The organism is Rheinheimera sp. (genome assembly GCF_037442345.1).
GTDB lineage: Bacteria > Pseudomonadota > Gammaproteobacteria > Enterobacterales > Alteromonadaceae > Pararheinheimera.
On record NZ_JBBIQL010000008.1, the window covers coordinates 1 to 115,343 of the forward strand.

The 115,343-nt window shown below is 53.2% G+C and carries 96 protein-coding genes (1 of these 96 running past the window's edge); 44 read left to right on the top strand and 52 right to left on the bottom strand.

The genetic code is table 11. The features are described 5' to 3' along the window. Positions 1-196: hypothetical protein (locus WKJ04_RS05980; protein ID WP_337879581.1), on the top strand; the 196-nt coding region annotated here is incomplete at its 5' end. Positions 197-477: 281 nt separating this feature from the next. On the opposite strand, the gene WKJ04_RS05985 is transcribed toward WKJ04_RS05980, so the two are convergent. The 3 genes from WKJ04_RS05985 to yfcC all read right to left on the bottom strand — a co-directional run bounded on the left by WKJ04_RS05985 (position 478) and on the right by yfcC (position 6,173). Then, positions 478-3,057: a TonB-dependent receptor gene (locus tag WKJ04_RS05985; RefSeq protein ID WP_337879582.1), complete on the bottom strand. Its 2,580-nt coding sequence runs from the start codon at positions 3,055-3,057 to the stop codon at positions 478-480. Positions 3,058-3,472: 415 nt separating this feature from the next. After that, positions 3,473-4,654: a beta-aspartyl-peptidase gene (iadA, locus tag WKJ04_RS05990; RefSeq protein ID WP_337879583.1), complete on the bottom strand. Its 1,182-nt coding sequence runs from the start codon at positions 4,652-4,654 to the stop codon at positions 3,473-3,475. A gap of 25 nt (positions 4,655-4,679) precedes the next feature. Next, the gene (gene yfcC, locus WKJ04_RS05995) at positions 4,680-6,173 is read right to left on the bottom strand and encodes a putative basic amino acid antiporter YfcC (RefSeq protein ID WP_337879584.1); all 1,494 of its coding nucleotides are present in this window, start codon (positions 6,171-6,173) and stop codon (positions 4,680-4,682) included. A gap of 250 nt (positions 6,174-6,423) precedes the next feature. On the opposite strand from yfcC, the gene WKJ04_RS06000 reads away from it, so the two are divergent. After that, the gene (locus WKJ04_RS06000; RefSeq protein ID WP_337879585.1) at positions 6,424-6,633 is read left to right on the top strand and encodes a hypothetical protein; all 210 of its coding nucleotides are present in this window, start codon (positions 6,424-6,426) and stop codon (positions 6,631-6,633) included. A gap of 16 nt (positions 6,634-6,649) precedes the next feature. After that, the gene (locus tag WKJ04_RS06005) at positions 6,650-8,344 is read left to right on the top strand and encodes a cyanophycinase (protein ID WP_337879586.1); all 1,695 of its coding nucleotides are present in this window, start codon (positions 6,650-6,652) and stop codon (positions 8,342-8,344) included. On the opposite strand, the gene hxpB is transcribed toward WKJ04_RS06005, so the two are convergent. Next, on the bottom strand, positions 8,328-8,999 hold the full coding sequence (gene hxpB / locus WKJ04_RS06010; RefSeq protein WP_337879587.1) for a hexitol phosphatase HxpB: 672 nt from the start codon (positions 8,997-8,999) through the stop codon (positions 8,328-8,330). The two genes, WKJ04_RS06005 and hxpB, sit on opposite strands and share 17 nt — an antisense overlap. A 145-nt stretch (positions 9,000-9,144) precedes the next feature. Between hxpB and lepB the strand changes: the two genes are divergently transcribed. Continuing rightward, positions 9,145-9,780, top strand: a complete 636-nt coding sequence (gene lepB / locus WKJ04_RS06015) for a signal peptidase I (protein ID WP_337879588.1) — start codon at positions 9,145-9,147, stop codon at positions 9,778-9,780. A gap of 48 nt (positions 9,781-9,828) precedes the next feature. On the opposite strand, the gene WKJ04_RS06020 is transcribed toward lepB, so the two are convergent. After that, on the bottom strand, positions 9,829-10,803 hold the full coding sequence (locus WKJ04_RS06020; RefSeq protein WP_337879589.1) for a PHB depolymerase family esterase: 975 nt from the start codon (positions 10,801-10,803) through the stop codon (positions 9,829-9,831). 156 nt (positions 10,804-10,959) lie between these two features. Here WKJ04_RS06020 and WKJ04_RS06025 point away from each other — a divergent pair, with 156 nt between their 5' ends. Together WKJ04_RS06025 and WKJ04_RS06030 are read left to right on the top strand one after the other, a co-directional pair. Then, positions 10,960-11,721 carry an MBL fold metallo-hydrolase gene (locus WKJ04_RS06025; protein ID WP_337879590.1) on the top strand — a complete coding sequence of 254 codons (762 nt, stop codon included), beginning with the start codon at positions 10,960-10,962 and terminating at the stop codon, positions 11,719-11,721. Next, complete coding sequence (locus WKJ04_RS06030) at positions 11,721-12,245, top strand: 2-amino-4-hydroxy-6-hydroxymethyldihydropteridine diphosphokinase (RefSeq protein ID WP_337879591.1); 525 nt, start codon at positions 11,721-11,723, stop codon at positions 12,243-12,245. The genes WKJ04_RS06025 and WKJ04_RS06030 overlap by 1 nt, the downstream gene beginning before the upstream one ends. Here the strand turns inward: WKJ04_RS06030 and WKJ04_RS06035 are convergent. Beyond that, complete coding sequence (locus WKJ04_RS06035) at positions 12,126-12,818, bottom strand: SDR family NAD(P)-dependent oxidoreductase (protein ID WP_337879592.1); 693 nt, start codon at positions 12,816-12,818, stop codon at positions 12,126-12,128. The two genes, WKJ04_RS06030 and WKJ04_RS06035, sit on opposite strands and share 120 nt — an antisense overlap. 167 nt (positions 12,819-12,985) lie before the next feature. On the opposite strand from WKJ04_RS06035, the gene WKJ04_RS06040 reads away from it, so the two are divergent. The 4 genes from WKJ04_RS06040 to gpt all read left to right on the top strand — a co-directional run bounded on the left by WKJ04_RS06040 (position 12,986) and on the right by gpt (position 17,139). Next, positions 12,986-14,602 (top strand): methyl-accepting chemotaxis protein, encoded by a 1,617-nt coding sequence (locus WKJ04_RS06040; RefSeq protein WP_337879593.1) that lies wholly within the window; start codon positions 12,986-12,988, stop codon positions 14,600-14,602. Between the two features lie 135 nt (positions 14,603-14,737). Further along, the gene (locus WKJ04_RS06045; RefSeq protein WP_337879594.1) at positions 14,738-15,937 is read left to right on the top strand and encodes a phosphopentomutase; all 1,200 of its coding nucleotides are present in this window, start codon (positions 14,738-14,740) and stop codon (positions 15,935-15,937) included. 12 nt (positions 15,938-15,949) lie between these two features. Further along, positions 15,950-16,654, top strand: a complete 705-nt coding sequence (gene deoD, locus WKJ04_RS06050; protein ID WP_337842614.1) for a purine-nucleoside phosphorylase — start codon at positions 15,950-15,952, stop codon at positions 16,652-16,654. Positions 16,655-16,665: 11 nt separating this feature from the next. After that, on the top strand, positions 16,666-17,139 hold the full coding sequence (gpt, locus tag WKJ04_RS06055) for a xanthine phosphoribosyltransferase (RefSeq protein ID WP_337842615.1): 474 nt from the start codon (positions 16,666-16,668) through the stop codon (positions 17,137-17,139). 26 nt (positions 17,140-17,165) lie between these two features. Here the strand turns inward: gpt and WKJ04_RS06060 are convergent, their stop codons facing one another. Then, the gene (locus tag WKJ04_RS06060; protein ID WP_337842616.1) at positions 17,166-18,041 is read right to left on the bottom strand and encodes a TIGR00730 family Rossman fold protein; all 876 of its coding nucleotides are present in this window, start codon (positions 18,039-18,041) and stop codon (positions 17,166-17,168) included. 107 nt (positions 18,042-18,148) lie between these two features. On the opposite strand from WKJ04_RS06060, the gene WKJ04_RS06065 reads away from it, so the two are divergent. Next, on the top strand, positions 18,149-19,555 hold the full coding sequence (locus WKJ04_RS06065) for an MBL fold metallo-hydrolase (protein WP_337879595.1): 1,407 nt from the start codon (positions 18,149-18,151) through the stop codon (positions 19,553-19,555). A 16-nt stretch (positions 19,556-19,571) separates the two neighbouring features. On the opposite strand, the gene WKJ04_RS06070 is transcribed toward WKJ04_RS06065, so the two are convergent. Together WKJ04_RS06070 and WKJ04_RS06075 are read right to left on the bottom strand one after the other, a co-directional pair. Then, positions 19,572-20,732: a chorismate mutase gene (locus WKJ04_RS06070; RefSeq protein ID WP_337879596.1), complete on the bottom strand. Its 1,161-nt coding sequence runs from the start codon at positions 20,730-20,732 to the stop codon at positions 19,572-19,574. Between the two features lie 166 nt (positions 20,733-20,898). Continuing rightward, the gene (locus WKJ04_RS06075; RefSeq protein ID WP_337879597.1) at positions 20,899-23,247 is read right to left on the bottom strand and encodes a penicillin acylase family protein; all 2,349 of its coding nucleotides are present in this window, start codon (positions 23,245-23,247) and stop codon (positions 20,899-20,901) included. Positions 23,248-23,306: 59 nt separating this feature from the next. Between WKJ04_RS06075 and WKJ04_RS06080 the strand changes: the two genes are divergently transcribed. Next, the gene (locus WKJ04_RS06080; RefSeq protein WP_337879598.1) at positions 23,307-23,951 is read left to right on the top strand and encodes a cytochrome b/b6 domain-containing protein; all 645 of its coding nucleotides are present in this window, start codon (positions 23,307-23,309) and stop codon (positions 23,949-23,951) included. Positions 23,952-23,967: 16 nt separating this feature from the next. On the opposite strand, the gene WKJ04_RS06085 is transcribed toward WKJ04_RS06080, so the two are convergent. Then, positions 23,968-24,420 carry a cytochrome c gene (locus WKJ04_RS06085; RefSeq protein ID WP_337842621.1) on the bottom strand — a complete coding sequence of 151 codons (453 nt, stop codon included), beginning with the start codon at positions 24,418-24,420 and terminating at the stop codon, positions 23,968-23,970. Positions 24,421-24,530: 110 nt separating this feature from the next. On the opposite strand from WKJ04_RS06085, the gene WKJ04_RS06090 reads away from it, so the two are divergent. The 7 genes from WKJ04_RS06090 to WKJ04_RS06120 all read left to right on the top strand — a co-directional run bounded on the left by WKJ04_RS06090 (position 24,531) and on the right by WKJ04_RS06120 (position 37,355). After that, entirely contained in the window at positions 24,531-27,509 is a 2,979-nt protein-coding gene (locus WKJ04_RS06090) for an EAL domain-containing protein (RefSeq protein ID WP_337879599.1), read from the top strand. Positions 27,510-27,545: 36 nt separating this feature from the next. Next, positions 27,546-30,641: an amidohydrolase family protein gene (locus WKJ04_RS06095; protein WP_337879600.1), complete on the top strand. Its 3,096-nt coding sequence runs from the start codon at positions 27,546-27,548 to the stop codon at positions 30,639-30,641. A gap of 10 nt (positions 30,642-30,651) precedes the next feature. After that, positions 30,652-31,950, top strand: a complete 1,299-nt coding sequence (locus WKJ04_RS06100; protein WP_337879601.1) for an amidohydrolase family protein — start codon at positions 30,652-30,654, stop codon at positions 31,948-31,950. Between the two features lie 61 nt (positions 31,951-32,011). Beyond that, complete coding sequence (locus WKJ04_RS06105) at positions 32,012-33,679, top strand: M28 family metallopeptidase (RefSeq protein WP_337879602.1); 1,668 nt, start codon at positions 32,012-32,014, stop codon at positions 33,677-33,679. A 103-nt stretch (positions 33,680-33,782) separates the two neighbouring features. Beyond that, the gene (locus tag WKJ04_RS06110) at positions 33,783-35,072 is read left to right on the top strand and encodes a PqiA/YebS family transporter subunit (protein WP_337879603.1); all 1,290 of its coding nucleotides are present in this window, start codon (positions 33,783-33,785) and stop codon (positions 35,070-35,072) included. Beyond that, complete coding sequence (pqiB, locus tag WKJ04_RS06115) at positions 35,065-36,816, top strand: intermembrane transport protein PqiB (protein ID WP_337879604.1); 1,752 nt, start codon at positions 35,065-35,067, stop codon at positions 36,814-36,816. The genes WKJ04_RS06110 and pqiB overlap by 8 nt, the downstream gene beginning before the upstream one ends. Continuing rightward, entirely contained in the window at positions 36,813-37,355 is a 543-nt protein-coding gene (locus WKJ04_RS06120) for an ABC-type transport auxiliary lipoprotein family protein (RefSeq protein WP_337879605.1), read from the top strand. Before pqiB ends, WKJ04_RS06120 begins: the two co-directional genes overlap by 4 nt. 49 nt (positions 37,356-37,404) lie before the next feature. On the opposite strand, the gene WKJ04_RS06125 is transcribed toward WKJ04_RS06120, so the two are convergent. Both WKJ04_RS06125 and WKJ04_RS06130 read right to left on the bottom strand, forming a co-directional pair. Further along, positions 37,405-38,496 (bottom strand): anhydro-N-acetylmuramic acid kinase, encoded by a 1,092-nt coding sequence (locus WKJ04_RS06125; RefSeq protein ID WP_337879606.1) that lies wholly within the window; start codon positions 38,494-38,496, stop codon positions 37,405-37,407. Next, positions 38,496-39,803, bottom strand: a complete 1,308-nt coding sequence (locus WKJ04_RS06130; RefSeq protein ID WP_337879607.1) for a peptidoglycan DD-metalloendopeptidase family protein — start codon at positions 39,801-39,803, stop codon at positions 38,496-38,498. The genes WKJ04_RS06125 and WKJ04_RS06130 overlap by 1 nt, the downstream gene beginning before the upstream one ends. 162 nt (positions 39,804-39,965) lie before the next feature. Here WKJ04_RS06130 and tyrS point away from each other — a divergent pair, with 162 nt between their 5' ends. Then, complete coding sequence (gene tyrS, locus WKJ04_RS06135; protein WP_337879608.1) at positions 39,966-41,168, top strand: tyrosine--tRNA ligase; 1,203 nt, start codon at positions 39,966-39,968, stop codon at positions 41,166-41,168. A gap of 34 nt (positions 41,169-41,202) precedes the next feature. On the opposite strand, the gene WKJ04_RS06140 is transcribed toward tyrS, so the two are convergent. Further along, complete coding sequence (locus tag WKJ04_RS06140) at positions 41,203-41,748, bottom strand: helix-turn-helix domain-containing protein (RefSeq protein ID WP_337879609.1); 546 nt, start codon at positions 41,746-41,748, stop codon at positions 41,203-41,205. Between the two features lie 161 nt (positions 41,749-41,909). Here WKJ04_RS06140 and WKJ04_RS06145 point away from each other — a divergent pair, with 161 nt between their 5' ends. From WKJ04_RS06145 to WKJ04_RS06155, 3 genes are all read left to right on the top strand, one after another. Continuing rightward, the gene (locus tag WKJ04_RS06145) at positions 41,910-42,761 is read left to right on the top strand and encodes an SPFH domain-containing protein (protein ID WP_337879610.1); all 852 of its coding nucleotides are present in this window, start codon (positions 41,910-41,912) and stop codon (positions 42,759-42,761) included. 10 nt (positions 42,762-42,771) lie between these two features. Continuing rightward, positions 42,772-42,957: a hypothetical protein gene (locus WKJ04_RS06150; protein WP_337842634.1), complete on the top strand. Its 186-nt coding sequence runs from the start codon at positions 42,772-42,774 to the stop codon at positions 42,955-42,957. A 73-nt stretch (positions 42,958-43,030) separates the two neighbouring features. Further along, positions 43,031-43,525 carry an HPP family protein gene (locus WKJ04_RS06155; protein WP_337879611.1) on the top strand — a complete coding sequence of 165 codons (495 nt, stop codon included), beginning with the start codon at positions 43,031-43,033 and terminating at the stop codon, positions 43,523-43,525. On the opposite strand, the gene WKJ04_RS06160 is transcribed toward WKJ04_RS06155, so the two are convergent. Then, entirely contained in the window at positions 43,485-44,387 is a 903-nt protein-coding gene (locus tag WKJ04_RS06160) for an AEC family transporter (RefSeq protein ID WP_337879612.1), read from the bottom strand. The genes WKJ04_RS06155 and WKJ04_RS06160 overlap by 41 nt on opposite strands. A 58-nt stretch (positions 44,388-44,445) precedes the next feature. Further along, positions 44,446-44,790: a GIY-YIG nuclease family protein gene (locus tag WKJ04_RS06165; RefSeq protein ID WP_337879613.1), complete on the bottom strand. Its 345-nt coding sequence runs from the start codon at positions 44,788-44,790 to the stop codon at positions 44,446-44,448. 53 nt (positions 44,791-44,843) lie between these two features. Here WKJ04_RS06165 and WKJ04_RS06170 point away from each other — a divergent pair, with 53 nt between their 5' ends. Further along, the gene (locus WKJ04_RS06170; protein WP_337879614.1) at positions 44,844-46,103 is read left to right on the top strand and encodes a DEAD/DEAH box helicase; all 1,260 of its coding nucleotides are present in this window, start codon (positions 44,844-44,846) and stop codon (positions 46,101-46,103) included. A 1-nt stretch (position 46,104) separates the two neighbouring features. On the opposite strand, the gene WKJ04_RS06175 is transcribed toward WKJ04_RS06170, so the two are convergent. After that, positions 46,105-46,626: an N-acetyltransferase family protein gene (locus tag WKJ04_RS06175; RefSeq protein WP_337879615.1), complete on the bottom strand. Its 522-nt coding sequence runs from the start codon at positions 46,624-46,626 to the stop codon at positions 46,105-46,107. Between the two features lie 2 nt (positions 46,627-46,628). After that, the gene (locus tag WKJ04_RS06180; RefSeq protein WP_337879616.1) at positions 46,629-46,907 is read right to left on the bottom strand and encodes a peptidylprolyl isomerase; all 279 of its coding nucleotides are present in this window, start codon (positions 46,905-46,907) and stop codon (positions 46,629-46,631) included. Positions 46,908-47,237: 330 nt separating this feature from the next. Here WKJ04_RS06180 and WKJ04_RS06185 point away from each other — a divergent pair, with 330 nt between their 5' ends. Further along, the gene (locus tag WKJ04_RS06185; RefSeq protein WP_337879617.1) at positions 47,238-51,218 is read left to right on the top strand and encodes a S8 family serine peptidase; all 3,981 of its coding nucleotides are present in this window, start codon (positions 47,238-47,240) and stop codon (positions 51,216-51,218) included. A 134-nt stretch (positions 51,219-51,352) separates the two neighbouring features. Here WKJ04_RS06185 and WKJ04_RS06190 read toward each other — a convergent pair whose 3' ends face one another. The 5 genes from WKJ04_RS06190 to WKJ04_RS06210 all read right to left on the bottom strand — a co-directional run bounded on the left by WKJ04_RS06190 (position 51,353) and on the right by WKJ04_RS06210 (position 57,377). Then, on the bottom strand, positions 51,353-51,883 hold the full coding sequence (locus WKJ04_RS06190) for a hypothetical protein (RefSeq protein WP_337879618.1): 531 nt from the start codon (positions 51,881-51,883) through the stop codon (positions 51,353-51,355). A gap of 14 nt (positions 51,884-51,897) precedes the next feature. After that, the gene (locus WKJ04_RS06195; protein WP_337879619.1) at positions 51,898-54,186 is read right to left on the bottom strand and encodes a S8 family serine peptidase; all 2,289 of its coding nucleotides are present in this window, start codon (positions 54,184-54,186) and stop codon (positions 51,898-51,900) included. A gap of 201 nt (positions 54,187-54,387) precedes the next feature. After that, positions 54,388-55,494 carry an agmatine deiminase gene (gene aguA, locus WKJ04_RS06200; protein ID WP_337879620.1) on the bottom strand — a complete coding sequence of 369 codons (1,107 nt, stop codon included), beginning with the start codon at positions 55,492-55,494 and terminating at the stop codon, positions 54,388-54,390. After that, positions 55,495-56,385 (bottom strand): N-carbamoylputrescine amidase, encoded by an 891-nt coding sequence (aguB, locus tag WKJ04_RS06205; RefSeq protein WP_337879621.1) that lies wholly within the window; start codon positions 56,383-56,385, stop codon positions 55,495-55,497. A gap of 353 nt (positions 56,386-56,738) precedes the next feature. Further along, the gene (locus tag WKJ04_RS06210; protein WP_337879622.1) at positions 56,739-57,377 is read right to left on the bottom strand and encodes a peroxiredoxin-like family protein; all 639 of its coding nucleotides are present in this window, start codon (positions 57,375-57,377) and stop codon (positions 56,739-56,741) included. A 162-nt stretch (positions 57,378-57,539) separates the two neighbouring features. Between WKJ04_RS06210 and WKJ04_RS06215 the strand changes: the two genes are divergently transcribed. Then, a complete protein-coding gene (locus WKJ04_RS06215) occupies positions 57,540-58,694 on the top strand; it encodes an FAD-dependent oxidoreductase (protein WP_337879623.1) in 1,155 nt (384 codons plus the stop codon). A gap of 4 nt (positions 58,695-58,698) precedes the next feature. Here WKJ04_RS06215 and WKJ04_RS06220 read toward each other — a convergent pair whose 3' ends face one another. From WKJ04_RS06220 to WKJ04_RS06230, 3 genes are read right to left on the bottom strand one after another with little or no spacing between them, the layout of a single operon-like run. Further along, entirely contained in the window at positions 58,699-61,029 is a 2,331-nt protein-coding gene (locus WKJ04_RS06220; RefSeq protein ID WP_337879624.1) for a beta-L-arabinofuranosidase domain-containing protein, read from the bottom strand. Positions 61,030-61,032: 3 nt separating this feature from the next. Next, positions 61,033-61,980, bottom strand: coding sequence for a glycoside hydrolase family 43 protein (locus WKJ04_RS06225; RefSeq protein ID WP_337879625.1), 948 nt, complete (start codon positions 61,978-61,980; stop codon positions 61,033-61,035). 26 nt (positions 61,981-62,006) lie between these two features. Further along, on the bottom strand, positions 62,007-63,392 hold the full coding sequence (locus WKJ04_RS06230; RefSeq protein ID WP_337879626.1) for an MFS transporter: 1,386 nt from the start codon (positions 63,390-63,392) through the stop codon (positions 62,007-62,009). A gap of 302 nt (positions 63,393-63,694) precedes the next feature. Here WKJ04_RS06230 and WKJ04_RS06235 point away from each other — a divergent pair, with 302 nt between their 5' ends. The 3 genes from WKJ04_RS06235 (at position 63,695) to WKJ04_RS06245 (ending at position 67,086) form a co-directional block, all read left to right on the top strand. After that, positions 63,695-64,714, top strand: coding sequence for an arabinan endo-1,5-alpha-L-arabinosidase (locus tag WKJ04_RS06235; RefSeq protein WP_337879627.1), 1,020 nt, complete (start codon positions 63,695-63,697; stop codon positions 64,712-64,714). Positions 64,715-64,733: 19 nt separating this feature from the next. Beyond that, positions 64,734-65,111, top strand: a complete 378-nt coding sequence (locus tag WKJ04_RS06240; RefSeq protein WP_337879703.1) for an RICIN domain-containing protein — start codon at positions 64,734-64,736, stop codon at positions 65,109-65,111. 160 nt (positions 65,112-65,271) lie between these two features. Then, positions 65,272-67,086 (top strand): family 43 glycosylhydrolase, encoded by a 1,815-nt coding sequence (locus tag WKJ04_RS06245; RefSeq protein WP_337879628.1) that lies wholly within the window; start codon positions 65,272-65,274, stop codon positions 67,084-67,086. A gap of 47 nt (positions 67,087-67,133) precedes the next feature. Here WKJ04_RS06245 and WKJ04_RS06250 read toward each other — a convergent pair whose 3' ends face one another. The 9 genes from WKJ04_RS06250 to WKJ04_RS06290 all read right to left on the bottom strand — a co-directional run bounded on the left by WKJ04_RS06250 (position 67,134) and on the right by WKJ04_RS06290 (position 76,965). Then, on the bottom strand, positions 67,134-67,265 hold the full coding sequence (locus WKJ04_RS06250; protein WP_337842654.1) for a hypothetical protein: 132 nt from the start codon (positions 67,263-67,265) through the stop codon (positions 67,134-67,136). A gap of 143 nt (positions 67,266-67,408) precedes the next feature. Continuing rightward, complete coding sequence (locus WKJ04_RS06255) at positions 67,409-69,022, bottom strand: methyl-accepting chemotaxis protein (protein WP_337879629.1); 1,614 nt, start codon at positions 69,020-69,022, stop codon at positions 67,409-67,411. A gap of 50 nt (positions 69,023-69,072) precedes the next feature. Beyond that, positions 69,073-69,486 (bottom strand): phosphate ABC transporter substrate-binding protein, encoded by a 414-nt coding sequence (locus tag WKJ04_RS06260; RefSeq protein WP_337842656.1) that lies wholly within the window; start codon positions 69,484-69,486, stop codon positions 69,073-69,075. Positions 69,487-69,495: 9 nt separating this feature from the next. Continuing rightward, on the bottom strand, positions 69,496-70,620 hold the full coding sequence (locus WKJ04_RS06265) for a porin (RefSeq protein WP_337879630.1): 1,125 nt from the start codon (positions 70,618-70,620) through the stop codon (positions 69,496-69,498). Between the two features lie 198 nt (positions 70,621-70,818). Beyond that, positions 70,819-72,432: an ATP-binding cassette domain-containing protein gene (locus tag WKJ04_RS06270; protein ID WP_337879631.1), complete on the bottom strand. Its 1,614-nt coding sequence runs from the start codon at positions 72,430-72,432 to the stop codon at positions 70,819-70,821. After that, positions 72,419-74,155: a thiol reductant ABC exporter subunit CydD gene (gene cydD, locus WKJ04_RS06275; RefSeq protein ID WP_337879632.1), complete on the bottom strand. Its 1,737-nt coding sequence runs from the start codon at positions 74,153-74,155 to the stop codon at positions 72,419-72,421. Before cydD ends, WKJ04_RS06270 begins: the two co-directional genes overlap by 14 nt. Further along, the gene (gene cydX / locus WKJ04_RS06280; RefSeq protein WP_337842660.1) at positions 74,152-74,262 is read right to left on the bottom strand and encodes a cytochrome bd-I oxidase subunit CydX; all 111 of its coding nucleotides are present in this window, start codon (positions 74,260-74,262) and stop codon (positions 74,152-74,154) included. Before cydX ends, cydD begins: the two co-directional genes overlap by 4 nt. Positions 74,263-74,272: 10 nt before the next feature. Then, on the bottom strand, positions 74,273-75,409 hold the full coding sequence (gene cydB, locus WKJ04_RS06285) for a cytochrome d ubiquinol oxidase subunit II (RefSeq protein WP_337879633.1): 1,137 nt from the start codon (positions 75,407-75,409) through the stop codon (positions 74,273-74,275). Between the two features lie 2 nt (positions 75,410-75,411). Further along, a complete protein-coding gene (locus WKJ04_RS06290) occupies positions 75,412-76,965 on the bottom strand; it encodes a cytochrome ubiquinol oxidase subunit I (RefSeq protein ID WP_337879634.1) in 1,554 nt (517 codons plus the stop codon). A 168-nt stretch (positions 76,966-77,133) separates the two neighbouring features. On the opposite strand from WKJ04_RS06290, the gene WKJ04_RS06295 reads away from it, so the two are divergent. Next, on the top strand, positions 77,134-77,928 hold the full coding sequence (locus WKJ04_RS06295; protein WP_337879635.1) for an NAD(P)H-binding protein: 795 nt from the start codon (positions 77,134-77,136) through the stop codon (positions 77,926-77,928). Between the two features lie 38 nt (positions 77,929-77,966). On the opposite strand, the gene WKJ04_RS06300 is transcribed toward WKJ04_RS06295, so the two are convergent. The 5 genes from WKJ04_RS06300 to WKJ04_RS06320 all read right to left on the bottom strand — a co-directional run bounded on the left by WKJ04_RS06300 (position 77,967) and on the right by WKJ04_RS06320 (position 83,815). Beyond that, a complete protein-coding gene (locus WKJ04_RS06300) occupies positions 77,967-79,760 on the bottom strand; it encodes a S8 family peptidase (protein WP_337879636.1) in 1,794 nt (597 codons plus the stop codon). Between the two features lie 432 nt (positions 79,761-80,192). Then, the gene (locus tag WKJ04_RS06305) at positions 80,193-81,572 is read right to left on the bottom strand and encodes a copper oxidase (protein ID WP_337879704.1); all 1,380 of its coding nucleotides are present in this window, start codon (positions 81,570-81,572) and stop codon (positions 80,193-80,195) included. Positions 81,573-81,587: 15 nt separating this feature from the next. Next, the gene (locus tag WKJ04_RS06310) at positions 81,588-82,976 is read right to left on the bottom strand and encodes a TolC family protein (protein ID WP_337879637.1); all 1,389 of its coding nucleotides are present in this window, start codon (positions 82,974-82,976) and stop codon (positions 81,588-81,590) included. Continuing rightward, the gene (locus tag WKJ04_RS06315; protein WP_337879638.1) at positions 82,954-83,376 is read right to left on the bottom strand and encodes a hypothetical protein; all 423 of its coding nucleotides are present in this window, start codon (positions 83,374-83,376) and stop codon (positions 82,954-82,956) included. The genes WKJ04_RS06310 and WKJ04_RS06315 overlap by 23 nt, the downstream gene beginning before the upstream one ends. A 58-nt stretch (positions 83,377-83,434) precedes the next feature. Beyond that, positions 83,435-83,815 (bottom strand): hypothetical protein, encoded by a 381-nt coding sequence (locus WKJ04_RS06320; protein WP_337879639.1) that lies wholly within the window; start codon positions 83,813-83,815, stop codon positions 83,435-83,437. Positions 83,816-83,947: 132 nt separating this feature from the next. Between WKJ04_RS06320 and WKJ04_RS06325 the strand changes: the two genes are divergently transcribed. Beyond that, positions 83,948-84,295, top strand: a complete 348-nt coding sequence (locus tag WKJ04_RS06325; protein ID WP_337879640.1) for a DUF3703 domain-containing protein — start codon at positions 83,948-83,950, stop codon at positions 84,293-84,295. Here WKJ04_RS06325 and WKJ04_RS06330 read toward each other — a convergent pair. Then, on the bottom strand, positions 84,292-84,603 hold the full coding sequence (locus tag WKJ04_RS06330) for a DUF4144 family protein (RefSeq protein WP_337879641.1): 312 nt from the start codon (positions 84,601-84,603) through the stop codon (positions 84,292-84,294). The two genes, WKJ04_RS06325 and WKJ04_RS06330, sit on opposite strands and share 4 nt — an antisense overlap. A 277-nt stretch (positions 84,604-84,880) precedes the next feature. On the opposite strand from WKJ04_RS06330, the gene nhaR reads away from it, so the two are divergent. Further along, positions 84,881-85,777 (top strand): transcriptional activator NhaR, encoded by an 897-nt coding sequence (gene nhaR / locus WKJ04_RS06335; RefSeq protein ID WP_337879642.1) that lies wholly within the window; start codon positions 84,881-84,883, stop codon positions 85,775-85,777. Here the strand turns inward: nhaR and WKJ04_RS06340 are convergent. After that, on the bottom strand, positions 85,774-86,991 hold the full coding sequence (locus WKJ04_RS06340) for a methyl-accepting chemotaxis protein (RefSeq protein WP_337879643.1): 1,218 nt from the start codon (positions 86,989-86,991) through the stop codon (positions 85,774-85,776). The two genes, nhaR and WKJ04_RS06340, sit on opposite strands and share 4 nt — an antisense overlap. Positions 86,992-87,151: 160 nt before the next feature. On the opposite strand from WKJ04_RS06340, the gene WKJ04_RS06345 reads away from it, so the two are divergent. From WKJ04_RS06345 to WKJ04_RS06360, 4 genes are all read left to right on the top strand, one after another. Beyond that, positions 87,152-87,379 carry a ParD-like family protein gene (locus WKJ04_RS06345; protein WP_337879644.1) on the top strand — a complete coding sequence of 76 codons (228 nt, stop codon included), beginning with the start codon at positions 87,152-87,154 and terminating at the stop codon, positions 87,377-87,379. Next, positions 87,351-88,142, top strand: coding sequence for a type I methionyl aminopeptidase (map, locus tag WKJ04_RS06350; protein ID WP_337879645.1), 792 nt, complete (start codon positions 87,351-87,353; stop codon positions 88,140-88,142). The genes WKJ04_RS06345 and map overlap by 29 nt, the downstream gene beginning before the upstream one ends. After that, on the top strand, positions 88,139-88,963 hold the full coding sequence (locus tag WKJ04_RS06355) for an SDR family oxidoreductase (RefSeq protein ID WP_337879646.1): 825 nt from the start codon (positions 88,139-88,141) through the stop codon (positions 88,961-88,963). The genes map and WKJ04_RS06355 overlap by 4 nt, the downstream gene beginning before the upstream one ends. Positions 88,964-89,100: 137 nt before the next feature. Continuing rightward, positions 89,101-89,292 carry a hypothetical protein gene (locus WKJ04_RS06360; RefSeq protein ID WP_337879647.1) on the top strand — a complete coding sequence of 64 codons (192 nt, stop codon included), beginning with the start codon at positions 89,101-89,103 and terminating at the stop codon, positions 89,290-89,292. Between the two features lie 45 nt (positions 89,293-89,337). Here WKJ04_RS06360 and WKJ04_RS06365 read toward each other — a convergent pair whose 3' ends face one another. From WKJ04_RS06365 to WKJ04_RS06380, 4 genes are all read right to left on the bottom strand, one after another. After that, entirely contained in the window at positions 89,338-90,408 is a 1,071-nt protein-coding gene (locus WKJ04_RS06365; RefSeq protein WP_337879648.1) for a calcium/sodium antiporter, read from the bottom strand. Between the two features lie 116 nt (positions 90,409-90,524). Beyond that, the gene (locus WKJ04_RS06370; RefSeq protein WP_337879649.1) at positions 90,525-91,871 is read right to left on the bottom strand and encodes a DUF4397 domain-containing protein; all 1,347 of its coding nucleotides are present in this window, start codon (positions 91,869-91,871) and stop codon (positions 90,525-90,527) included. 111 nt (positions 91,872-91,982) lie between these two features. Next, a complete protein-coding gene (locus WKJ04_RS06375) occupies positions 91,983-93,803 on the bottom strand; it encodes an ABC transporter ATP-binding protein/permease (protein WP_337879705.1) in 1,821 nt (606 codons plus the stop codon). A 44-nt stretch (positions 93,804-93,847) separates the two neighbouring features. Then, a complete protein-coding gene (locus WKJ04_RS06380; protein WP_337879650.1) occupies positions 93,848-94,129 on the bottom strand; it encodes a pyrimidine/purine nucleoside phosphorylase in 282 nt (93 codons plus the stop codon). Positions 94,130-94,332: 203 nt separating this feature from the next. Here WKJ04_RS06380 and WKJ04_RS06385 point away from each other — a divergent pair, with 203 nt between their 5' ends. From WKJ04_RS06385 to WKJ04_RS06400, 4 genes are all read left to right on the top strand, one after another. Then, complete coding sequence (locus WKJ04_RS06385; RefSeq protein ID WP_337879651.1) at positions 94,333-95,022, top strand: TorF family putative porin; 690 nt, start codon at positions 94,333-94,335, stop codon at positions 95,020-95,022. 16 nt (positions 95,023-95,038) lie between these two features. Then, complete coding sequence (locus WKJ04_RS06390) at positions 95,039-97,156, top strand: methyl-accepting chemotaxis protein (protein WP_337879652.1); 2,118 nt, start codon at positions 95,039-95,041, stop codon at positions 97,154-97,156. Positions 97,157-97,247: 91 nt separating this feature from the next. After that, the gene (locus tag WKJ04_RS06395; RefSeq protein WP_337879653.1) at positions 97,248-97,883 is read left to right on the top strand and encodes a hypothetical protein; all 636 of its coding nucleotides are present in this window, start codon (positions 97,248-97,250) and stop codon (positions 97,881-97,883) included. 282 nt (positions 97,884-98,165) lie between these two features. After that, entirely contained in the window at positions 98,166-99,806 is a 1,641-nt protein-coding gene (locus WKJ04_RS06400) for a methyl-accepting chemotaxis protein (RefSeq protein WP_337879654.1), read from the top strand. Between the two features lie 37 nt (positions 99,807-99,843). On the opposite strand, the gene WKJ04_RS06405 is transcribed toward WKJ04_RS06400, so the two are convergent. Continuing rightward, complete coding sequence (locus WKJ04_RS06405) at positions 99,844-101,751, bottom strand: alpha-amylase family glycosyl hydrolase (RefSeq protein ID WP_337879655.1); 1,908 nt, start codon at positions 101,749-101,751, stop codon at positions 99,844-99,846. Between the two features lie 158 nt (positions 101,752-101,909). On the opposite strand from WKJ04_RS06405, the gene WKJ04_RS06410 reads away from it, so the two are divergent. From WKJ04_RS06410 to WKJ04_RS06425, 4 genes are all read left to right on the top strand, one after another. After that, a complete protein-coding gene (locus WKJ04_RS06410) occupies positions 101,910-102,497 on the top strand; it encodes a hypothetical protein (RefSeq protein ID WP_337879656.1) in 588 nt (195 codons plus the stop codon). A 138-nt stretch (positions 102,498-102,635) separates the two neighbouring features. Further along, the gene (locus WKJ04_RS06415) at positions 102,636-104,327 is read left to right on the top strand and encodes a M28 family metallopeptidase (RefSeq protein ID WP_337879657.1); all 1,692 of its coding nucleotides are present in this window, start codon (positions 102,636-102,638) and stop codon (positions 104,325-104,327) included. Between the two features lie 73 nt (positions 104,328-104,400). Further along, on the top strand, positions 104,401-106,023 hold the full coding sequence (locus WKJ04_RS06420) for a M28 family metallopeptidase (protein ID WP_337879658.1): 1,623 nt from the start codon (positions 104,401-104,403) through the stop codon (positions 106,021-106,023). Positions 106,024-106,280: 257 nt separating this feature from the next. Further along, positions 106,281-109,124, top strand: coding sequence for a TonB-dependent receptor (locus WKJ04_RS06425; protein ID WP_337879659.1), 2,844 nt, complete (start codon positions 106,281-106,283; stop codon positions 109,122-109,124). Between the two features lie 53 nt (positions 109,125-109,177). Here WKJ04_RS06425 and WKJ04_RS06430 read toward each other — a convergent pair whose 3' ends face one another. From WKJ04_RS06430 to WKJ04_RS06455, 6 genes are all read right to left on the bottom strand, one after another. Continuing rightward, positions 109,178-109,498, bottom strand: a complete 321-nt coding sequence (locus WKJ04_RS06430) for a hypothetical protein (protein ID WP_337879660.1) — start codon at positions 109,496-109,498, stop codon at positions 109,178-109,180. Next, on the bottom strand, positions 109,495-109,983 hold the full coding sequence (locus tag WKJ04_RS06435) for a hypothetical protein (RefSeq protein ID WP_337879661.1): 489 nt from the start codon (positions 109,981-109,983) through the stop codon (positions 109,495-109,497). The genes WKJ04_RS06430 and WKJ04_RS06435 overlap by 4 nt, the downstream gene beginning before the upstream one ends. Positions 109,984-110,023: 40 nt before the next feature. Continuing rightward, a complete protein-coding gene (locus WKJ04_RS06440; protein ID WP_337879662.1) occupies positions 110,024-110,242 on the bottom strand; it encodes a hypothetical protein in 219 nt (72 codons plus the stop codon). A 401-nt stretch (positions 110,243-110,643) separates the two neighbouring features. Beyond that, the gene (locus WKJ04_RS06445; protein WP_337879663.1) at positions 110,644-113,733 is read right to left on the bottom strand and encodes an efflux RND transporter permease subunit; all 3,090 of its coding nucleotides are present in this window, start codon (positions 113,731-113,733) and stop codon (positions 110,644-110,646) included. A gap of 20 nt (positions 113,734-113,753) precedes the next feature. Continuing rightward, positions 113,754-114,872 carry an efflux RND transporter periplasmic adaptor subunit gene (locus tag WKJ04_RS06450; RefSeq protein WP_337879664.1) on the bottom strand — a complete coding sequence of 373 codons (1,119 nt, stop codon included), beginning with the start codon at positions 114,870-114,872 and terminating at the stop codon, positions 113,754-113,756. A gap of 470 nt (positions 114,873-115,342) precedes the next feature. Continuing rightward, position 115,343, bottom strand: partial view of a pitrilysin family protein gene (locus WKJ04_RS06455; protein ID WP_337879665.1) — a 1-nt sliver only. The gene runs 2,834 nt beyond the window's last position; just 1 of its 2,835 coding nucleotides falls inside the window; its start codon lies off the right edge, out of view — the gene reads right to left on this strand; only part of the stop codon is in view: it crosses the right edge, with 1 base visible at position 115,343.

Genomic DNA, 115,343 nt, shown 5'->3' on the forward strand with positions numbered 1-115,343 from the left:
TCCGGGTCTGGGCACCATCCTTCGGATGAACAGTGAAAAAGCCAGCTTCATGCTGGCTTTTTGCTTTCTATTGATCAGACCCTACATCTTCGATAACGGCCTGCATCCGTGCAGGCCGCCCTGCGGGCCAGCTGAAGCTGTTCTGGTTTGCTCCCGGCAAACCTTGGTCCGGGTCTGGGCACCATCCTTCGGATGAACAGTGAAAAAGCCAGCTTCATGCTGGCTTTTTGCTTTTTTACCATTCAGACCCTACATCTTCGATAACGGCCTGCATCCGTGCAGGCCCGCCCTGCGGGCCAGCTAAAGCTGTTCTGCTTTGCTCCTGGCAAACCTTGGTCCGGGCCTTTGCACCCTCCTTCGGATGAACAGTGAAAAAGCCAGCTTCATGCTGGCTTTTTGCTTTTTAGGCTGTGAAAGCTGAAATTCAGCTTGCTTGGAAAAAAGAGGCCCGAAGGCCTCAAACTCCCAGGTAAGAAATCAGAATTTCACGCTGTAACGCAGGGTCCAGGTAGCACCGTACCAGTCGTGTACGGACGAGGCGTAACCATTGGTCGGTGACGAAGCGTAGGGGGGTTCTTTGTCCGTCAGGTTGCGCACACTGAACAACAGACTTTGATTGGCGTTGATGTCATAGCCCAGGCTGGCATTGAAAATCAGCCAGGAGTCGAGGGTTTCATTGTCAAACTTAAAGTCACCGTCGCCTAAAGAGCTGATGTAATGCGCTCCCAGGCTGGCAGACCAGTCCTGTCGTGACCACTCAGCTCCAAAATCGGCGACAAAATCAGGGCGGGCAATTTCATTGGCGCCGCTCAGTTTGCCCAACAGATCTTCTTTCGGGGTTTCAGCATTCAGCTGCCGCTCGTACGACAACGTCTTGGTGCCGGAAGCGTAGAGTTTAATGTCGCCATAAGACTGGGTGGCAATGCGGTAATCCAGTTTAAAGTCGATACCGTCTGTTTCCTGTGCCCCTACGTTAAAGAAGCCAGTGCGCAAGAAAGTTAAGTCACCGCCTGCATCCAGCACACAACCAAAAGCAGTGCCCAGTTGGGCAATGCTGTCCACTACAGGGGCTGAGCCGTTGACACAGGCTTTTAAGGTGGTGTTGGCGTCCACATCCACAATGTCTTCATGGGTGTAGCGCCAGTAGTCGACGGTCAGGTTCAGATCATCAGTCAGGTTCCAGGACAGACCCAGATTGACCGCCTCAGATTGTTCGGCATCCAGCCCCTGGTTGCCGATGGTTTCCTGGTCCAGTTCCAGTTCACCCAAACTGGCGCCCGCAGTGCCACAGAGTGCATCGAAGGCTTCACCTGCACCGCAGTTAATATAGGCGGTGCCTAATGAAGTGCCTGCCCCCAGTTGCGATAGGGACGGCGCCCGAAAGCCAGTGCTCCAGGAGGCGCGCAGGATCAGATCGTCGGTCGCACGAAAACGGGCTGACAGTTTCGGATTGACGTCGCCGCCAAAATCGCTGTAGTGGTCATAACGCAGAGCACCTATCAGGTCGAGTTGTTCTGTCACGGGCAGATTAAATTCGGCATAAGTGGCGTATTGCGTACGGTCGGCGGCGGCGTCGCTGGCGCCCAGGTTAAAGACACCGTCATTCACGGCAATCTCTGACGGGCGGTCGAAGATGTCTTCGCCACGGTATTCGGCACCAAAGACGGTACTGACCGTATCAAACAGCGTGCCATTTAAGGTGAAATCCAGTGAATACACTTCGGATTCCCCCAGCCTTGGCGCCGCTTCACGCAAGGCTGCGATTTGCTCTGCACTGTTGCCCGCACCCAGATCAAAGGGATTAAACTGGCCATTGGCGAGGGCCGCAGCGACTTTATCCCGGCCCATATAGCCTGAGACATGGGTAATTTCATTTTCGGTTTTGCCGTAGATGGCTGCGGACTCCCAGGCCCAGTCGCCCAGTTCTCCACGCAGGCCAGCCAGCAGGCGGTAACTGCTGGTGTCATAGTCCTGAATACGCATTTCAGGGAAGCGGGAGCGCACGCGGATTTGGTTCTGCTGCCCGTCCTGCGCATCAATAGCCCGGGCCCATTGCGGCACCAGGGCCGAACCTGCGGACACCCGCACATCAAAAGCGCCCGGGGCGTCATAGGCGGAGCCGGTATTGTGCTGGTACATGGCTTCGGAGAAAAACTCCCTGTTGTTGCCCAGCTGTGTCACATGGTTCAGTGTCAGTCCCAGGGACTCGCTGTCTGGCTGAATAGCGCGTTGGGTGACATAGTCGTACTGACAGCGGCTGCCACCATTGCTGGTCGCATCGCCACACCAGGGTTCGGCGTAGTCGCGGCCATCAATAGTCACGCGGGTGCTGGAAAGCAGGGTCACATTGATGGGGCGGTCGTGGTTAAACAAGGCATTGCGGTCGGCGTAATCGACCACCAGAGTGGTATTGCTGTTGGCGGTGGCAAAACCACCTGTGTAGGTCAGGTTGGTTTTGGAAAAGTCGCTGCTGGCAAAATCATCACCGTATGACACTGATACTTCATGGCCTTGCATGTCTTTTTTCAGAATAAAGTTGATCACCCCGGCAATAGCGTCAGAACCGTACACGGAGGACGCTCCGTCAGTCAGTACTTCCACCCGCTCCAGTGCTGACAACGGAATGGAGTTGACGTTGACAAAGGAGTCAAAGCCATTTGAAAACGAATCCACGGCCACGCGACGGCCATTGACCAGCACCAGAGTGGAGCTTGAACCCAAACCACGCAGGCTGACGCCAGCCGCACCAGCCGGTGAGCCATCGGCCCCCCCTACGGCACCGTTATCGGTAAAGGTACCGGCGCTGGATGCCTGTGGCAGGTCACGCAAAAACTGGCCTATGGATTCATAACCCCGTTTTTGCAAATCATCTTTGCTGAAAATTTGCAGCGGATTGGCACCTTCCATATCCACCCCCTTCAGACGGGAGCCGGTGACCTCAATTTTTTCCACTTCAGGTTCTGCAGGTGCGGCCTGCTGAGCCTGCAGCAGTGCAGGGCACAAAGCCAGCAAGCTGGCGGCGGAGAGTTTATTCAGCTTCATGTTGCTTGTTAACATCGGACGTTCCTCTGGATTGACTGTTGCCTGCTGGCAATCTGTTGTTTAAATCGGGCAATGCAGCCACTAGTCAGAGAACGGATCTGTTCCGGGTGAAATCAGCACGGCAAAACGCCACAAAGGCCTGGGCCGCAACGATTTGCAGTTTACTGGTTAAGTCTGATCAGAAATGAAGACGTAAACAGTCTGTCTCTGCTACTGGCAGAGACAGACTAATTATTGAACCACTCGGAAAGGTAATAGGTAGAGCAATAGTAGCTACGCGGGTTTGCAGCACAACGTTGCATATTGCTCTCCTGTCAGTTGAAACATTGAAATCTTATTTACGTTGGCTGAAGCTTCAACAGAAGTCAAGCCGGTTTTTTTCAGCTATAGCACAAAGTATGTCACCTGTTGCGTCAACAGGCCCCGGTCTTCACCTTTCGAAGGTGCCTTTTACCAGGGGCAGGCCTTGCTGCACCAATAACCGCCCTTTGGCGAGCACTGAATCAATTTGTAAATCATCGGCGCGCAACAAGACCAGATCGGCATCCAGACCAGTGGCAATGCGGCCCTTTTGTTTCAGACCCAGCACCTGAGCCGGAGCGGCGCTGATGCTGCACAAAGCCTGGCTCAGTTCCACCCCATGGTCGGTGACTGCCTGTCGTGCGGCCTGGAACAGGCTACGCACCTGACCGACTTCAAGCCCAAGCAGCTCGCCATCGCTGCTGTACACCGGCAGGCTGGCGTTGCCGTCGGAACTCATGGTCAGCTGCATTGGCGCAATGCCAGACGCCAGGGCTTCGGCCAAAGCGGCGGCGGCGGCCACTTCGCCATGCTGTAAATCGTAAGCCGTGGTGCTGGTGGTGAAGTCGATGACGCCCCCTTTACGTGCAAACTCCAGGCCTGCGTCAAACACGGCTCTGTTGCGGTTCATATGGGTGGGGTAAAACTGCTGAATTCGCAGCTCAGTACCAGCCAGAGCCTGATAAATCGGCTGCAGTATGCGCTCGCCGGCCCCCATATGCACACTGACTACCCCGCTTTTGCCGGCGAGCATGCCGCCGACCCGGGCGGCGGCCGCTACTTTGCGAATTTCCTCAGTGGTGGGCTGGGACGAGCGATGGTCGCTGATGGCAATTTCGCCAACCCCGATAAATTTATCGATCAGGATCAGATCATCGGTCACAGAGCCGGTCAGGGTGCGGCACGGCACCTGATACGAGCCGGTGTGGCACCAGGTGCTGATGCCTTCACTGTCCAGAGCATGGGCTTTGGCGAGCAGATTGCTCAGAGTTCGGGTGGTGGCATCGGTGCCCAACACACCTATGGCCGTGGTGACGCCGCCGAGTGTGGCGTCTGTCAGTTGCATTTCCGGGGTGCGGGTTGCAAAACCGCCTTCGCCACCGCCGCCGATAAAATGCACCAGGGAGTCGACAAAACCCGGCGCCAGAATCTGGTCGCTGCCGTCAATGACAGTGACAGGCAGGTTGCTGCCTGCCAGTAAAAAATCCTGTCCCAAAGCACAGAGTTTACCGCCAGCAATCACCAGGTCCTGCCGGCCCAGCGCGTTGGGGGCGTAGATTTGGGCGTTTTTAATTAAAATGATGGAATTCAACGAATTATCCTCAGGCCAATGTGATTTATTGGAAATCGATTAACACGGCAACCAGCATGGTCAGGCTGGCGAGCGCAAAAAGCCACAGCTGCAGGCGCCAGACAAACTTCAGCCAGACGGCCCAATCCAGCCGCACAGCCCCCAAACAGCCAATCAATGCGGCGGAGGTGGGGATAATGCAGTTGGTCAGGCCATCCCCCAACTGAAAGGCCAACACGGCAATTTGCCTGGACAACCCAATCAGGTCTGATAAGGGGGCAATCAGCGGCATGGTCAGCGCCGCCTGGCCTGAACCGGACGACACAAAAAAGTTAATCACGGATTGGATGAACAACATCAGCCAGGCTGACAGGTACTCCGGCAGGCCAGTCAGCAAAGCGGCTGAGTGGTACAGCAGCGTATTGAGGACCGAAGGATTCTCCGGGCTGTCGCCGCCGAGGAGCAGGACCATACCTTTGGCCATACCGACGATCATGGCCGCTGGTAACAGCTCGGCCGCACCTTGTTTGAAGCCGTCTGCGGCTTCATTGACCGTCATGCGTTTGCCCAGTACCGCCACCAGAGCAATCAGAATACCTATGGTAAAAAACTGGCTGGCAAGCTCTGGAATGTAATACTGGCGGCTGGTGACGCCCCAGACAATCCAGGCTAAACCTGCGAAAAAGGTCAGCAGGATCAGGCTGTCCAGCCGGTTGAACTGGCTGCTGACACTGAGCTGGTGTTGCGTTCTGGCCTGCTCATCCGAGGCAAAACTCAGGGAGCTCTGTGGTTGTGCTTTGATTCTGGCGGCATACCTCATGGTAAAAATGGTGCCAAACAAGGTGAAGCAGAACCAAATCAGCAGGCGGAATTCTTTGCCGGAAAACAGCGGAATGCCAGCAATGCCCTGAGCGATGGCGATATTAAAAGGGTTCATCCAGGAGGTGGCAAAACCAATTTGAGTCGCAACGTAGGTGACCAGCACAGTGGTGATGGCGTCGTAGCCTAAGGCCAGCATCAGCGGCCAGAGCAGAATACAAAAGGCGATGGCTTCTTCGCCCATACCAAATACAGCTCCGCCCAGCGAAAATAACAAAAACAGGCAAGGGATAAAGACAAATTCCATCCGGCGGGTTTTGTCGATCAGCGCGACAATGCCATGGCTGACGGCGCCGGTTTTCATCAGAATGCCAAAGGCGCCACCGGTCAGCAGAATAAAAACCATCACTCCTATGGCAGAGCCCCATTTGTTACCGGACACCATGCCTTCAAAGGCGTAATTGAAAAAACCAATGCCACCGCCCTCGGCAAACAGCGGCACGCCGCCACTGTCTTGAGGGGCCAGACGAAAACTGCTTGGGTCAATTTTGGCTTTGGGTTTAACGGCGCTGTCACTGCTGGCCGCTGGTTCCAATAGCTCGAAGGAACCTGCCGGGATCAGGTAGGTCGCCAGCGCTGCCAGCAGCATAATAAAAAATAAAATAACAAAAGCATCCGGCATCGCGACTGCTTTGGTCTGAACGGAGGTTTTTGTGTTCATCATCCTGTCCTGTGGGCGGACATCAAACGGGGCGCAACACGCATACAGCGTCAGCAGCCATCTGATCATCCTGTCTTGGTGTAAATAAAAAACGTAAGAAAACGGCAAGACGCCGGCATTCACCCAAAGTGAAGCTGGTGTCTACTCGTTAAACCACTCAGAAAGGTAGTAGGACGAGTAGTGATAACTGCTCAAACTAAACGCGTTTTTCAGCATATCGCTACCAAAAAGTCAGGCCCGTGCCGGGCAAGTGGCAGAAGAATCCCTGTTTTTTGCTTTGATTGTCAAGTCGGGTTTCAGAAAAAAAAGTGCTGGATTTTTACACGGCATTGGTAGTAGTTGTAAAAAAACAGCAAAAATTCAGCAGGGATTTCTCAATGATTCGCCGATTCAAAACCCGCCTCAGCCGCAGCTGCCTGTTGGGGTGTTTTTCTGTATTGCCGCTGCAGGCTGCAGATAATTTCCCAGATTATTCAATGGTTTTGGTCGGAGGTGGCCTGAGCACTTGCAGCTCGATGACTCCGTCGTCCTGTGCAGGTGACCCCAGTTTTGACGCGGCAGCGCTGCACCAGTTGTCTTACCGCTGGAGCCTCGAGGCGCAGCAGCGCATTGCAACCTGGTCAGGCTGGTCCGACCGGCGTGCCAGTGTGAAACAACAACTGCTCCAAGGGTTAGCCCAATTGCCCAAGACGCCGCAGGCATCAGTACTGACGAAAGCAGAGTTGCTTCGCCTGTTGGGCGACGAGCTGGTGGCCCAGCTGTCAGATGCTGAATTCAATCTGCTGTTGGATCAGCTGGAACAGCCGGCCTGGATCTCGCCGGATCAGCCCGGCGCAGGGCGGCAGCGTGAACAGGTTCGTCTGACCGATAGCAAAGATAAATTCAGCGTGGAAATCTACAGAAAAATCGTTGAACAGGCAGCTAAAATCAGTAAAAGGCCAGGTAAGCCCAAGCTGCTGGTGTTGACGGCTTCCAGTCGGGATCCCTTTGCAGCCGTCGACTTTTACCTGGAGCTGTTTCGTCAGGCCGGTGCTGAGGTGGAGTGGCTGCCGCTGAATGCCGCCTGGCAACAGGCTCAACAAAGCGCCACGAATGACAAGAATGGCTGCCAGCAACTCGACCAGTATTTGGCAGAGCTTCATCAAAGCTACCGCAGATCCGCGGTTTACCCGGATTTATACCAGCAGTTTCAGCAGTTCTGTATGGCAGGTTCTGCAGCCGCTTTGGACAACATCCGTGGGGCGGATGCGTTGTTTTTTAACGGCGGCAACCAGAGTCTGACGCTGGCGGCCTTTTTAAAGGAAAATGGCGAAACCAGCGCCGAACTTGCGCTGATCAGACAACAAGTGGAGCAAGGCCGGCTGATAGTGGCCGGTACCAGTGCCGGTACCGCCGTGATGGCCGGAGGCACCTGGCAAGGGCAGCCGGTGCCGATGATCAGTAACGGCAGCAGCAGGGCGGCCTTGCAGTTTGGCGCCGTGGCCGCAGCGGCACCGGATGAAGGCTGTGACATCGACCAGTCCTGCCCGGCAGGACTGAGCAGCGAGCACCTGACCTACCGGCCTGCTGGAGGTTTGGGGCTGTTTCGTTATGGGGTGCTGGATACGCATTTTTCTGAGCGGGGGCGGCAGGGGCGTTTAATGCAGCTGCTGCAGTCGAGTGGCAGCCAGTATGGCTTTGGTGTGGACGAAGCCACTGCTTTGCTGGTCGGCTGGCCACAAGGTCAGCCTGAGCAGGTCCGAATGCGGGTTACAGGGGCTGCCGGAGTCTATGTGCTTGCACAAAAACAGGACAACACTGAAGGCGAGCCGCTGGTCATGACCAGCCATTACCTGAGCCGTGATGATGAACTGCAGTTGAACAAGGGTCAGTTACGGATAAAGTTTGCTGACTGGAAACAGGCCCGTCCGGTGGCAAAACAAAGGGCTGCTACCACAGAGCTGCAACGGCTGGACTGGCTGCAACACGACCAGTACCGACAGCTGGCCGGCCAGTTTTGTCAGACTGGCCAACCCGAGCTGCAGGCGCAGGAACCAAAGACGGGTTATCTGCTTAGCTTAAAGCTACAAAGCCAGAGTCAACTGGCATTTGGCCAGTATCAGCGCAACAGCCAGAGCACAGGTTACTGTTCCTATCAGGCGGTGCAGGTGCGGATCAGCCAACAGCGCTGAGCTGCAACCACTGGGCAGGCTGAGCAGGTAACTCATGGTAACTGCGGATTTTGGTCAACGCCTGCTGGTAGTCGGCTTTGTGCCAGTGATGCTCAGCCGGCAGCGCAATGACCCGCATTCCTGCTGCCAGCGCCGCGGTCATGCCGGTTACGGAATCTTCAAACACTAAACAGTCGCGGCTGAGCACACCCAGTCGCTGTGCCGCCAGATGATAGATGTCTGGCTGGGGTTTGCCCTGGCTGACCTCTTCAATCGAGCAAAGCGCCTGAAAATAATCACGGATTTTCAGATGATCGAGCACAGTGTGCATCAGTGTTGCCGGAGAGTTGGTGGCGACGGCCAGCGGAATATTCTGCGCCCGGAGCCGATCGAGCAGTGGTAATAAACCGGATTTAGCCTGGCCCCGCTCCAGCACAGCCCGGGCGACATAATCAATCACCGCCTGCTCAGCTTCGGCCAGCGTCATGCCTGTCCAGGGACTGTGTGCGTACCAGAGGGCAGTCACGGCTTTGGTACTCATGCCCGCCGTTTGCGCTGTGATTTCGGGCGGCAGTCGAACCCCCAATTGCTGAAAGATATGTTGCTCTGCTTCTGTCCAGTAAGGCTCAGAGTCAATCAGCACTCCATCCATATCGAAAATAACCGCATGCGGCATTTTGTTCTCCTGCTGTCTGCTCTGTGGGGCCATTTTAAAGGGAGGAACAGAGGCTGGCAAAATCTGGTAACAATTTCGTGCAGGCGGCTGCGCAACTAAATGCGCAGACAGCAGCCAAAGTTCAGGTCTTTACAGGAGAATTTTTATGCAAAAGGTAAAACAGTTCTGGCGTGAACATTGGGCTTTTGTGTTTTGTATGGCGCTGATGTTTGTGTTTCGAAGTGCCGTCGCGGATTGGAACCATGTGCCGTCCGGCTCCATGCAGCCCACCATCAAAGAAGGTGATCGTATTCTGATCAATAAACTGGCCTATGATATCCAACTGCCATTTACCGGGCATTCGTTGGTCAAACTGGCGGATCCACAACGGGGCGATGTGGTAATTTTTGAATCGCAAGCGGCCAACAACAGGCTGGTGAAGCGGGTGGTGGGTATGCCGGGCGATTGGGTGGAAATGCGGGATAACGAGTTGCGTATCAATGGTCAGGCTTTATTGTACCAGCCAGGACAAGGTGCAGACTGGCAGGAAAATTTACTTGGGGTGAAGCATGCTATTCGGCTAACCAAACAGGATCCGGGTTTCTCCAGCTTTGACCCGCTGCGTATTCCCGCTGGTTTTTATCTGGTGTTGGGGGACAACCGCAACAATAGCGCGGATTCGCGGGTGATTGGTTTGGTGCCACGTCAGGAAATTATTGGCAGAGGCGAAATGGTGGTGATGTCCTTTAATCCGGATCACTATTATTTACCGCGCAGCGACCGGTTTTTTGTCGCTTTGTAAGCCAGACAACCAAGGCACAGCGTGCTGTGCCTTGCGATATCAGCGACATCAGCCTTTTAGTGCCTGGGCCAGTTTGACCACTGCCTGAATTTGCGGCCCTTGCCGGTTTGCGTAATCTGCATTGGTATAGCCCCACCAGTCCCAGCAGCCCTGCGGGTTCAGCGGCATCAGCTTCGATGCTCTGGCCTGCGGGTAGAGCACCACCAGCTTATTGCTGTCGGCGTGACGGTTAAAACCGGCCCGCTCCACATAGGCCATCTGCACCGCTTCAACAGCCTGATTGCAACCATGAAAGCTGATATGCAGCCGGCAACTTTCACCTTCGGCGCAGGCTTTGGGAATATAGACATACCCCTGCTCCGCCATGGTCGCTGCGGCGTCACCGGCAATTTGGTGTTGTGCCAGCGGGTACACCTGGCCTGTCGCTTCAGTGGTGGCGGCTTGAAAGCCAGGCAGGATAAAGGCCAGGGCTTGAGCGGCAGCATCATAGTTGCAGTTGCCCAGATAAGGTGCTTCGGAGGTTGCGCAGTCGGACCCGGCATTCAGGGTGGGCATATGGTGAGCAAAGGGCTTGTCAGACACATAGCTCAGCTGAGCGGCAGGCAGCCACTGCTGGTATTGTTGATACAGCCCGGCTGCTACGTCAGGGTGAATTTTTTGGTCTTTGTTGCCATGCAATAACCAGACTCTGGACTGAGCCAGTTGGGTTTTACCTGCAAGTTTTCCTTGGGTCATCCAGTCGTTCAGTTGTTGATTAATGGCATCGAGTGGGATTGCGGAATCGACTTTGTGAATGCAGTGATCCAGTGCCGTCAGCAAGTTATTTTGCGCGCAGTACACCGGACCGGCGGCCACAATGGCTGCACCTTTGACCCAGTCGGCGTGGGCCAGATGAAACTGGGCGGCCATGTAACCACCACTGGATAAACCGGACACAGTGGTCTGGCTTAAATCCAGCTGCAGTTTGGGCAACGGCGCCGCCTGTACTGAGCCCAGCAACAGGGCAAAAGCTAATGTTTTCATGGGGTGTCCTTTTTTATACCTTGGACTGCAGTGATACGCTGTGACGCAAAAAAAATCCATAGCACTTAGGTACAGCATCATTTTCGGTTTTTTCGTAGCCACCTGTTGGTGATACACTGCCAGCCATTCTGCAGACGCCCGTGAACGGACGCACAAGTGACAGCACTAAACGAATTACTGATCCTGGGCTGTGGTCATTCCGAAGCCGACACCCTGTTTAACAACAATGCCCTGGTGTGCACCGCACAGGGCAACCTGCTGTTGGACTGTGGTTACACCATTAAACCCGCTTTGTTTGCCCAGGGGCTGACCCTGCAGGACATTGACGCTGTGGTGATCACCCATGTGCATGCCGACCATGTGTTTGGTCTGGAACGGCTGGCCAATGAGGGACGCTATAAATTCAAACGCAAAGTCCGGCTTTACCTGCAGCCACAGCTGTATGACGAGTTATGGCATCAGACATTAAAAGGCTCGTTGGGACGCAATGGTGAAGGCCAGTGTGAACTGGATGACTACTTTGACGTGTGCTGGATTGAGCAAAACCAGTTTGAGTTCGCCGGTAACCAGTACCGGCTGCATCCAGTGACACACACACCGGGCAAAGCCTGTTTTGGTATTGAAATTAATGGCTCGGTGTTTTACAGCGGCGACACCCTGGTGCTGCCGGAGCTGCTGGAACAGTTAGCTGTGCAGTGGATTTTTCATGACTGCACGCTGGCCGACTGGAACCCGGTACATGCACCCATCTCCAGCCTGTTACAGCACTACCCCGAAGCATTGCGCAAACGAATTTTTCTGATGAGTTATGAGGACCACTGGGCTGGGTTTTCAGAACTGGTGGCCCGGGAGTTTGCCGGGTTTGCCTGGCAGGGCCAGCGGCTTGATCTGAACCGCCTGAACGGAGCAACGGGCTGATGCTGTATTTGTTGTCGCTCGGCTGCAATATTGCGCCAGAACACAACACGCCTTTGGCGCTTGAACATCTGCTGCTGCGCTATCACAGCTTGTTCTTGTACTCAGGCGTCTATACGGAAGCTTGTCTGGTCGAGTCCGACAGGCGTTTTATCAATGCTTTATGCTGGATTTTTACGGACGAAACACCTGAACAGCTGAAACAGCAGTTGTGTCGGATTGAAACCTGGCTGGGCAGAGACAGAGCAGACCCGGACCGCAGCAAAAAGGATCGCAGCTGTGACCTGGATATCCTCTGGGCCGGGCACGAATTTAACCCTGACTGGCAAGCTGTACTGACCGAGCCCTACCTGGCAAAAGTGCTGGCACCAGACAGTGTGAAAGCTGAGCTTTGGCTTGGCTCCCTGTTACTTCCCCAAAGCCCGGCCGCCATCTATTTTCAGGCTGAGGCCGGTGACAAATGGGTTATCGACCAGAAAACGCACGCCTTTGAGAATTGGCTCGAAACCTGCCTCAGACGCAATTAAGGTCTGTTGTAGCACCTGCTGCTTCTCCTCTGCACTGTGTTCAGGTAAAAACTGAATAGGGCCGGGCTGAATGCTGTTGACCCGGACTGCAGGTGCATACGCTTTGGCGGCAGACTTCATCAGATTTTCGAGCCCGGCTTTGCTGCTGCAGTAAAGCGCAAAAGCCGGATTTGGATTGTCGGCATAGATATCTGTGATATGGATAATATTACCGGCACCACTGGCCTGCAGTAATGGCAACAACTGCTGGTTCAGCAGCGCCGGCATTTGCATATGTATGGCAAACAACGCCTGATAAAAGCCAGCCAGATCCTGCTGATGAGCCGCATCTTTTTCGAACAACGAGGCGTTATGGATCAGCAGGTCCACTCTATTGAACTGCTGTGCCAGCTGCTCCGTTACCTGCAACACCGAACGGCTGCACTGATAATCCACTTCAAACTGAGTCATAAACTGCTGCGCCGGATTGTGCTGTCGGGTCAGGCCAACCACCCGGTAACCCGACAGGCTTAACTGTTCAGCTAAGTAGGCGCCTAAACGCCGGCTGGTTCCGGTAATGACTGCAGTTTTCATCCTATCCTCTGTGGTTGTGCTGGCTTGGGGCGACAGGTTCAGCGCATCTTAAAAGTCCTGTCCTGATTTTTCTACAAAGATTTTGCGTCAGGTGCTTTTGCGAAAACTCATTCTGCTATCAATACTTAGAGTTACGTAGTTTTTTCAGCCAATCAGTGAGTTCCATTATGAATCTTCATAGTATCCGGGTTAAAAGCAGTTTACCTATGCTGATCCTTGCTTTGACTTTAATTGTGGTGGTGTCTTTGTTCAGCTACCTGTCGTCGATGCAAAGCCGCGCACTGGATTTACAGGCAGAGAATTTCCTGAAAGCCATCTCAGTGGTACTCAATGCAGACCGGGATTTGTACCAGGCCAAGCTCGCCAGTACCCAGCATATGGCGAAACAGGGAGACGCTGCAGCCCTGGAGCAGGATTTTGCAGACAATGCGGCTCAGGTGAAACAGCGGTTTGGCGACTACCTGAATTACTTGCGTATGTATCCGGAGATTGCACAGCAGTTCAATCATTTTGACAGTCGTTTCCAAAGCTGGCTGACGGCAGGAGAGGCCTTATTGCAGGCCAGCCGTGCAGGGGCTGTGCCTGCAGAACTGCAGCAGCAGGAACAGCAGCTGTTTGCAGAGTTACGGGATGTACTGGATAAAGCCGGCGAAGCGGCGCTCAATACCTCTATTGCGGAACAGACGCAACTGACCGCCGATATCAACCTGTTTCAGAACAGCAGTTATGGCATCAGTGCGCTGATTTTGCTGATTGCCGGTTGGTTTAGTTATGCGGTGCCAAAATCTCTGACCGATCAAATCAACCATCTGACTTCCCGCCTGGCAGAAATTGCCTCGGGCGACGGCGATTTAACAGCCAGGCTGGATGCCAGTTCCAAAGATGAATTTGCGGATTTGGCCGCGCAGTTTAATGGCTTTGTCGCCAATCTGTGCCAGCTGATTGCTTCGGTGCTGCAACAAGCCTCTCAGTTGAGCCAGCTGACCTCTGTGCTGTCGGAGTCGGCTCTGAAAACCAATGAAATTACCAAATCGCTGAATGTGGCATCCGACTCTATTGTCAGTGCAGTGCATGAGATGACGCTGGCCAACAAAGAAATGGCACAGGTGGCTACGGATTCCGCCCACGAGGCCGATGAAGCCAGACGCAATGCCGAAGCTGGCATTGTGGTCGTCAACAGTGTGACAGAGCGGATGAGCAAACTGACGCAGGACGTCGATCTGGCCCTGGCCTGTTCTTCGGAGCTGGAGCAGAGCTCTGGCAATATCGCCTCGGTGCTGGATGTGATCCGTGGTATTGCTGAGCAAACCAACCTGCTGGCCCTGAATGCGGCTATTGAAGCCGCCCGTGCCGGTGAGCAGGGCCGGGGTTTTGCGGTGGTGGCCGACGAAGTAAGGACTCTGGCGTCGCGCACCCAACAAAGCACCAACCATATTCAGGAGATGATCCAGACCTTACAGAGCCGGGTCAGTGAAGCGTCCAGTGCGATCAACAGCGGCAAAGCCAATGCAGACCGCACTGTCAGCAGTTTTGCTGAAGCGGAACAGGTCTTTGTGCAATTGCAGCAATCGTCCCTGCGGGTAAATGATATGGCAACTCAGACGGCTTCTGCGACTGAAGAGCAGGCGCTGGTGTCGGAGGAAATTACCAAAAACCTGTATGCATTGCATGATCAGGCCAGTGCCGCCGGCGATATTGCCCGTAACAATGATCGGTTATCGTCGGAAATTAAGCAGTTATCCGATACTTTGTTTGGTCTGGTCGGTAAATTTAAAATCAGTTAACAAAAGCATTCACAAATTCATTGCGAACAGGGCACATTTTGCATAAGCTGCGTGCCCTTTTTAATTTTTACTGCTTGTTGCAGGGGCGTTTGGGCCCCATTGAAGCAGAGTAAAAAGCAATCGAGGTACGATGTCATGAAGAAGGCGGTGATTCTGGTTCTGGACAGTTTTGGTGTTGGCAGTGCGCCGGATGCAGCCTCGTTTGGCGACGCCGGGGCCAATACTTTTGCCAGCATCAGTAAAGCATTTTTTGCAGAGAAGGGCCGTCAACTGCAGTTGCCGAATCTGGCCCGCCTGGGTTTAGTCAAAGCAGGTTTGGCGGCCAGTGGTGAAATGGCGTTGGTGGAAGACAGTGCAGAGATCTCTGGCAGTTACGGCTTTGCCCGCGAGTTGTCCAGTGGCAAAGACACACCCAGTGGTCACTGGGAAATTGCCGGCGTTCCAGTGTTATTTGACTGGGGCTATTTTCATGACAAAACCAACAGCTTTCCTGCCGCATTAATCGATGAGCTGGTGCGCCGCACTGGCGTGCCCGGCATTTTAGGTAACTGCCATGCTTCGGGCACCGACATTCTGGTGAAGTTGGGGGATGAGCATATCCGTAGCGGCATGCCGATTTGTTACACCTCAGCCGACAGCGTGTTTCAGGTGGCCGCTCATGAAGAGCATTTTGGCCTGGAGCGGTTGTACCAGTTCTGTGAAGTCGCGCGAGAGCTTTTGGACAGCTACAACATAGGCCGGGTGATAGCACGGCCCTTTCTTGGCACTGCGGCCGACAACTATGCCCGCACCGGCAACCGCAAAGATTATTCGGTATTACCGCCAGCTCCGACAGTGCTGGATATGCTGACCCAGGCCGGAGGCACAGTGATCAGTATCGGAAAAATTGCCGATATCTATGCTCATCAGGGCATCAGCAAAGAAGTCAAAGCCACTGGGCTTGCCGCTCTGGTGGATAAGACCTTGCAGGAAATGGCGCAGGCGCCGGACCACAGCATTGTATTTACCAACCTGGTCGATTTTGACCAGAATTATGGCCATCGCCGTGACCCTATTGGGTATGGCGAAGCGCTGGAGTATTTTGACAGCCGGTTACCGGAACTGATGGCGGCGCTGGATCCGGATGCTGTGATGCTGCTGACAGCCGACCATGGCTGTGATCCGACCTGGCCCGGGACTGAGCACACCCGTGAATATGTTCCTGTGCTGTGGTTCAATAAATTCCAACCAGCCCGTGAGTTGGGTGAACGTCAGAGTTTTGCCGATATGGGCCAGACGCTGGCAGATTATTTTGGGCTGCAGCCTCTGAGCTATGGCCAGTCATTTTTAAATTAATTCAGGACTCTTATGGCTACTCCTCATATCAATGCGCCCGAAGGGGCTTTTGCAGACACCGTATTAATGCCGGGTGATCCGCTGCGTGCCAAACATATTGCTGATACCTTTTTAACGGATGTGCAGCTGATTAGCACAGTACGCAATATGTATGGCTACACCGGCACTTACAAAGGCAAAAAAGTCAGTGTGCAGGGTTCTGGGATGGGCGTTCCTTCCATGTCGATTTATGCCACTGAGCTGGTGAAGTTTTATGGCGTGAAAAACATTATCCGTATTGGCTCCTGCGGCGCCTTGCCACTGGATGTCAAAGTGCGTGATGTGGTGATTGCGATGGGCGCCAGCACCGACTCGATGGTCAACCGCAACCGTCTGGGCGGCAACCTGGATTTTGCCGCTTTGGCCGATTATGGTCTGCTGGAAAAAGCCGTGCAGGCGGCCCGTGCCAAACAAATTCCGACCCATGTCGGTAATGTGTTTACCTCGGATCTGTTTTACAACCCGGATCCGACGCTGTTTGACCGTCTGGAAAAATACGGTGTGCTGGGTGTGGAAATGGAAGGGGCCGGCTTGTATGGTGTGGCCGCCGAGTTTGGTATCAAGTCACTGGCGATCATGACGGTCAGTGATCATATCCGTACCGGCGAAGCCTTAAGTGCGGAGCTGCGCCAGACGTCCTTCAACGATATGGTCGAAATAGCGCTGGAACTGATTTAAGGAGCCTTGCAATGTCGCTGACAAGCAACAAAATGTTTTATGTGTCCTGGGAAGCCTTCCATCGTGCGACCAAAGAGCTGGCAAAGAACCTGCTGGGCCGTGAGTTTGACAGCATAGTGGCGGTCAGCCGTGGCGGTCTGGTGCCAGCGGCTATTCTGGCGCGTGAGCTGAATATCCGGGTGGTGGACAGCATCTGTGTGTCCAGCTATGACCATGATCAACAACGTGAGCTGACCATACTGAAAAATGCCGCATTGCGTGACAGCCCACGATTGCTGGTGGTGGACGACCTGGTGGATACGGGGGAAACCGCCAGGGCATTGCGTGAGTTATTCCCGACCGCCTGTTTTGTGACTGTGTATGCCAAACCCCAGGGCAAACCCTTGGTGGATCTCTATGTGACGGACATTGAACAGGACACCTGGATCCAGCTGCCCTGGGATATGGAGCTGGCTTACAGCACTCCGCTGGCCGAACAGAAATAACCCACAAGGCCGCTTCGCGGCCTTTGTTACAACTGATAGCAGCCACAAATTGCCTGCCAGGCTTGCTCCGGGCTGTCGACAAATTGGATCAGTTGCAAGTCGTCGGCTTTGATCAATCCTTCCTCGACCAGCATGTCAAAATTGATTAACCGGGTCCAGAAGGCTTTATCGTACAAAATCACCGGCACCTGACGGGCTTTGCCGGTCTGCAGCAGCGTTAAAGTTTCAAACAACTCATCCAGGGTGCCAAAACCACCAGGAAAGGCGACCAGAGCGCGGGCCCGTTGCAGGAAATGCATTTTGCGAATGGCAAAATAGTGAAACTGAAAGCAAAACTCAGGGGTGATGTAAGGGTTTGGTCGCTGTTCATGCGGCAGCACTATATTCAGCCCTATACTCTGGCCGCCCGCTTCGTAAGCACCACGGTTTGCCGCTTCCATCACGCCAGGTCCGCCTCCGCTGATCACCATCACAGCGTTTTCTGGGTGTTGCCTGCTGTGTTCGGTGACCAGGTGCGAAAAACGACGGGCAGCATCGTAGTAGCGGCTGTTCTTCTGATCCCGCTGTGCCTGACGTAACTGCTGCAGTAGCCTGCTGTCGGTGGGCGTTGCTGCCTGCCGGGCCTGAGCCTGCTGCAGGTTTTCTGCGGCCTGCTCCGGCGATAAAAAGCGGGCACTGCCGAACACCACTATGGTGGCCTGCACCTGATACTGTTCCATAACCAGTTGCGGTTTGAGGTATTCCAGCTGCAGACGGACATGGCGCAATTCGTCCTGCATCAGAAAGTCTTTGTCACTGAAGGCCAGCCGGTAGGACGGATGGGCCTGCAGGCCCTGGCTGTGTCCGTCGGCTTCGCTGGCTGAAAGCAAATGACGCTGGTGCAGTAAGTTGCTGTCTGACATAAGGGCTCCGTCAAAAATTCAGAAATGAATCAATACTTTGATATAGGCTAATCTTAAGCGTTCAAAGCTGGGTTATAACAATCTCTATCACCAACAGGGAGATAAGTATGCCATTAGATGCCAGTTTGACCTTTTATGGTGCCGCTGAACAAGTCACTGGGTCCTGCTATTTACTGCGTATAGGTGCCAGACGGGTGTTGCTGGATTGCGGCATGAGTCAGGGGGCCGATCAAATTCGGGAATGGCACAAATTCAGTTTCCCGTTCCGGCCAAAAGACATTGATGCAGTGATCCTGTCCCACGCCCATATTGACCACAGTGGTTTGTTGCCGTTGTTGGTGGCGCGCGGTTTTCGCGGAAAAATCTGCTGCACTGAGGGCACCGCTTTGTTGCTTGGCGTCTTGCTGAAAGATTCAGTGCAGCTGTATCTGAAAGATTTGGAATGGCAGAACCGCCAGCGCGCCCGTCAGGGGAAAAGTTTACTGGACCCGGTGATGGCGGTGCGTGATGTGGTGCAGGTGCTGGAGCAAACGCAGCCGGTTGGTTACCGGCAGAAGCACAGTGTCACCGAAGACATTGAGCTGGAGTTTCTTGACGCCGGCCATATTCTGGGGTCAGCCATAGTACAGCTGCAGCTGAAGAACGGTAAAGCCAGCCGGCGGCTGGTATTTTCCGGCGATTTGGGCAATCCGGCGACGGTGCTGATGCCTGACCCAAGCAAGGTCGCGATGGCCGACATAGTGCTGATGGAGAGTACTTACGGGGACCGCAACCACCAGCCATTGAACCGCACTCTGGATGAATTTGCAGAGGCTTTGGATAACGCCTACGCCGCAGGTGGCAATGTGTTTATTCCGGCTTTTGCGCTGGGGCGCAGTCAGGAAATTCTGTATTACCTCGGCTTGCTGTACCAGCAAAAACGGCTGAAGCAGAAAATGGTGGTGCTGGACAGCCCGATGGCCATTGAGATCACCAAAATTTATTCGCGCCTGATGGATGAGTTTGACCCGAAAGATACCAGGCTACTGGAACGTTACGGCGCCAGGGATCTGCAAAGTTTCCTGCCTGTATTGCGGTTGTCTGCTACAGCCGAGGAGTCGGCTGCGCTGAACCGCGTCAGTTCTGGCGCTATTGTTATTGCCGGTTCCGGCATGTGCAATGGCGGGCGCATTGTGCATCATCTGAAGCACAATTTATGGAAAGCGGCGAATCACATTATTTTTGTTGGTTTTCAGGCGCAGGGCACCTTGGGCAGGCAATTGGTGGATGGGGAAAAACGGGTCCGGCTTTTTGGTCAGCAGATTGCAGTGAAAGCGCAAATTCATACGATTGGTGGCTTTTCCGCCCACGCGGGTCAAAGCCAGTTGTTAAGCTGGGCCAGTGCTATTGGCGGACAACCGCAGTTTTATCTGGTGCATGGCGAGCCGAAAGCGCAACAGGCGCTGCAACAGCGGATGCTGGAGCAGGGCCTGCAGTGTCAGATCGCGCAAAAGGGGCAGAGCATTCCACTCTGACTCAGCAGAATGGAGCTTAGCTGTGTGGCGGCAGGGTTGGGCTGATATCTTCACTGGGGTAGCAGCCCAATACTTTGACAAAGCGGGTGATCCGGTTCAGTTCATCCAGCGCTCTGGTCATCGCGTAGTCATTCAGATTGGCGTACACATCCACATAAAACATTTCTTCCCACGGGTTGCCCGGAATAGGCCGGGATTCCAGTTTACCCATACTGATGCCATGTTGTTTCAGTACGGTCAGTGCATCCACCAAGGCGCCCGGCTGCTGGCCCGTATACATGATAAAAGTGGTTTTGGCCGGAATGGCTTTATCCACCTGAATGGCTTTACGGGCCACCACAATAAAGCGGCTGACATTGTCTTTCTGGTTCGCCAGGCCACGGCCTAATACCTCCAGACCATAAAGCTTGCCGCCTTCTTCACCGCCAATAGCGACCACAGCTGGGTCCTGCGCCTGGCGTACTCTGTTAAAGGCGTCGGATGAGGCGTCACAGTACTCAATTTTTACACTGGACAGCCCCTGCAGGTACTGACTGCACTGGGCAATCACCTGAGGGTGGGCGCAAATAGTGCGGATTTTACTGAGTTCAGTGCCGGCAATGCCAAGCAGACAATGCTCTATCGGGTGTGTCAGCTCGCCGACAATAGACAAACGGGTGTGCTGCAGCAGATCATAGACTTCATTAATGCTGCCGGACGAGGTGTTTTCAATCGGCAGCACGGCGTAATCGGCATGGCCGGTTTCCACCGACTGCACAATTTCGTTAAAACTGTCGCACCCAATTTCAATCAGAGTTTCAGCGCGGCGGGTAAAGTACTTCTGAGTCGCCCAGTAACTGTAAGACCCCTGTCGGCCAAGGAAAGCAACCCGCGCCACAGGGCCATTGGCCCCATTGAGCTGGCCCTGCACTTTGGCCTGCTGCTGCAGCACAGAGTCTTCAATAATCACATGGTAAATTTTGGTGATGTATTGAGCGTCCAGACCCAGGCTTTTGCCTTTTTCAATCAGGGACACCAGCAGTTCCTGCTCACGTTTCTGATCGCGGATAGGTTTGTTTTGCGCCAGTTTGGCGTCGGCAACAGAAAGCGCGAGCTGACGGCGGCTGGACAGCAGTTGCAGCAGTTGCTGATCGGTACTGCTGATATCCTTGCGGATTTGGTCTAAATCATGACTCATGGTGTTGATCCTTTGGCAAAAAAAAACCTCCCACTGGGGGAGGTTTTCAGGTTTATCACGCGCGCGCGACTTACCGCCTCCCCGTTGGGGTGGTAAAGAGGCGAAAAAAGCGAGCGGTTAAAATTGTTTTCATAGTCAGCAAAATAATCAGTCTAGACGTCTAAAGTCAAGCTTTAGGTTCAATCTTTAATAAATAGGTGGTTTCCCCAGGCAAAAAGCCCAGCCATTTTTCGTGTAACCAGAAGGCGTGATCGGCCTGATAAAAAGGCGATAACGGGTGACCAGACTGGCCCGCCGGGATCACCAGTAAACCATCTTCTTCATGGCCGGGAGACACCACCATCCGCTCAGACTGACCATGCACCTTGTTTTGCACCCGCGGCATATGACTGTCGCCGTTCATTGGCATGGCCGGCATATTCAGCCAGTCGCCCAACACAGGAATGGCCGAACCCAGCGGATGATTAATCTGACTGGTGTTCAGCGCGCCCCAGGTGGCCTGTGCCAGGTTGCCCTGTTGTTGTTCCAGCGCATTTTTACTGTCCAGCACAGCGCGTTGCAACAAGGCTTTCCAGCTGTCAAAGCCGGCAGGTACTGTATCTGGCCGTGGCTGCTGCAACAGCGCCCAGGTTGCGGTTTCCAGTGAAAATTTCAGGTCGCGGCCACTGAGCCGGTTTTCTTCCAGCAGTGCAGTCAAAGAGGCAAAGGCCAATTCAATAGTCTTGGCCCGGAAAGAGCGGACCAGGCTATAGCCAACCGAACTGATACTGGCTGCGCTGGCATCTTTCATTACATAGTCCCGGTACGCGGCCAGTTGATGCTCTGCAATAAAGTCTGGAGTGAGCACCTGGTTCAGTAGCAGCTGTTGCCAGCGGGCCAGCATCAGCGCTCTGTGATCGAGTTGAATTTGATGCAGGCTTTGTTCGGAGTGTTGTGCCTGAGCCGTCAGGCCATCCCGGATTTGCTGGCCCCTGGCGCCAAGGTCGTAGCCGCCATTGCCAATCAGCGCTAACTGCTCGCCCCCAATCATCCGGCTGTTGGCTGTCCAGAGCTGGCCTGATTGAGGCTGCAGAATGGTGGGGTAGGCTTTGGCGTTATGGTAACCCATCCAGCGGTTTTTCCCTGTGCTCCAATCCTGTGGAGTGTCCATGTCGGTCAGTTGGCGCTCAGGCAGGGCTCCAATCAGGGTCCAGCCAATCACGCCCCGGTCATCGGCCACCAGCAGGTTTTGGGTGGGCACCCCCACTGTGGTGGCAATTTGTAACGCAGCTTTGGCGCTGTCAGCCTGTTCCAGTTGCAACAAATTAAAATTGGCGCCCTGCGGGTCATGAGCGACCCAACGCAGCGCATAACCGGCAAAAGGTTCTGGCATGACGGGGCCCCAAATGGTTTCTTTGTATTGACGGACCAGATCAGGTTGGCCTTTCACCTTAATCACTTCATTCTGGTACTTAAACTCCTGCCAGCCATCATCGGTTTGGTAGCGTTCGGCGTTGTCATCCAGTTTCAGTGCAATCACATCAGTCCAGTCCGCTGTGCTGTTGGTAAAGCCCCAGGCAATACTGCCGTTACTGCCCGCCACCACCGCCGGTGTGCCGGGCAAGGTGACACCCGCCACCCATTTGGTTTTGCCTTCTTGTTGCCATTGCAACCGGGCTTTGAACCAGGTGCCAGGCACCCGGATCCCCAAATGCATATCGTCGGCCAGAATAGCGCGACCGTCGGCAGTGCGGCTGCCCGCGACGGCAAAGTTATTCGAGCCAATGTCGCGGCTGTCAAACAGACCACAATCTGAGCAGGCACTCTGTTGTTTCAGTACAGCCGGGTAGGGGCTTGCTGGCAGAGGGACAGCGGTCACTTCGGAACCATCCATTGCAGCCTGCCAGTCGGGGCTGTGCTGCATCAGGAATTGATACCAGTCTGCGGGCAACTTCTGTTTTATCAAGCCCATCGCCAGCTCGTCTTTGCCTTCGCTGCCCTGTAAATCGAGAAACATGCTGTACAGCACCAGAAACGAATCGGCTGGAGACCAGACTCTTGGGCTGCTTTGCAACAGCCAGTATTCGAAAGGCGGCAGGCCCAGTTGGTGTAAGCCTTCGTTCACCCCTGCTGTGTAGCGGTCAAGCAGCTGCTTTTGCTCGGCGGCCAGCGCTTTATAACCAAGTTCTGCCCTGTGTCTGAAGCGATGCATCCGGCGTTTTTGATCCAAATCCAGCGCCATTTCACCAAAGAGCTCTGACAGCTCCCCTGCGGCGTTGCGGCGTAATAAATCCATCTGGAAAAAGCGTTCCTGCGCATGGCTGAAGCCCAGTGCATACGAAGCGTCGCTGCGGTTTTGTGCCGAAATGCTCAGGTAACCCTGGGCGTCTCGGCTGAGCTCGACCTGGTGTTCAACGGCACCCTGGACCAAGCCGTCGTACTGGGGTTGATTTGACTTCAGTGCCAGGTAAAGTGACAGCAGGCTAACTAAAGCCAAACTAAATAACGAGAGCAGGATCCATTTCAGCCAACGCATAGGTTTTTGTATCCAATCGGTTAAAATCAAAGCCTTATCATAAAGAGGGTGATCAAAAGATGAAAGTGGTACGGGTCTGGGACAAGGCGGTGCGGTTTTATCACTGGAGCCAGGTGTTGCTGCTGGGCGGGCTTTGGTGGACCGCAGAGCAGGGCATGATGGAATGGCACCAGGTGCTGGCATACAGCCTGGCCGCTGTGTTGCTGGCTCGACTGGTCTGGGCATTTGTTGGCAGCGAAACGGCACGCTTCAGTCATTTTGTGCAAAAACCGTTTCAGGCGCTGAGAAACTGGGATCAGGCTAAAAAAGGTCTGGGTCACAAAGGTTTATCTGCTTATATGGTGCTGGCGCTGATGGTGCTGATGTTGCTGCAGTTTGTCAGCGGTCTGATGACGACGGATGATGTCTTTACTGAAGGCCCGCTCTACAGTGTTGTGCCTTCCGGTCTGGCGTCTCTGGCTGGCTGGTGGCACCACAATGGCTTTAATCTTCTGCTCGGTTTTATTGCCATTCATATCGCAGCGGCGCTGCTGCATGCCGTGCGGCGTGACGGAACTTTTGCGGCCATGTTTACAGGTAAACAACAATCTGAGATGCCTCAGCCGGCAGAAAAACCTTTCTGGGCCTATCTGATCCTGGTGGTGCTGATCCTGACAGTATTTGTCTGGTGGCAGGGGCCGCTGTTTCAGCAGACCCTGCTGTAAGGCGGAGCTCCAGCCCTTAGTCGGCTTTGTACTGGTCGTGACAGCCTTTGCAGTTTTTGGCAAAGGCCATCACCGCAGGTTTGATTTGATCCAGTGAGCCAGACGCGGCAGCGGTATTCAACGCCGCTGCATCGGCCTGAAACTTCTCCGCTTTTTGTTTAAAATCCTGCAGGTTCTGCCAGATTTCAGCTTTGGCTTCACTTTTGGCTTTGTCGGCGCCCGGTACTTCAAACGCTTCCCAAGGAAGGCTGGTCAGGCTGGCCAATGCGGCAGCACGGCGTTTGGCGCGCTCGGCATCAAAAGGCACCTGACCTTTCACCATGTCACCTATATCGGCAAAGTTATGCCGGATCAGCTGAAAACTGTGCTGGCGGTAGCTGACCGCATCTTCAGCATCAGTAAAAGCGCTGGCTGCCAGAGCACCGGCAGATGTAGCGGAAAGAGCAACTAGAAATAACAGATTTTTCATTGGCTTGATTCTCATTTGTTGGAATTTGATGCAATAATGAGTGCAGTCACCTGACCCGCATGCATTGAGCATTACAGTTGGCAACAGCCACTGTCAACTCAGGAAATGAAGTGAAAGACGTCAATTTTCACAAACCCGATGGTATCCACTCCTTAAGCATCCGCTTTGCGGTGCTGGTGTTTTTACTCACCTTTACCGCCAGTGCGGCTATTGCCTATGCAGTGATGCAACTGCAGCACCATGTGCTTTTAGGGCAGGAAAAACAAGAGCTTAAGCTACAGGTTGCCAAGTATGCGCGGCAACTGGATGCCGAATTCCTGGCGCGGGAAAAAATAGCGTTAAGCGCCAACGCAGTGGTCAGCCGTTTTCCACAGCTCAAAGCACCTGACCAGGAGCTGACTGTAGCCGCCGATGGCAGTATCCGCATTCAGGACGAGATTTCCGCTGCGTTTTTACCGGCGGCGGCCTTGGATGAACAACACAAATTTTGGTTGCAACAAACCGGGCCGTTGTGGCAACAGCTGGCTCCTCTGTTGCTAGAGGATTTCTTCAGTTTCTACTTTATCTCCACGAAGGGCATGGTCAGGATAGCGCCATCCGATTGGGCGCTGGAAGTGCCGGTGGATCATCCTATTACCAGTGAAGTGTTCTACCGCATCGGGACACCAGAACAAAACCCGAATCGCCTGCCGCGCTGGACCGAAATTTATTACGATCCGATCTGGCAAAAGTGGATGACCAGCCTGGTGGTACCGGTGTATCGGCAGGATGAGTTTCTGGGGATTACCGGCACCGACTTTGTGCTGGATGAATTATTTGTCAATCTCGCGGCAATGGACCAGACCGCCACCGGTGTGCGGGCTTTGTTGTACGACCAGAAAGGCAATTTACTGGTGGAGGGCAACAAACCTGTGGTCGATCTGTCCAGACCGAATTTCCCAACCGATTATTCGGCGGTTAAACCCCGTCAGCCGGAATTAGCCGGTTACATTGAGCAACTGGTCCGCCAGCCTGAACAGTGGCAACAACAGGCTGATTTGCCGGGTTACCTGGTGGCCAACGCCAAAATAGAGCGGCTCGGCTGGTATTTAACCCTGTACCAGGACAAAGAAGTGGTGCTGGCCGGGCTGGATGATTTTCGTGACAACCTGATGCTGACCTTTCTGGCCGTGGCTGTAGTGGTGGCACTGTCGCTGCAGTTTTTTATCTACCAGTTTATTTTAAAACGCCTGACCCGGTTATCCGGTGCTGTGCAGCAATTAAGCCGGGGTGACGGTCAGTTGCCTGAGCTGGACCAAAGTACGGATGAAATTGGACTATTGAATCAAGCGTTTAACTCAATGTCTGAAGAAATTCATCAACTCATTACTGGCCTGAACCGCAGGATTCAGGAAAAAGAGGAAGCGGAACGGGCCACCCGTAAACTGACCAAAGCCGTGGCGTTTTCCAGTTCAGGCATAGTGCTGACTGACAAATCCTTGCGTATTGAATACGCCAACCCCTTTATGCTGGAGCTGATTGGCTCCAGTGCAGAGCAACTCCAACACCAACCCTTGTCGGCCCTGTTTGCGGTGGAAATGTTTTTTGTCGGTGAAGAGATTGCTCAGACACTGCAGGAACGCCATCACTGGCGCGGCGATATGCTGATGCAACATGCTGAGCGTAAGCTCTGGGTGTCGCTGGCGATAGCGCCTATCCGCGATGAAAAAGGTGAGTTGAGCAATTATGTCTGTGCTATGCAGGATATTTCGTTTATCAAAGAGAGCCAGCGCAAAATGGAACAGCTGGCGTACTACGATGTGCTGACCGGCATTGCCAACCGCAGTTATTTCCGTGACCAGCTGCGAAAAGCGATAGCGATGGCGTCCAGAGGCTATTACCACTTTGCCTTGTTGTACTTTGATCTGGATGAATTTAAGCGGATTAACGATACCCTCGGCCATGATGCGGGTGATGAGCTGCTCAAAGAGGTGGCGCGGCGGTTGATCTCCAGGTTACGAGAAGAAGACACCATAGCCCGGCTGGGCGGCGATGAGTTTGCGGTGATTTTGAGTGGGGTGAAAGACCGTGAGCAGGCCGCCAGGACCGCAGAAAACCTGCAACAAAGTTTTGCAGCCCCGGTGAAACTGGCCGGTGAGGAAGTGGCGATCAGTGCCAGCATAGGTATCACCATAGCGCCCGAAGACGCCGCCGATGAAGAGTTGCTGCTCAAGCATGCAGACCTGGCCATGTACGAAGCCAAAGCCCGTGGCAAAAATACTTACCATTTCTTCAGCCAGGATCTGAACGACGCCGCCAAAGAAAAACTGCTGATTGAAACCCAGTTGCGTGAGGCGATACGTGAGCATCAGTTTGTGCTGTTTTACCAGCCGAAAATTGACATCCGCAGCCATAAAATTATTGGTTATGAGGCACTGCTGCGCTGGATCAGGCCCGATGGCAGTATGATCCCGCCGCTGCGTTTTATTCCGGTGGCGGAAAGCACAGGCTTGATTGTTGAAATAGGTGAATGGGTGATCTGGGAAGCCTGCCGTTTTATCAGTCGTCAGCAAAGTAAGGGGCACGATGTCACCATTGCGGTGAATCTGTCCGCGCGGCAATTTTCGGACCAGAGTCTGGCGGCTATGGTTGAGCGTATTTTACAAAGAACCGGCGCCAGACCACAGTCACTGACTTTTGAAATCACAGAATCCATGTTAATGGGGGATACCGATGCGGCTATTACCCAACTAAATGAGTTAAAACAGCTCGGTGTGGCTTTATCTATCGACGACTTTGGTACAGGCTATTCTTCGCTGAGTTACTTAAAACGTTTCCCGGTAGACGAGCTGAAAATCGACCGCTCTTTTGTTAAAGACATTCCGGAAGACACCAATGATATGGACATTGTTGCCGCCATTATTGCGATGGCGCAAAAAATGAACCTGAGGGTGGTGGCTGAAGGGGTGGAGACTGCGGAGCAGATCGAGTTCTTACATAATAATGCTTGCTACCTGGTTCAGGGCTATTACTTCAGTATGCCTAAAGCAGAACAAGAGCTGTATAACCTGAACTATCAGCCTCTGGTCCATCAGGCCGCTGACGCCTGAAGGCCCTGACACTACTAATTAAACCAGGAACAATTCATGACCAGATTACGACTGTCATTGTGCAGTACGGCCTTGCTTTGCGCGCTAGTGCCTGCTGCCCATGCCGACCAGACGACACCTGTGCAGGGGATCCGCGATAAATCTCTGCATTGGTATGCCTTAACCAATGCCACAGTGCTGACAGAGCCGGGCAAACGCCTGGATAACGCGACCCTGTTGATTCAAGACGGAAAAATTATCCGGGTGGGCGGCGATGTCGCTGTACCGGCCGGTTATCAGCAGATTGATGCCAGCGGTTATTACATTTACCCGGGCTTTATTGACCTGTTCAGCCAGTATGGTGTGCCAAAAGCCGGCAAAGGCGAAGGGTTCAGCTTTGGCCGCAAGCCGAACTACAGCAATGAACGGCAGGGGGGCAACGCCAGCAATGCTGCTATTCATGCCCGCCTGAACTGGGTGGACCAATTTAAACCCGATGCAGAACAGGCCAGGAGTTATCAGCAACAGGGTTTTACCACAGTGCAGTCCGCCCGTCAGGACGGTATTTTTCGTGGTCAGGCTTTTGTGGCGTCATTGCTGCCGGGCTTACCAAACGAAGCGGTGATCAAAAGCACGGGCAACCAGTTTATGGCCTTTAGCAAAGGCAGCTCACAGCAAAGCTATCCCTCATCACTGATGGGCAGTATTGCGCTGATTCGTCAGACACTGTCGGACGCCAGCTGGTATGCGCAGGCGCACGGCAAAACCGACTGGCGTTTTTACAACCAGCCGGTTGAGTTTAATGCCGATCTGGCGGCTTTGGGTCAGTTGTCACAACAAGGTGTGGTGTTCGAAGTGGGCGACGATCAGGCGCTGCTGCGCGCGGATCTGCTGCTGAAGGAATTTGGTATCAGCAAAGCCAGCCTGGTGGGCACAGGCTATGAATACAACCGTCTGGCAGAGCTGAAAGCTTCAGGCCGTTCATTAATTTTGCCTTTGGCATTTCCGGCTGCGCCCACTGTTCAGCAACTGACTGATCAACTGGATGTTGAACTGGCGCAATTGCGACACTGGGAAAGGGCGCCGGCCAACGCGGCGGCACTGGCCAAAGCTGAAATTCCGTTTGCGCTGACCCTACACAAGCTGGAAAAACCAGAACAATTCTGGCCGAACTTGCGTAAAGCCGTGCAGTATGGCCTGAGCGAACAGCAAGCGTTAGCGGCGTTAACCACAGTACCGGCAAAGTGGTTGGGGCTGGAAGCACAATTGGGCAAGGTAGCGCCTGGTTACCTGGCCGATTTAGTGGTCAGTAAAGGGGATCTGTTTGCCGACGGTGAAATTGTGGCGACCTGGGTGCGGGGTCAGCAACAGCAGTTTAAAGCCATGGATTTACCGCAATTTGCCGGTACTTATACTTTGTCGGCGGCAGGCCTGAGTGTGCCGGTCCAGCTGACGGACAAAGACGGCAAGGTGGAGGGTAAAGTCAGTGTTGCAGGGAAAGAAAGCAAACTCAGCCATGTGCTGAACCAGCGTAACCAGCTGCAGTTCAGCCTGGATTTGAAAGCGCTGGAGCAGGGGCCGGGGGTGGTTCAGTTCAGCGGTGTACTGGACGGCAATGTGCTGACCGGTACTTTAGTGATGGCGGATGGCCAGCGCTACCCTGTCAGCAGCGCACGCCAGCCGGCTGCTAAACCTGAGGATAAAAAAGCAGCGAAACCTGACGTCACCCTGCTGTCCAGCCTGACCACACCAAACCGTGCTTACGGCGTTATGACCAAAGCCAAGCAGCAAAATGTGCATATTAAGAATGCCACGGTCTGGACCTCCGCAGCGGCTGGCAAGCTGGAAAACACCGATCTGCTGGTGGAAGACGGCCGCTTTGTCAAAATTGGCCAGAACCTGAAAACCCCTTCAGGTTTCACGGTCATTGACGCCACAGGCCTGCATGTGACCGCCGGTATTATTGACGAACACTCGCATATTGCGATTGATCAGGGCGTAAACGAGGGGTCGGATGCCATTACCTCCGAGGTGCGTATTGGCGATGTGCTGGACGCCGACGATATCAATATTTACCGCGGTTTGGCTGGCGGTACCACCACAGCCCAGTTGCTGCACGGCAGCGCCAACCCTATTGGGGGCCAGGCACAGATCATTCAGCTGCGTTGGGGCGACAGTGCCCAGCAACTGAAATTTAAAGGCGCACCACCGAGCATCAAGTTTGCGTTGGGTGAAAACGTCAAACAGGCCAATTGGGGGGAAGCTTTTACCATCCGGTATCCGCAAACCCGCATTGGTGTGGACACTATTATCCGTGACGCGTTCCAGGCGGCGAAAGAGTACAAGGCCCAGCTGGCGGCTTACGAGGATTTATCCCGTTCGGAGAAAGCCAAAACCGCCGCGCCACGGCCAGACTACCGCTTAAATGCCTTGGTGGAGATTCTGGATAAACAACGTTTTATTCATGTGCATTCCTATGTGGCCTCTGAAATCCTGATGATTATCAAACTGGCTGACGAAATGGGCTTTAACATCACCACCTTTACCCACATTCTGGAAGGCTACAAAGTGGCCGACGAGATGAAAAAACATGGTGCCAGCGCCTCCAGTTTTGCCGACTGGTGGGCCTATAAAATGGAAGTGCAGGATGCCATTCCGTACAACGTCTGTCTGATGCAGCAACAAGGGGTGCTGACCAGTATCAATTCAGACAGCCCCGACCTGCAACGCCGATTGAACCAGGAAGCCGCCAAAGCCGTGGTGTACTGCGGTATGGATGAACAGGCGGCATTGAATATGGCCACCATTAATCCGGCCAAACAGCTGAAAATTGACCACAAAGTGGGCTCCATTGAAGAAGGCAAACAGGCTGACTTTGTGATTTGGACTGCCAACCCGCTGTCGGTGTACGCTCAGGCCAAATCCACCTGGATTGAAGGGGCTATGTATTACTCACAGCAGCAGGATGAACTGATGCAACAGCAGGTCGCAGCCGAAAAGCAGCAACTGATCCAAAAAGTGCTGAATGCACCTGACAAAGACAAAGCAGGTTCTGGGGCCAGTTACAAGGCGAACAACCCGGTTTGGCATTGTGAAGATAACCACGACCTGATGACTGTTGGTGGTTATCAGTTGATTGGCCATAGCCACTAAGGAGTCTGCGATGAAATTATCAGTATTCAAACTGGCTCTGCTGGCTGCATTCAGCAGCGGCGTGATGGCCAACGATGTGATTCCGGCTGCACCGCAGTCGGCGCCTGTTCTGTTGACGGATGCCACAGTGCATACGGTGACTCAGGGCACCTTAACGGCGACAGACGTGTTGCTGGTGGACGGCAAAATCAGTGCTGTGGGCACCGATTTAACAGCACCAGCCGGCGCGACAGTGGTGGATTTAACAGGTAAGCATCTGTACCCGGGGCTGATTGCACTGGCAAACCAGCTGGGCCTGACTGAAATTGAAGCGGTGCGCTCGACCGACGACACCACCGAAGTGACTCAGACCAACCCGGATCTGAAAGCGCAAATTGCTTACAACGCCGATTCGGAAGTGATCCCGACCATTCGGGCCAATGGGTTTGCGTACAGCATGGTGTACCCCAATGGCTCGATGCTGATGGGGCAGTCGGCGCTGATGCAGCTGGACGCCTGGAACTGGCAGGATGCGACTGTTTCTGATTCGGTGGCGCTGCATCTGAAATGGCCAAAAGCGGATTTACAAACCAGCCCCTGGCGGCCACAAAAACCGGAGGATATCCGCAAACAAAGCGCCAAAGATTTAACCCAGCTGTACAGCTACTTTAAAACCGCCAAAGCCTATGCCGATGCCGTCCAAGCGGGCACCGATGTCGCAGTGGATTCGCGGTGGCAGGCGATGATCCCGGTATTTGCCGGTCAGAAACCGGTTTTTGTGCACGCGGATGATCAGCGCCAGATGGAGCAGGCCCTGCAGCTGCAAAAACAATACGGTTTTGCCATGACCTTTGTCGGAGGCCGTGACGCCTGGAGAATAGCGCCTGCTCTGGCGGCTGCTAATGTCTCGGTGATTTACACCACGCCTTACGGTATTCCTGAACGGGCCGATGAAGCCAGCAACCAGTCGTTCCGGACGCCGGCACAGCTGGCCAAAGCAGGGGTCAGGTTCGCTTTGTCGCTGGATGGCTACTGGGACACCCGCAACGTGGTATTTGCTGCAGGTCAGGCGATCAGCTACGGGCTGGACAAAGAGGTCGCGTTACGTTCTGTTACACTTGACGCCGCTGCTATTGCCGGGGTGGCTGATAAAATAGGCAGTATTGAAGTGGGCAAAGCAGCCACTTTAGTGGTGTCAGACGGTGACATTTTTGACTATCTGGGGCACAGGGTCCGTTATTTATGGATTGACGGTCGTCAGGTGGATTTATCCAGCCGGCACACCCAGCTGCGGGACAAATACCAGCAGCGCTACCAGGATACGAATTAAACCAACAAGAGAAACGACCTGTTCAGGGGCTGCGGCCCCTGAATTTTTTAAAGGAACAGCGATGAAATTATCTCTACTTGCTGCCGCCACAGCGGCATTGCTGCTGGCAGGTTGCCAGCAAACCAGCCAGAACCCGGCACCTTTGGCCAAAGCCAGTGCGACCGCCATAGAAGCTCATATGACCTTTTTAGCGGATGACAGCCTGGAAGGACGTGATACTGGCAGCCGGGGGCATCAGATTGCTTCGCACTATATTGCCACCCAATTGCAGGCTTTGGGCCTGGCTCCAGCCGGTGAACAAGGCTATTTTCAGACCGTACCTATGCGCAAAGCTTTGCTGAAGCCGGGCAGTGCCAAAATGAGCCTGACGGTGAATGGCAAAACCACTGACTTTGGCTACCCAAATCAGTTTTTTACCGGCCCCAGTCTGAGTGAGGCTGTGTCTGAGGTCACGGCAGGTTTGGTCTTTGTTGGTTATGGTCTGGTATCAGAAGAGTTTGGCATTAACGATTACCAGGGCCTGGACGTCAAAGGAAAAATTGTGGTGATGCTCAGTGGCCGGCCTAAGTCACTGCCGAGCGAAGAAGCCGCGCATATTCAAAGTCTGAAAGGCAAACTGGCAGCTGAACATGGCGCTGTTGGCATTCTGACCATTCATACACCGGAACGTGAAAAAGTGCGGCCTTACGCCACCAGCATTTTGTATCTGAACAGCCCGAGCATGGGGTGGGTGCATAAAGATGGTTCTGTTGAAGGCGAGCATAAAGAGCTGAAAGGGGGGGCTTACCTGCACACCGACACGGCCAAAACCTTGTTTGAAGGTGCAGCAGAAAGCTTGGATGCTGTGTTTGCCCAGATGGACGCGGGCCAACATCCAAAAGGTTTCGCGTTAAAAGGTGAAGTCAGTCTGCACCGTGAATCCACCCTGGAAGAGATTCAGAGCCCGAATGTGGCGGCCGTGCTGCCAGGTTCAGACCCACAGTTAAAAGACGAATATGTGGTGGTCACAGCGCACTCTGACCATATTGGTTTGAGCAATGACGTACGCAGCAAAGATAAAATCAACAACGGCCTGATGGACAATGCCGCCGGTGTTGGCATTCTGCTGGAGACTGCCCGTTTGTTCAGCCAGGCGCCAGCAAAACCCAAACGTTCCATTTTATTTGTTGCTGTGACAGGGGAAGAAAAAGGTTTATTGGGCGCGGATTATTTTGCCCATTACCCGACCCGCCCTATCGACAAACTGGTGGCGAACGTGAACCTGGATATGCCGGTACTGCTGTATCCGTTTGCCGATGTGGTGGCGTTTGGTGCCAATCATTCCAGCCTGGGGGCTGTGGTGGATAAAGCGGCCGCTTCGGTGGGCATTAAACAAAGTGCAGACCCTATGCCGGAGCAGGCTATTTTCACCCGCTCTGACCACTACACCCTGGTGCAGAAAGGCGTGCCTTCGGTGTTCCTGATGACGGGTTTTACCTCACAGGACCCGAAACAAAAGGGTGGTGAAGTCTGGGGCAAGTTTTTTGCCAAACACTACCACAAGCCAAGCGACGATGTCGCAGGCCTGACGGCTGATTTTGGCACTGTCCGCTACGATGCCGGTGCCTTGTTTGCCGACCTGAACTACGCCATTGCGACTGAAGTGGCCAATGCGCCGCAACGTCCGGTCTGGTTAAAAGACAGTTTCTTTGGCAAAATTTTTGGCCAGAGTTACAACGTGCAAAAGTAGTACTGCAGAAAAACAAAACCAAAAGCCACCTTCGGGTGGCTTTGTTTTATCCGGTCAAACTTTTACAATGGCTGTCTGAGTACCTATGACCTGAGGTGTGGTTTTGACGGAGAACCTGGCTTTGACCAGTGTGCATAAGGAGACAGCTCATCCGCATGAGCTGGTATTGTGCCGTCATTGTGATCTGCTGCAGCAGTTGCCACCACTTCAGGTGGGCCAGGAAGCCGCTTGCAGCCGTTGCGGTTATTTGCTGGATATGCGGCAAAAAGACCCGGTACTACGACCCATTTTGTATGCCCTCAGTGCCTTACTGATGCTGGTGCTGTCGAACCTGTTTCCTTTTATTGGTATGAATGTGGCGGGTAACAGCCACTTTATGGATTTTATTGACACCTCCTCTGTGTTGTTTGAAGAGCAGCATCAATGGCTGGCGGTGCTGGTCTGGCTTTTTATTCAGGCGGTGCCGGCCCTGTGTATGCTGGCGGTGATCTACCTGAAGCTGGGTATGATCTGGCCATTGAGGGGGTTGGTCTGGACGGCCAGAGTGCTGTATCTGCTGAAACCCTGGAGCATGGTTGACATTTTCCTGATTGGTGTGCTGGTCGCTTTTGTCAAACTGGTGGTCTATGCCGATATTTCGCTCGGCATGAGTTTCTGGGCCTTTTGTCTGTTTTGTCTGTTGCATTTGCGCACCTTTCAGGTGATTGACCGCCATGCGTTATGGCAGTCCATTGCGCCAGCGCCACAACCGGCGGCGCCAGAGATGGCCGGTCGCAATGGCATTGCACTGAATCTGGCCAGTTGCAGCTGCTGTACCGCCATTGTGGCGGTGGAGCAAAAGTTTTGTGGCCGTTGTGGCACCAAAGTGGTGCTGCGTGAACCCTACAGTCTGCAAAAAACCCTGGCCTGGCTGCTCACCGCTGCAGTGCTGTATATTCCGGCCAATCTTTTACCCATTATGGAGACTGTGTCTTTAGGCAGCAGCATTCAGTCCACCATTATCAGTGGCATCATTCTGATGTGGCGCGACGGGGCTTACCCCGTTGCCATTATTATCCTGCTGGCCAGTGTGGTGATCCCAGTGCTGAAAATTGCCATTATGTTCTGGCTTTGTTATCTGGCGGCTTTGCCTGGTCACAAGCGGCAATTGCTCTCCACCAGAGTTTACCTGGTGGTCGACTGGATAGGCCGCTGGTCTATGGTGGATGTGCTGGTGGTGGCTATACTGGCGGCTTTGGTCCGCTTTGATTTATTAATGGGTGTGTATCCTGGTATGGGGGCATTGGTGTTTGCCTGCGTGGTGATCACCACTATGCTGGCTGCCATGAGTTTTGATCCCCGCTTGCTGTGGGATCAGCGAAAACAACAAACTGTGGAGGAACAGGGTGGCTAAAACACAGAACAGGGTGGCGGCAGTGAAAAAAATCCGCCAGTTGTCACCGATCTGGATAGTGCCTTTTATTGCAATCGCCATAGGGATCTGGATGTTGTATTACACCCAGAAGAATCAGGGGCCGGTCATTACGCTGGTGACCTTGAATGCCGAAGGTATAGTGGCAGGCAAAACCCAGATCAAAAGCCGCAGTGTCGATATAGGCCGGGTGGAATCTGTGCAGTTGTCGGAGGATCTGAGCAAAGTGCTGGTCAAAGCCCAGCTCGACCCAGGCGTTGAAGGTTTGCTCAATGAAGATACTCAGCTTTGGGTAGTCAAACCGACCATAGGCCGTGGTGGCGTCAGTGGTCTGAATACTTTGTTATCCGGGGCTTACATTGAACTGCAGCCAGGCAGGAAAACCGATGTACAGAAGTATTATTTTGAATTGCTGGACAGCCCGCCAATAGCACCGGCTGATGCCGCAGGCGTGCGGGTGCAGTTGCTCAGTGACGATGCCACTGCATTGGCGGTCGGTGATCCTGTGTTGTATCACGGTTATGCGGTGGGAACTGTGGAACGCAGTGAATTTGATGCCAAAGCCGGCCATATGCAGTATCAGCTGTTTGTGCGCGCTCCTTATGACAGCCTGGTCACCGAAAACGTGCGGTTCTGGCAGGCCAGTGGTATGGCGTTGGATATGTCGGCACAGGGCATCCGGGTTGAACTGGCATCCATTGCTACTTTACTGAGTGGCGGGGTGCATTTTGATGTGCTCGAAGGCTGGCCGGTCGGCGACAAAGTGGCCAGTAACACGCAATTTCAGCTGTTTAAAAACCAGAAGAGTATTCAGGAAGGCCTGTACACGGATTACCTGGAATACGTGCTGTTGTTTGATGAATCCATCCGCGGCTTAAGCCCGGGGGCACCCATTGAATACAAAGGGATCCGTATTGGTACTGTGGCGGCAGCGCCATATTTCTTTCAGCTGAAAAACCCATTGGATGTGGCCTTTAACCAGGGCATTCCGGTGTTGATCCGGCTGGAGTCTGGCCGGCTGGCCGGTGATTTGACGTTAAAACTACTGGAATCTGAACTGGAGCAGGCGGTACAACAGGGCCTGCGGGCCGTGTTAAAAACCGGCAGTCTGTTAACCGGCGCCTTGTACATCGAGCTGGTGCGTACTGACGCCAAACTGCCGAAACAAACCCCCGCTGTGCCTGCTCTTGCCGCGGATGCAGATAACTCAGAGGTGGACGTGTCGACGGCGGCTAGAGCTGATTTTCAGAGCCAGGAAGGGGCAGTGCCCGGCTATCAGTTGCCACAACTGGCGGGCCACAAGCTGCTGCCAACCTCTCCCAGTGGGCTGGCGAATATAGAACAAAAAATTCTGCAGGTGCTGGATAAACTGAACCAGCTGCCGGTTGAGTCCGTGCTGAAACAAAGTGAACAGACTTTGCTGCAAAGTGAGCAGATGCTGAAAAACGCCGACGCACTGCTCCGGTCACTGGACGCGCTGGTGGGCAGCCAGCAGGTGAAGGAGTTGCCACAGGACATGCAAAAAACCTTGCTGGAGCTGCGCCGCACTATGGCCGGTTTTGCCCCTGGCGCCCCGGCTTACGAAAAACTGAACAGCAATCTGCAGGCGATGGACCAGTTATTGCGTGATTTACAGCCCGTGATTAAAACCATGAACAGTCAGAGTAATGCGCTGATTTTTTCGGCCGAACCTGCTGATGATCCAGAGCCGGAGGCATCGAAATGATCAGATTTTCTGTGTACGCAACTGTGTTGCTGCTGACTGCCTGCAGCAGCTCTGCGCCGACCATTCAGTATTACCTGTTGCCTGAAGTGCTGCCGGCTTTTACGGCAGAGGCACAAAAACGCCTGGTGCTGGAACCTGTGCAGGTGGCGAGTTTCCTCAATACCAATGCACTGATTTATCAGCAGTCTGAGGTAGAACTGAACCCAACCCGCTTGCATCAGTGGGCTGAGCCACTGGACCAACAACTGACCCGCAGTTTAGTGGCACAACTGTCGAAACTCAGGCCTGAGTACCAGATTGCCAGCGAAGCCAGTTCAGCCAGTGATTTACGTCTGACGGTGCAGGTCAGCCAGTTTCAGATCAGCAGCACAGGTCAGGTGCTGATCAGCGCCCGTATGCATCTGCTCAACGGGGCCGAGCTGAAACAACAAAGCTTCAGCCTGAGCCTGCCGTTGCCGGACGATGGTTATGCAGTGGCCGTGCAGACATTGGGGCAGGGCTGGCACCAACTGGCGCAGCAAATCAGCGAAAATTTGTAAGGCATGATCCCCAAAAAAAAGCCGCGATTGCGGCTTTTTTTATGGTTTTTTAATAGCCGAATTCGACGCCAAGCACAGTGGCTTTGCTGGCCCCTGTCACTTCAGGCAGATTGCCAGGAAGCTTCTGATCATAAGCAAAAGCCAACCAGGCAAAGGCCATGGCCTCCACCCAGTTTGGGTCTATGCCCAGGGCTTTGGTGCTGTCAACAGCGGCTGCAGGCCTGAGTTGCTGCAGCTCCCGTACCAGCTGTGCGTTGTAGGCGCCACCACCACAGAGGTAGAGTTGAGCCACATTCTTCGGTAAGGCGGCCATGATGGTTTCTGCGGTAAAACGGGTCAGAGTGCGCTGCACATCGGCTGCTGGCAAAGCAAAACCTTGCAGGGCCTGATTCAGCCACTGCTGGTTAAAGTATTCGCGCCCTGTGCTTTTCGGGCCTGTGCGGCTGAAATAAGGGTCCTGCCACAAGGATTGCAACAGCCCTGCATGCAGCTGGCCGGAAGCGGCAAAATCGCCGTTTTGATCATAAGGTCCCAGGCCGTGCTGCTGAACCCATAAATCCATCAGGCAATTGCCTGGCCCCGTGTCAAAGCCGGTGACCGGCAGGCCTGGGCACAGCAGGGTGGCGTTGGCAATGCCGCCAATATTGACCACTGCCCGTGCTTCTGTAAGGCTGGCAAAGACTGCCTGATGAAAAGCCGGGACCAGCGGAGCCCCCTGGCCACCCAACGCCATATCTTTTTGCCTGAACTGTGAAATGACCCGGATTTGGCTTTGCACCGCCAGCCTGAACATATCACCGGCCTGGTAGGTAAAGCCATAGTGGCCGTCAGGCCTGTGTCGTATGGTCTGACCATGGCAACCAATGGCTTTGACGGCGGACGCTGTGACGCCGGCACGCTTGAGCAACTGCAGAGTGGCGGCCGCATAGGCCTCTGCCAACTGCGCTTCTGCCAGACCTAAACAGTCAATTTCATTGGCGCCGGGCTGACTTAAGGCGAACAACTGCTGGCGTAATGCCGCTGGAAAGGCACAGTGATGCGTCCGGACAAGTACAGGGGCAGGGGAGGAGAAATCGACCAGCGCCAGATCGATCCCATCGAGACTGGTGCCGGACATAATACCGACATAAAGCTGCGACATTATTCTGCCGCAGCAGTCATGCTACGTTCGTGAGTATCCAACTGAGCGATCAGTTGCTGCGCCTGAGCCACAAAAGCTAAGCGGTCTTTGTTTGACAGCGGCTCGGCCTGCGGCAGTTTCACAGTACGTGGATTACGGTGTACACCACCGACCACAAATTCATAGTGCAAGTGAGCGCCGGTGACCCGGCCTGTGCCGCCCAAACGACCAATCACCTGGCCCTGACGTACAGTTTCACCTTTTTTCACATCCCGTTTGGACAGGTGCAGGTACTTGGTCACTATATTGTTTTTATGCTGAACAAACACATAGTTGCCATTCACACCGTTGTAAGTGGATGCAATAACTTTGCCATCACCGGCCGCCATAATGGGGGTACCGACCGCTGCTACATAGTCCACCCCATTATGCGGGCGAACCTTCTTTAACACCGGGTGGAAACGTTTTGGATTGAAATTGGAGCTGACGTACTGGAAACTGACCGGCGCCCGCAGGAACGCCTGCCGCATGGCTTTGCCGTCAGGCTTGTAGTAACCGCCGTCTTTGTGTTTGACCGCCTGATACAGGGTGCCTTCGTTACGGAATTGCGCTGCCAGAATATCGCCGTTGCCAACAAACTGGCCGTCAGCGTATTTGGTTTCAAACAAGACGCTGAAGCTGTCACCCGCTTTAATATCCAGACCAAAGTCGATGTCGTAGCTGAAAATGCTGTTGGCTAAGGTGAGCATTTGGGATTCGGACAAGCCCGCTTCCAGACCGGCATTCCAGAATGAACCGTTAATGACGCCACTGACAATCTCAGTGCGCACTTCCACTTCTTTCAGCAGTTCTTCGGCGAAAAATTTGTTGTCGGCACTACGCTGTACCCTCAGGGTTTTCAGGTTGCTGACCGGGTAACGGATTTCCTGCAACAAACCCTGGTTATTCAGACCAAACTCAATTTGTTCACCGGGGAAAATCCGGGTCAGGGTCTTCACCTCTTTCCCCAGGCTTAATACGTCCCGCATCACGGTTTGGTCTAAATTGGCTTTTTTGAACACAGACGACAGGTTGTCGCCTTTTTTTACTTCAACGGTGACCCATTCTAAAGAGTTATCTTCCTGCGGCAGGGTACCCAATTGCTGTCCGGCAATTTTCTCCTCCACCATAGGAACTTCAAGACTGTATCTTTTCCCAACTTCCAGCTCAGAGGTTTCTGTACTTCTGGACGCTGAGGCTTGTTCTGACGGGATCAGCAGTAAAACAGCAACAATACTGCTTACAGCGCCGATTAATAACCGATGTTTGATAGGCAAAGAAGAAAACATGAATAGCGCATCTCTTATTGTTATCAGACAAACCACTAAAAAAATGAGGATATAACGATTTTTTAGCCGATGCTACTGTTTTGTCGGTTTGATCCAAAGAAATGTTCCAGTAGAATGCGGTGTTAGATTTTAAAGAACCAAAACTTGATGTAGGAGTGCACCATGGCTCACTGGGAGCAGGCGCTGGCTGAGATAAAACGCGGCTGCGAAGAGATTTTGCTGGAAGAAGATTTAATTGAAAAGTTAAAGGAAGGAAAACCTTTAAAAATCAAGGCGGGCTTCGATCCAACAGCACCAGATTTGCATTTGGGCCACACGGTTCTTATTAACAAATTACGCACCTTCCAACAGTTAGGCCATGAAGTCATTTTCCTGATTGGCGACTTCACCGGCATGATTGGTGACCCAACCGGCAAAAATGTCACCCGCAAGCCGTTGACCCGCGACGATGTGCTGGCCAATGCCCAGACCTATAAAGAGCAGGTGTTTAAAATTCTTGACCCGGCGAAAACCCGGGTAGCCTTTAACTCCGAATGGATGGAGCAACTGGGGGCGGCTGGCATGATCAAACTGGCGTCCCGCCAGACCGTGGCCCGTATGCTGGAACGTGACGACTTCAAAAAACGTTATGCCAATAATCAGTCCATAGCTATTCATGAGTTTTTATACCCGCTGGTGCAAGGCTGGGATTCAGTAGCGCTGCAGGCCGATGTGGAAATGGGCGGCACCGACCAGCGCTTCAACCTGCTGATGGGCCGTGAATTGCAAAAAGACGAAGGGCAGCGCCCGCAGACCATTATTATGGTGCCGCTGCTGGAAGGTCTGGACGGTGTGCAGAAAATGTCCAAATCCTTGGGCAATTACATCGGCATCACCGACACGCCGTCAGAGATGTTTGGCAAAGTGATGTCGATCAGCGACGATTTAATGTGGCGCTACTACGACTTGCTGAGTTTCCGCCCGCTTGCTGAACTTGCAGAGCTGAAACAACAGGCTGCAGCAGGCCGCAACCCTCGGGACATTAAAATTGAGCTGGCCAAAGAGTTGATTGCCCGCTTCCACGATCAGGCCGCGGCCGATGCCGCCGAGCAGGATTTTATCCAGCGTTTTTCCAGAAATGCATTGCCGGATGATATTCCACAACTGAGCTTAACACTGGAAGGCGACAGCATTGCGATTACGAATCTGCTGAAAGAGGCTGGTCTGGTTGAAAGCACGTCTGAAGCAATGCGGATGATCAAACAAGGTGCGGTCAAGCTGGACGGTGAGCTGAAAGTGGACGACAGCAAGCTGGAGTTCAGCAAAGGCTCCAGCCATATTTTCCAGGTCGGCAAGCGCAAATTTGCCAAAGTCACACTGAATTGAACATAGTGACAGACAAGGGCCGTAAAGGCCCTTTTTAGTCGATTTTCTGTCGAACCCGCTGTAACAGGGTTTGCTGTAACAGCGGTTTGAGGAACCTGGGCTCAAAAGGGTAAGTCAGATAAGGCACCTGATACTGCTGCGCCTGCTGTGGATCTGAGCATAAAATGAACTGGCAATTTTGTTGCTGTAACTCTCCGATCAGCAACTGAGCATTCATATCATCGGGTAACTGGTGTACCAACATTAAATCGGCTTTGGTCTTTCCGGCCAGCAACAAGGCCTGCACTCCATTCTGGGACGAGCTGACTTCAACCGGCAATTGCCACTGACTGACATGCAGTTTTACCTGTGTTGCAAAACTCGGTTCAGAGGACAAGGCCACCAGATTCAGCAGGGGCATTTCCCGTTGCTTTTGTTGCAACAGCTGTAACAGGGATTGCTGGTCAATACGCCTGTGACCCCCCGGTGTTTTCCATGCATGCAGTAAGCCCTGTTCAACCCACAGCTGAATAGTTCTGACGGACACGCCAAGCACTTGGGCGGCCTGACGGGTGGAAAGTAACTGATGATGATCTGACATAACACAACTTCTGACTTGTATGTTTTTATCATATTTATCATTTGAGCCAATGTCAATCTGTGTGTTTATCAATTTTTTCAAAAATTAGTTTATGCCTGTGCTTGATTTTTGAACAGTTATGGTAAATATTGATATCAAATTGATATCAATAAGGTGTGATCATGAAGGAATCTCAAGTGAATAGCCGTAGTGGTTTTGCAATGTTAGCGGTCTTGCTGGTGTTGCAGTTACTCAGCGTTAGCGCCGTTGTGTTCTTGATGGGCCTGTTGAAAGCTTTGGCGCTGGTGCTGGCGATAGTGGTGTTTGTCTGTTGGTTTGGTTTTTATATGGTGCAGCCTAACCAGGCTGCTGTGCTGCAGTTGTTTGGCCGTTATGTTGGTTCTGATCATCAGACGGGCCTGCGCTGGGCCAACCCCTTTTACAGTAAGCAACGTGTTTCGTTGCGGGTGCGCAACTTCGAAAGTGGCAAGCTGAAAGTCAACGACCATGCCGGTAATCCGGTGGAAATTGCGGCCGTGGTGGTGTGGAAAGTGGTCGACAGCGCCGAAGCCGTATTTGAAGTAGAAGACTATGAAAACTTTGTCAGCATTCAAAGTGAAGCGGCTTTGCGTTTCCTGGCGTCAAGTTACCCTTATGAAGCAGCTGAAGAACACGAGCTGAGCTTGCGAAGTAATGGGCAGGAAATTGTCGAGTTACTGAAGCAGGAAATCCAGGCCAGGCTGGAAAAAGCCGGTGTTGAAGTGCTGGAAGCCCGCATCAGCCACTTGGCTTATGCGCCGGAAATTGCCAGCGCTATGCTGCAGCGCCAGCAAGCCCGTGCCGTGGTGATGGCCAGGCAGCAACTGGTGGAAGGCGCAGTGGGTATGGTGGAGCTGGCGTTGGCCCGTCTATCAGAAAAAGGGGTGGTGGAATTGGATGAAGAGCGCAAAGCGGCCATGGTCAGTAATCTGTTGGTAGTGCTTTGTGGTGATCATCAGGTGCAACCTGTGGTGAATGCCGGCTCGTTGTATTAAGGAGGCGGCTGTGGCCAAAAAACCTTTTGCGCTGCGAATGGATGAACAGAGCCTGGCTGCATTGCAGCAGTGGGCGGATCAGGAGTTTCGCAGCCTGAATGGTCAGATTGAGTATTTGCTGCATGATGCGCTGCGCAAAGCCGGACGCCTGCCAAAATCGCAGGCGGGCACAGCGGAGCCGAAAGTGGATAAATAATGCGTGCTTTGTTCTTGCTCAGACTGGGTGCAACTTTTAAGATGTCGCACTTTGTTAAAGCGGGTTCTTATTGATGCAGCATTATCCGTTGTGGATAAAAGCGTTACTTTCAACTCTTGGTGCCACCGCAGCTATAGCGACCCTGGCAGCATTACAGCAGTGGCAGCATATTTTACTGATGGCGCCCTTTGGTGCGACGGCTGTGATTCTGTTTGCTTTGCCTGACAGCCCACTCGCCAGCGCTAAAAATGTGATAGGCGGGCATGGACTCAGTGCACTGGTTGCGTTGCTGTTGTTGCACCTGTTTGGGCAAAGCACTGCTGTCGTCGCTTTTGCTGTGGGATTGTCCATCGGCCTGATGGTGCTGCTGCATCTGACGCATCCTCCGGCAGGGGCAACGGCCTTGCTGGTGATGCTGACTGCACCGGACTGGTGGTTTTTGTTCAATCCGGTGCTTGCCGGTGCTTCAGTGATGACCCTGGTCGCCTGGGTTTATCATCATAGCCATCAGTTGAGTTTTAACTGGCTCAGACGCCGCCGAGCAACGCAGACCATAAAGGCAGAGTAAGAAAGCTCAATACCAAGCCCAAACCGACCAGCGCAGACACAAAACGTGGTGCCAGTCCTGCCGCTATAGCGATGGCGCCCGCAGACACCATAGGTGGCATTGCCGCTTCAAACACAGTCACCTGCAGGATTTGTGGTTGTGCATTCAAAGCTTGCAGCAGTAACCAGGCGGTGAATGGCATGGCCAACAATTTCACTGCCAGGGCAAAAGCCAAAGGGCCCTTTTCGCCGGGCTCCAGCTGCAATCTGAACTGAAAGCCTACGGCAATCATAATCACCGGCACTAAAGTGGCCGACAGGCTACCAAGCAGGGAATCGACCAAAGCTGGGTAAGGGTAAGCCCAGGGTTGTAACAGCAATGCCAGGGCCAGAGCGATAAAAGACGGAAAAAGCAAAATACGTTGGCTGATACTGGCGACTGTTGGCCGCTCAGCATTGGGGTTGTACAAGGCAGCCATAATAGTGGACCAGGTCGCCAATGCGACAAAAGAACCCGCCTGGTCATAAATCATCGCCACAGGCAGCGCTTGTGCTCCAAAAAAAGCTTCCACCATCGGAAAGCCTAAAAAAGACGTGTTGCCAAGAGGCAACACCACCAGTAAAGCCGCAGTGGTCTGGCGTTGCCAGCCCCAAACACGGCCTGCTGTGACCACAGCACCGGCGACCAATAACAACAACAGCCAGGGCACCAGTGCAGGCAACAACAGTTGACTGGAAAACTGCAGCAACGGAATTTTTTGCAACACCAAAGCTGGCAGCGCTATATAAAGCACAAACTGATTCAGCACCAGGCCCGTGTTAGCAGGAAACTGCGGCAGGCGACGCAGAACGTAGCCCAAGAGCAGGTAAACCAAAACTAACACAAAATTTTCCATACGGGCTCCCTGGCTGGCGGTGACGGCTGAATCAGCCTCGCCTAGTTTAACTGCCTGCCTGTTGAGGTTCGATACGACTTTCGCCGCACAGTTGATTTAACTGGTCGAGCAGCTGTGAACTGTGCTGGCACAGTTGCAGTTTACGTGTTTTGCTCCAGCTTTTAACCAAGACTTCTGCTTTGCTGGCTGTACTTTTATCGGCAAACGGCAGGCTGAATGCCAGTTCAAAAGGGCCTTTACCGCGCAGTGCTTTGGCACCACCGGCCAATTCACCGTTATGTTGTCTGAGCCTGCGCTGTGGTTCTGTGCTGATCCCGGTATACAGCAACCCTGCCGGGCTTTTCACCAGGTAGAGAAACCAGAGTTCTGACTTGTTTTTGCTAAGCTGCATGGAAGGAATTAGACTAGCGCCGTTTTTTTGCCGCCTACTGTAAAGGATCTGTGATGTCATTTGCCAGCTTTGCCCTGGATCAACGCCTGCAAGCCCGAGTACAGCAGCTGGGATATCAGCAACCCACAGCTGTGCAGCAACAGTGTATTCCGCTGGTGTTGCAGGGCCGGGATCTGTTAGCTGCGGCACAGACAGGCACTGGTAAAACTGCTGCTTTTGTATTGCCTTTGCTGCAACTGTTGCTCCATCAGGCCAAGGCGGTCAATTTTTTGCAGGCAAGGGCGCTTGTTCTGACACCGACCCGAGAGCTGGCGCAGCAAGTGTTTGATTCTTTGCAGAGTTATGGTGAAGGTCTGATGCTGAAATCAGCGGTGTTTTATGGCGGTGTGTCGATCCGGCCCCAGTATGATGCAGCGGCCCGTGGCCTGGATGTGCTGGTGGCGACCCCTGGCCGTCTGCTGGACCACTTGCATCAGGGCACAATCCGTCTGGATGAATTGCAGTACCTGGTGCTGGATGAGGCCGACCGTATGCTGGATATGGGGTTTTTGCCTGACATCCAGCGTATTCTGAAGCGTCTGCCCGCCAACCGGCAAACCTTGTTTTTTTCCGCCACTTTCTCCAAAGCTGTGAAGGCATTGGCGGCAACCTTGCTAAACAATCCAGAGCAAATTGAAGTGGCCCGCGCCAACAGCACCGCGGACAAAGTGGAACAGCTGGTGTATCAGGTGGACTCACAGCGTAAACGTGAGTTGTTGTCTTATCTGATCGGCTCGCGTCAATGGACTCAGGTGCTGGTGTTTTGCCGTACCCGTGACGGCGCAGAGCGGCTTTGTAAACAACTGCGACTGGACGGCCTGGAAGCCGGTGCTATTCATGGCGATAAAAGCCAGGGCGCGCGGCTGAAAGCCCTGGCCGATTTTAAAGAAAATAAACTCAATGTGCTGGTGGCAACTGATGTGGCGGCCCGGGGGCTGGATATTGAACAGCTGCCTGTGGTAGTCAATTACGATTTGCCGCAGGATGCCGAAGATTATGTACACCGTATTGGGCGCACCGGCCGGGCAGGTTTGTCTGGCCTGGCGTTAACACTGTTGACGCAGGACGATATGCCCATGCTGCGCAGTATCGAAAAGCTGACCCGGCAGGTGCTGCAGCCCCAAGTGTTGCCGGGTTACGAACATGATGCCAGCCTGAATCATCGCAGCACAAAGCCAGAACAAGCGCACAGCGGTAAAAAGCTGCCCAGCCGTAACCGGCAGCTGTCCAAAGAAAAAGCCAAATTGCGTGCGCAGGCACTTGGGAAAAAATAACTTACCCGTCGATGGGCTTGGCTGGGGTTGGCAGTGTCAGTTGGTAAAAGGCTAAATCCAGCCAACGGCCAAATTTAAAACCTGCTTCGGTGATAGTACCGCTGTGCACAAAACCGAGTTTTTTGTGCAGCGCAATGCTGCCTTCGTTAGCCGCATCAATGCCGCCAATCAGCAAATGGTAGTTGTCTGCTGCCGCCTGTTCAATCAGGCGCTGCAGCACCAGCTTGCCATAGCCTTTGCTTTGCTGGTCTGGCGCCACATAAACCGAATGCTCCACTGAATACTTAAAGGCAGGAAATGCTCTGAAGGTTCCATAACTGCCAAAAGCCACCAGACGGTTTTGTTCATCCATTAACCCCAGCACAGGGAAGTTGCCCGCTTCTTTGGTGGCAAACCAGCTGCGCATTGTCTCCATGGTCCTGGGTTTATATTCGTATAAAGCGGTGGTATGCAAAATGGCATGGTTAAAAATGGCCAGTATCGCTTCGGCATGCTGGTCAAAGGTGCAATGAACAAACTGCATGATCAGGACCTGTACAATGTTTTAATCAGATGGTAACCAAACTGGGTTTTCACCGGTCCATGCACTTCAAGGATGGCTTTTTTAAACACTACATCGTCAAAGGCCTTCACCATCTGACCAGGTCTGAACTCACCTAAATCCCCACCTTTTTTGCCCGAAGGACAAAGCGAATGTTTTTTAGCCAGTTCATGAAAACTGGCGCCTTTGGCCAGGAGTTGCTTTAATTTTTCTGCTTCTGCAGCAGTTTTCACCAGAATATGGCAGGCACAGGCTTTTGGCATCAGGAACACCTTAGTTGACGTTGTTCCGGCATTCTACCTCTTTATTACCAAAGGCGTGAAACAGACGTAAAACCCCGACGATTTGATGGCTTTAACTTTGTTTTCACAAAAGTTTAAGTCAAGTGTATTGCTTTAATAAGTGAATTAATTTTATCTGTATGATTTTATTGTTTATTTTTAATTGGTTGTCTAAATCTCTATACAATCTTGCGACGAGATGAGTTAACAACTACTTGTAATTTGTAATTCAAAAGTAATATAAGTTTAGAGCGCAACAGCATTGCTAACGGCAATGTAAATAATAAAAACTTGAAATCTAGGAAGGTTCATATGCAACATAAAGGGTATTCTTTGCTCGCAGTAGCGGTTTCTGCGGCATTGGCCGGTCAGGCGTTCGCGTCCACCCCACAAAAAACCATCTATTCACCTGAGTATGAAGGCATTGTCAGTTATGACACTGCAGTGAAAAACAAAATCAATTTAGAAGAACGTCCGCACTATTTTATTGTTCAGTTGGAAAATGCACCTTTGGCAGAAGCTGTCGTCTCTGCTGCGCCAGCGTCGGCGTCAGCCAAAGGTAACCGCCTGGACATGTCCTCAGCCGCTGCGACTAAGCATTCTGCTGTGCTGGCCGCTGAACGTAACAGCTTTACCCAAAACCTGAAAAAGGCGTTGCCGGATGCTCAGGTAGAGCGCCATTATGACACCGTATTTAACGGTGTGGTGGTGACCTCTCAGGATGATATTTTCGAAAAACTGTCTGCTTTACCTGGTGTCACTAAAGTGTTCCGCGAAGAAATGTACTACGAGCAGATGGACGCATCGCTGAGCCTGATCAACGCCAGGCAGGTGTGGGAACAGTTGGGTGGCAGTGCAGAAGCGGGTAAAGGCATTAAAGTTGCAGTGATTGACGGTGGTATCCGGCCAGAAAACCCGATGTTCCGTGACGATGGCATGGCTGCTCCGGCACACCGCCCGACTGACGACTACTGTGCCACTATTCAGCCTGATTTCTGTAACAACAAACTGATCGTGGCCCGTTACAGCGCACCAACCTTTGCCACTATTGAACAAGAATATATGAGCCCACTGGGCCAGGGCGGTCATGGTACCCACGTTGCAGGTACGGTGCTCGGGATGCCAACCACTATTTATTTTAATGGTTCAGGCAATACGGACGTAGATGGCGAAGTGGTCACTCAGCCAACTCCAGGTTACACCCAGGTGGAAGTGTCAGGTGTGGCCCCTGGGGCGTATCTGATGGCCTATAAGGCCTTATTCCAGGTCTACCGCACGACCAATGGTGTCACGACTGTGACAGGCAGTGGTTCTAATGTGATGTTACTGGAAGCGTTGGATTGGGCTGTTAAAGATGGCGCTGATGTGATTAATAATTCCTGGGGGGGCGGCGCTGGCGGCGATCCAGCTGCCAGCCCATACCTGTCGTCATTCCATGCGGCTGAAGCAGCAGGTGTGGTGGTGGTGACAGCCGCAGGTAACGATGGTCCTGCTGCCAAAACCATTGGCTGCCCTTCTTGTATTGAAAGTGGCATTTCGGTGGCCAGTACCACTCATGGCCGTTATTTTGCCAACAAAGTCAGCGTTGGTGGTTCCGATTATTTGGCCATTGCTGGTTCAACCTTTGCAGAAAATGTACAAGACCTGACAGCTGACGTGGTCGCTCCTGTGGTGTTTGCCACTGACGTTGCTCCAGACAACGCTTTAGGTTGTACTGCATTCCCGGCCGATGCGTTTAAAGACAAAATTGCAGTGATTTCCCGCGGGACCTGTGCTTTTAGTGATAAGGCCAATAATGCCGCTGCCGCTGGTGCTATCGGTTTAATTGTGATTCAGAACTCGGATGGCGCACCGTCCATTATGTCGACGCCAGGGATCACTATCCCCGCAGTGATGATCAGTAAAGCCGATGGTGCCAAGCTGGCTGAAGCTGGTGATGCGGCTGTGACTATCAGTATCACTGCTGATCGGGTTGTTTCCGCTCAGTTTGCTGACATTATGAGTGATTTCTCGTCACGAGGACCCAATGGTAATAGCAGCTTCCTGAAGCCGGATATCGGTGCTCCAGGTAGCAGCATTCTGTCGGCGACCTCACCTGATGCCTTTGCTGACTCACGGACCTTCCAGCTGAACAGCGGTACTTCTATGGCGTCCCCACATGTGGCCGGTGCCGCTGCCATCATGAAGCAGTTGTACCCGGAGTGGACTCCGGTGGAAATTAAAACAGCCCTGACGTCAACAGCAGTGAATGGCCTGAAAAAAGAAGATGCAGTAACGCCGACCACGCCATTTGATATTGGTGCCGGTCGTCTGGATTTACAACGCGCCAGTAAAGCCGGTGTGACGTTTGACAAGCCATCTTTTGCGCAGGACCCTTGTGTCGGCGAATGTACCTTCACCCGCACTATCCGCAATATGACGGATAAAGAAGTCACCTGGACACCGTCTTTGGATCTGACCGATCCGGCCATGACTGGCGAGTTCAGTGTCACTTCGGTCACTCTGAAACCCTATGGTACAGAAGGCGATTCTGCAGAATTCAGCCTGAAACTGAATGGCAATTTTGCGGCTCTGGATAGCTGGAGTTTTGGTAATGTGCTGTGGACAGCCAGTGATTCGGCTATTCCTTCGGCTACTATGCCAATTGCCGTGCGGGTGGCGATGTCATCAGACAGTTCAGCTGTGTCTACAGTGGCGTCAGGAGAATTGACTCCGTCAACCCCGGCCGCTGTGGTGTCGACCTTTAATAACAAAACCTTTACGGGTCAAATCTCGGTGGTCTCTAAGCTGCCAGCCGGTACCAAACTGGTTGAAGGCAGTGGCGCTGTGGCCGTGAATAACGGCACTCAATATCTGTTTGATGCGAATGAAGCTGCAGGCACCGTCGCCTGGTCTGGTGCGTTAAGCACACCATCGATGCAATTAAGTGCCAGCTCATTCCTGAGTGGCTTTACAGTTGCAGCGACTGGTGGGAGCCGCGTCGCCTGTACGGGGGAATGTGACGAGTTCTATACCAGTCTGAACTTAGGTGGTGCTGGTTTACCTGTGACCTTTAACGGTCAGACCTACAACCGCGTGTATCTGTCAGACAACGGTATCATTAACTTTACCAATGGCACGACAGCCCCATCACCTTCATACGCTAACCAGCAATTGCCAAGTGGCACTGCGCCAAATAACCTGATTGCGCCATTCTGGACTGACCTGGATCTGACCGGTGGCAGCACCGGTGGTGGTGACCTGTACTACGGCGTCTACACTGTTGGCACTGTTCGTTACCTGGTGGTTGAGTGGAACAAGGTGCAGGTGTATGCGGATACAACGGGCAAAGAGTACACCTTCCAGGCCTGGATGGCATTAAATGCACCACAAGACATCTTCTTTAACTACGTGGATATGGCCGCAATGCCAGCTGATGTCACTGTTGGTGCTGAAGACTTAGCTGGTACTCTGGGTGTAACCCGTTACTACAACGGTACTGGTACAGCGCCGGCCTCATCGAGTGCACTGGACTTAGTCAGCGTTGGCGGTGGCAAGCTGACCATGAACTATCAACTGGAAAACACTGGCGAACTGGCGTTAGGCAAAGCCGACACTATTGCTGTGGATGAAGACAGCGTCAGCGAAGCCATCGATGTGATGGCCAACGACGCCAGTTCATTCCAGAAAGTGGTTCAGGTCAAAGTGACCAACAATGGCCAGACACAGAGTGCCTTTAACAAACTGACGGTTAAACCTGAAGGTGCGTTAAGTGCGCCTGTGGTGGTGAGTGCGCCAGCACAGGGGACAGTGACTGTCACTGAAGGCAAGTTCGTTTATACCCCTGCTGCAAACTTCAATGGGACTGACAGTTTCACTTATCAGTCTGAAGATGAAGCTGGTGTGAAAACAGTGCCTACAACAGTGACAGTCAACGTGGCTGCTGTGAATGATGCTCCAACCTTGACAGCTGGTGCTGCAGTCACGGCCAACGAAGGAGCTTCCGCGACCTTGTCTGTGACAGGTGCGGATGTGGATGGCGATCCACTGACGTACACCTGGACTCAGGTTTCAGGCCCGACCATTGCGATCAATGCAACTACAGCTTCAGTGACTGTGACGGCGCCAGCTGTAACAGCCAGTTCGTCCGCTGTTTTCAGTGTTGTCGCTTCTGATGGCACCCTGAGCTCAGCTCCGGTTCAGGTCACTCTAAATGTTACCGATGTACCAGAGCCGAAGAAGAGCTCAGGTGGTAGTTCAGGTTGGTTAACACTGCTGTTATTACCTCTGGCACTGTTACGTCGTCGTAAATAATGAAGTAATGCTCTGATAAAAACCGTCGGCTGGTCCGGCGGTTTTTTTATGCCAACACGCAGTGATGGCCATTTTGCCTTGACCCAATAAAAAGCCGGTCAATTGACCGGCTTTGTTTTTGCTTTCAGCTCTGCTTATTGCGGCTTATTGCGTTTTTCCAGTACATCCAGCCGGGCTTCTGTCACCAGACCTGACTGGCGGACTGACTGCAATAAGGCGGTCAAATCAGCACCAACTGGTGCCTGCAACAGGGCAATGCGCTGCCCAGCCGTTTTGACTTGCTTTAAGCCGAATTGCTGTTCAAGAGCCGTCAGTGCGCTTTTGTCTTTCACCAGTACAGACAACCTGCCAGTGACCACACCATAATCGCCAGTCAACAAATTGCGAACCACAGTATTGGCTTTTAAGGTTTTGTCTGCGCTTGCCTGAGGGGCCTGCACTATCGCCTGACCGGAGACTTCCGCCACTTTGCCTGTCGCCAGGTTGGCTGGTGCCACAGTTAAGCTGCTTTGTATTTGATAGACACCAAAGTCAGCCTTTTCTGTTTTGAGTGATTCTGTGTGCGCTGCAGGTTTCTGTTGCAATACCGGGTTGGTTGGCAGTGCCTGGGTGGTCGCAGCCATGCCTGCACAGGTCAGCGCCACTAAAGTTAATTTTAAACGCATACTAAATTCCTTAATTAATGGCCCATGACCCGTAATGCAACACCACGAACTTCTGAAAGTGTGCTGTTGTTCACATAACTTTCAACGTCGAGGAACCCACCCGTTGCTGCATAATCGCTGCCGTTGGCATCCAGAACTTTAATGGTCCAGGTCCCTTTTGCGTTTTCACCGTAAAATGCATTGGATAAAAACACTGTGTCATTCAGGATATAGCTTGGCTGGAAGTAGTAATCGTCCGTCAGCGCTGGCAGGATCAATGCCTGTTTTGACGACAGCAATACACTTTTGGTTCCAGCTGGAGAGGTCACTTCAATGGCCAGGTCAATACCTGCGGTGCTTTGAACTGTTTCAGTGAAGCCTCTGGCCATTTCCGGGTTAGAAACAGAAAATTTGAACTGCACAGCTTCCAGCACAACATTTTCAGTGACTTCAATGGTCTGGCTTACACCGGTTGCACTGTTATCCGGGACGGCCAGGCCTAAAGAGGTTGGTGCTGTAGCGGCATAAACCCCAACACCTTTCCAGTCGGAAACCACTTCTTCACCCAGGTTGACGTTATAACTCTTCGCCATCGCCACCGCGGCGCCTGCGTTGACACGACCATAACCGTACAGGTTATTAAAAGAGTAACCTGCCGCGTTTTTCACCCAGCCCTGATGGGCAGTGAAATTGCCGTCGGCGGTTTCCAGCACCACAGGGGCGTTGTCCGGGTCGACTTTGCTGCTGGTGCTCACCAGGATATGGCGGATATCACGGTAACTTAACGTCGGGTTGGCTGAGGCAATCAGCGCGACTACACCGGCTGCATTTGGTGCAGCAGATGAGGTACCGTTAAAGGTAGAAGTGTAGTTACAGCTGGCATTCTCGGGGTGACCAGGGTTGTTAAAGGGGTAAAAACCCGCAAAGAAACCTGGGAAATAGGCATTGTCATAGATGTCGGCGTAATCAAAACTGCTGTAACCACGCAGGCAGGACATCTGATCCGTGGTCACCATGGCAGGCGCAAAATCACCGTATTCGCCTGACGGTGCAGACACCAGCAGGTTAGCTCCGGCTGTGGAGTAGCTGGTATGGCGGCCGTCACTGTTCACTGCGGCTACGCTGAAGTAATAGGAGGTAGCCTGAGCAGGTTCCATGTTGGCGTTGTAACAGGTTAAGCCTAAATCGTTGGCACCGTTGGCATCGCAGAGATCATTGTCATATTCGGTGCTGCCATCCTGAAAACTGTTGCCACTGGATTTGGTATTGACCGCACCTAAGCCAGAGCGCAGCTCAGTGACACTGAACTGTTGTACCGCTTCATCAAATTCTGAAAAAGCGATAGCAGCAGGGATAGTGGCGCCGTAACTGCGGTTAAACACTGCAACCTGTTCATCGGCGGCAATACCGCTGCCCGGAATGCCATGGCTTAACAAATAGGCCAGCGTGCTTTGCTCTTCGAGGTAGTTCATACCAATCAGTTTGGCATCTGGTGCTACACCACGGCCACCCAGACCATTCCAGCCTTCTGCGGCAATCAGGCCTGCCACACTGGTGCCATGATCGCCAGTCGTGGTCAGGTTGGTTGGGTCCATCGGGTTCAGCACGCCAGGCACAAAGTTCAGTGAACGGTTGGGCAGTACATTGTTCACCAGATCTTCGTGGGCAATTTCCAGGCCTGAATCGACCACCACAGCCACTACACCCTGGCCTGTGGTACCGGCCTCGTATGCTTTGCGAACGTTCATATCTTCACCCGCCACCCGGATTTCCGGGTCTTTACGGGATTCCACAATAGCACTGGCCTGCTCTGTGCTCAGACCAAATAAGTCGGTCAGCAAGGTGAAATAAGTTTCATACAATGAATCGCTTTGTGAATAGGCGGCCTGGCCTGTGTTATGCAAATGCCATTGTTGGGCCGCCAATGGGTCTGTGCCTGCGGAAGCGATGGTCACTGTGGCTGAGGCGGTTTTGTCACCGTCAGTGACGGTATAACCAAACACCTGCTGGCCAGCAGCGGTAGGGGTAAAAGTAAAATTCAGACCGCTGACAGTTAACTTGCCTTTGCTCAGGGTATAGACACCTGACGAGGCGCTGACGGCGGCGCCATTTTCGGTGATCGCACTGATGGAAAGTGTGTCACCTTTATTGGAATCTGCTGCAGAAAAGCTGCCTGTTACCGGGACCCAGTCACGGGCCTGAATACCAGACAAATCCACGTTCAGGGCTTGAGGGGCGATATTATTATCGCCATCACTACCGCCACAGGCGGTTAATGCGACCAGCACAGCGGCGGCCAGTGCAGAGTGTTTTAACTTAAACATTCGTATTGCTCTCTGTGTTCCTAAGATGAAATCCATTTGTTCCGTATTCCCAATGCGCTTTGGGTGTACAGAACCGTAAAATCCTACCACGAGCACAGAGTGGTTGAAATTTATTTGTTAATTTTGTTTATCAATTGTGTTTGTCTGTTGAAATAAAAAAGCCAGCATAAGCAGCTGGCTTTTGCAGGGGCAAGCAGGCCTTTAACGCGGCTGCTGCTGGGTAATGCAATGCACGTTGCCACCACCGAGCAGAATTTCCCGGCCTGGTACAGTGACCACCTGGTGTTTGGGGAACACCTTCGACAGAATTTCAACTGCAACCTGGTCATTCGGGTCGTCAAACACCGGCAACACCAGACCGCCGTTGCATAAGTAGAAATTGATGTAGGAACCGGCTAAGCGAGCCTGCGCTTCACGGGCCGTCGCCACCCCTGTTAAATCCACAGAGGCGTATTCTTCGGCTTTGGCCACTAAGGGGCCCGGTACCGGCAGTTTATGCACGGTGAATTTACGGCCTTTGGCGTCCGTGCTGTTTTCCAGCACCTCCAACGCAGCGTGGGAACGTTCATACTGCGGGTCGTTTTGATCGTCCGTCCAGGCCAGCAACACTTCCGCCGGGCCGACAAAACAGCACATATTGTCAACGTGGCCATCGGTCTCGTCATTGAAAATACCGTCTTTCAGCCAAATCACTTTGTCGATGCCTAAATAATCCGATAGCATCTGTTCAATTTGCTCACGGCTTAAATCCGGATTGCGGTTCGGGTTCAGCAAACATTCTTCAGTGGTCAGCAGGGTGCCTTCACCATCGGTGTGAATAGCGCCGCCTTCCAGCACAAAACCTTCAGTGCGGTAGCGCTTTAAACCTTCCACATTGAGGATTTTATGCGCCACCTGGTCGTCACGTTGCCAGGGGAAATACAAACCACCCTTCAGGCCACCCCAGGCGTTAAAGGTCCAGTCGACCCCACGCACTTCAGTGCCGTTGGTGACAAAAGTCGGGCCTGTGTCGCGGCACCAGGCGTCATCCGTACTGACTTCCAGCACCCGGATAGGGTGCACAGAAGGCGTCGACAACAACTGAGCTTCGGCATTGGCAAACTGGGCGGCCGACGCCAGCACGGTCACAGGCTCGAAGCGGGCAATGGCATGAATCACGGCGCAAAACGCCTGCTGTGCCGGTTTGGCGCCTAAACGCCAGTTGTCAGTGCGCTCAGGCCAGACCATCCAGGTTTGTTTGTGTGGTGCCCACTCGGCCGGCATAAAAAAGCCATCGGCACGAGGGGTGGAGGAAAGAGGAAGCGCCACTTAGTTGTTTCCTTCTGTTGGCACTGTACGGCCGTCTTTGGTTTGCAAAGCGCCATAGATATCAATGCGGCGGTCACGGTACACACCCCAGTTACGGCGGTGCGCTGCCACCTGGTCCAGATCAAAGCTATGCACCAGTACGGCTTCGCTGACTTCGTCCGCTTCCTGCACTTTGGCGCCAAATTCGTCGGCAATAAAGGAGCTGCCGTAGAAAGTAATGCTGTAATCTTCTTCGCTTTCCACGCCAATACGGTTGGATGCGATCAGCGGGATCAGGTTGGCGGCGGCATGACCTTGTTGGGTGCGCTGCCAATGGTCGCGTGAATTTACATTGCCATCATGTGGCTCTGAGCCAATGGCGGTTGGGTAGAACAGCAGTTCTGCACCCATCAGGGCCATGCAACGGGCGGTTTCCGGGAACCATTGGTCCCAGCAAATGCCAATGCCGATTTTGGCATAAGCGGTGTCCCAGACTTTAAAACCAGTGTCGCCTGGCGTGAAGTAGAATTTTTCTGAGTAACCCGGGCCATCCGGAATATGGCTTTTGCGGTAAATGCCTAAATGACTGCCGTCGGCGTCAATCACCAGCACGCTGTTGTACAGGCAGTTGCCGGCTTTTTCATAAAAACTGATCGGCAGCACCACCTTCAGCTCTTTGGCAATTTTTGTGAAATGCGCAATGGCTGGGTTTTGTTCCACTGTGGTGGCAAAGGCCAGGTAATCGTACTTCTGCTTCTGGCAGAAATAATTGCGTTCAAACAACTCCTGCAACAGGATGATCTGTGCACCCTGGGCGGCCGCGTCACGCACCAGACGCTCACCACGGGCGATATTTTCTTCCACATTCCAGCCACCGATCATTTGGGTGGCGGCCACAGTTACCTTACGCATGCAAAGTCTCCTTAAGCCAGAGTTGTTTACCCGTCACACTTGAAGCTGCAGCATTGTGAACGGCGCCATCTCGCCTCAGACACATAGGTTCACTATGCTTCGGGGGCCTTTCAGGCGTGTCGTCTCCCTGCAACTCCAGGTCACTTGGGTATAAACACTGAAGTTGTAATGAAAAACCCTGCCTACTCTAGTCAGTTTTGCCGTGAAGGGCAAAACCAAAAGCCGCAATTCAGGGGGAAATGGCCGCGCAAAATGCCGTATTTTTCAGCGTGCGTCAACGACTTTCAGGGGCAGGAAAAATGCTGCATAAAAGCAGGGTTTTTATGCAGCATTCACGGGCAAAAATGCGGGTTTTATTCGGTTTCGTCCAGCGCCAGCCGGGCGGCGTGCAGCAACAGCTCAGGCTGTAACCGCACCTTGTAATTGATATGCGTAAAACTGTATTGCAGCAATCCGTCAGCCCCGACCAGATACACAGCGGGCACTGGCAGTACGACTTTGCCTGTGCTGGCTTCTTTATTCAGGTTTAGTTTGTACTGGTTCAGATAAGCATCGCTGGTTTTGGCGTCCAGGTAATAAGCAATACCAAAAGCTTGGGCGGCGACAAACTGGCTGTCGGACAGCAGAGTATAAGGTAAAGCGCCGCCTTTGGTGTCCTGGCGGCTTTTGGCAATAGCAGCAGGGCTGTCTGGCGTGATGGCCAGGATTTGATAGCCAAGCGCAGTCAGTTTAGGTTCAATGTCGCGCAAGCCAGCCAGTTGGGTGTTGCAATAAGGGCACCAGCCGCCGCGGTAAAACACCAAGACTGTGGGTTTGCCGAGCAGGCTTTTTAACTGCACAGGCGCGCCGGTTTCATTCTGTAGCGCCACATCCGGCGCTGGCAAGCCGGCTGGCACAGGCCGCACTTCCATCTGGCTGGAGGCTATCTCGCCGGCCTGGGCTGCGCCAGTCAGGCTAAGTAAGGCAAATAAAGTGGTATAAAGGCGTTTCATTGGGATTCTCCATGTTTTGGTGTCTGATAAAACCGGCGTCAACGGGTTTTTCTTTCAGGGATTTGAAAAAAACTCCTGCGCCAGCGCAAAAGACAGCGACGTTTTTTCCGGTAGAATGGGGTCAATAGCGGGTCGCAAAGCAGCGGATAACAAGGCAGCAGCATGCAAAAATTTGATGTGATTGTCGTCGGTGGCGGCATGGTTGGCGCTTCTGTAGCGCTGAAACTGGCGCAAGGTGGTCTCAAGGTCGCTTTGGTAGAGCGTCAGACGCCTAAAGTGTACGATGCGGCGCAGCCGCTGGATTTGCGGGTTTCTGCCATCAACCAACGCAGTGAAGCCTGGCTGACAACACTGGGCGCCTGGTCCTTGTTGCAGCAATGGCGGTTGTGCCCCTACCGCCGCTTGCAGGCCTTTGAAGGGGAAAGGCCGGGCCTGACCTTTACCGCGGACGAACTCAGGCTGAGCCATTTGGGCCATATCATTGAAAACACCCTGATCCAGCAAGCCTTGTGGCAACAGTTTCCACAGGAGTTGACGCTGTTTAGCCCGGCCACTGTGACAGGCTTTACTCAGCACCCGGATGATGCACAGTTAAGCACGACAGAATTTGGCAACTTAAGCGCAGAGCTGGTGATTGCCGCGGATGGTGGCCAGTCGCAGCTGCGTCAGCTCTCAGGTATTGGCAGTACAGGCTGGATGTATCAGCAGGCTTGCCTGGTGTTGGAGGTGGATACCGAATTGCCGCAGCAGGACATCACCTGGCAGCAGTTCCACCCAACAGGGCCACGGGCTATGTTGCCTTTGCCCGGCCATAAAGCCTCCTTGGTCTGGTATGACGCCCATCAGAAAGTACAGCAACTGGCGGCTCTGAGTTTAGCCGAGCTGACAGTGCAGGTGCAGACGGCTTTTCCGGCGAAACTCGGCGCTGTGCAGGTCACACGTTGTGCCTGGTTTGGCCTGGCTCGCAGCCATGCCAACACTTATGCCAAAGGCCGGTTGGTGCTGGTCGGCGATGCCGCCCACAGCATTAATCCGCTGGCGGGGCAGGGCGTGAATCTGGGGTTTGCGGATGCCAGTCTGCTGTGTGAGTTACTGCTCGGTGCCGACACTGGTCAGCTGGCCAGTGAAGCTCTGCTGGCGCGTTATGAGCGCGAACGACGTCGCGCCAATGGCCTGATGATGAGCGCGATGGACGGCTTTTATCAGTTGTTCAGCAATGAGCTGCCGCCGCTGAAACTGGCACGGCAGCTGGGCCTGACGCTGGCCGAGCGGGCCGGGCCATTGAAGCGGCTGGTCAGTCGTTATGCAGTGCTGTAAGCCGCTATTCATGTCTGAGCAGGCGCACACCATAAATACCGCCGGCAATACTGCCGGGTTTGGCGACAAACTTTAGCCGGAAGCTGGTTTTTCCCTGTAACCACTCGGCGGGGATCGGGTATTCCACGTTATACCAGTCGGCTTTGCCTGTGCCGGTCAGGTTCACATCGGCCAGCTTCTGCTCGTCAATCCAAAGCTCAAACTGGCGGTTCTGGTCCAGACCATAATAATCCAGTTGCAGCAGGGCCGATGTTTCCCCCTGCGTTGCCAGTTGGTAACTAAACCAGCCGCGGCTATGGCGCCAATGCCTGTTGCTGTTGACTCCGGCTTCGCTTTGTTCGCCCTGATAAAAATGATCCGATTCAGGCTGCTGCTCGCCGGGGAAGACTTTATCCAGGGTTGCTGCAGCAAGCCGCTCGGCAGCGGCATCCGCTTGGCGCTGCGCCTGCTGCTGCGCTTGCGCCTGCTCCGCACTTAACTGCTGAAAATACAGCTGATAACGGCTGTCGTGCAGGCGGAAAAATGGCAGCAAGGTGGCCGGGCCGCCAGTCAGCGCCCCGGTTTGAAATTGCAGTGGCTGGCTTGTGACAGGACGAATGCTCCGTAAAAAGCCTTGTGGGTCACCTATATGCAGTGGAGCTGCGGATAAAGGGCAGCTCTGACCGCTGGCAATATGGCCCATCCGGCTGTCATCGCCAATCAGCTGCAGCTGTTCGCCGGCAAAAGGCTGGCTTTTTTTCGCCAGCGCCAGAGGGCCAAACAGCACTGCATAATACTCCGGCTGCGTTGGCATCATTTCCAGGCTGAGCTGCATGGGCCAGTCTATCTCGATACGGTCGCCTTTTTTCCAGGGGCCGGACAAGGTCAGGTACTGACGGGGCTGGCTTTGCACCGCCAGCACCTGGCCATTACGACGGACCTTGAGCTGACCGGCAGCCACCCAGCCAGGGTGGCGGATTTTTAAGGCGACCCTGCTGTCGGCATCAATACGAATGCGGCTCTGGCTGTTGTCTGGAAAGTCACTGAACTGGGTCAGCTGAAGTTGCGGGCTGAGCAGGCTGGAGGGGGCCAGCAGATTCACCGCCACATAGTCCGGGTCCAGACTGTAAATGGCTTCGCCGTGTTTACTGTGGCTTTCAATACCGGAGCCAACGCAGCACCACATGCTTTGGTCCACTTTGGAATACACCCGGTAATGCTGCGGCCGCATCGGCGTAAAGTACACCAGGCCACCATGGTGTGGGTGCTGGCTGGCCAGAATATGGTTCAGCAGGGTGCGTTCGTAATAATCCAGGTAGCGCAGCTCAAAGGTCTGCTGGTACAGCAGCAGCGCCAGCTTCATCATGTTGTAGCTGTTGCAGGTCTCAGGCCCTTCTACCTCATTCAGCATGGGGTCGAAATTGTTTTTATCGTGAAAGTGTTCTCGCACGCTGTTACCGCCTATCACGACGGTGCGCTCTTTGACCACTAAATCAAAAAAGTAGCGGGCGGCATTCAGGTAGTCGGGGCGACCTGTCAGTTGGGCCATGCGGGCAAGGCCGACAATTTTCGGAATTTGGGTATTGGCATGCAGACCGGTCAGCCGGTCCTGATGCTGCACTAAGGGCCGGACAATACGCTGTTCGGTAAAGCGCCCGGCCAGCGTCAGATAAGCCGGGTCCTGCAGCAATACTGACATATCGGCCAACACTTCGTTCATGCCGCCATGTTCAGTCAGCAGCAGCTGTTGCAGCTGCGCATCCGACAGCTCCGCGGTCAATTGCTTCAGCCACTGACCAAAGCCACTGAGCAGGGTTTTGGCACGCGCATCACCGGTTTGAACCAGCACGTCACGCAGCCCGGCAAAGGTTTTATGAATATTGTAAAAGGGCACCCAGCTTTTATTCAGGCTGAAGAAGTCGGCGTCAATCTGCCCCTGCTGAATTTGTTGCCACAGCGCCTGGCTGCCAGGCACACCGCCGAGGTAGCCATTGCCGTTGGCTTGTTGGATTTTTAACAGCTCAGTGAGTACAACACTCAGCCGTTGTTTAACCAACGGGTCGTCCATAGACGCTGACATCAGTGCCAGCGCCGATAAATAATGGCCCAGCATATGGCCATCCAGCCCGGTATTTTCCCAATTGCCGTAGGAGGGGGCGGCCAGTGCTAATCCAGCTTCGCGTTTCAGAGGGGCCAGCAGGCGCTCCGGCTCCAACGCCAGCAGATACTGCAGATTGGTTTGTTGTGCGGCCAACAGCGGGCCTCCCAGGAGGCGGACCTGATGGAGCGGGGCCAGCTCCAGTGCCTGAACTGGGATCAGCACCAACAACAGGACACTGAACAGAACCCGCTTCATCTTTTACTCCTGCACTGACGGTCGGCCAAACACCGGCATGCCCTGTTCATCCCAGCGCAGCGCTTTGACATAGGTATGGCGGTTTGGATCCCACAGCGGATCGCCGACAATTTCGGTGTAGGTACGGGCGTGGTAGACCAGCAAGTCGGTGACACCGTCTTCGGCCACCGTAAAGCTGTTATGGCCAGGGCCATAAACTTTGTGTTCAAAGCAGCTTCGTAGCACTGGTGTTGGCGATTTATGCCAGCTGGCCGGGTTCATTGGGTCGGCATTTTCATTGGCCCACAGCAGACCCATCGCGTAGTTGGCGTCTGTTGCACTGGCCGAATAGCTGATAAAAAGTTTGCCGTTGCGCTGCAGCACACTGGGGCCTTCGTTCACCCAAAAGCCAATGGTTTCCCAGTCGTATTCAGGCTTACTCAGCAGCACGGGCGCGCTGCTGAGGCGGTCCGGTGTATCCATGGTGGCGATATACAGGTTACTGTTGCCTTCAATGGCCATGTCTTTTTGGGCCCAGAGGTAATACAGCTGGCCTTTGTGTTCAAAGGTGGTCGCGTCCAGACAAAAGGTGTCGATGCCGGTATCAATCTGGCCTAAAAACTCCCAGCGGCCTTCAATAGGGTTAGCATCCTGACAGCGGATCACATACATGCGATGCTGAAACAGTTGGTGTTTAATTTCGCGGCTGGGGGCGGCGGCAAAATAGATGTACCAGGCACCCTGGCGAAAATGGATTTCCGGTGCCCAAATCAGCTCTGAATAAGGGCCTGTGTCTGGTTTCAGCCAGGCGGTCACCGGCTTGGCCTGAGGAAGTCCGGCGATAGTGCGGGCACGGCGAAGTTCCACCCGGTCATAGGCTGGGACTGAGGCAGTAAAGTAATACCAGCCGTCGCTATGCCGGTAAATACAGGGATCGGCCCGTTGTTCGATCAATGGCTGAAGTAACTGCATAAAAACTCCGTTATTGCTCCATTCTGTTAATTGGCACTGACAGTGTTTATCTGCGCAGCCGCCGCATCAGGCTTTGGGCTGACAGGCGCCCCTTGTTGCATTTGCAGATAAAAGCGGTCGGTAATTTTGTATCTGTACATCAAGAGGCCCATCAGCAAATGAAACAGGCCTGGGATCACCGACAGCATCAGAGCGATACCCAATAAACTGAATTCGGTCTGAGGCTGATCCGGCTGGTAGCCAAAGTACGTCAGCAAGGAGCCCACCATAAAACCGGCAATCCCCATACCGGCCTTTTGACAAAAGGAGATGCCACCAAAGGCCAGGCCTGAAACACGCTGGCCGGATTTGTGTTCGCCGTAATCCACCGCTTCGGCAATGGCCGACCAGAACACTGGTGCATGCAAATCCACCACAAAGGACAGCAGGAAATACAGCACAAAGGCCAGCCAGACGTCGCCCGGGCTGACCAGCACAAACAGCAGACCGCTTAGCAGTGCGACCAGGATCTGGCTTTCGCGGAACAGTCTGACCTTGCAGTAACTTTTAGTGATCCAGGTGGACGCCACCATGGCAAGAATAGCGGCCACTACACCGGTCGATAAAAAGGCAGACATGAGAGCGGCGTCGCCACCCAGATAATACTTGGCGTAATAGGCGGCAACTGAGCCCCGGATCACATAACCAATGGTGCCGGTCACGCAAACTGCGCACAGTACCAGCCACTGATCGTTTTTCAGTAGCAGGCAGCATTGTTTCCAGAATGGTTTTTTATCCACCTGATGTTGCAGCCGCTCAGTGGTGGTGAAAAAACAAAACAGAAACAGCAGGCTGGCCATAGCGGCCATCAGGCCCATCGCCGCCTGATAGCCGGCAGCCAGATTCTCAGCATCCCAGTACTGCGCCAGCACCGGCACTATGATGGTGACCAGAAAGGCGGCAATTTTGGCGAAAAATAAGCGGTAGCCGTTGGCCGATAGCCGCTCTTTCGGGCAGTCGGTTAACACGCCAATCAGCGAAATATAAGGAATGGTGACTGCCGTAAACATCAGGGTGACAAAGATATAGGTGGCATAGGCCCAGACCAGTTTGCCGTTGTAGTCCAGATCCGGTGTGGAGAAGGTTAAAAACACCGATATACCAAAAGGGATGGCCATAAACAAAAAGTAATGGCGGTAGCGGCCCCAACGGCTGGTGAATTTGTCAGTCAACATGCCCATCAGTGGGTCAGTGACCGCGTCAATCATGCGCACCACTAAAAACAAAATGGCGATATCTTCCGGCTTTAAACCAAAAATATCAGTGTAGAAAAAAGTAATAATCAGCATCATGGAGGAAATCACCACGTTGACGGCCATATCGCCGGCACCGAAGCCTATTTTCTCCATAACCGACAATTTATAACCGGCCATGTCTGTCCCCTGTTGAGCCCGCTGCACCGGTCTGACGCCGTGCTGTTGAGTGCGGTGTTATATTAAGTCTTATAGTATTACTAATAAAGTTGGTTTGACAAGCCTGTTTGACTCACGCCAAAACTACTTTGTTTTATAGTTTTATATCAATGGTTTAGCTAATACTTCTGAAAGGCTTTTCCTGGCAAGCCGCCTGTGTTATCTGAATTGATGAGGCCTTGTCCGCCGACTTTAGATTGGCGAGGCGAAAATCTTGTGTTATTTGTATGACAAATTAAAAAACAGCAACGACAGGGGATGACATGAGAGGGTTTTCGATGGGACTGGCCTTGGCGGCCAGCCTGAGTCTGGGCTGCAGTGAAGCGACGCCTCAGCAGGTCAGCATTCACGACCCCGTACTGGCCAAACAAAATGGCCAGTATTTTTTATACAGTACAGGGCCTGGTATTACGTTTTACCAATCTGCCGATCTGCAGCACTGGACTCTGGCCGGCCGGGTGTTTGCCACAGAGCCTGACTGGGCAACGCAGGTGGCGCCGGGGTTTAACGGCCACTTATGGGCACCTGATATCTTCCACTTTCGGGGGAAGTATTACCTGTTTTATTCCGTATCGGCCTTTGGCAAAAACACCTCGGCCATCGGCGTCACGGTCAGCCAATCGCTGAACCCGGCCGATGCGGAGTACGGCTGGACCGATCAGGGCATAGTGCTGCAATCCGTGCCTGAGCGGGATTTATGGAACGCGATAGACCCGGCGGTGATTCTGGATGAAGCTGGCGAGCCCTGGATGAGTTTTGGTTCCTTCTGGGCGGGGTTAAAGTTGGTCAAGCTGGATCAAAGCCTGACCAAAGTGGCACAACCTGAACAGTGGGTGACACTGGCAAAAGCAAATCGCCCCTGGCAGTTGGCCGACACTGAACCTGGCCCGGCAGAGCTGGAAGCGCCTTTTATCTATCAGAAGGAAGGGTACTACTACCTCTTTGTGTCTTATGGTAAATGCTGCCGCGGCAAAGACAGTACTTACCACATGGTGGTCGGCCGCTCAAAAAGCCTGCAGGGCCCCTATCTGGATAAAGACGGCAAGCCGATGACTGAAGGCGGTGGCACAGTGCTGCTCAAAGGCACCCCGGACTGGCCTGGCTTGGGCCATAACTCGGTGTATGGGATGGATGGTAAAGACTACCTGGTTTTCCACGCGTACGAGCAGGCCGACAATGGGTTGCAAAAACTGAAAATTACGGCGCTCGACTGGCAGGACGGCTGGCCAGTGGTGAACCCACAGAACTGGCTGAACTATCAAAGCCAGCTTATTCAGCCTTGAGCCGGCGCCTTGCCATGACATTCCGGAGGCCGCCAGCACCAGCAATGGTGCCAATATAGAGCAGAATGCTTTGAGCAGGGGCCTGCATCAACAATGGCAGTTGATCAGTCTGGGCGATGGCAGCTACAGCCTGATCAACAGCCACAGTAGTCAGGCGCTGGATGTCTGGGAAATGTCGACTGCCGCCGGCGCCAATATTGCGCAGTGGCCTTATTGGGGTGGAACAGGTCAGAAGTGGACTCTTGAAGATGCTGGCGCTGGTTATGTCCGCATCCGCTCGGTATTAAGTGGTCTGGTGCTGGATGTCAGCGGTGCCAGTACGGCCAATGATGCCAATGTTGTGCAATGGAACCAGACTGGCGGCAGCAATCAGCAGTGGTTGCTTGAACGCCTTTAGTCTTTGATATTTCTAAAAAAGGGCGGCTTCGGCGGCCCTCTTGTGTTTTATGGGTTGCTGATTTATTTTATGGTGGTATTGTATTACAAATAAAATCGCAGGCTTTTTAAACGCCGGAATAGCCCTGTAACAGGGCCAATGACACAGGGGATAGTTGGATATGAAATTGACCAGCCTGGGTTGGGCCATTGGCCTTGCCCTCTCGCTCCAGGCCTGCACACCAGCGCAACAAGCCACTGAAACAGCCGCCGCTGCACCAGAACCTGCGGCCAGTGTTCCTGAAGCAAGCAGCCAGCAGTTTACCAACCCGCTGTTTGTCAATGGTGCCGACCCCTGGCTGGAATACTGGAATGGCAACTACTACCTGACGACGACCACCTGGACCTCGCAACTGGTGATGCGTAAATCACCGACTTTGGCGGGTCTGGCAACCGCGACGCCGGTCAATGTCTGGTCTGAAACCAACCCGAAAAGTTGCTGCAATTTCTGGGCTTTTGAATTTCACCGCCTGCAGGGACCCAGTGGCCCGCGCTGGTACCTGATGTACACCTCAGGCAAACAGGAAAACCTGGATGGTCAGCATTTGTCGGTGCTGGAAAGTGCCGGCGATGATCCTATGGGGCCATACAGCTACAAAGGATCGCCGATGCCGGACAGCTGGAATATCGATGGCAACTACCTGGCGCACAATGGCAAGTTGTACCTGCTCTGGTCGGAGTGGGTGGGGGATGAGCAGCTCAATTGGATCAGTGAAATGTCCAACCCCTGGACCTTAACCGGTGATCGCATGGTGTTGTCGCGCCCGGAGCTGCCCTGGGAGCAATCCGGACGCAAAGTGAACGAGGGGCCGGAAGTGCTGAAACACCAGGGCCGCACCTTTGTAGTGTATTCCGCCAGCTTCTGCGACACCCCGGATTACAAGCTGGGTGTGCTGGAATTAACTGGCGACAATCCAATGAGCCCGGCCGCCTGGAGAAAATATGACCAGCCGTTTTTTGAACGTACGGACGGTGTCTATGGACCTGGCCATAATGGGTTCTTTACATCACCGGATGGGACTGAACGCTGGCTGGTGTATCACGGCAATAATAAGGAGACGGACGGCTGCGGGGCCAGCCGCTCGGTGCGGGCTCAGCCTTTCAGTTTTGACGACAGTGGTCTGCCGCAGTTTGGCAAACCAGTGCCGGAAGGCAGGGCCGTGACCGCTCCCAGTGGGGAGAACGGGCCTTTAGTGGTGCGGCCGGAAGGAATCCGTTGGGCCCTGCGTCTGAATGACACAGAGTGCCTGACGTATAGCGGTGCCGGCGGTTGTGACCAGAGCCATTGGGTGCTGGACCCAACCACAGCAGGCCGCTACCGACTGGTCAGCGAGGAAGGTCTGGTACTCAATGCCGATTTAACGACAGGACCCTGGCTGAACAGTGCGGCACAGCAGTGGCAACTGCTGCCTGCAGGAACAACTGGCTGGCAACTGGAAAACAGTGCGACGCAGCAAAAGTTGAGCCTGCCATGCCAGGGCGGCCAATGCGCTGAGCTGCGGTTGTTGCCACAAGGCGTCACAGTGCTCAGCAGCCGTCAAAGCGGCAAAGTGCTTTCCAGCTCCGGCTGTGAACTGAAAGCAGGGGTAACTCTGACGCAGCGCAGCTGGGATGGGTCGGCCTGTCAGTTGTGGCTATGGCAGAATACAGAGCAGGGCATGCTGCTCAAGCCTGCTCAAGCGCCAGAGCTTTGTGCCCAGGTCCATGCAAATTCATTGTCGGCAGGTGCGGAGCTGGTGTTGGGCAGTTGCGAAGCTAAAGCGGCGGTCTGGACCATGCAGCATCAATCCAATGGGGCTGTGGTATTGCAGTCAGTGCACAGCCAGCAGGTACTGGATTTACCAAGTTGCGCACTGGCAGGGGACACAGTACTGCGTCAGGCGCCAGCCGAAGCTGACAGGTTATGCCAGCAATTTTATCTGCGGGAACCTGACTGACTTAAGCGCACAACAAAGCCGGAATCGAACTCAACTGATCAGCAGTTTTAGTTATAACCCAATTCCACTATGGCTTCAGCTTCGTCCGGTTCATCGGCCGGAGGTAAAGTTAATTCGCCTTCTGGGGTGGGCAAAGAACGCCAGGCATCACTATGGCCCGGCGGCAGAGTCTGTTGCATTTTTTATCCTTAACTATAAATGTGTTATTGTAATACAAATTGGGTTGGGTGAATTTTAGGCATACTACCGGCAATTTGCAAGGGGAATGGCTGGCAGGAAAAAACAAAGCCGGCAGATGCCGGCTTCAAAAACAGAGATGAGGTTACTCTTTAAACTTCGACGCCACCTGGTGCAGGTCACCAGCTAACTGACGCAGTTGGTCCGAAATATGGGCGACGGTTTGTTGCACTTCAATGGTCCGGCTGAACGAGGCGGCCATCTGGTGGGTGTTATCCAAGACCTGGCTGGCGACCATAGTTTGCTCTTCAGTCGCGGTGGCGATTTGCGCATTCAGCAGGTTGATCTTGTCGATTTCCTGGTGAATTTGTTCAATGGATCCACCGGCTGCAGAAGTCAGCTCCGCACTGTCATGGGCCCTGTTGACCGCCTTATCCATCAGTTTGACCGCGCTGTCGACATTTTGAGTCAGCTTGGCCAGCAGTTCGCGAATGGTGGTCACTGAGGCCGCAGTGCGGGATGACAACAACCGCACTTCGTCTGCGACCACAGCAAAACCCCGGCCTTGTTCGCCGGCCCGTGCTGCCTCAATAGCGGCGTTTAAGGCCAGCAGGTTGGTCTGATCGGCAATGTCATTGATGCTTTTTAAAATACCGCCCACTTCCTGGGTTTGTTGCGCCAGCTCTGTAATAACCTGGCTGGTCTGTGCTATTTCGCTGGCCAGTGCTTTGGATGCCTGCACAGAGGTGGTGGTTTTTTGCAGACCGGACTTCGCCAACTGGCTGGCATCGTTGGCACTGCCAGACGCTGCGACCGCAGACTGGCTGATATCACCAACACTGCTTTGCATTTCTTCCATCGACTGGGACACAGTGACCGCATCGTTTTTCTGCTGGCCAGCCATCCGGTCCAACTCGCGCATGCCTTCGGCCAGTTGATCGGCATTGCGGCTCAGCGGATCCACCAGGTTGGCGATCGATAAAAATGAGTTTTGTAACAAGGCTATAAAGTTATTGAAATTGTGCGCCACTGCGCCGAATTCATCCTGAGAGTCAATAGGCAGACGGCTGGACAATGAACCTTTGCCTGATGCCAACACTTCCAGCGAACTGGCCAGATTGTTTGCTGATGTGCTGATTGCCCGGCCTATCACATGACCTACGGCTGCCATCGCCAGCAACAACAGGCTACCTGCTACAATCACAATGGTGACTGAGCGGGTGGAGGTTTCATCCATATCGACTAAAACGCCCTGAAAGTTATGGTCAGTCTGGGTACCATAAGCTTCAAATGCTGCTTTGGCTTTTTCATAGAGCTGGGTTTTTTCCTGCACTTTCTTCGGCGCTTCGGCTAAATCCAGGGTGCCGTCGATCATCGACTGGGCTATGGCGTTGGCGGCTGCCGCATACTCTGAAAACATCTGCTCTAAGGTGCTGAGCTGACTGATATTGCCGGTGTCCAGCTGCTTTAATTTCGACAGGTTGGCCAGTACCCGTTCCCGGGTATTTTGTGCTGTGGCCAAAATATCCGGATCGGATAAGGACACCGCCTGAGTAAAGAACTCCTCGACCGCGTTAAACTCGACAACGGTCTGAGAGGCCAGTTTGGCACTGTCGTACATGGTGTCTTTCAGCAGGTTAATGTTACCCCCATTGCGGGCGGTAAAATAAATCGACGAACTCAGAACTATTAAAAAGGCCAGGATAGCTATGGCAATAATCAGCCAGATCTTTTTCAGCAAACTCAGGTGTTTCAGCATAATGAGTGTCCACACTGCAAAAAGCGGGTACAGGGCACCCGCTATGGGCTTTAGTTCAGCGTCAGGGCAACTTTGACATTGGCATTGACGGCACCGGCACTGACATAACCAATGGCTCCCGGTGTCTTGGCCACGTAATCCAGAACTTCCTGTTCAGAAGCCAGTTCTTTGGGTGGTGTGCCTTTGCCGGTGAATACCAGTTTAGACCAATAGGCTTTCATCTGGCTGGATGAGCGGCCCAGGGCTTTTTGGTCAAAATCAGCTCTGACAGCGACTGAGTCGGCCAGATTCACGGCTTCAGCGGCTTTACCATCGGCAAAGCTTTTACTGCGGCCGGTGTAAATTTTATTCAGGTCATCCTGGCTGACAGCAGCGCCATTGGATGGATGAACGATCACTGCCACGTTGGCAAATGCGGCCACACTGATGCTCAGCGCTGCAGCTGCGAAGATAGTTTTCAGCATAAGTTCTCCTTAGAACACCAGGTCGACGCCAAGAACCAGGGCTCTGTCGTCCCGGTCCAGGGTTTTGTTGTCGGCATCACTGTACTGAACTTTCAGCGCAGCTGAAGGGTGGAAATCATAGCGGATCCCCAGATTGATTGTGGTGCGGTCCAGCTCCAGGCTTTCGACCAGACCTGCGACCGGTGCATACACAGGCGATGCGACAGGCAGGGCAGCATAAATCTCCCGTTTGGCGTTATTGTCTTCATTTTCGTACGAGATATAAGGTGTGACGCTTTCAAAACGGTAGCCTAAAGAGGCATACCAGGATTCCTGGTCAGAGATAAAGGAGTTATCGACCTGGGCTTTGGTGATTTCAGTGACAAACACAATATTGTTTTTATCGACACTGAAGCTGACACCGGTAAAGGAACTGCTTTCGTCCTGTACGTCGAGCTGGGCAGCCAAAGCACCCAAACCAAAACCTGTCAGTTGTGCCATAAAGCCATTCAAATTGGCCTCACTGAAGGTGGTTTTGCCCACCAGATACGCGGCCCTTAAATTGTAACCGTCATAACCTAAATCCCAGGCCAAACCGGCAATATTGTCTATTTTGGCGTCTGCGGTCTGGTTGGTGATTTGGGCTTCACCATCATAGCTGCCCATAATCAGTTGCAGGTTGGAATCAAAGATGCCAAGCGTGGTGCTGTGGTACAACGAAGCACCTTCAATGGTGTCGAAACCCAGGCCATAGACACTTTGTGGCACTCGTGACCAGTCGTAAGCATAACCTACATCACGGAAATCCGAGTACTTGTAAAAAGGCGTGCGCAAACGGCCAGCATTGACCCGCAACTCGTCGGTTAAGTCATAACTTAAAAAAGCCCATTCAAAGCCGACATCCCAGTCCTCAGTGCCGCGGCCTAACAGCTGAGCTGTGACCGACAGTTTGTCACCCAGGTCTGATTTGATCTGCAATGCAGCCAGGCTTTCATTTTTGAAATCCAGTGTGTCGTCATAACCGTAAAGAGACTCATCGCTGCCCAGTGTCATGCCAGCTTTGATGGAAGCAAAGCCATTGATTTCCACTTCGGCCTGTGCCGGATTCCAGCAGGCGGCAGTGACCAGCGCAGCCAACAGAGAACGTTTTAGCATACCTTATCCTCATCGTGTTCAAAGTAAGGCTCAAGAGCCCACGCTAACTAAAGATCGATCGTCCCTGATTATTGTTTTTACTGAAAATAAATTTAATACCTGGCGTAAAGCAGACGCTTAATCACCCATTAATGGTTAGTATAAATTTTTTATAAATCAAAGGATAGTTATTTTTATCAAATTTATCGTTTTTATCGTTTAGTTGGTTAAGTTCACAATGGATAAGGTTTTTTCCCCCTGTGGTTTCTGGTGACTGGCAATGAGCAGGATGCCATTGAACTTGTCCAGGCAAGCTTCCACTGCCCTGACACTTTCGGCGTCCAACCCCGTATAAGGTTCGTCTACCAGCAGTACTTTGGGCTGTTGCAGTAAAGCCCTTGCCAATGCCAGTCGTTTGGCCTGACCACCGGAAACAGAGGTGCCGTATTCCCCCATCAGGGTGTGCAAGCCGTTGGGTAACTGGCTGAACCACTCTGCAAGACCTAACCGGTATAACAAGGTGGTCATTTGCTCTGCAGTGGCGTTGGGATTACCCAGCCGTAAGTTTGCAGCAAGGCTCTGGTTAAATAAGGTGACATGCTGTGGTACCAGGACTATCAGCTGTCGCAAGGCCGGGGCATGTTCCGGCTTTACCTGGTGTTGGTTCAGCCAGATCTGGCCAGACAAAGCGGGTAGCCAGCCGCTCAGTGTGTAGAGCAGCGCTGATTTGCCGCTGCCCGATCTGCCTTGCAGCCATAAGCAATCGCCCGGAGCCAAATCGATATCTCTGCAGCGGACAGAGTGAGCACTGCCGGGGTAGCCAGCACTCAGTTGCCGCCAGCGTAGCTGATGGACAGACAGAGGCAGAGGTGGCACAGCGGGCTGATACTGTTGCTGATTTAACCTGGACAGTGCCGCTTTGGCCTGAGCGAGGCTTTGATAGAGAGTAAGCAATGGCAGATGCAATTCCAGCAGTACAAAAAGGCCCAGCAAGCAGCCGACCAGAGCAGGTAAATCATCCCGGGTCAGCTGCTGTTGCAGTAACAGGGTGGCGGCGGCGCATAAAAAGCCGGAACTCAGGGCCACTTGCAGCAATAAATCGCATAACTTCTGTCGGTACAGCTGTTGCTGATACCGCTGTTCTAACCGCAGGCAGCAGCTGGTCAGGGATTGGCCATGTAACTGCAACAGAGGGGTCTGTTGCAGTGGGTTCAGTAATCCGGGGCGTCGTTGCTGATCCAGATGCTCAAGTTGTCTTGCACTGGAAAACGCCAGGCTGTTCAGTAAGCCAAGCAACAGATAAAGCAGTATCAGTGCTGTGCCAAACCAAGGCAGCACCGTGGGAAACCAGCAGGCCACCAGGGCCAACCAACAGAGACTGATCAGCACAGCCCAGCCTATGGGCAATAAAAACCGTAAAGGCCACATATCCAGGCGGTCAATATCTCGCAGCAGAGTGTTCAGCAGGTTGGCAGATTGCTGTCTTTGGCAGGGGCGGGCGGTGGACAGAAACTTCTGCATAAACCAGAGGCGCAGCTGATGCAAAACAGTCAGCACCGCCTGATGCGACAGCAGCCGCTCGCCATAACGTCCGGCGGTGCGGGTCAGGGCGGATAAACGTATCAGCGCCGCCGGGCTGAAATAATTAAAACCGCCGGCGTTTGCCAGCTGCAGGCCTGCCAGTGCACAGGCACTTAAAAACCAGCCTGAGACCGTCATCAGGCCAAAGGCTGCCAAGGTGGACAGCAAGCCGGCCATCAACGCCAGTGCCCAGAATTTCGGCTCAGCAGCCAACAGACTGCCCAATTTCAGGGGGGATTCAGGCTTCAGCATGGTCAGGCTCCAGTTCTTCCAGTGCGCCATACCAGTGTTGTTGTCTGGCCTGCTGCACTGTGCCCTGCCAGCTCAGCCGTCCGGCCTCGAAGTAACAGACCTGGTCCAACCAGTCCAGGCCATCGAGCTGATGGGTGGCCAGCAATAAGGTTTTGCCCTGGCTCAGGCGGTTTAACTGTTGTTGCAGTTGCCGCTGCTGCGTTTTGCCCAGCATTGAAAAGGGTTCATCCAGCAGCCAGTAGAGCGCTGGCTTCAGTAAAGCTCTGGCGTAGGCCAGGCGCTGCAGTTGCCCGCCCGAAAGTCCAAGCCCGGCTTCTCCAAGCTCAAATTCAAGCCCTTGCGGTAATTGCTGCAAGAATTCCAGGCATTGGCTGTTTTCTAAGGCGGTCAGCAGCTCATACTCGTCATAGTCGCGGCACAACAAATTCTGTCTGATGCTGCCAGTCTGCCATTGACTCTGTTGAGGCAGAAACAGAAGTTGCTGGCGCCAACTGGTCAGCTCCAGCTCCGACAGACGATGGGGGCCGAGCCAGATCTGCTGGCTCAGTTCAGGTTCGTATCCGAGCACTAATTCCAGCACCGAGCTTTTGCCAGACCCACTGCGACCCATCAATGCCACACGCTGGCCTGATTGGACAGTCAGCTGCAATGGCGCCAGGCGGGCTGGCCGCTCAGGCGCGCTGAAAAAGGCCTTGGTGGCAAAATGCAGTGGCTGTGGCTCTGCAGCAGGCATGATCCCGCCACCCTGCTGTACTTGAAGCTGCAACAGTGGCTTCAGGCTTTGCCAGGCGGCGACGGCCTGAGCTTTGGCATGGTAGTCGCTGCCGAGTTGGCGCAGCGGTGCATAAAATTCAGGGGCCAATAACAACATAAACAAGGCATTCTGATAAGGCACAGGGACCTGCTGTTTGGCCCAGGGCAATTCACCCAACAGACCCAGCCCCAGATACAAAGCGACAAAGGCAATGGCCAAAGCGGACAGCAACTCCAGCACCGCACCGGATAAAAAGGCTTTTTGCAGCACTTTCATGGTACGGCGACGGTACTGTGCACTGGCCTCATCCAATTGCTGCAGCACCTGATCTTCAGCAGCCAGCAGTTTGATTTGGGCGAAACCACGCAAAAACTCCAGGAAACGGCCACCCAGGAGCCCCAGTGCTTTGATTTGACGCTGGCTTTCCTGCGCTGCTTTTTTCCCCAATAAAATCATAAAGAGTGGGATCAGCGGTGCCGTCAATAGCAGCAGACAGGCAGCAAAGGGGCTGAAAAAAGCGGTTGCAGTTGCAATCAGCAGCGGCGTCAGCACCACCAGCCAGAGTTGTGGCCAATAGCGGCTAAGGTAAGGATCCAGCGCATCCACCTGTTCCAGTAACAAGGTGGAGAGCTCACCATCATTGCCTACCAGAGTGCGGCGGGGGCCGGCAAGCTCCAGCTGTTGCAGCAGCTGCTGTTGCAAGTGCTGCCGTGCCTGCTGGCTGACATGCATGGCCTGTAAGTCTTTTAGCGCCAGCAGCACCGTGCGGCCGAGCCAGCACAGAATAAACCAAAGGCTATCGGTCAGGCTGATGGCAACTCCGGCAAACAACTGGCCACAACACCAGGCCAGCCACCAGCACTGCAGCAGCAACAGCAGTGTCGCCAGTGTTCCGGCGAGCACGGAAAAACAAAGGCCAGCCCGGTAAGGGGCCAGCCAGTCTTTTAGTTCGGACACAGTGTGACTCACTCGCCGTCCTTGTCATCCGGGTAACCGTTCAGCTCCAGCCACATCGCATTGATAATGCCAAAAGAGCAGGCCAGTAAAACGCCGAGGATCCAGGTGAAATACCACATAATCAGCTCCTTAATACAGTGAATGCGGGTTGTTGTTGATGCTGTCCTGGTTTAACCGGCCAAACATTTTGTAATAGCTCCAGCTGGTGTAAGCCAAAACGATCGGCACAAAGATGCAGGCGACAACAAACATGATTTTCAGTGTCAGTTCGCTGGAGGTGGCATCCCACATGGTCAGGCTGTGATCCGGCCTGCTGCTGGACGGCATAATAAAGGGGAACATGGCCACCCCACAGGTCATAATGACTCCGGTCATGGCCAGAGACGACGCCACAAAGGCTTGCCAGGCTTTGGCGGCTTTGCTCAACAGCGCCGAGAGCAAAAAGGCGGCCACACCCAAGGCCGGGAACAGCCACAACAACGGGGTACTGTTGAAGTTTGCCAGCCAGGCACCAGGGCTGATTTGCACACTTTTACTGACCGCATTATTGATGGCGTTGTGATCCAGGCTGCTGGTCAGCTGATACCCCATTCCTGCAGCCGATAACCAGACACCAGCCAGCACAAACAACAGAGCCGCAAGTAAAGCCGAGCCCCAAGCGACAGTTTCTGCCCGCTGACGCAGCGGAGCTTCGGTTTTCATTTGCAGATAAGTGGCGCCCTGATTGATAAACATCAGCAGGCTGAGCACACCAACCAGCAAGGCAAAAGGGTTCAGCAGTGCCAGAAATGACCCTGTGTAATGGATGCGCAGCAGTTCATCGAAGTGAAAAGGCACGCCCTGCAGCAGATTGCCAAAGGCCACACCAAAGATCACAGGCGGAATGGCCGATCCTGCTGTCAGCGCCCAGTCCCAGTTACTGCGCCAGCGTGGACTCTCCAGTTTGGAGCGGTAGTCAAAGCCGATGGGGCGCAAAAACAATGCGGCCAGAGTGGCCATCATGGCCAGGTAAAAGCCACTGAAGGCGGTGGCGTACACAGGCGGCCAGGCGGCAAATAAAGCGCCACCAGCGGTGATCAGCCACACCTGATTACCATCCCAGTGCGGGGCGACGGCGTTAATCATTACCCGGCGTTCGGTGTCATCTTTTCCTATCACCTTGAGTAAGGCGCCGACACCCATATCAAAACCGTCGGTAATGGCAAAACCAATCAGCAACACACCAACCAGTAACCACCAGATAAAACGCAGAAATTCATAGTCCATGGTTAACCCCCCTGCAGATCCTGTTCGTGATGATAGTTGCCTGTATGCAGTGAGGACGGGCCTTTGCGGGCAAAATGCTGCATCAGATACACTTCAATGATAAGAAAAATGGTGTAGAGCAAAGTGATTGCGCCCAGACTGAACCAGACTTCGCCGACACTCAGCTGCGATGCCGCCAGATGGGTCGGTAAAATTTCACCCACAGCCCAGGGCTGACGGCCATATTCGGCAACAAACCAACCGGCTTCACAGGCAATCCAGGGCAAAGGCAGAGAGAATAGGGCAGCTTTGAGTAACCACTTGGGTTTGTCCATGGTGCGCTTGGCGCTGTGGTAAAAGGCAGCGGCAAACACCAGCAACATGATAAATCCGCAAGCCACCATAATACGGAAGCTCCAGAACATGGGGGCCACTTTAGGCACACTGTGCTCCACTGCCTGGTCAATGTGTGCTGCAGTGGCCTGGGTTGGGTCTTCTGTATAAGCTGTCAACAGCAAACCATAGCCCAGATCTTTTTTCACGGCATCAAAGGCGGTTCTGGTTTCAATGCTGTTGTCGCCGGCGCGCAGCTGTTTCAGCAGGCCATAGGCTTGTTGGCCGTTGAGAATACGCTCACGGTGCTGTTGTTTCAGCTCGGCAATACCTGTAACGGGTTCATCCAGCGAGCGGGTCGCAATCAGGCCTAAGGCGCCGGGGATTTTCAGTGCATAATCAGTGGTTTGCGTCTCCTCGTTCGGCAGGCCAACCAGGGTGAAGGCTGCCGGGGCTTCATGGGTTTTCCATTCGGCTTCCACTGCCGCCAGCTTGGTTTTCTGGACGTCGCCGAGTTCATAACCGGATTCATCACCCAGTACTATGACAGACAATGCACTGGCCAGGCCAAAAGCGGAGGCAATGGCAAAACTGCGACGGGCAAAAGCCAGATCCCGGCCTTTCAGTAAGTACCAGGCAGAAATTGCCAGCACAAAGATGGCACCTGTGACATAGCCGGCGGACACTGTATGGACAAATTTTACCTGGGCCACCGGATTAAAAATGACTTCGGTGAAACTGGTCATTTCCATGCGCATGGTCTGGTAATTAAACTCAGCACCAACAGGGTGTTGCATCCAGCCGTTCGCGATCAGGATCCAAAGAGCCGACAGGTTCGACCCCAGGGCAACCAGCCAGGTCACCACTAAATGCTGGACTTTGGACAAGCGATCCCAGCCAAAGAAAAACAGCCCGACCAATGTGGATTCGAGGAAAAACGCCATCAGACCTTCAATGGCCAGCGGGGCCCCAAAGATATCCCCGACATAATGTGAATAATAAGACCAGTTGGTGCCAAACTGGAATTCCATCGCAATACCTGTGGTGACCCCCAGCGCGAAGTTAATGGCAAAAAGTTTGCCCCAGAATTTAGTCATGTCACGGTAAATTTCTTTCCCCGTCATCACGTACACAGATTCCATAATGGCAAGTAAAAAGGTCATGCCAAGGGTCAGGGGAACAAACAAAAAGTGGTACATTGCAGTTGCAGCAAACTGCAACCTGGAAAGTTCTACAACATCCATCGGAGGGCTCCTGTGAACGGATTGATGGGCATACAATTGGCTAAAACAGCGACAGCTGCTGTTAGTTAAGTTTAATTTACTGATTTCAGCCGCCACGGACCTTGATAAAGATCAAGGTTCTGGACTGGCAGAGTGCAGTTAAAGGATGGCAAACCATAGGGAACACAGATGAAACTGATTTTGGTGGGGGCCGGCTGGTTAGCCCGGCAGTTATGGCACCCCTTGCAACAGGCGGGTTTGGCGGTGTTCCTGACCAGCCGCAGTGCTCAGACGGCCGCTGAATTTGGCACTGCGGGGCTGGTGCTGCCACTCAATGGGGATGAGCTTCAGGATCAAAGCGTGCTGCAGCTTTTTGCCGGGGCTGTGGTGGTTTGTCTGGTCCCTGCCAGTCGTAAGCAGCCACAGCAGTATCTGTCTGCATTAGATGCGCTGGCAGCGCTGATGCAAAAAGCCGGCAGCCTGGCTTGTATTCATATCAGCAGCACAGGCATCTATCAGGGGTTGACAGGCCTCGTCTGCGAGAATGCGCGCCTTGATTTAACAGACCCCAGAGTGAACCTGTTGTCTCAGGCGGAACTGATACTGCAACGCAGTTGTGACGTCTGTACCTTGCGATTATCCGGACTGATAGGGCCAGGCCGCCATCCGGGGCGTTTTTTGGCTGGCAAAGTAAGCTCGGATCCTGATGGCGCTGTGAATATGGTGCACAGCAGCGATGTGGCCGCTTTTATTCTGCAGGTGCTGCAACAGCGGCTCTGGCCTGCAGTATTTAACCTGTCTTGTCCGCAGTTTTGTAGCAGACGGGCCTTCTACCTGAAGGCTTGTGCGGATTTGGGGGGCCCTGAACCTGTCTTTGCAGATGAGAAGGCGCCGGAGCGTCAGATCGACAGTTCCAAATCGCTTCAGGTCGCTGGTTTTCAGTATGGGTGTCTGTCGGCGATTGATGCCATCGCCTATTGTTAAAAAAGCCGGCCCAAAGGCCGGCACAAATGAGCCAGGGATTATGGCTGGTAAGATGCAGTCAGGGTAATGCCTGACGCAGCGGTGTAGCCACGCAGGCTAATGTAATACGTGGCTGCGCTTGGGTTGGTGAAGCTGCAGGTCTCGTTATTGCCAGTCAGGTAAGGGCGGCAATCGTAAGTACTGGTGGTTGGTTGTGCCCCCTGACGCACGTACAAGTCAGCGTCCCCTGTACCTCCAGAGATGGTCACCGTCAGGTTGGACATGCCGGCGGGGACCGCCAGGGTGTAATGTTTCCAGGCATTTTTTGCCACCGAAATATTGGTCACAGTGGCCGTTTCACCTTCGCCAGTACCGCCACCTCCTGTGCCGGCTGCCGCTGCCACAGCAGCAGCGGCATCAACAATACCTGTACCGCAGTTGGTGCAGGTGGCAGGGAAAGCGCGGGTGGTGGTTTTCAGGATGCTTTCAATTTCATCCGGAGTGGCCGAAGGTTTCACTTGCTTGATGAGCGCCGCTACACCAGCGACGTGAGGTGCAGCCATTGACGTGCCCTGGCTGTAACCATAGCTGTCAGATCCGGGAGTGGTGGTTCCTGTGTTGTAAGTGGATAACACACCATTTGGATCATTGGCTGAGCTCATGGCACCGCCTGGTGCAGCCACGTCAATGGAGGTGCCATAGTTGGAATAATAGGCCCGGCCACCACTGCGGTTGGTTGAGGCCACATTCACCACACCGGCACAGTTCCCTGGGTTAAAGTTATTGGCGTTGCCATTGTCGTTCCCAGCGGCAATCACAATGACTGCACCTAAACCTCGTGCTGTGTTGATGGCCTGTTGGGTGGTTGAATCACAGGCTCCAGAGCCGCCCAGGCTCATATTGATCACTTTGGCCGGATTGGCGTTTACAGGTAAACCTGAAACGGTGCCCCCCGCCGCCCAGACAATACCATCTGCGATATCAGAGGTGTAACCGCCGCATTTACCCAGTACGCGAACCGGCACTACTTTTGCCCCATAGGCAACCCCGGCAACCCCACTGTTGTTGTTGGTGACCGCTGCAATGGTGCCTGAAACGTGAGTACCGTGCCATGAAGAGTTTTGTGCGGAATGTGTGCCACCGCATTCATTGGCCAGGATCCAATCGCCCGGATCCTGTGCGTTGGAATCACGGCCATTCCCGTCATTGCCAACAAAGCTGTCAGAGATCATGTCATAACCAGGCAGAATATTGGCATTCAGGTCGGCATGAGGACGGTAACCCGTATCCAGTACGGCCACTACAACACCCGAGCCTGTCGCATTGTCCCAGGCTGTGTTGGCACGTAAGCCACCAGTGGATTCGTAGTAATGCCATTGACTGGTGTATTGAGTGTCGTTGGGGGTTGCGGCAATTTGCAGCATTCTGTCTTCTTCTACCTGCTCAACATTGGGGTCTTTTGCCAGGTTTTTCAGCATTTCCCTGGTTTCTTTGTCATTCAGTTTACGATCGGCTTTGACAATGTGGCGTTTGGAGTTGATGCCGCTGGTCCGGACAAAGTCTAACTGAGTCCCTGCCAGAGTGGACAGGGCACCCGCAACGTGCTCTTTCACAAAACTGGTGCGTTGCTGCTCAGATAGCGCAGACCCGGAAGCGTTGCTTTCACCTACAGAATTTTCAGTGGTTTCTTTGTATTTAACAATAAAGCGGGTCACCAGCTGGTTGCTTTGCTGCTGAGCAGTTGCCGCCGGGTCTTTCTCCTTTGCGGCAACAGCGGGTACAGAAGTCATCAGGGCGGCAGTGGACATGCAAAGTACAGCAACTTTGCTCAGGGTAAATTTTTTAGCTTGCATATAGTTCTCTCTGGATAGTTGTTAGAGTAAACACGCCTGTACCTGAATTGGTTCTTTTTTTGGGGCGTGCAGGGCAATAATTAGTCAAATATTTGTTAATGTAAATATTTACAATTTTACAGGTTTAACTTTTCGTTGCCGTTTTTATCAAATTTTTGCGGATTTTTGCGCTGGGAACTTGGTTATTTGCGGTGAAAAATGCGACATTGATTACAAATGATCACAATTGTATTTATATTGAAAATTAATTTTTATATTCCAATAAAATCTAAATAAATTCTGGAATGCTATATTGGGGCTGTGATGTGCCATCATTGGCGTAACAGCATCTGGACGGGAGCTGACCAAAAATCAGCAAACTGATTGCATACACAACAGAAGGACAGTGTTCACAGCACGCCGCCACACAGGACAGCGTGCTGGTCAGTCCCTCTAATGCTGATGATGGCCTGGTTTTTTCGCTTTCAGTTCAACCGCTGCGCCGGCAGGTGCCGGTTTGGCGCTATGGCTTTCTGGCTTAGCCCCAGTCCACTCATAAGCCACTGTGCCTTTCGGGTGTTGAAACCAGCCCGGATCGGAATAGTCGCCTTTGCCCTGATCGGCACGAACTTTAAACACACTGAACATACCGCCCATTTCCACCCCGCCAAAGGGACCCTGGCCAGTCATCATCGGCAGGGTGTTGGCAGGCAAAGGCATCTGCATTTCAGCCATATCGGCCATGCCACGTTCCCCCATCACCATATAATCGGGCACCAGTTTGTTGATTTTTTGCATCAGACCACTGTGGTCGACGCCAATCATGGTGGGCACATCGTGCCCCATCGCATTCATGGTGTGATGGGATTTATGGCAGTGGAAAGCCCAGTCGCCCTCTTCATCGGCCAGCAGCTCAATCTGGCGCATCTGGCCTACGGCAATGTCAGTGGTCACTTCCGGCCAGCGGGCTGAGTGTGGCACCGGGCCGCCGTCTGTGCCTGTGACCATAAATTCATGACCATGAATATGGATAGGGTGATTGGTCATGGTCAGGTTACCTATCCGAATGCGCACCTGATCATTTTTACGCACCACCAGCGGGTCGATGCCGGGAAAGACCCGGCTGTTCCAGGTCCACAGGTTAAAGTCGGTCATGGTCATAATTTTTGGCGTCGCGCTGCCTGGTTCAATGTCATAAGCGTTCAGCAGAAAACAAAAATCCCGATCCACCTCGGCAATATGAGGATGGGGTTCTTTCGGATGGGTGATCCACATGCCCATCATGCCCATCGCCATCTGAACCATTTCGTCGGCATGCGGGTGGTACATAAAAGTACCAGGCCGACGTGCAACAAACTCATAGACAAAAGTCTGCCCTGGCTTAATCGACGGCTGATTTAAGCCGGAGACGCCATCCATTCCATTGGGCAGGCGCTGGCCATGCCAGTGCACTGAAGTGTGTTCCGGCAGTTTGTTGGTGACAAATATCCGAACTCTGTCACCTTCGACCACTTCAATGGTTGGTCCGGGCGACTGGCCATTGTAGCCCCACAGGTGAGCATTCATACCTGGGGCCAGTTCGCGGACTACTGGTTCAGCCACCAGATGAAATTCTTTGACACCCTTGTTCATGCGCCAGGGCAAAGTCCAGCCATTCAGCGTGACCACCGGGTTGTAAGGCCGGCCTGTATTGGGGACCAGCGGGTCCATGGTGTTGGGGCTGGTCTGGATCATCGGCTCAGGCAAGGCGGCCATCGCAGTGCGGCTGACCGAAGCACCAGCCACAGCTGCTGTGATGGCGCCAACGCTTTTTAATAAATCTCGACGAGTCATCATGATCTGGTTCTCCTAATGGCCGGCTGGTGCAGCGGCACTGGCTTCGGGTTGGGCAGAACTGACAGGCGCAGCAGCACCCCACAAGGAGTGCTCATAACGGATGCGGGCCTGATGGTAACTGTTCAGTGCCTGCATGGCCCCAGTGATCGTCGCCACTTGGGCCTGAGTGTCGGCGATCAGTTCAAATACCCCAATCAGCATGCCGTTGTAACGCAGCAGATTCTCCTGGTTGATCCGCTTTGCCAGCGGCACCAGTTGTTGCTGGTAGTGGCGGGCAATGTCGTATTGCTGCGCCAGCATGGCCTGGTTCAGCCGTACTTCCGAGCGGGCATTGACCGCCTTGGCCTGGGCCAGGTAAAACTGTTGCTGCAGCCCGGCTTGCGCCTGACTGAGCCGGGCGTTGTGATGGTCAAATAACGGCAGTTCAAAACCCAGTGTCAGGCTGCGGCTTTCACTGTGCTGGGCTGAACCTGCCAGTTCAGCATCCAGTCCGCGCAAAAAGCGGCTGCTTTGGGTGAGTTGCAATTGCTTGGCTTTGGCAGCCAGTGCTACGCGGGCCTGCTGCAAATCAAGACGCTGGCTGACGGCCTGTCGCTCGGCATCGGGGTCTGCAGCAAACGCATCCGGCAGGTCCGGCAATTGCTGTGGTAACTGCACCGCCAGGTCAGAGCCCCATAAGCCCAACTGACGGTACAGGGCTTCCCGGCTTTGCATGTGGCGCTGCTGCGCCTGTGCCAGTTGCAGCTTCACTTCGGCGGCGTATTTTTGTGCCCGGGCTTGCTGCAGTGCACTGTAGTTGCCGACCTGATACATCCGGCTGGCCAGTTCGGCTGAGGCATCAATGGCCTCCTGCACCTGCTGCAGATAAGTCAGTTGTTGCTGTGCAGTCACAGCTTCCGCCAGTGCCAAACGGCTTTGAGCCACCAGCGCCAGCAGCTGTTCCGCCAGTTGGTACTGTTGTTGGTTGGCCTGCTGCTGCGCTATCGCCAGGTTTTTATGGCGAAATAACAGACCAAAAAGATCAAAACCAAACTCCAGTTCGGTTTCATAGCCGTCGTTGCTACGACTGCGGCTGATACTCAAGCCTGGGTTGGGTAACAGACCGGCCTGTTGCAGCTGCGCTTTGCTGATATTCAGACCAGCCAGGGCCGCCAGGAAATCCGGATTATTCAGCACTGCAACTTGCGCCACGCTTTGAAAACTTAGCGGCTGTTGCAATAAGTTTTTCACGGCGGCGCTGGTGTCGCTGCTTAGGTCAGTTGGCAGCTCAGGCAGTTGCAGTTGCTCTCTGTTGGCTTGCTGTTCGACCTGTTGCTCCAGTTCCAGTACCGGGCTGGCACAACCAGCCAGCACAGCCGCAGTGCAAAGCAGTAGCGTGTTAGTGATGGTTGGAATGCGCATTGTCAGTTTCCTTCGGCTCTGATGCTTTCGATGGATGCCTGGAATGGTCCATGCCCGGATGTTTCGAGTGGTCCATTTGATGCCTGGAATGGTTCATGCCAGGATGTTTCGAGTGGTCCATTTGATGCCTGGAATGGTCCATGCCCGGATGCTGACTATGATCAGCGCCGGACCCGGCCATAGTGTGTTGCCTGACTCCAGCGCGCTGAACCTGCTGGTTCGCGTCAAGCCAACTCAATGGCTGTGGCTTTTCGTAGGGGCGACTCTGTAGCACGGACTGTAGTTGCTGCGGGGGTGAACTACGGTCAGCGTCCATAGCGTCGGGTACAGTGGCGCCAGCATAAGCAACAGGCCCTGGCAATGCGAGGGCAAACGCCGCGATCAACGATCGTTTGTTCATGATGTCTCCTGAAATTGTTGTAACCAGCAGGGCGCTGGCGATAAGTCATGCAACAAGATCAGACGATAGGAGGGCGGTACCTGGTTGGTGGGAAATAAGACAGGGTGCCGGCATCCTCATGAATAACCAGAGTTTCGGCAGGCGAGTTTAATTCAGTCAAATCAAGCAAAGGCAATACCGCAGCACTGTGGCAGCCCGCGGCGCACAGTGGGCAATCGGATTGATGATCGCCCGCTGTTGGCGCTGGTTCAGAGGGGACCGCATGCATCTGATGACCCGCATGGCCCTGGTGCACTGCATGCGCTTCGGTCGACAGCGGCTTTGTTAGCGGCTGATGGTGACTCCCTGACTGGCAACACCACATAGCCGCAGTCGCCATGTTGCTGAACAACATGGCGATAATCAGCCAAGGTGCAAAAAGCCGGAGCCTGGAATGCATAATCACCACCACAAGTAGTCGGGCGTGCAGACTAAACCAGAACCTCTGTTGCCGCAAGAGCAGAAGAGCCGACTTGACCTGGTCACCTGGTAAGGTCAATGTACAGGCAGATAGCAAAGGCAGGAGAAAAAGATGCCACAGCAGTTTGAACAGTATCTGACAATGGCCAGACAAGCTGAGCAGGCACAGCAATGGGAAGATGCCTGGCGTTATCTGGAATATGCGCATATCTGCGGGCAAAACCAGTTTTGGCTGCATTGGCAAAGCCACCGACTGATGTTGGGTCTGGCCTGGCGAACCCGCAATACGAAAGAATACCGGGCGCAGCTGCTGCGGTTAGCGCTGACTCCTTTGGGGCATCTGCTGAACCTATTGCCTGAAGGCAATCCTGGCACCAGCCGGGTCAGCGCTTTTAAACCTCAACCACTGCCGGCAGAGCTGCAGCAAACAGGGCAAAGCCAGACCTCTTCGACGGATTAGTGCCGGTCAGCAGCAGGGCGCAGTAATGCCATCAGCTCTGCGATACTTCCCGCCTGAATTTTCACCACACAGCTGTGTGACTGACTAAAAAAATGTGCCTGAATAAGTGCGGTCAGCTCGTCCATACTCAGTTGGCCTGACCTGGTGTTGGGGTCATGCAAGGCATAAGTGAACCCTGCGCAGTCAATCCATCTGTCTTCTGGCAGCACGGGCCCCGTCTGGCGCAACAACAGATGCAGCTGTTCTGGTGATTCCGCCAGCTCAAGTTCATGGTCGCCGGATAATTGAAGTAACACAGGGAATTGCATCGGGTTCGCGCCGCAGTGGAGGTTCATGCTGGCAGCATAACGAAAAATCCAAAAAAAAGCCTCCGGCAAGCCGGAGGCGAAGTAGGCGCGGATGAGCCTAGGGTAGAAACGTAGTGCAGGTTAAAAACAGCACCGCTGTCGCTCAGACGGTGCCGAAGGGTTGGGAACCAAAAAGTTCATTCACCTGATAGCTGACAGTTATACGGACTTTACTTTGTTAGGTAAATTCGAATATAACTTCATTATTAATCGTTAATAACTGATGAACTAAGTCCAGATGACCCCAGTCAATTACAACCAGCTGTATTATTTTTATCTGGTCGCGGAACACGGCAGTATCGCCAGAACCAGCGAACTGCTGCATATCACCCCGCAAACCATCAGCGGGCAAATCAGTCAGTTGGAGCACACCATAGGCACAGCGTTATTTCAGCGCCAGGGCAAACGGCTGGTCTTGACGGAGCTTGGCTCTGTAGTGCAGGGGTATGCGGCCGATATTTTTCAGCTTGGCGACGAGCTGAAAGCCGTATTAACCCGTCAGCACAGCAGCTGGCAAAGCTTCAGTGTCGGTATCACCGACGTATTACCCAAGGCGTTGGTGTACGAGATGCTCAAACCTGTGTTGCAGCTGCCCGTCAAACTGGTATGCCGCGAAGGGGAGCTGGACACCTTGTTGTCGGAGCTTGCGATCAACAAACTGGATATGGTGCTGTCGGATCAGCCTATTCAGACCGGCAGCCATGTCAAAGCCTACAGTCATTTGGTGACCGAGTCGGTCATGGCGGTTTTTGCTGCTGAAAATCTGGCGCCGGCCCTGATTCGTGGTTTTCCGCGCTCATTACATAACCAGCCGTTTTTATTGCAGGGTAAAAAATCCATTATTCGCCAGCAACTGATTGGCTGGTTTAACCAGCTGGATATTCAGCCGGAAGTGGTGGCGGAGTTTGATGACAGCGCGCTGATGCAGGCGTTTGCCCAGCAGGGGCTGGGGGCTTTTGCTGCTCCTGTGTTGCTGGAGCCTCAGCTCAGGGCTAATTATGGTTTGAGGAAAGTGGGCGAAATTGAACGGGTGACCGAGCGTTTTTACGCCATCTCGCCGGAACGTAAACTGAGCCACCCCGCCGTGCTGCAGTTGGTAAAAGCACTGCAGCAGCCGAAGGGGGAACGCTGCTAACCCTGACGAGCAAAAGGTTGCAGCTGGCGCTGCGTGGCTTCAGTGCCCGACAACAGCCGGGCTGTGGCCTGATCAATGGAGGCCATCTGCTGGTAGGCCTGGTTGGTTCCCTGCTCAATCTCCGTCAAATGCCGGTGATTCTGTTGTGAGCTTTGCGCCAGTTGCTGCACATGCTGCTGGATCTGGTTCAGTTGCTGCTGTGCGGCCTGCAGCTGTTGCTCCAGTGCGCCAAAATCCTGGCTGGTCAGTTGAATTTGTTGTTGGGCGGCGCCAGCCTGTTGCTGCAGTTGCTCAGACTCGGCTTTGGTGTCTCTGACCAGGCTGTCCATCTCATTCAGAAAACCTGCGATTTGGCCAGTGGCTGTATTCACTTTGGCCGCCAGGGTACGGACTTCATCCGCCACCACCGCAAAGCCACGCCCCGCTTCACCTGCCCGTGCCGCTTCTATGGCTGCATTCAGTGCGAGCAGGTTGGTTTGATCGGAGAAGTTTTCCACCATCAGCAGAATTTGCCGCACATTTTCGGCATTTTTCTGCAACCCAGTCACAGTAGTGCCAAAGTTAGACAGCAGTTGTTCTATCTTGTGCAGTTCGGTGGTCAGTTGCTTCAGCTGCAGGCTGGCACTGCGGGCATTCTGCACTGAACTGCCTGCAACCTGCGTCACCTGATCGTTGCTTTGCACAATATCAGCCAGTCGCTGTAAGGCATTGTCACTCTGCTCGCGGATTTGCTGGCTGTTCTGCTCGGCTCCCTGCAGCTCGGCTCTGGTGCTGTGCACGGCTTTGGCGACCTGCTGGTTCACCTCACAGTTTTCGCTGGCTTGCTGATGAATACCGCGAAGCAGCTCAGAGAGCTGGCCAACAAACAGATTGTATTGCTCAGACAAAGTGCGGAATTCGTCAAAGGTAAAGGCGGGCAGTCGGGTCTTCAGGTCGCTGCCAGCCTGATTGGCCTGTTCTAACGCACTGACCAGGGCTTTGACCGGACGGACTATCAGATACACCAGATAGCCAATAGTAAATAAAAATGCCCCGGAGCCAATCAGCAGCAAGGCCCACCAATGCAGAGTCGGACTGCCTTCCTCAGGGTAGGCCACATAGAGACTGAGCCAGAAAATCAGCGTCAGAAAACCTATATTGCCGACAATCTTTAAGGTCAGGTTATAGAAGAACTGCCGTTCAACGGCCTGATAGATGTGTTGAAATAATGCCATTGCCAAAATCCATGCAGAGGATACCAGCGTTTATCATTGCAGTTTTCTCACGCCGTTATCTTGTTATAAATCAAACCAGCTAATTTTGTACCTTGTTCCGGCTGGCTTGTCAGCTGTTGTTTTTATATGATGTATATATGAAACGTATATTGGGGTGGCAATGGGAATTGTAAAAATAGCGGATGACTTGCATCAGGACCTGCGTGAAGCCAGTAAAGCCATGGCCCGTTCAGTGAATGCACAGGCGGAATACTGGATCCGCTTAGGGATGCTGGCCGAGCTTTATCCGCAGCTGACCTGCCATGAATTGCAGCGTCTGCTGCTTAAACGTAAATCAGCCTCTTTGCAGGAGTTATTGGATGAATTCGATCCCGCTGAAAAGCACTGATCAATTAGCTGCGCAGCGTGAAGCGGGCCGTTTGCTGGCTCAGGTATTTGCCCGACTGGACGAATGGGTGCAGCCTGGCGTCAGTACCATGCAGCTGAATGACTGGGTGGAGCGGTATATTTGTGATGAGCTCAAAGCGCGCCCGGCCAGTAAAGGTCAGTACGATTACCCTTATGTGCTGAACAGTTCTTTGAACGAGGTGGTTTGCCACGGCATGCCGAAAGCCAGTGATATTCTGCGTGACGGTGACATTTTGAATCTGGACATTACGCTGGAAAAACATGGCTTGATTGCCGATTCCAGCAAAATGTACCTGCTGGGCCAGGTCAATCCGGCGGCCAGACGGCTGGTTGAGGTGACTTATCAGGCGCTATGGCAGGGGATTGCTCAGGTAAAACCCGGCAACAGGCTGGGGGATATCGCTGCCGCAGTGCAGCGTCATGCTGAGCAGGCTGGTTATTCAGTGGTCCGGGAGTTTTGCGGCCACGGGGTAGGGGTGCAGATGCATGAAGAACCTCAGGTACTGCACTATGGGCAGGCTGGTCGTGGCCTGTTGTTACAGCCTGGTATGGTATTTACCATTGAGCCGATGATTAATCAGGGCGATCGACGGGTAAAAACGAAAAGTGATGGCTGGACAGTGGTGACGAAAGATAAAAAGTTGTCCGCGCAGTGGGAACATACGGTTGCTGTGACTGAACATGGGGTTGAGGTGCTGACCTTAAGAACAGAAGAACAATCTATGTTGGAGGTGTTGCCATGAAGTCAGGAAAGACCATGCTGATCACCGGCTGTTCCGGCGGGCTTGGCAAAGCGCTGGCACTGGCCGCTTCAGCGGCTGGTTATCAGGTGATTGCCACGGCAAGAAAGCCACAGGATCTGGCTGTGCTGCAGGCTTTGGGGCTGGACGTGCTGGCGCTGGATGTGTGCAGTTCAGCCTCTGTTGCTGCTGCTGTACAGCAGTTAAAAGAGCAGGGCATGGGTCTGGATATACTGGTCAACAATGCAGGTTTTGGGGCCATAGGTGCTGTGCTGGATGCTTCACCTGAACAAATGCGGCGTCAGTTTGATACCAATGTATTTGCGGTGGCCGAACTGACCCAGGCCTGTTTACCTCTGCTGATGCAACAGCAGGGGCTGGTGGTCAATATTGGTTCAGTGTCAGCCCGGTTAACCACACCTTTTGCGGGTTGGTACTGCGCGTCCAAAGCGGCTTTGCATTGCATCTCCGACGCCATGCGTATGGAACTGGCTCCATTGGGCGTCAGGGTGCTGACGGTGCAGGCCGGGGCTATTGCGACGGGCTTTGCTGACAATGCGCAGGCTGGTGTTGTTGCCAGCCTGACAGAGCAGTCCTTATGGTGGCGGTTTCGTCAGGGGATTGAACAAAGGGCCAATGCCAGTCAGCAGCATCCTACTTCTGCAGAGAAATTGTCACAGCAACTGCTCAGTGAAATTGCCAAACCCGGTTGTACCGGTCTGGTGCGTTTAGGCAATGGTGCTGTGCTGCTTGCCCTGTTGCAGGCTCTTATGCCACGGACGATACTGGATAAGGTGCTGCAAAAGAAATTTGCTCTCAGGTAGCCAGAAGCTAAGTGACTGTGCGGAAATAGGAATTTAATTAAGAGCAGATTTAAGTCGGCAGTTCGACGAAAAATGCTTGCCAACTGGTTAATATTTCACCACCATGACGTTCCCGTTACCGTCCAGGGAGCTGAGCCATGACATCTGAATTTATGCGTAAAGTGCATCTGAAAACTGCGCAACAATACAAAGAGCAGGGCCATAGCATGCAGTTTGTGCTGGCGCATTTTCAAAAAGTGGGTATTCCTGAAGATGAAATTCCAGAGTTATTGCCTCTGGTAGGTTTTACTGACGAGACCGATCCAAAGGCTCTCAGTCACATTGAATAAAAAAAGCCCGTCCTATGACGGGCTTTTTGCTGCTCCGTCGCCTGTTTAACTGCTGCGGCTGGCTTTTAATCTGTCACGAATAAAAGCGATGACTACATACAGCAGCACGGCAGGTAATAAGGCGTATACAATGCCTTGTTCCAGTTGGGGCAGATAGGGCTGTTTTAATGCCATCGCCACCAGGTACCAGGTATAAGCGATGTAAAGCAGCATAAATAACAGGCCTTCAATGCGGTTGACCATAGAGCCGATAAAAAACAGCGGCACACACAAGAGTGCAACACCAACCATCACCGGAATATCCAGCGCCACCATTTGAGCGCCAGCCAGCAAAGGTGTGGGCGACACCAGGCCTGACAAGCCTAAGACACAGAGAATATTAAAGATATTGCTGCCGACCACATTGCCAACCGCAATGTCCCGTTCACCGCGAATAGTGGCGATAATGGAGGTCACCACTTCAGGTAAGGAGGTGCCAGCGGCTACTATGGTCAGGCCAATGACTGCTTCGTTGACACCAAAGGCACGTGCTATCTCCACAGCACTTTCCACCAGCCAACGTGCACCCAGCACCAGCAGTGCCAGACCCACCACTACCAAAAGCAGATTTTGCCAGGCTGGGACCGGCGTTTTCAGCAACGCCTCCACTTCTTCATCGGCTGTATCCGCGCCTTTGGCTTTGCCTTGCTGAAATAAAAACCAGGTGTAAGCCAGGAGTCCGGCGAACAACAGACCAGCTTCCAGCCGGCTGATTTCACCATTCAGCGTCATCAGCAGCGCAACCACAGACACCAGCACCATAATAGGCACGTCCTGACGGATCAGCTGGCGCGAGATAATCAGTGGCGAAATCATCGCTGCAGCACCCAAAATAAATAAAACGTTAAAAATATTGCTGCCGACTGCATTGGCAATAGCCAGCTCGGCTTGCCCAGACCAGGCCGATTTGACACTGACAGCGAGCTCCGGCGCACTGGTGCCGAAGGCCACCACTGTTAAACCTATTACCAACGCTGGAATACCAAAAGAACCGGCCAGCCGGGCCGCGCCTTTCACCAGTAAATCAGCCCCAAGCACCAGCAGAACCAAACCCACTCCAAGCATTAACCAGGTCATAGCCACCTCATCAAAAAGAAAATTCTGGCTAATTTAGAGTAAAAACAATGTGCTGGAAAGGGGCTCTAAACACAAAGGCCCGGTGGGTCCCGGGCCTTACAAGCACAATGTCTGGCTTAGTGCTGCAACACGACTTTATAGCCGGTTTCGGTGTCGGGGTCTTTTTCTGCAACCAGCAGGTAAGAGGCTCCCGCTTCCAGAGTGACGGGGTCGGTCTGATCCAGCAGGGTTTTATTGTTGTTGCTGTCGCGACGTACCAGTAATACGGAATAGGTATTGGCGGGTAACGTCATGCTGACCGCCGTCGCATCATTCAGTGAGGTGATGTAATGTGAGGTGGTTTCCATGGTTTTGTCCGGTGCGACAAAATACAGACTGACATTGTCAAAGTCCGGGATCACGTTCACCACATTAAAGATGAAATCATAAATTTGTGGGGTCTGGCTGTCTGTTACTGTCAGGGATGTTGCATTCCCGCTGGCATCCCGGTAATACACCAGAGTTTTGCTTTGGCCCTGATTCAGCGTCATTAAGCCATTGGGGATCAGGCTGCCATCTGCTGCTTTCAGGCTGGCGCGGTAATCCCCGTGCGGCAACTGCAGGTAGCTGGTCAATGTATCTGGCGTCAGGCCTGTCATGACAGGCGTCGAGCTGGTACTGCCCAGGTAAACATTGGCGTTGCTGAAATCGTTCAGGCTGTTGTAAACACGGAACTGAGCATTGGCATTCACATCTTCCAGCGGGTATACGGTGGTGGTGTTGCCGATCAAATCCAGCGCAATTTTTTCTTTCAGCGGACCTGCATTATCCCGCAGAGCCAGCACATAATCTGTCTCGTAACTGAAGGCATACACCGGGCTTTGCAGTAACAGGTTACGGGTACCGGCGTCGGTGACATACAGAATATAACTGCCTAAATCATAGGTCGTGACTTCGGTGTGGGCATACTGAGCGGCGGTTCCCACCAGCGTTGCATCGTCGAAGTCTTCGGTTGATTTACTCAGGTACAGGTCAACATTTTTGCTGGTGCCAAGCAAATTCACGAAGTAAATATTAAATTGCTCGTCCAGTTCATCGTCCCGCTCGAAACTCAGGTTCAGCAGTTGTGGGCTGCTGTAATCACCCGCCATCATCAGAATGGTCTTCTGGCTTTTTTGGGTGGTGACACTGTCTTCCAGGACGGTAATTTCATCACCGTTATCGTCGTAATAACTCAGGGCGACGTCATAAGTGGCTGCATCCAGGGTGGCGACTGAACTGGCATCGCCAAAGTAAGCGGAGCCCAGGCTGCTTTCCACATCGTCACTGTCGGTCAGGGTGACTGTGGTTGTGGCGCTGTTGTAAGAGGCATTGTAAAACTGCAGGTAAGAGCTGGGGTAAGTATCATTGCCTTCAGATGAGCCGCTGCCGCCACAGGCAGTCAACAACAATGAGGCCGACAGACACAAGACAACACGTAACATGGATTCTGTTTCCTTTGAGGTTAAATTCCGCCATCAGAACAGAAAACATCGCCTGGGTTCAGGCCTTTAACTGGCTTTTACCCAGGTTTACATAACTAAACAGTGGTCATCTTAACTTTGCGGTTTTTCGTCAGGTTCTCTTTGTTGGTCTGCCTGCTGCATACGCCAGAGCCGGGCATACAGGCCCTGTTGTTGCAGCAGTTGCTGGTGTGTGCCCTGTTCGGCAACCCGGCCCTGATCCAGCACCAGGATCTGGTCTGCGTCGGTAATAGTTGACAGCCGGTGGGCGATCACCAGGGTGCTGTGGTTACGGGCCAGCTGTTTCAGCGCCTGCAGTACGGCAGTTTCCACACCGGAGTCCAGCGCAGAAGTGGCCTCATCAAAAACCAGGATAGGCGCATTTTTGAGCAAGACCCTGGCGATAGCGATGCGTTGTTTTTCACCGCCTGATACTTTTAAACCCCGCTCCCCCACCAGGCTTTGGTCACCGTCCGGCAACGACAGGATAAAAGGCCGTAACTGGGCGGCATCTATGGCCTGATCAATGTCCTGCTCTGAGGCGTCTGGCCGGCCATAACGAATATTGTCACGGATACTGCTGTTAAACAGCACCGTATCCTGCGGCACTACCGCAATAGCGCGGCGCAGTGAATCCTGGCTGATATCACGGATATCCTGCCCGTCAATGCGGATAGCCCCATGCTGCACATCGTAAAAACGGAACAACAACCTGGCCACTGTACTTTTGCCTGCGCCGGACGTGCCAACTATCGCCAGTTTCTGGCCTGGAGCTATCTCAAAGTGACAGTGCTGCAAAATGGGCCTGTTGTGCTGGTAGGCAAAACTGACATCAGAAAAAGTGACACGGCCCCCGCTCACCTGAAGTTCCGTGGCATCTGGTTTGTCGGTAATGCTGCTGCGCTGGTTCAGCAGACCCAACATATTTTCAAGGTCTGTCAGGGAACGTTTTATTTCGCGATAAACAAAGCCCAAAAAGTTCAGTGGGATAAAGAGTTGCAGCATATAGGCATTGACCATGGCAAAATCGCCCAATGTCAGCTGCCTGGCAACCACATCCCGTGCCGCCAGTCCCATTAACAAGGTGACCGCCAGCGCAATAATCAGCGCCTGGCCACTGTTCAGTGCCAGCAAGGACAAGCGGTTTTTCAGCTTGGCCTGCTCGGCGCGCTGCAGGTGGGTGTCGTAAATGCCTGCTTCGTAGCCTTCGTTATTAAAGTATTTGACGGTTTCATAGTTCAGCAGGCTTTCAACGGCACGGGTGCTGCTGGCGGAATCGGCCTGATTGGCCTCACGGATATACTGGTTGCGCCATTCGGTGACATAAAAGGTAAAGGCGATATAAGCAGCGATAGCCAGCAGGGTGGCGGCCACATACCAAAGGGAAAACAAACCAGCGAAAATGGCCAGCACCAGTACAATTTCCAGCAGGGTCGGCACTATGTTGAACATCAGAAAACGCATCAGGAAACTCATGCCCTGCAGACCACGTTCAATGTCGCGGCTGACTCCGCCGGTCTGGCGGTTCAGGTGGAAACTCAAATCCAGCTGATGCAGATGCCGGAATACGGTCAGACCAATGTTTCGCATCGCATGTTCAGTCACCCGGCTGAACAGCGCGTCACGCAGTTCGGCAAGAAATACGGAACCAAAACGGAGCAGGCCATACCAGAGGATCAGGGCCACAGGGACAGTCATCACTTGTGTCAGGCCCGGGTCCATTGCATCTATCGTCAGTTTCAGCAGGTAAGGCAGGGCCAGTGTAGCCGCTTTGGCAGCGATCAGTGCAGCGATGGCCCACAGCACATGCTGCTTGAAGGCCCATAAGTAGGGCCAGATGTAACGCACGCTTTGACCCAATGAGAACGCCGACGCGGCTTTTGCCGCGTCTGGCCTTTTGCTGATGGTACTCATGCCACGCATTGGAAAACTCCGGCAACCTGGCAGAGCTCAGGCCGTTATTGATAGGTGCAAAGATAAGCTGTGTCTGTACCGACCTTCAGCTGAAACTTCACATTCGCCGGGACCTCGAAACTCTGGCCTTTGTGAAACAGCTGCCAGTCCGGCTGACCTGGCAATAATACCTGCAGAGCGCCGCTAATCACAGTCATCACTTCATGTTGACTGGTGCCAAATTCATAGTCGCCCGGTGCCATCACGCCCACTGTGGCCGGCAGTTGCTCACCCTGAAAAGCAATAGATGTCACCTTGCCGTCAAAATAGCTGTTTACCTTAAACATTGTTGCTCCTGTTGCTGATGAAAGTCTGACCGCAGTAGAGCGGATTTGACGAAAAAAAGGAAGGGATTTCTATAAGTCTGGATGGCTAAAAATGAAGAGGCACACAGAGAGGTACTTTCAGGCAAAGGCTGCTATACCTAAAGAGTACCTGAAGGGATTCAGTTAAGTGATTGATTTGTTCCTTTAAGTTGTCAGGGTATTTTATGAAACAACAAGCCATAACAGTGGCTGCAGCCTGCCTGTTTTGCAGCGCCAGTGCAGCAGCAGAACTGACTTCAACTTTTACCCTTGCTACCAATTACCTGTTTAACGGTGTGACCCTGACCCAGGATGGTCCGGCTGTACAACCCAGTCTGGATTGGAATTCTGGTCAGGGCTGGTATGGTGGCCTTTGGGCATCCAATGTCAGTTTTGACCCCAGGGCCGATATCGAATTTGACGGTACCCTCGGTTACTACCTGGATTTAGGGGCAGACTGGGCGCTGGATTTGGGGGTTGCACAATACAGTTACCATGGCAGCAGTACGGCCAGTGCGTTTAATTACCCGGAAGCTTACATCAAGCTTTCTTATGCCAACACCAAGCTCAGTTATTGGTACGCCAATGATTATTTTGGGGCTGGGGGTGGGCATTACATTCTGATGCTGACGCAGGTATTTCAACTGACCGACGACATCACACTGACGGTATCGGCGGACCGCTCTACATCAACGGATACCACCAAGTTTCTGCGCGATAACGACGGCACCTACCATCATTGGCGGTCTGCCCTGTCGGGGCAGTGGCAGGGCTTAAGCTGGGTTCTGGCTTATGACAACACCGACTTGGAGCTGCCGGATTTGGGTGAGCCAACCTGGTCGTTCGGTTTAGCCAAAACTATCTCCTGGTTCTAATTGGCAGAGGCGCATGATGCAACTGAATTCATTACGTTTTAAGCTGACTTTGGGGGTTGCAGTGTTACTGGCGGTCAGCATTGGGTCTATGGCGGCTCTGGCGTGGTACTCCATGACCAGCAGCAGTGCCTCCGCGGTCGACAAATTGACCGGCTCGATGCGGACTCTGGCTGGGCAAACCTTGACGGAAGCGGCCAAAACGACAGCCCTGAAAACAGCGGCTGTGCTGGATCGCAACTTTGATACCGCCAAAATTTTTGCGGCTATATTGAGTGGATCTGCGCTGGGCAGCGGTCAGCCCCCCTACACCAGAGAACAGGTAAAAGTCATGGCTGGCCAGATTCTGGCGGCCAACAGCGGAATTTCTTCCCTGTATGGCCAGTTTGAAATTAATGGTTATGATGGTGCCGATGCGCAGTTTTCGATAGCGGATGAACACAGTTCACAAAGCGGGACTATGGAAATTTATTGGGTACGTGAGCAAAACGGGTTACGTTTCGTTCAGGTGCCGGACCCGGCTGTAAAATACAAAGACACAAAAAATGAATTTGGTGTGCGGGAAGCTGAGTGGTACTTATGCAGCCGCGACAGCAAGGCACCTTGCCTGATGGAACCTTATTTGTGGGAAATTCAGCCTGGCAACCAGGTGTTACTGACGTCCCTGGTGTATCCGGTGCTGGTGAACAATGAATTTCGAGGTGTGTCAGGGGTCGACCTAAACCTGCCCGTGCTGCAAACCCTGTTACAGGCCCAAGCGGAAAAGTTGTACGGAGGCAAATCCCAACTGTATTTGCTGAGTAAGTTCGGTTTGGTGCTGGCCAGTAACCGATTTCCTGGCCAATTGGGCCAGCCACTGCAGCAGCTGGATGCAAAGCTTGCACAGCACCTGAAAAGCCAACAAAGCGGGGTTAGCAGCTTTGACGGCAATTTGCTGGTGACTTTGCCTATTCAGTTAACCAGCACCAGCTCGGGCTGGTCAGTCGTGGTCGTGGTTCCTGAACAGGTGGCTTTGGCCATTGCCGCTCAGCTGGCACAACAACTGAATGAAGATTCCACCCGAACCACCAGTTCGATGTTGCTGTTTGGCGTGTTGCTTTTGCTGATGTTTGTGCTGCTTATGGCGCTTGGTCTGAAAACTGCCACTGCACCCATGGTGCAGATGAGCCTCCTGATGAAAGATCTGGCTGGCTCGGAAGGGGACTTAACCCGCCAGTTGCATCCAAGCCAGCATCAGGAGCTGAACGATATGGCGCAGGGATTTAATCTCTTTACCGCAAAATTGCGCGGCATGATCAGCAACCTGAAACAATCCTCAGCGCGAATGCAGCAACAATCGGTGCTGATGCTGGACACATCCGATCAGACCCGACGCGCCGTATCTGTGCAGGCCAGCGAAGTACAAAATGTCGCGTCAGCCATGCACCAAATGACGGCTACGGCCAATGAAGTGGCAAAGCTGGCAGGTAGCACTGCGCAAGGGGCGCAGGACTCATTAAAGGCACTGACTGCTGCCAATCAGTTATTCCAGAATACGGTGGGCGCTTTTAAAGCTGTGGCTGAGGAATTTGCTCATACCAGCCAGGGCGTGAATGAAGTGGCCAGCAGCAGTCAGAAGATCAACGGTATTATTGATGTGATCCAGGCCATCGCTGAGCAAACCAACTTGCTGGCGCTGAATGCGGCCATTGAAGCGGCACGGGCAGGCGATCAAGGCCGGGGTTTTGCCGTGGTGGCTGATGAAGTGCGTTCTCTGGCGGCCCGCACCCACAGCTCTACCGATGAAATTAAAAACTTGATCCACGAACTGCAGCAACAGGTAGCAACGGCTGTGCAGCAAATTCAGACCAACACCCGCAAAGTCGGCTCCACTTTGCAAGAGGCGGAAAGCTCATATGAGCAATTGTCTCTGGCGACTGCTGGGATCTCTGCCATTGCTGACAATGCTTTCCAGGTTGCGTCTGCGGCAGAACAACAGAATCAGGTCAGCGAAGAAATTAACCGGAATATCACAGCTATTGATGATGCCACCAAATCGCTGGATCAGCAGGTGGAACAAAATCTGCAGATCAGTAAGGAAATCGATCGTATTACCGGCGAAATGGATACGCAGTTATCACAGTTACGTTCGGAGTAGTATGGAGTTGAAGGCTTTGGTTGTCCTGCTGTGCCTGTGCTTCAGCAGCTGCGTTTTAGCAGATAATAAGCGCACATTAAGGCTGGCTAGTTTGGAATGGCCGCCATACACCTCAGCCACTATGACCGATAACGGCGAAACTACCGCCTTATTACGCAGGATTTTTGCCGACTTAGGGTATCAACTGGAAATTGATTTTGTGCCCTGGTCCAGGGCGGTGCGGATGGGCACAGCCGATCATCCTTATGATGGCTATTTTCCTGAGTACCAGGTTCAGGAAGCCGGTCGGCTGCAATCGGACAGCCTGGGCAGCAGCCTGATTGGTTTTGCTTATAAAGCCGACTTGATCTTGCCTGAGATCAATCTGCAGATGTTGCAGCGGCTCAGCCTTGGTGTTGTGCAGGATTACATTAATCAACATCAATTGGATCTCTGGATCCGTCAAGGCTTGCTGAAACCTCAGTATGCACTGTCCGACCAGCAAAACCTGCTGAAACTGGTGAATGGGCGGGTTGAACTGATAGTGATTGACCAGCGGGTGATGGATTATTGGTTGCAGCAAGACAGCAAACTTCATCCTTACCGTGAACAGATCCGGTTCCACAACCAATTCAGTGAGCGAAAAACTTTGCATCTGGTATTGAATGATAACCCAAGGCTCAGGCAACTGATGCATCAGTTGAACTCTGCACTGGGGAATCAGACCCGATCAGATGCAGCCCGTTAATTTGTAACATTTTGTAGACGCTATCAGGCAGATGCAGCAGTTTGAGCGGGCTGATTAGCAGGATTTTTAGTTAGTTTTGCCGGATTTATCTTCATTTTTCCCGAATTTTACTTTGGATACCGCATTCTGTGTCTCTGAATCGCAGTGCGCTGCTGTTTCTGTGGCCGTATTGATTATTCATCCGGCCACGATAGACTTTGAGCGCGTCATGGACGACTGCCAATTTCTAAACTGCAGCGGCCACTTATGTCTCGATTTACCAGCCTCAGAAGGAGTAGAGCTGTGGTTACCCAAAAAATAGGCCTTGCCGGCCGCCTTAGTCTGGCATTTGCGATTCCATTGTCCCTGTTAGTCCTGATAGCCGCTTTAAGCCTCTGGTCCCTGCATTCGATGCAGGCTGGCCTGAGAACTGTGTATCTTGACCGGGTTGTACCGCTGGAGGGCTTAAAGCGTATTGCTGATTTATATGCGGTGTCGGTTATTGATGCCGTCAATAAAGCCAATGCCGGTTTATTCAGTGCAGAAGACGCATTGGAGCAGGTGGAAATGGCGCAGCAGGGCATCAGCTCTGAGTGGCAAGCTTATAGGGCGACGACGCTGACTCCTGAAGAAGCACAACTGGCGCAACAGGCTGAACAGTTATTTGTCGCGGCAGATGCTGATATTCGGCGGCTGGAAGCTTTTTTAAGGCAACAGCCGGGCATTTTAACCGGAAACATGGCTGACTTTGATGGTCCGCTCTATCAAAGCATTGACCCTATCAGCGGCAAAATCACCGAGCTGGTTGATTTGCAGCTGCGCGTTGCTGAACAAGAATTTAAAGGCGCTGAGCGCCTGTACCAACAGGATCTCTGGTTGATTGCTGTGTTCGCTTTGCTGGCCTTTGTTGGCTCCGTGGCGGCGGCTTATGCGGTGGTCCGCCATACCTTGGGGCATCTTGGCGGTGAACCTGAATATGCCGCCATGATAGTGCGCAGGGTGGCCGAAGGGGAGCTGAATTTAACCATTGATCTGAAACGGGCACAGGGCGACAGTCTGCTGCATCACCTGGGGGCTATGGTGCGGCAGCTGCGTATCATCGTCTCAGAGCTGAAGCAAAGCTCCGACGCTTTGGACCAGGCGGCGCATGAGCTGGCGGTCAGCAGTGAACAAAGTACCCAGCAACTGTTGCTGCAGTATCGGGATGTGGATGGGGTCTCTACGGCAATGAATGAAATGAGCAGCAGTGTGGCCGATGTGGCTCAGAATGCGGTGTTGGCTGCCAGTAACTCGGAGCAGGCTGACAGTGGTTTGCGCAATTCCGAGCAGGTGATGCAAAAAGCTCAGAGCGCTGTGGCAGAGCTCTCCTCTCAAATGCAGCACAGCACCGAACTGGTGGGCCAGTTGTCTGAACACAGTGAACAGATTGGCCAGGTGGTCGACGTGATCCGTGGGGTGGCAGAACAAACCAACCTGCTGGCACTGAATGCGGCCATCGAAGCCGCCCGGGCAGGCGAGCAGGGCAGGGGTTTTGCAGTGGTGGCGGATGAGGTCCGTACGCTGGCCAACCGGACTCAGGATTCAACAGCTGCTATTCAACAGATGATCAGCACTTTGTATCAAGGCGTGCAATCGACCGTCAGTGCGATGCAACTGAATCAGCAGCATGCCACAGTCATGCTCAAGCTGGTCAGCGACAGTCAGCAGGCGTTTCAGGGCATCCGGCAGTCGGTGGACCAAATCCATCTGATGAATGAGCAGATCGCCAGCGCCGCAGAACAGCAAAGTCTGGTGTCGGAAGCGATCAACCGCTCTATGATGCAGATTAAAGGCTCGGCAGAACTGACGGCGGCTGCCTCCGAACAGGTCTCCCGAGCCAGTGTTGAATTAAGCCAGATAGCCAACCGACTGACGGGGCATGTCAGTTTCTTTAAACTGGCCTGATCCTGAATAACAAAGCCCGGCTTGAGCCGGGCATCAGTCAGAACCTGTATACAGCTGACCCTAACGCAGGCAACTGCACCGCGAGGCTGGCTTTTCCGTCCTGCACCTTCAGCACAGTGTGTTGGCCGTTGAGCAGGTCAGTCGCCTGATGCTCCCCGGCTTTCAGTTGCCACTGTTGCACCAGTTCTGCTGGCAATTTCAGTTCAAAACTCTGAGTTGCCCCTGCGTCAAAATTGCTGACGACAACCACTTTGTCTTTGCCGTTAAAACGGGTAAAGGCATAGGTTTTGTCGATATAACCCGGTGTGGTTTGATTCAGACTGTGCAGTTCCTGGTACTGGCCTTTGAACACAGCTTCGCGTGCAGATAAATTCAGCACCACACGGTAAAACTCACGCAGCTGTTTTTGCTCTGCACTCAGTTGGCCGCCATCGTATTTGCCGTTGTTCAACCAGGCCTGATGAGCGGGCACACCGGCATAATCAAAGATACTGGTTCGGCTCGGGTCGCCAAAGCCTGAATCCAGAGCCCCGGCTTCACCCACTTCCTGGCCAAAATACAACATGGTCGGTGAGCTGCTGATCAGGGCAGACACCACCATAGCAGGTTTGGCTTTGTTGGCATCCCCGGCAAATTCCGGGCTGGCAATGCGCTGCTCGTCATGGTTCTCGAGGAAATGCAGCATATGCTGTTCGATATCCATCATGCCCTGTTGCACCTTCGCAATACTGTCGGTGCTGCCTTTGCCTTGCATCACCAGTTTCAGGCTGTCGTACATTTCCACTTTGTCGTACAGGTAATCCATTTTGCCCTGATGCAGATAATCACGGTACAACGCCGGGTTGTACACTTCGGCCAGTAAAAAAGCGTCCGGGTTTTTCCGTTTGATGCTGGAGTTTAAAAAGCTCCAGAACTCCACCGGCACCATTTCGGCCATATCAAAACGGAAACCATCCACCCCTTTATCCAGCCAGTAATACGCAATATCGCGGAATTTCAGCCAGGAATTAGGCACAGATTTGCCTTGCCAGAACCTGAAGTGTTCCTGCACAGATTTGCTGGCATAGTCCGCCGGCAAGCGGTCAAAATCGTAACTGCCGTCTGGCCGCACACCGTAGTTAATTTTTACCGTTTCGTACCAGTCATTAAAATCCGGCTGGGCCAGACGGGAGCCATTGCCAGTCCATTTGGCCGGGTTTTCGGCAAATTTGCCGTCAGACAGCGGGTGTGCTTCGCCGCCTAAAGGCTGATAACCGTTCTGAGCGACAGGCACCTGGAACGGCTGGCCCACCACGTAATAAAAGTTATTGTCGCGTTTGTATTCCACGCTGCTGTCATCGGAGGCGCCAAAATCTTGCACGCCGGCCGGTTTGTGCAGCGACTGATAATGCCGCGCCACATGGTTAGGCACTATGTCAATCAGCACTTTCAGGCCATGCTTGTGGGTTCGCTCAATCAGCGCCTGAAACTCGTCCAGCCGTTTGGCCGGGTCGACGGCCAGATCCGGGTTCACACTGTAATAGTCTTTTACCGCATAAGGAGAACCGGCGCGGCCTTTGACAACATCCGGGTCGTCATGGCTGATGCCATAAGCGCTGTAATCGCGGATCAGCGCATGGTGCAACACCCCGGTGTACCAGACATGGCTGACACCCAGTTCTTTAATTCCTTTGAGAGCGGCGTCATTGATGTCATTAAATTTGCCGACGCCGTTTTGTTCCAGAGTGCCCCAGGGCTGATTGGTGCTGTTGCTGTTGCCAAACAGGCGGGTGAAGATCTGGTACACCACGGCTTTACCGGCCGGGGCCGCTGTGGCTGCACTTTGCTGAGGTTCGGTCCCGGCTGGTCGCTGGTTGGTCATCTCGGCTTTACCACAGGATATCAGCATGGCGAGCGCGATGGCGCCGAGGCCAAAGCGGCAAAGGGAAGAGCTTAGGTTGTGCATCGTCGACAGGATCCTTGTGTTTATCTTGGCTTTTTAACCTCATGCTATCACAGCCCCGCGCCTGCGCCGTGCCTGTGCATACGTTTGCAATTGCCGGTTCCATCTTTTTGCCCTTTGTGGTTATAGTGCGGCTGAACTGACACAGGAGTACAGCGCAGATGAAGCACCTACTAACCATAACAGCAATCCTCAGTCTGACCAGCAGCATGCCACTGCAGGCGGAGCCTGCCGCCACACAGCAGCAGTTTTTTACTCAGTTATCCGCGCTTTGTGGCAAAGCTTTTGCTGGCACAGTGGTGGTTGATAATCAGCCCAGTGCCGCCTTTTCCGGCCCCATGCTGATGCACGTGCGGGATTGCAGCGAGACCGAAATTCAAATCCCTTTTGTGGTCGGCGACAACCACTCCCGCACCTGGATTATCAGCAAAACCGGCAGCGGCCTTCGATTAAAGCATCAGCATAAACATCAGGATGGTTCCGACGATGTTTCAACCATGTATGGAGGCGATACCCTCGATGCCGGTTGGGCTCAGGCGCAGAGCTTCCCGGCGGATGCTTATTCAAAAGATTTATTTATCCAGACCCGGACACCGCAATCCGTCGGCAATACCTGGCATCTGTATTTGTACCCGGAAGAACGCTTCAGTTACCGCTTAACCCGTGAAGGCCGTGAATTCAGAGTAGATTTTGACTTAACCCGCCCAGTAGCCCTTCCTGCTCCGGCCTGGGGCTTTGAAAAAAGGTAAATCACCATTAGCCGCCGAAAAGCCGCGATAAGGCCCCTAGTCAGTGGCGGCGGCCTTGGTTTAGGATGTCAGGGCTAGGAATGTCCGCCATTCGAGTGGACAGCACAACAGATAAAACAACAAGAATCGGGAGTGATTATGACATCCTTCACTGGCTGGTCAGCGTCAGCGCTGGCCCTGAGTCTGGCTTTGGCCGGGTGCAGTAAACCTGCAGAGCCGACTCAGACCACCGAAGCCGCAGCACCTGCTGCAGAGACTGCAGCACTGCAGGACACCAATTTTAACCCAGCGTACAAAGACTACCTCAAGACCCTGGCTTCGGATGAATTCCAGGGCCGGATGCCTGCGACACCGGGCGAAGAAAAAACCATTAATTACATCAGCGAACAGTTTAAACGTATTGGTTTAAAAGGCATTAATGGCGACAGCTATCTGCAGCCTGTGTCCCTGGTACGTATTGACCCGAAAGAAGTGTCAGGTCTGAAACTCTCAGGTGACAAGTTCAATGCTGAACTGGCTTACAAAGAACAAATGATGGCCTGGACCACCCGGGTGCAGGAACAGGTGGAAGTGAAAGACAGCGACATGGTGTTTGTCGGTTACGGCATAGTGGCGCCTGAATACAACTGGAATGACTACGAAGGCCTGGATGTCAAAGGCAAAACCGTGGTGATGTTTGTCAACGATCCGGGTTTTGCCACCAAAGACCCTAACCTCTTTACCGGCAATGCCATGACTTACTATGGCCGCTGGACCTACAAGTTTGAAGAAGCGGCCCGCCAGGGCGCGGCGATGGCACTGATCATTCATGAAACTGAACCTGCTTCTTATGGCTGGCAGGTGATTGCGGGTGGCTCGCCGACCAAGTTTGATCTGATTAACCCGAACAAAAACATGGACCGCTCTGTGGTCGAAGGCTGGTTGACCACAGAGTCGGCCCAGCAGCTGTTTGCGTCGATGAACACGGACATTGAAGCCATGCGGCAAAAAGCACTGAGCAAAGACTTTGCCCCTGTGCCCATGAACGTCAAAGCCTCAGTGTCGGTAAAAAGTCATGTCAGTGAGCTGACGTCCAATAATGTGATGGGGTATATCCAGGGTTCAGAAAAACCGGATGAAGTGGTGCTGTATATGGCGCACTGGGACCACCTGGGGGTGGATTTCTCCAACCCGACAGACAAAGTCTTTAACGGTGCCCAGGACAATGCCAGTGGTACCGCCGCCGTGATTGCGATGGCGGAGCATTTTGCCAAACAACCGAAGCCGAAACGTTCAGTGGCCTTTTTGGCGGTGACGGCCGAAGAGCGGGGTTTGTTGGGGTCTGCCTGGTATGCGAAAAACCCGGTGTTCCCGCTGCACAAAACAGTGGCTGGTATCAATATGGACGTGATGAATGTGTATGGTCCGATGAAAGACATGGTGGTGGTTGGTTACAACAATTCGGAACTGGAAAAGACCCTGACCAAATACTCGGAGCAACAGGGCCGTTATGTGGCGCCTGAGCCCAGCCCGGAGCATGGGTCTTTCTACCGCTCAGACCACTTTAACCTGGCCAAAGTGGGTGTGCCTATGCTCTATGCCAAAGGAGGGATCGACAGCTTCCAGCATGGCAAAGAGTGGGGGATGGCTCAGAAAAAAGACTACAACAGCTGCTGTTACCATAAAGTTGGTGATGAGTTCAGCGACAGCTGGGATTTGGGTGGGGCGCAACAGGATATGGCGGTGTTTTACCGGGTGGGTAACGAGATAGCCAATTCTGCCGAATGGCCAAACTGGTACCAGGGCCGGGAGTTCCGCGCTATCCGTGACGCGTCGCTGGCTCAGCACTAAGCAGACCTATCGCTGTCCAGGCAGAGCCCTGGCTCTGCCTGTTTTTGTCTGAATAAAGAAGGGCAATGCACTGATGAAATCTATTCTGCTGACCGCCGTGCTCAGCCTGAGCTGTGCTGTGCACGCCAGTGAGCTGCCACAAACCGATTTTAATGCCAATTTTGCCGGTTATTTTCAGAAGCTGGCGTCGGATGAGCTGCAAGGGCGGGCCCCGGCCACTGAAGGCGAAAAACGCACTATCGCTTATCTTTCTGCTGAGTTTAAACGATTGGGCCTGAAGCCTTTTCAGGGCGATTCGTACCTGCAGCCTGTGCCAGTGGTGCAGATAGACCCTGTGGCAGTGTCCAGCCTGACGTTAACGGGGGACAAAACCGCCGCCAGTCTGGGCTACAAAACCGAGATGATGGCCTGGTCGACCCGGATGGAAACCGACATTGAGGTCAAAGACAGCGAGGTCGTTTTTGCCGGTTACGGTATTGTCGCGCCTGAATACGGCTGGAATGACTACAAAGGCCTGGATGTCAAAGGCAAAACAGTGGTGGTGTTGGTGAATGACCCGGGGTATGCCACCAAAGACCCCAACCTTTTTACCGGCAATGCCATGACCTATTACGGCCGCTGGACTTACAAGTTTGAAGAGGCCGCACGGCAGGGCGCTGCTATGGTGTTGATTGTGCACGAAACCGATGCCGCCAGTTATGGCTGGAATGTGGTGGCTGGCACCAGTCCAATCCGGTTTGAACTGGCGAATCCACACAAAAACAGCCACAAATCCCAGGTGGAAGGCTGGTTGTCGCTGGAGGCGGCTGAACGCTTGTTTAAAGCCAATGGCACCAGTCTGACTGAACTGCGCCAGAAAGCGTTGCAAAAAGACTTTACTGCCATCCCGCTGCAGGCCAAAGCCAGTATTCGCATTAAAAATAATCTGCGTGAAATTAACAGTCACAATGTGATTGGTTATATTCCAGGCCGCAAAAAACCAGATGAGGCGGTGCTTTATATGGCGCATTGGGATCATTTTGGTCTGGATTTCAGCTTAAAAGACGACAAAATCTTTAACGGTGCTCAGGACAATGCCGGTGGTGTGGCGGCGCTGCTGGCACTGGCAGAGAAATACCAGCAAGGCCAGGCCCCGGAGCGTTCCGTGGCCTTTCTGGCGGTGACAGTGGAAGAACGTGGACTGCTCGGTTCCGCCTGGTATGCCGGACATCCGCTGTTCCCACTGAACAAAACTGTGGCCGGTATCAATATGGACGTCATTAACGTTTATGGCCCGATGAACGATGTGATGGTGTTTGGTTATGGCAGCTCGGAGCTTGAGCCTGTGCTGGCCAAATACGCCAAAGCGCAGCAGCGTTACCTGGCGCCAGAACCTACGCCGCAAGATGGTTTTTATTACCGCTCCGACCATTTTAATCTGGCGAAAAAAGGTGTGCCTATGCTCTATGCCCGCGGTGGCGTTGACCACGCAGAGCACGGTAAAGCCTGGGGTTTGCAGCAGCGGGCTGACTATGTGAAAAGCTATTACCACAAAGTGAATGACGAGTTTGATCCGAACTGGGATTTACGGGGTGCCCAGCAGGATCTGTGGTTGTTTTATCAGGTAGGGCAGGAGCTGGCGAATGGCAACAGCTGGCCGAACTGGTACCAGGGCAAAGAATTTAAAGCGGCCCGGGACCAGTCGATGCAAAAATAATGTCTGAAAACTCAGTAAAACCCGGTGTTGCAGCCGGGTTTTTTTATGCAGGTCACTCCTCTTTACGGGCCCTGAAGGGGCGGAGTAATTCCTTAAGTACTTTTATACTACAAATACACAAATTTTGTTCACCCGTCAGTTGACAGTCTATTAATCATACAATAGCATCATTTGAGAAGTGATAATAAACCTCAGTCGTCAGTTTGCAGTGAAGGCGCTGAAGGGACATAAAAAAGCCAATGACAAGGGGAGAACAAATGCAGAGCTTTAAGCCGTCCGTGCTGAGCACTGCTGTCACCCTGGCCCTCGCGGTCAGCAGTGCAGCTGTGTTTGCGCAACAGAACAATTCCACAGAAGCAAAACAAGACAATGTGGAAGTGATTGAAGTGAAAGGTATTCGCAGCAGTCTGAACAAGGCGTTGAACGTAAAGCGCCACGAAGAGCAGATTGTCGATGCCATCGTTGCCGAAGACATAGGTAAGTTTCCGGATAACAACGTGATTGAATCGCTGCAGCGGGTGACAGGTGTTCAGGTGACGGACCGTGGCGCTGGGGAAGCCTCCACTGTGTCTATCCGTGGTTTAAGTGATATCACCACCACCGTCAATGGCCGCAATATTTTCACCGCAGCAGGCACAGCCGTGGCGCTGCAGGATATTCCAGCCAGTTTGTTGAAGCAGGTGGATGTGTATAAAACCCGTTCAGCCAGCCAGATTGAAAGTGGTATAGCCGGCGCCATTGACGTAAAGACTCACCGGCCTTTTGACTTTGACGGCCTGAAATTGATTGCTGCTGGCCGTGGTATTTACACTGAACAGAATGAAGAAACCAGCCCGGTGCTGAGTGCCTTAGCGTCTAACCGATGGGAGCTGGACTCCGGTGAATTCGGTGCTTTGGTCAATATTTCGTATTCCCGTATCAGCTACCGCGATCAGAGCGTCACTGCCGGCGCCATGGTGCCTTTTTCCACGGCCACGCCGACAGCGCCTTTTACCCCTTACGAGCGGATTTTTTTAGAGCGGGATGGGGTGGCTGAAAATCCAATCTGGGAACCAGGCTTGTTAGATGGCTTGCCAATTGCTCCAGGCTCAACCGTCAACGTGAACGGCACTCCGACCGAATATATTCTGGGCCGCGATGCCATTTTTCAGAGTGATTTTACCGGTGAGCGCGAACGTCCGGCTGTCAGTCTTTCGCTGCAGTTTGCGCCTGATGAAAAATCTGAGTATGTATTTGAGTCCTTTTACAACGGTTTTCGCAATGAGGGCTTTAACAGCCTTTTGTTCTCCTTCGCTGACTGGTGGGGGGGGTATGGCAGTATGACGCCGGCTCAGGCTGCCGCTGCCGCCAACGTGGTGTTGCACCCGGGCACCAATATTGTGAAGTCCCGCTCTGTGCAGGACCCTTGGGTCTTTACCAGTGGCGACTTAAGCACGGGCCAGACCGACAGCTACCTGCATGCACTGGGTGGTCGTTGGGATTTAACCGACAACCTGACCATGAAGTCTGAGCTGGTGTACCAGGACAGCAAGTATGAAGGTGACTTCTTTGCGATGCGTTTTGTCCGCCCAGGCGCCAACTACAAGCTGAATGTGGACTTTAACAGTGGGGGGGGCATTCCGGGTTTTAACTTTGAAGACAACCCGGCCACTGCAGCTATGGATGAAAGTTCTATGGCCGACCCGTCGGCTTACATTACCGACAGCATGTACGACAATGCCAACGAGGATAAAGGCGATGCCATTACCTTCACCACGGATCTGAGCTACCGTTTAGACGGTTTCTTCACTCAGGTTGAAGCCGGTGTACGTTATGACAAACGCGGTGCCGAAACGGCGTTCAGCCGGCAGGACCGTTGTTGTGGTGGTGGGGTTAACGTGGCGACTATTGAGGGGCTGGCGTCAATTAACAGCGGTTTTATGGATGGTGAAGCGAAGGTGCCAACCTCCTGGGCCGTCGCTAACGGCCACTATATCCGCAACAATGCCGATGAATTTCGCAGCATGTATGGCCTGAGCAAACTGGCCCTGCAACGCTCGTTTGAAATTGACGCAACCACCCTGTCTTTGTATGCCCAGGGCAAATACGAAACCGAAATTGCCGGCCGGGTGCTGGATGGTGAAATTGGTGCCCGTTATACCGGCATTGATACCGACTCCAATTTCTGGCAGGAAGCGGCTACGGTGGACGCCCAGACACTGACCTCAGGCGAAAGCAAAACCCGCAAAATTCTGCCAAGCCTGACCGCCCGTTATCAGTTGACCGATGACTTGCAGGCGCGCTTGGCCTATACCGAAACACTGCGTTACCCGGGGTTTGGCGACTTAAATCCGCTGATTACTTATAACGAAGATGTCACTGGTATTGGTTATGGCACTGCAGGGGGCGGTAATCCGGATCTGAAGCCAACCGAATCGAAAAACTATGACTTTGCGCTGGAGTATTATTTTGCTGAAGCCAGCTCAATTTACGGGACATTATTCCGCCGTGATGTGGATGGCTTTGTAGTCGGTTTCCGCCGAGCCGTCACTGCACCTCGCTCTACCTCCAACCCTGAACCCTACAAGTTTATTCTGACCCAGCCTTACAATGCGTCGAATGGCGAGTTATCCGGGGCTGAACTGGGCCTGGTCTGGTTCCCGGAAAATCTGCCGGCTGCACTGGATGGTTTTGGTATTCAGGCCAGCTACACCAGCCTGTCGTCGTCGCAGACCACACCGGATACCAACTCAGAGGGTGAGATCACCGGCTATAAAACTACCGACCTGTTTGGTGTGTCTGATTCGTCCTACAGCGTGGTACTGGCTTATGACAAAGATAAACTGGGTATGCGGTTATCTTACGCCTGGCGTAAAGACTTCCTGGCCAACTACGAAGCCGCACTCTTTGCCAACCCGTTGGAAGTACGTCGTAAATCTGAAGCCAGTATGGACTTTCAGTTAAGTTATCAGTTGACCGATCAGTGGGAAATTACGCTGGACGGTACCAACCTGACCAATGAGTTGTACCAGAGTTACTATGGTAACAACCCGGAAACCAACAACTTTGGGACTGCACTTTACAGCCGTACCTTCGCTTTGGGTGTGCGTTACAGCATGTAATCTTCCCCCAATAAAAAACCGGCATTACGCCGGTTTTTTATTGGGGTTATGCCTTAGAGTCGGACATAGCCATAGGCCTGTATGCCCTTAAACTTTTGCTGCCGTAACCGCTGTGCCACTTCGATTTGATAATCTTCCATATACTCGTACAAATCGTCCTGAAACTGCTCTTCCATCAGTTCGCGCCGGTCTGCATTCACCGGACGCTGGCTTTCATAAGCCAGCAGGCAGAGCCGGTGAGCGCGCGGACCAAACTCATGCGTCACAACATCTTCCAGCCTGGCCAGGTCCGGCTTTTTCAGCAGTTTCAACGTAATATGCACTGTCAGTACAAAGACCAGCACCAGTAAACCTGCGACTGTAGTTGCAATCATGCTTTGGCTTCCTTGTAGTGAGTTAAAAAACAACGAATTAACCATAAACAGGCCATGGGAAAGACCGATATATTGATGGCTAAAACACCGTAGCGATACACGTCAGCCAGCAGGTTTAACCCTAAGTCTCGATCAAAATAACGCAATACCTGAAGTGCACATAAACTGAAGAAACATAGCACGACAAATTTTGCCAAAGACTGCAGATTTAAGTTAAAACGGTTATGGACAAACCAAATGGCGTACAGGCAGAACAAATTACATGCTGCCCAAATAAGATACCAAACACCCCTGAATTCGGAGCCGGAACCAGATACGATTTCTCCAATTACTGGAGTCATACGCTCCATGCAAAAGTTACCAACGATCCAGATTGCTAAAGTCAAGCGTGAAGAGTTATCTGCATTAATTACTAATGACGCAAACAGGCCAACTGCTGTCAGCACCAAAAATATGTTGTCCACTAAAACAAGGTAATCCCGCAAAACGCAGCTCCTGCAAAACTAGATTCAATACTAAACCGTATCAGGTCCAATCTTCTGCTTCAGTTCCTGAACCATTCCCTTGGGTTTGTACTGTACTTTGCAGCAATGCCTTGGCTTCTGCACTAATAGTGACGGTATCGGCAGCGCTGCCGGAAACTGTTGTTTTAGGGGTTTCAGCTGTGGCCTGAGTGGGTTGGGTGCTGGCTGCTGTGGTTGTGTAGTTGGTTAATGCGGCGGCACCTGAGTTAGTAACTTGCATAAAAACACACCTTCTGAGTTAAATGAATAAAACCGGATTCTATTATCCGACGCTTGACAGAACGCAAACCTGAAAAAAACATCATTAATAAATAATTTGTTTTTTATCAACTACTTAATTTCATGATTTTCTGCTGATTTTCAGGAAATACAGCATCTGCCTGACCAATCTGACATAAAAATTCTGCTGAATAAAGCCTTGTTGCAGAGGTTTTTTTGCCCGCTACCGAGTGTTCGCGTTCGGGACTAAATTCTGAACTGCGTTGTGATCAATGATGTGGTTTTGTGGAGCAAAGGAGTGAACCGCCGCTGGTTGCGGCTGCATAACCGGCATGCCGCTGGCCCTGTCCATAAAAAAGGCCAGCATATGCCGGCCTTGGTGACTGTATGGAACAGGTCTGGTCAGACAGGTTGTGGGTCTGCTTCTTCTTCCTGCTCCGGAGCTTTGCTGTGGCTGTGGTCTTTGGCCAGCAGCATATAAACGGAGGGCAACACAAATAAGGTAAAGAAGGTGCCTATGGTCATGCCCAGCACCAGCACTATACCAATGGAGTTACGGGCTTCTGCGCCGGCACCTTCGGCAAAAATCAGCGGGGTGTGACCGGCAATGGTGGCAATACTGGTCATCATCACAGGGCGCAGACGCAAAATAGAGGCTTCCTGAATGGCATCCAGTTTACTGCGGCCCTGTTCCTGCAGTTTATTGGCAAATTCCACGACCAGAATGCCGTTACGGGCAATCAGACCTATCAGAGTAACCAGGCCCACCTGAGAATAAATATTCAGTGTGCTGGTAAAACCGTCGGTGAAAAACGGCATTGGCATCGGAATTTTCAGGAAGGTAAAGACCAGGGCACCAAACATGGCCAGAGGTACAGACCCCAGCAGGATCACCACAGGGTCACGGAAGCTGTTGTATTGCGCCGCCAGCACCAGGAATATCATAGTCACCGCCAGCATAAAGGCGGGCAGGAAGGTGTTGCCTTCCCGTTTCAGCTGACGGGATTCACCGGTGTAATCAATCTGGTAGCCTGAAGGAATAATTTTACGGGCTTCAGTTTCCAGAAAACGCAGGGTTTCATCCAGCGGTTTGGTAGTGACACCGGAAATTTTCACCGCATTAAGCTGCTGCATCCGGTTGATGCTGCGGGGCACAGTGCTGTGAGTGAGGCTGGCAATTTGGTCCACCCGGATCATCTGGCCGGCAGGGCCTTTGATATACAGGTTCTGCAAATCGTCCGGGGTTAAACGTTCCACCCGTTTCACCTGAGGGATCACCTTATAACTCTGGCCAGCCATATTAAAGCGGTTGACGTAACCACCGCCTAACAGGGTGCCAAGGTCCTGCACCACATCACGCATATTCAGGCCTAAATCGGCCACTTTATCGCGGTCGATATTCAGCTGATACTCTGGCTGATCCACTTTCATATCAATCACCTGAAACGGAAAGGTGCCACTTTCGCGCATCATCTGTTCCACCTTCAGCGCGTATTGATAAATTTCAGTAGAGTCAGCGGTGGAGGCAATCACAAATTCGACCGGGAACTGACCGCCACCGGGCAGGGCAGGTGGGGTAATAGGCAGAATACGGATACCCGATACTTCCGCCAGTTTTTGTTGCACTTCCGGCATGATTTCAAACACAGAACGTTCGCGTTCAGCCCAGGGTTTGGTGACCATGCCACCAAAACCACCGGTCGGGAAAGTGATCTGGAAAGTAAAGTCTGTTTCCGGCACCGACATAAAGGCATGGTTGACCGCTTTGCCATAAAAGGACGACTGATCGACGGTGGAGTTGGCGGGTGCATCGACAATCCCAAAAATGACCCCCTGGTCTTCCACCGGTGCCAGCTCTTTCGGTGACATGGTGTAGAGCGGGAAACACAGCAGGGTGATACCAATCCAGAATACGTAAACGCCGCTGCGGTTTTGCAGACTGGAGGCCAGGCGGCGGGCATAAAAATTCTGAAAGCGGTTAAAAAGGCCATCCAGCGGCGCATGGTTACTGCTGTGAGGTTTCAGCATTCTGGATGCCATCATAGGCGACAGCGTGATGGCCACTATGGCCGATATCGCCACCGCACCGGCCAGGGTGATGGCAAACTCACGGAACAGGGTTCCGGTTAAACCGCCCTGCAAACCAATAGGCACATAGACAGAAATCAGCGTCACCGTCATCGCAATAATAGGGCCACCCAGTTCACGGGCAGCCACCAAGGCGGCTTTAAAGGGTTTTAAACCGTTTTGCACATGACGTTCGATGTTTTCCACCATGACGATGGCGTCATCTACTACCAGACCCACCGACAGTACAATAGACAACAAGGTCAGCAGGTTCAGCGAGAAGCCAAACAGCTTCATAATAAAGAGCGCACCAATCAGCGACAGTGGTATAGCCACAATGGGGATCAGGACAGAGCGGCTGAAACCAAGGAACAGGAAGATCACCACCACAATAATCAGCAGGGTTTCCGCCAGGGTTTTCACCACATCATCAATAGCCGCTTCAATGTATTTGGTGGCATCGTAAGACACTTCCGCCGTTAAACCTGAGGGCAGTTCAGCTTTGATTTTTTCCATCTCGGCTGTCACGGCTTTAATCACATCCAGCGAGTTGGCGTTCGGGGCGACAAAGACCCCCATAAAGACGGCAGTTTCCCCCGAGTAGTTCACATTGGTGTTGTAGTCTTCAGCGCCAAGTTCCACATCGGCCACGTCGGCCAGACGGACAATACCGTCGGCATTTTGCCGCAAAATCATCTGTTTAAACTCGTCGACCGATTTCATGTCGGTGTTGGAGCGTAAGTTCACCTGGGTATAAGCGCCGCGGGTCTGGCCTATAGTGGCCTGCACGTTGTTGTCGGACAGCGCGGTGCGCACATCTGACGCCGTAATGCCCAAAGACGCCATGGCGTCTGGTTTTAACCAGATGCGCATTGCAAAAGTACGGCCACCCAAAATATCAGCTTTTTGCACACCAGCCACGGCGATTAAGCGCGGCTGCACAGCGCGGCTTAAAAACTCGGTGATTTGGTTTTGCTCCAGAATATCTGAACTGAAACTCAGATAAGCAGATGCAAACTGGCTGTCGGCCGCTTCTATCGCAATGGCCGGAATTTCCGCTTCGGGCGGCAGATCGCCGCGCACCTGGTTCACCTTGGCGCTGATTTCTGTCATCGCTTTCAGTGGGTCGTAGTTCAGGTGCAGGTGGGCAATGACGGTAGACACCCCCATAGTGCTTTGCGATTCGATGTAATCAATGCCACCGGCTGAGGCAATAGCACGCTCGATCGGCGAGGTAATAAAACCTTTCACCAGCTCGGCGTTGGCGCCCACATACACAGTGGTAATTTTGATCACCGCAATGTCAGAGCGCGGGTACTGACGCACCGTCATATTGCTCATCGACTGGAAACCGGCCAGCAAAATCAGCAGGCTGACCACAATGGCCAGCACCGGCTTCTTAATAAAAATATCGGTAAAGTTCATACACAAACCGTCCTGATGGCTTAGCTGTCAGCGGGCTGCTGTTGGGTTTTAAATTCAGGGGTGGCGGTTTTACTAATGACCACCGCCTGGCCGTTAAACAGCTTAAAGGCACCGGCGCTGACGACCTGGTCGCCGCTTTTCAGACCGTCCAGCACTTCAACAAAATCACCACGGGCTTTTCCCAGCCGGACAAATTGCTGGCGGGCGCTCAGTGCCCCTTTGTCGTCTTTTTCCACCACAAATACGGTGTCACCAAAAGGGGCATAAATAATGGCCGTGCTTGGCACCACCAGCACCTGCAGTGGTTCTGACAGGGTGACTGTGGCATTGACCGCCATACCAGGCACCAGTACGTCGCCGGTATTATCCAGAATGGACTGCACTATGGCGTTGCGGGTGCTGGTGTTAATTTCTGCGCCTATGGCCGTAATTTCGCCACTGACCACAGCGGCGCCTTCATTGACAGACACGGACACTGGCAAGCCTTTTTTCATCGACACCAGCCAGTGTTGGGGCACCGGGAAATTTACCCGCACTTTATTGGTGGCTTGCAGGCTGACAATGGCCGTACCCACCTGCAGGTCGGCCCCTAAATCCACCTGACGAATGCCCACTTTGCCGTCAAAAGGTGCACGGATGGATTTTTTCGCCAGGGTGGCTTTCAGGTTATCGACGTCAGCCTGGGCTGAATCCAGCTGTTGTTTACCTGAATCCAGCTCGCTTTGGGTGGCAATATTGGTTTTGCGCAGTTGCAGCAGCCGGTCATAACTGGTTTTCGCCAGTTTCAGCCGGGCGTCAGCGGCACGCAATTGCGCCTGCTCGTTGCTGGTGTCCTGCTCCACTAACACATCACCGGCTTTCACCTGCTGGCCGTTGCTGAAGTGAATTTTTTTAACCCGGCCAGCCGCTTCGGATGCCACCACAATGCCTTCGTCCGCCAACACAGTGCCAATGGCCTGATAGGTCTGAGGCCAGCTTTGTTGTTCTGCGCCATACACAGACACAGATTCCGGTGGCGGCGCCATCTGCTCGCCAGCTTCAATCATGGCCATGATCTGGCTGAATTTGGTTCCACCCAGCAGGGCGAAAATTACAAGTAAGCCACCCAGAGCAAGCAGCACGGATTTCAATGTTTTCATACCTAAAAACCAAGTTAAGTTAATCCACTTCAGCAGACAAAAACTCTTGCTGTGTTCTCAGCGCTGCAACGGGGCCAGCGGCTGAGTTGCATTAGTCTGCCATGTTTTTGTTAAAAGTTGACGATTCGTCACAAAATTATTTTTGTACTGCACTTACGGGTCGAACTGCCCGCTGGATCGGAATTTTTTAGTTGTGAATTTCAGTGTAGGTTCTTTCTGCGTGGCTCGCGGCGTTGCAGTGAAAGGGCTTTAGTGTACGGGGCTACACGCGCCTTGCCTATGCGCATTTGGAAAAAATTTGTAACGGAAATTAAGGCGTGTTGGGGTTTCAGGGGTAAGTTTGCAGCAGTCTGGCCGGTTTTTATGCCAGGCAGTGAGTGCAGTTATTCTGCACAAGTGAGCACGAGTGCAGCAGCAAGACTGGCCAGGTAAAGAGCGGGCCCTCTGACAAAGGGCCCGCTTCCATTCTGT

Bases quoted from the DNA above. Each gene is read 5' to 3' on its own strand.
- WKJ04_RS06355 (WP_337879646.1), top strand. From the start codon at position 88,139: ATGAAGTCAGGAAAGACCATGCTGATCACCGGCTGTTCCGGCGGGCTT.
- WKJ04_RS06315 (WP_337879638.1), bottom strand. From the start codon at position 83,376: ATGAACAAACGATCGTTGATCGCGGCGTTTGCCCTCGCATTGCCAGGG.
- WKJ04_RS06385 (WP_337879651.1), top strand. From the start codon at position 94,333: ATGAAACAACAAGCCATAACAGTGGCTGCAGCCTGCCTGTTTTGCAGC.
- WKJ04_RS05985 (WP_337879582.1), bottom strand. From the start codon at position 3,057: ATGTTAACAAGCAACATGAAGCTGAATAAACTCTCCGCCGCCAGCTTG.
- WKJ04_RS06080 (WP_337879598.1), top strand. From the start codon at position 23,307: ATGAAAGTGGTACGGGTCTGGGACAAGGCGGTGCGGTTTTATCACTGG.
- WKJ04_RS06030 (WP_337879591.1), top strand. From the start codon at position 11,721: ATGCTGTATTTGTTGTCGCTCGGCTGCAATATTGCGCCAGAACACAAC.
- WKJ04_RS06390 (WP_337879652.1), top strand. From the start codon at position 95,039: ATGCAACTGAATTCATTACGTTTTAAGCTGACTTTGGGGGTTGCAGTG.
- deoD (WP_337842614.1), top strand. From the start codon at position 15,950: ATGGCTACTCCTCATATCAATGCGCCCGAAGGGGCTTTTGCAGACACC.
- WKJ04_RS06430 (WP_337879660.1), bottom strand. From the start codon at position 109,498: ATGATTGCAACTACAGTCGCAGGTTTACTGGTGCTGGTCTTTGTACTG.
- WKJ04_RS06365 (WP_337879648.1), bottom strand. From the start codon at position 90,408: ATGACCTGGTTAATGCTTGGAGTGGGTTTGGTTCTGCTGGTGCTTGGG.
- lepB (WP_337879588.1), top strand. From the start codon at position 9,145: ATGCAAAAGGTAAAACAGTTCTGGCGTGAACATTGGGCTTTTGTGTTT.
- WKJ04_RS06095 (WP_337879600.1), top strand. From the start codon at position 27,546: ATGACCAGATTACGACTGTCATTGTGCAGTACGGCCTTGCTTTGCGCG.
- WKJ04_RS06305 (WP_337879704.1), bottom strand. From the start codon at position 81,572: ATGACTCGTCGAGATTTATTAAAAAGCGTTGGCGCCATCACAGCAGCT.
- aguB (WP_337879621.1), bottom strand. From the start codon at position 56,385: ATGCGTAAGGTAACTGTGGCCGCCACCCAAATGATCGGTGGCTGGAAT.
- hxpB (WP_337879587.1), bottom strand. From the start codon at position 8,999: ATGCCGCATGCGGTTATTTTCGATATGGATGGAGTGCTGATTGACTCT.
- yfcC (WP_337879584.1), bottom strand. From the start codon at position 6,173: ATGAACACAAAAACCTCCGTTCAGACCAAAGCAGTCGCGATGCCGGAT.
- WKJ04_RS06300 (WP_337879636.1), bottom strand. From the start codon at position 79,760: ATGCAAGCTAAAAAATTTACCCTGAGCAAAGTTGCTGTACTTTGCATG.
- WKJ04_RS06230 (WP_337879626.1), bottom strand. From the start codon at position 63,392: ATGGCCGGTTATAAATTGTCGGTTATGGAGAAAATAGGCTTCGGTGCC.
- WKJ04_RS06245 (WP_337879628.1), top strand. From the start codon at position 65,272: ATGAAATTGACCAGCCTGGGTTGGGCCATTGGCCTTGCCCTCTCGCTC.
- WKJ04_RS06215 (WP_337879623.1), top strand. From the start codon at position 57,540: ATGCAAAAATTTGATGTGATTGTCGTCGGTGGCGGCATGGTTGGCGCT.
- WKJ04_RS06260 (WP_337842656.1), bottom strand. From the start codon at position 69,486: ATGCTGAAAACTATCTTCGCAGCTGCAGCGCTGAGCATCAGTGTGGCC.
- WKJ04_RS06065 (WP_337879595.1), top strand. From the start codon at position 18,149: ATGCCATTAGATGCCAGTTTGACCTTTTATGGTGCCGCTGAACAAGTC.
- cydX (WP_337842660.1), bottom strand. From the start codon at position 74,262: ATGTGGTATTTCACCTGGATCCTCGGCGTTTTACTGGCCTGCTCTTTT.
- WKJ04_RS06370 (WP_337879649.1), bottom strand. From the start codon at position 91,871: ATGTTACGTGTTGTCTTGTGTCTGTCGGCCTCATTGTTGTTGACTGCC.
- WKJ04_RS06105 (WP_337879602.1), top strand. From the start codon at position 32,012: ATGAAATTATCTCTACTTGCTGCCGCCACAGCGGCATTGCTGCTGGCA.
- WKJ04_RS06340 (WP_337879643.1), bottom strand. From the start codon at position 86,991: ATGGCATTATTTCAACACATCTATCAGGCCGTTGAACGGCAGTTCTTC.
- WKJ04_RS06085 (WP_337842621.1), bottom strand. From the start codon at position 24,420: ATGAAAAATCTGTTATTTCTAGTTGCTCTTTCCGCTACATCTGCCGGT.
- WKJ04_RS06250 (WP_337842654.1), bottom strand. From the start codon at position 67,265: ATGCAACAGACTCTGCCGCCGGGCCATAGTGATGCCTGGCGTTCTTTG.
- WKJ04_RS06405 (WP_337879655.1), bottom strand. From the start codon at position 101,751: ATGCACAACCTAAGCTCTTCCCTTTGCCGCTTTGGCCTCGGCGCCATC.
- WKJ04_RS06020 (WP_337879589.1), bottom strand. From the start codon at position 10,803: ATGAAAACATTAGCTTTTGCCCTGTTGCTGGGCTCAGTACAGGCGGCG.
- cydB (WP_337879633.1), bottom strand. From the start codon at position 75,409: ATGGACTATGAATTTCTGCGTTTTATCTGGTGGTTACTGGTTGGTGTG.
- WKJ04_RS06070 (WP_337879596.1), bottom strand. From the start codon at position 20,732: ATGAGTCATGATTTAGACCAAATCCGCAAGGATATCAGCAGTACCGAT.
- WKJ04_RS06075 (WP_337879597.1), bottom strand. From the start codon at position 23,247: ATGCGTTGGCTGAAATGGATCCTGCTCTCGTTATTTAGTTTGGCTTTA.
- WKJ04_RS06035 (WP_337879592.1), bottom strand. From the start codon at position 12,818: ATGAAAACTGCAGTCATTACCGGAACCAGCCGGCGTTTAGGCGCCTAC.
- WKJ04_RS06165 (WP_337879613.1), bottom strand. From the start codon at position 44,790: ATGCAGCTTAGCAAAAACAAGTCAGAACTCTGGTTTCTCTACCTGGTG.
- gpt (WP_337842615.1), top strand. From the start codon at position 16,666: ATGTCGCTGACAAGCAACAAAATGTTTTATGTGTCCTGGGAAGCCTTC.
- WKJ04_RS06255 (WP_337879629.1), bottom strand. From the start codon at position 69,022: ATGCTGAAACACCTGAGTTTGCTGAAAAAGATCTGGCTGATTATTGCC.
- WKJ04_RS06415 (WP_337879657.1), top strand. From the start codon at position 102,636: ATGACATCCTTCACTGGCTGGTCAGCGTCAGCGCTGGCCCTGAGTCTG.
- WKJ04_RS06295 (WP_337879635.1), top strand. From the start codon at position 77,134: ATGAAACTGATTTTGGTGGGGGCCGGCTGGTTAGCCCGGCAGTTATGG.
- WKJ04_RS06360 (WP_337879647.1), top strand. From the start codon at position 89,101: ATGACATCTGAATTTATGCGTAAAGTGCATCTGAAAACTGCGCAACAA.
- WKJ04_RS06040 (WP_337879593.1), top strand. From the start codon at position 12,986: ATGAATCTTCATAGTATCCGGGTTAAAAGCAGTTTACCTATGCTGATC.
- WKJ04_RS06410 (WP_337879656.1), top strand. From the start codon at position 101,910: ATGAAGCACCTACTAACCATAACAGCAATCCTCAGTCTGACCAGCAGC.
- WKJ04_RS06345 (WP_337879644.1), top strand. From the start codon at position 87,152: ATGGGAATTGTAAAAATAGCGGATGACTTGCATCAGGACCTGCGTGAA.
- WKJ04_RS06420 (WP_337879658.1), top strand. From the start codon at position 104,401: ATGAAATCTATTCTGCTGACCGCCGTGCTCAGCCTGAGCTGTGCTGTG.
- WKJ04_RS06325 (WP_337879640.1), top strand. From the start codon at position 83,948: ATGCCACAGCAGTTTGAACAGTATCTGACAATGGCCAGACAAGCTGAG.
- WKJ04_RS06120 (WP_337879605.1), top strand. From the start codon at position 36,813: ATGATCAGATTTTCTGTGTACGCAACTGTGTTGCTGCTGACTGCCTGC.
- WKJ04_RS06380 (WP_337879650.1), bottom strand. From the start codon at position 94,129: ATGTTTAAGGTAAACAGCTATTTTGACGGCAAGGTGACATCTATTGCT.
- WKJ04_RS06220 (WP_337879624.1), bottom strand. From the start codon at position 61,029: ATGAAGCGGGTTCTGTTCAGTGTCCTGTTGTTGGTGCTGATCCCAGTT.
- WKJ04_RS06100 (WP_337879601.1), top strand. From the start codon at position 30,652: ATGAAATTATCAGTATTCAAACTGGCTCTGCTGGCTGCATTCAGCAGC.
- WKJ04_RS06130 (WP_337879607.1), bottom strand. From the start codon at position 39,803: ATGTTTTCTTCTTTGCCTATCAAACATCGGTTATTAATCGGCGCTGTA.
- map (WP_337879645.1), top strand. From the start codon at position 87,351: ATGAATTCGATCCCGCTGAAAAGCACTGATCAATTAGCTGCGCAGCGT.
- WKJ04_RS06225 (WP_337879625.1), bottom strand. From the start codon at position 61,980: ATGCAGTTACTTCAGCCATTGATCGAACAACGGGCCGATCCCTGTATT.
- WKJ04_RS06140 (WP_337879609.1), bottom strand. From the start codon at position 41,748: ATGTCAGATCATCATCAGTTACTTTCCACCCGTCAGGCCGCCCAAGTG.
- WKJ04_RS06310 (WP_337879637.1), bottom strand. From the start codon at position 82,976: ATGCGCATTCCAACCATCACTAACACGCTACTGCTTTGCACTGCGGCT.
- WKJ04_RS06320 (WP_337879639.1), bottom strand. From the start codon at position 83,815: ATGCATTCCAGGCTCCGGCTTTTTGCACCTTGGCTGATTATCGCCATG.
- WKJ04_RS06425 (WP_337879659.1), top strand. From the start codon at position 106,281: ATGCAGAGCTTTAAGCCGTCCGTGCTGAGCACTGCTGTCACCCTGGCC.
- WKJ04_RS06190 (WP_337879618.1), bottom strand. From the start codon at position 51,883: ATGCGTTTAAAATTAACTTTAGTGGCGCTGACCTGTGCAGGCATGGCT.
- WKJ04_RS06045 (WP_337879594.1), top strand. From the start codon at position 14,738: ATGAAGAAGGCGGTGATTCTGGTTCTGGACAGTTTTGGTGTTGGCAGT.
- WKJ04_RS06195 (WP_337879619.1), bottom strand. From the start codon at position 54,186: ATGTTTAAGTTAAAACACTCTGCACTGGCCGCCGCTGTGCTGGTCGCA.
- WKJ04_RS06330 (WP_337879641.1), bottom strand. From the start codon at position 84,603: ATGCAATTCCCTGTGTTACTTCAATTATCCGGCGACCATGAACTTGAG.
- WKJ04_RS06440 (WP_337879662.1), bottom strand. From the start codon at position 110,242: ATGCAAGTTACTAACTCAGGTGCCGCCGCATTAACCAACTACACAACC.
- WKJ04_RS06180 (WP_337879616.1), bottom strand. From the start codon at position 46,907: ATGCCAAAAGCCTGTGCCTGCCATATTCTGGTGAAAACTGCTGCAGAA.
- tyrS (WP_337879608.1), top strand. From the start codon at position 39,966: ATGGCTCACTGGGAGCAGGCGCTGGCTGAGATAAAACGCGGCTGCGAA.
- WKJ04_RS06170 (WP_337879614.1), top strand. From the start codon at position 44,844: ATGTCATTTGCCAGCTTTGCCCTGGATCAACGCCTGCAAGCCCGAGTA.
- WKJ04_RS06290 (WP_337879634.1), bottom strand. From the start codon at position 76,965: ATGGATGTTGTAGAACTTTCCAGGTTGCAGTTTGCTGCAACTGCAATG.
- WKJ04_RS06155 (WP_337879611.1), top strand. From the start codon at position 43,031: ATGCAGCATTATCCGTTGTGGATAAAAGCGTTACTTTCAACTCTTGGT.
- WKJ04_RS06375 (WP_337879705.1), bottom strand. From the start codon at position 93,803: ATGAGTACCATCAGCAAAAGGCCAGACGCGGCAAAAGCCGCGTCGGCG.
- WKJ04_RS06125 (WP_337879606.1), bottom strand. From the start codon at position 38,496: ATGTCGCAGCTTTATGTCGGTATTATGTCCGGCACCAGTCTCGATGGG.
- WKJ04_RS06060 (WP_337842616.1), bottom strand. From the start codon at position 18,041: ATGTCAGACAGCAACTTACTGCACCAGCGTCATTTGCTTTCAGCCAGC.
- WKJ04_RS06145 (WP_337879610.1), top strand. From the start codon at position 41,910: ATGAAGGAATCTCAAGTGAATAGCCGTAGTGGTTTTGCAATGTTAGCG.
- WKJ04_RS06175 (WP_337879615.1), bottom strand. From the start codon at position 46,626: ATGCAGTTTGTTCATTGCACCTTTGACCAGCATGCCGAAGCGATACTG.
- WKJ04_RS06185 (WP_337879617.1), top strand. From the start codon at position 47,238: ATGCAACATAAAGGGTATTCTTTGCTCGCAGTAGCGGTTTCTGCGGCA.
- WKJ04_RS06005 (WP_337879586.1), top strand. From the start codon at position 6,650: ATGGTTTTGGTCGGAGGTGGCCTGAGCACTTGCAGCTCGATGACTCCG.
- WKJ04_RS06270 (WP_337879631.1), bottom strand. From the start codon at position 72,432: ATGCTGAAGCCTGAATCCCCCCTGAAATTGGGCAGTCTGTTGGCTGCT.
- WKJ04_RS06445 (WP_337879663.1), bottom strand. From the start codon at position 113,733: ATGAACTTTACCGATATTTTTATTAAGAAGCCGGTGCTGGCCATTGTG.
- nhaR (WP_337879642.1), top strand. From the start codon at position 84,881: ATGACCCCAGTCAATTACAACCAGCTGTATTATTTTTATCTGGTCGCG.
- WKJ04_RS06235 (WP_337879627.1), top strand. From the start codon at position 63,695: ATGAGAGGGTTTTCGATGGGACTGGCCTTGGCGGCCAGCCTGAGTCTG.
- WKJ04_RS06450 (WP_337879664.1), bottom strand. From the start codon at position 114,872: ATGAAAACATTGAAATCCGTGCTGCTTGCTCTGGGTGGCTTACTTGTA.
- WKJ04_RS06265 (WP_337879630.1), bottom strand. From the start codon at position 70,620: ATGCTAAAACGTTCTCTGTTGGCTGCGCTGGTCACTGCCGCCTGCTGG.
- WKJ04_RS06210 (WP_337879622.1), bottom strand. From the start codon at position 57,377: ATGAAACGCCTTTATACCACTTTATTTGCCTTACTTAGCCTGACTGGC.